Annotated in this window: 90 protein-coding genes and 3 riboswitches (1 of these 93 running past the window's edge); of the genes, 31 read left to right on the top strand and 59 right to left on the bottom strand. The window is 65.6% G+C overall.

Annotated elements, in window-relative coordinates:
* From GGD62_RS31580 to GGD62_RS31570, 3 genes are all read left to right on the top strand, one after another.
* A protein-coding gene (locus GGD62_RS31580; RefSeq protein ID WP_183712076.1) for a lipopolysaccharide biosynthesis protein crosses the window boundary here: on the top strand, nt 1-480 show its 3' end. 867 nt of this gene lie to the left of the window's left edge; 480 of the gene's 1,347 nt are visible here — the last part of the coding sequence; its start codon lies off the left edge, out of view; it ends in the stop codon at nt 478-480.
* A gap of 239 nt (nt 481-719) precedes the next feature.
* Nucleotides 720-1,895 carry a glycosyltransferase family 4 protein gene (locus GGD62_RS31575; RefSeq protein ID WP_183712075.1) on the top strand — a complete coding sequence of 392 codons (1,176 nt, stop codon included), beginning with the start codon at nt 720-722 and terminating at the stop codon, nt 1,893-1,895.
* A gap of 29 nt (nt 1,896-1,924) precedes the next feature.
* On the top strand, nt 1,925-3,460 hold the full coding sequence (locus tag GGD62_RS31570; RefSeq protein ID WP_183712074.1) for a hypothetical protein: 1,536 nt from the start codon (nt 1,925-1,927) through the stop codon (nt 3,458-3,460).
* Here GGD62_RS31570 and GGD62_RS31565 read toward each other — a convergent pair.
* The 7 genes from GGD62_RS31565 to GGD62_RS31535 form a co-directional block, all read right to left on the bottom strand.
* Complete coding sequence (locus GGD62_RS31565; protein WP_183712073.1) at nt 3,443-5,143, bottom strand: FAD-dependent oxidoreductase; 1,701 nt, start codon at nt 5,141-5,143, stop codon at nt 3,443-3,445. The genes GGD62_RS31570 and GGD62_RS31565 overlap by 18 nt on opposite strands.
* Before the next feature lie 67 nt (nt 5,144-5,210).
* A complete protein-coding gene (locus GGD62_RS31560; RefSeq protein ID WP_183712072.1) occupies nt 5,211-5,672 on the bottom strand; it encodes a MarR family transcriptional regulator in 462 nt (153 codons plus the stop codon).
* A 156-nt stretch (nt 5,673-5,828) separates the two neighbouring features.
* Nucleotides 5,829-6,776 (bottom strand): ABC transporter substrate-binding protein, encoded by a 948-nt coding sequence (locus GGD62_RS31555; protein ID WP_179731263.1) that lies wholly within the window; start codon nt 6,774-6,776, stop codon nt 5,829-5,831.
* 63 nt (nt 6,777-6,839) lie between these two features.
* On the bottom strand, nt 6,840-7,880 hold the full coding sequence (locus tag GGD62_RS31550) for an ABC transporter permease subunit (RefSeq protein ID WP_183712071.1): 1,041 nt from the start codon (nt 7,878-7,880) through the stop codon (nt 6,840-6,842).
* Nucleotides 7,873-9,396, bottom strand: a complete 1,524-nt coding sequence (locus tag GGD62_RS31545; protein ID WP_183712070.1) for a sugar ABC transporter ATP-binding protein — start codon at nt 9,394-9,396, stop codon at nt 7,873-7,875. The genes GGD62_RS31550 and GGD62_RS31545 overlap by 8 nt, the downstream gene beginning before the upstream one ends.
* A gap of 130 nt (nt 9,397-9,526) precedes the next feature.
* A complete protein-coding gene (gene xylB, locus GGD62_RS31540; protein WP_183712068.1) occupies nt 9,527-10,972 on the bottom strand; it encodes a xylulokinase in 1,446 nt (481 codons plus the stop codon).
* Nucleotides 10,973-10,984: 12 nt separating this feature from the next.
* A complete protein-coding gene (locus GGD62_RS31535; RefSeq protein ID WP_018316009.1) occupies nt 10,985-11,908 on the bottom strand; it encodes a LysR family transcriptional regulator in 924 nt (307 codons plus the stop codon).
* A gap of 107 nt (nt 11,909-12,015) precedes the next feature.
* Here GGD62_RS31535 and GGD62_RS31530 point away from each other — a divergent pair, with 107 nt between their 5' ends.
* The 11 genes from GGD62_RS31530 (at nt 12,016) to GGD62_RS31480 (ending at nt 22,878) form a co-directional block, all read left to right on the top strand.
* Entirely contained in the window at nt 12,016-12,339 is a 324-nt protein-coding gene (locus tag GGD62_RS31530) for a Dabb family protein (RefSeq protein WP_038947956.1), read from the top strand.
* Nucleotides 12,336-13,415 (top strand): maleylacetate reductase, encoded by a 1,080-nt coding sequence (locus GGD62_RS31525; protein ID WP_183230938.1) that lies wholly within the window; start codon nt 12,336-12,338, stop codon nt 13,413-13,415. Before GGD62_RS31530 ends, GGD62_RS31525 begins: the two co-directional genes overlap by 4 nt.
* A gap of 4 nt (nt 13,416-13,419) precedes the next feature.
* Nucleotides 13,420-14,784 carry an amidohydrolase family protein gene (locus tag GGD62_RS31520; RefSeq protein ID WP_183712066.1) on the top strand — a complete coding sequence of 455 codons (1,365 nt, stop codon included), beginning with the start codon at nt 13,420-13,422 and terminating at the stop codon, nt 14,782-14,784.
* A 20-nt stretch (nt 14,785-14,804) separates the two neighbouring features.
* Nucleotides 14,805-15,707, top strand: coding sequence for an NAD(P)-dependent oxidoreductase (locus GGD62_RS31515; RefSeq protein ID WP_183712065.1), 903 nt, complete (start codon nt 14,805-14,807; stop codon nt 15,705-15,707).
* Nucleotides 15,708-15,723: 16 nt separating this feature from the next.
* The gene (locus GGD62_RS31510) at nt 15,724-16,608 is read left to right on the top strand and encodes an intradiol ring-cleavage dioxygenase (protein ID WP_183712063.1); all 885 of its coding nucleotides are present in this window, start codon (nt 15,724-15,726) and stop codon (nt 16,606-16,608) included.
* A gap of 58 nt (nt 16,609-16,666) precedes the next feature.
* Nucleotides 16,667-18,061: an FAD-linked oxidase C-terminal domain-containing protein gene (locus tag GGD62_RS31505; protein WP_183712061.1), complete on the top strand. Its 1,395-nt coding sequence runs from the start codon at nt 16,667-16,669 to the stop codon at nt 18,059-18,061.
* On the top strand, nt 18,058-19,581 hold the full coding sequence (locus GGD62_RS31500) for a sugar ABC transporter ATP-binding protein (protein ID WP_183712058.1): 1,524 nt from the start codon (nt 18,058-18,060) through the stop codon (nt 19,579-19,581). Before GGD62_RS31505 ends, GGD62_RS31500 begins: the two co-directional genes overlap by 4 nt.
* Nucleotides 19,574-20,524 carry an ABC transporter permease gene (locus GGD62_RS31495; RefSeq protein WP_092256105.1) on the top strand — a complete coding sequence of 317 codons (951 nt, stop codon included), beginning with the start codon at nt 19,574-19,576 and terminating at the stop codon, nt 20,522-20,524. The genes GGD62_RS31500 and GGD62_RS31495 overlap by 8 nt, the downstream gene beginning before the upstream one ends.
* A complete protein-coding gene (locus GGD62_RS31490; RefSeq protein WP_179731282.1) occupies nt 20,521-21,498 on the top strand; it encodes an ABC transporter permease in 978 nt (325 codons plus the stop codon). The genes GGD62_RS31495 and GGD62_RS31490 overlap by 4 nt, the downstream gene beginning before the upstream one ends.
* A 44-nt stretch (nt 21,499-21,542) precedes the next feature.
* Nucleotides 21,543-22,517, top strand: coding sequence for a sugar ABC transporter substrate-binding protein (locus tag GGD62_RS31485; RefSeq protein ID WP_183712057.1), 975 nt, complete (start codon nt 21,543-21,545; stop codon nt 22,515-22,517).
* A gap of 73 nt (nt 22,518-22,590) precedes the next feature.
* Nucleotides 22,591-22,878 carry a YciI family protein gene (locus tag GGD62_RS31480; RefSeq protein ID WP_038970499.1) on the top strand — a complete coding sequence of 96 codons (288 nt, stop codon included), beginning with the start codon at nt 22,591-22,593 and terminating at the stop codon, nt 22,876-22,878.
* Nucleotides 22,879-22,968: 90 nt separating this feature from the next.
* Here GGD62_RS31480 and GGD62_RS31475 read toward each other — a convergent pair whose 3' ends face one another.
* The 13 genes from GGD62_RS31475 to hydA all read right to left on the bottom strand — a co-directional run bounded on the left by GGD62_RS31475 (nt 22,969) and on the right by hydA (nt 38,543).
* A complete protein-coding gene (locus GGD62_RS31475; RefSeq protein WP_028142478.1) occupies nt 22,969-23,961 on the bottom strand; it encodes an ABC transporter ATP-binding protein in 993 nt (330 codons plus the stop codon).
* Nucleotides 23,958-24,947: an ABC transporter ATP-binding protein gene (locus tag GGD62_RS31470; RefSeq protein ID WP_018315996.1), complete on the bottom strand. Its 990-nt coding sequence runs from the start codon at nt 24,945-24,947 to the stop codon at nt 23,958-23,960. Before GGD62_RS31470 ends, GGD62_RS31475 begins: the two co-directional genes overlap by 4 nt.
* A gap of 15 nt (nt 24,948-24,962) precedes the next feature.
* Nucleotides 24,963-25,886: an ABC transporter permease gene (locus GGD62_RS31465; RefSeq protein WP_183712056.1), complete on the bottom strand. Its 924-nt coding sequence runs from the start codon at nt 25,884-25,886 to the stop codon at nt 24,963-24,965.
* Nucleotides 25,883-26,824 carry an ABC transporter permease gene (locus GGD62_RS31460; protein ID WP_018315994.1) on the bottom strand — a complete coding sequence of 314 codons (942 nt, stop codon included), beginning with the start codon at nt 26,822-26,824 and terminating at the stop codon, nt 25,883-25,885. Before GGD62_RS31460 ends, GGD62_RS31465 begins: the two co-directional genes overlap by 4 nt.
* A 17-nt stretch (nt 26,825-26,841) precedes the next feature.
* Nucleotides 26,842-28,443: an ABC transporter substrate-binding protein gene (locus GGD62_RS31455; protein WP_183712055.1), complete on the bottom strand. Its 1,602-nt coding sequence runs from the start codon at nt 28,441-28,443 to the stop codon at nt 26,842-26,844.
* Nucleotides 28,444-28,584: 141 nt separating this feature from the next.
* Nucleotides 28,585-30,255 (bottom strand): ABC transporter ATP-binding protein, encoded by a 1,671-nt coding sequence (gene nikE / locus GGD62_RS31450; protein ID WP_183712054.1) that lies wholly within the window; start codon nt 30,253-30,255, stop codon nt 28,585-28,587.
* Nucleotides 30,252-31,100 (bottom strand): ABC transporter permease, encoded by an 849-nt coding sequence (locus GGD62_RS31445; protein WP_018315991.1) that lies wholly within the window; start codon nt 31,098-31,100, stop codon nt 30,252-30,254. Before GGD62_RS31445 ends, nikE begins: the two co-directional genes overlap by 4 nt.
* A complete protein-coding gene (locus GGD62_RS31440; RefSeq protein ID WP_183236067.1) occupies nt 31,097-32,131 on the bottom strand; it encodes an ABC transporter permease in 1,035 nt (344 codons plus the stop codon). The genes GGD62_RS31445 and GGD62_RS31440 overlap by 4 nt, the downstream gene beginning before the upstream one ends.
* A 28-nt stretch (nt 32,132-32,159) precedes the next feature.
* Nucleotides 32,160-33,779, bottom strand: coding sequence for an ABC transporter substrate-binding protein (locus GGD62_RS31435; RefSeq protein WP_183712053.1), 1,620 nt, complete (start codon nt 33,777-33,779; stop codon nt 32,160-32,162).
* A 119-nt stretch (nt 33,780-33,898) separates the two neighbouring features.
* The gene (locus tag GGD62_RS31430) at nt 33,899-35,335 is read right to left on the bottom strand and encodes an NAD(P)-binding domain-containing protein (RefSeq protein WP_183712052.1); all 1,437 of its coding nucleotides are present in this window, start codon (nt 35,333-35,335) and stop codon (nt 33,899-33,901) included.
* The gene (locus GGD62_RS31425; protein ID WP_183712104.1) at nt 35,332-36,081 is read right to left on the bottom strand and encodes an SDR family oxidoreductase; all 750 of its coding nucleotides are present in this window, start codon (nt 36,079-36,081) and stop codon (nt 35,332-35,334) included. The genes GGD62_RS31430 and GGD62_RS31425 overlap by 4 nt, the downstream gene beginning before the upstream one ends.
* A 1-nt stretch (nt 36,082) precedes the next feature.
* Nucleotides 36,083-37,057 (bottom strand): NAD(P)-dependent oxidoreductase, encoded by a 975-nt coding sequence (locus GGD62_RS31420; RefSeq protein ID WP_183712051.1) that lies wholly within the window; start codon nt 37,055-37,057, stop codon nt 36,083-36,085.
* A 16-nt stretch (nt 37,058-37,073) separates the two neighbouring features.
* The gene (gene hydA / locus GGD62_RS31415; protein ID WP_183712050.1) at nt 37,074-38,543 is read right to left on the bottom strand and encodes a dihydropyrimidinase; all 1,470 of its coding nucleotides are present in this window, start codon (nt 38,541-38,543) and stop codon (nt 37,074-37,076) included.
* A 56-nt stretch (nt 38,544-38,599) separates the two neighbouring features.
* Between hydA and GGD62_RS31410 the strand changes: the two genes are divergently transcribed.
* Nucleotides 38,600-39,262: an aspartate/glutamate racemase family protein gene (locus tag GGD62_RS31410; RefSeq protein WP_018315984.1), complete on the top strand. Its 663-nt coding sequence runs from the start codon at nt 38,600-38,602 to the stop codon at nt 39,260-39,262.
* Here the strand turns inward: GGD62_RS31410 and GGD62_RS31405 are convergent.
* The 8 genes from GGD62_RS31405 to GGD62_RS31370 form a co-directional block, all read right to left on the bottom strand.
* Nucleotides 39,259-39,927 (bottom strand): flavin reductase family protein, encoded by a 669-nt coding sequence (locus GGD62_RS31405; protein WP_183712049.1) that lies wholly within the window; start codon nt 39,925-39,927, stop codon nt 39,259-39,261. The genes GGD62_RS31410 and GGD62_RS31405 overlap by 4 nt on opposite strands.
* The gene (locus GGD62_RS31400; RefSeq protein ID WP_183712047.1) at nt 39,924-40,856 is read right to left on the bottom strand and encodes an N-carbamoyl-D-amino-acid hydrolase; all 933 of its coding nucleotides are present in this window, start codon (nt 40,854-40,856) and stop codon (nt 39,924-39,926) included. Before GGD62_RS31400 ends, GGD62_RS31405 begins: the two co-directional genes overlap by 4 nt.
* 130 nt (nt 40,857-40,986) lie before the next feature.
* Nucleotides 40,987-42,282: an aspartate aminotransferase family protein gene (locus GGD62_RS31395; protein ID WP_183712045.1), complete on the bottom strand. Its 1,296-nt coding sequence runs from the start codon at nt 42,280-42,282 to the stop codon at nt 40,987-40,989.
* Between the two features lie 10 nt (nt 42,283-42,292).
* Entirely contained in the window at nt 42,293-43,873 is a 1,581-nt protein-coding gene (locus tag GGD62_RS31390) for a hydantoinase B/oxoprolinase family protein (RefSeq protein ID WP_183712043.1), read from the bottom strand.
* Nucleotides 43,870-45,879, bottom strand: coding sequence for a hydantoinase/oxoprolinase family protein (locus GGD62_RS31385; RefSeq protein ID WP_183712040.1), 2,010 nt, complete (start codon nt 45,877-45,879; stop codon nt 43,870-43,872). Before GGD62_RS31385 ends, GGD62_RS31390 begins: the two co-directional genes overlap by 4 nt.
* Nucleotides 45,880-46,439: 560 nt before the next feature.
* Nucleotides 46,440-46,601, bottom strand: coding sequence for a hypothetical protein (locus tag GGD62_RS31380; RefSeq protein ID WP_183712038.1), 162 nt, complete (start codon nt 46,599-46,601; stop codon nt 46,440-46,442).
* 103 nt (nt 46,602-46,704) lie between these two features.
* Nucleotides 46,705-48,126 carry a PepSY domain-containing protein gene (locus GGD62_RS31375; RefSeq protein ID WP_183712036.1) on the bottom strand — a complete coding sequence of 474 codons (1,422 nt, stop codon included), beginning with the start codon at nt 48,124-48,126 and terminating at the stop codon, nt 46,705-46,707.
* A gap of 12 nt (nt 48,127-48,138) precedes the next feature.
* Nucleotides 48,139-50,487, bottom strand: coding sequence for a TonB-dependent siderophore receptor (locus tag GGD62_RS31370; RefSeq protein ID WP_183712034.1), 2,349 nt, complete (start codon nt 50,485-50,487; stop codon nt 48,139-48,141).
* A gap of 116 nt (nt 50,488-50,603) precedes the next feature.
* Nucleotides 50,604-50,806, bottom strand: a riboswitch (cobalamin riboswitch).
* A 72-nt stretch (nt 50,807-50,878) separates the two neighbouring features.
* Here GGD62_RS31370 and GGD62_RS31365 point away from each other — a divergent pair.
* Nucleotides 50,879-51,451: a histidine phosphatase family protein gene (locus GGD62_RS31365; protein ID WP_183712032.1), complete on the top strand. Its 573-nt coding sequence runs from the start codon at nt 50,879-50,881 to the stop codon at nt 51,449-51,451.
* Here the strand turns inward: GGD62_RS31365 and cobT are convergent.
* From cobT to GGD62_RS31325, 8 genes are all read right to left on the bottom strand, one after another.
* Nucleotides 51,444-52,496 carry a nicotinate-nucleotide--dimethylbenzimidazole phosphoribosyltransferase gene (cobT, locus tag GGD62_RS31360; protein WP_183712030.1) on the bottom strand — a complete coding sequence of 351 codons (1,053 nt, stop codon included), beginning with the start codon at nt 52,494-52,496 and terminating at the stop codon, nt 51,444-51,446. The two genes, GGD62_RS31365 and cobT, sit on opposite strands and share 8 nt — an antisense overlap.
* Before the next feature lie 10 nt (nt 52,497-52,506).
* Nucleotides 52,507-53,256 carry a precorrin-6A synthase (deacetylating) gene (gene cobF, locus GGD62_RS31355; protein WP_183712028.1) on the bottom strand — a complete coding sequence of 250 codons (750 nt, stop codon included), beginning with the start codon at nt 53,254-53,256 and terminating at the stop codon, nt 52,507-52,509.
* Between the two features lie 46 nt (nt 53,257-53,302).
* Entirely contained in the window at nt 53,303-53,980 is a 678-nt protein-coding gene (locus tag GGD62_RS31350) for an energy-coupling factor ABC transporter permease (protein WP_092256176.1), read from the bottom strand.
* A gap of 36 nt (nt 53,981-54,016) precedes the next feature.
* A riboswitch (cobalamin riboswitch) is annotated at nt 54,017-54,236 on the bottom strand.
* Nucleotides 54,237-54,281: 45 nt separating this feature from the next.
* Nucleotides 54,282-55,013: a uroporphyrinogen-III C-methyltransferase gene (gene cobA / locus GGD62_RS31345; RefSeq protein ID WP_092256179.1), complete on the bottom strand. Its 732-nt coding sequence runs from the start codon at nt 55,011-55,013 to the stop codon at nt 54,282-54,284.
* Entirely contained in the window at nt 55,010-56,320 is a 1,311-nt protein-coding gene (locus GGD62_RS31340) for a cobyrinate a,c-diamide synthase (RefSeq protein ID WP_183712027.1), read from the bottom strand. Before GGD62_RS31340 ends, cobA begins: the two co-directional genes overlap by 4 nt.
* Nucleotides 56,320-57,102, bottom strand: a complete 783-nt coding sequence (cobM, locus tag GGD62_RS31335) for a precorrin-4 C(11)-methyltransferase (protein WP_183712025.1) — start codon at nt 57,100-57,102, stop codon at nt 56,320-56,322. Before cobM ends, GGD62_RS31340 begins: the two co-directional genes overlap by 1 nt.
* Nucleotides 57,099-57,467 carry a cobalamin biosynthesis protein gene (locus GGD62_RS31330; protein WP_018315966.1) on the bottom strand — a complete coding sequence of 123 codons (369 nt, stop codon included), beginning with the start codon at nt 57,465-57,467 and terminating at the stop codon, nt 57,099-57,101. Before GGD62_RS31330 ends, cobM begins: the two co-directional genes overlap by 4 nt.
* On the bottom strand, nt 57,464-58,645 hold the full coding sequence (locus GGD62_RS31325) for a bifunctional cobalt-precorrin-7 (C(5))-methyltransferase/cobalt-precorrin-6B (C(15))-methyltransferase (RefSeq protein WP_020508598.1): 1,182 nt from the start codon (nt 58,643-58,645) through the stop codon (nt 57,464-57,466). Before GGD62_RS31325 ends, GGD62_RS31330 begins: the two co-directional genes overlap by 4 nt.
* 10 nt (nt 58,646-58,655) lie before the next feature.
* Here GGD62_RS31325 and GGD62_RS31320 point away from each other — a divergent pair, with 10 nt between their 5' ends.
* Nucleotides 58,656-59,402 carry a cobalt-precorrin-6A reductase gene (locus GGD62_RS31320; protein ID WP_018315964.1) on the top strand — a complete coding sequence of 249 codons (747 nt, stop codon included), beginning with the start codon at nt 58,656-58,658 and terminating at the stop codon, nt 59,400-59,402.
* Here the strand turns inward: GGD62_RS31320 and cobJ are convergent.
* Genes cobJ through GGD62_RS31285 form a run of 7 tightly spaced genes read right to left on the bottom strand, consistent with a single transcriptional unit; the run spans nt 59,378 to nt 67,285 of the window.
* Nucleotides 59,378-60,112: a precorrin-3B C(17)-methyltransferase gene (gene cobJ / locus GGD62_RS31315; protein WP_183712023.1), complete on the bottom strand. Its 735-nt coding sequence runs from the start codon at nt 60,110-60,112 to the stop codon at nt 59,378-59,380. The genes GGD62_RS31320 and cobJ overlap by 25 nt on opposite strands.
* A complete protein-coding gene (locus GGD62_RS31310) occupies nt 60,109-60,840 on the bottom strand; it encodes a precorrin-2 C(20)-methyltransferase (protein ID WP_018315962.1) in 732 nt (243 codons plus the stop codon). The genes cobJ and GGD62_RS31310 overlap by 4 nt, the downstream gene beginning before the upstream one ends.
* Before the next feature lie 2 nt (nt 60,841-60,842).
* Complete coding sequence (locus tag GGD62_RS31305; protein ID WP_092256199.1) at nt 60,843-61,472, bottom strand: precorrin-8X methylmutase; 630 nt, start codon at nt 61,470-61,472, stop codon at nt 60,843-60,845.
* Complete coding sequence (gene cobG, locus GGD62_RS31300) at nt 61,472-62,635, bottom strand: precorrin-3B synthase (protein WP_183712021.1); 1,164 nt, start codon at nt 62,633-62,635, stop codon at nt 61,472-61,474. The genes GGD62_RS31305 and cobG overlap by 1 nt, the downstream gene beginning before the upstream one ends.
* Nucleotides 62,632-65,880 carry a cobaltochelatase subunit CobN gene (gene cobN / locus GGD62_RS31295; RefSeq protein WP_183712020.1) on the bottom strand — a complete coding sequence of 1,083 codons (3,249 nt, stop codon included), beginning with the start codon at nt 65,878-65,880 and terminating at the stop codon, nt 62,632-62,634. Before cobN ends, cobG begins: the two co-directional genes overlap by 4 nt.
* Nucleotides 65,880-66,914, bottom strand: a complete 1,035-nt coding sequence (gene cobW, locus GGD62_RS31290; protein WP_183712018.1) for a cobalamin biosynthesis protein CobW — start codon at nt 66,912-66,914, stop codon at nt 65,880-65,882. Before cobW ends, cobN begins: the two co-directional genes overlap by 1 nt.
* Nucleotides 66,911-67,285 carry a DUF1636 domain-containing protein gene (locus GGD62_RS31285; protein WP_183712016.1) on the bottom strand — a complete coding sequence of 125 codons (375 nt, stop codon included), beginning with the start codon at nt 67,283-67,285 and terminating at the stop codon, nt 66,911-66,913. Before GGD62_RS31285 ends, cobW begins: the two co-directional genes overlap by 4 nt.
* 94 nt (nt 67,286-67,379) lie before the next feature.
* Nucleotides 67,380-67,601: riboswitch (cobalamin riboswitch) on the bottom strand.
* Between the two features lie 41 nt (nt 67,602-67,642).
* Between GGD62_RS31285 and cobO the strand changes: the two genes are divergently transcribed.
* Nucleotides 67,643-68,278, top strand: a complete 636-nt coding sequence (cobO, locus tag GGD62_RS31280; RefSeq protein WP_183236092.1) for a cob(I)yrinic acid a,c-diamide adenosyltransferase — start codon at nt 67,643-67,645, stop codon at nt 68,276-68,278.
* Between the two features lie 5 nt (nt 68,279-68,283).
* Nucleotides 68,284-69,732 (top strand): cobyric acid synthase, encoded by a 1,449-nt coding sequence (locus tag GGD62_RS31275; RefSeq protein WP_183712014.1) that lies wholly within the window; start codon nt 68,284-68,286, stop codon nt 69,730-69,732.
* Here the strand turns inward: GGD62_RS31275 and cobD are convergent.
* On the bottom strand, nt 69,721-70,686 hold the full coding sequence (cobD, locus tag GGD62_RS31270; RefSeq protein ID WP_183712012.1) for a threonine-phosphate decarboxylase CobD: 966 nt from the start codon (nt 70,684-70,686) through the stop codon (nt 69,721-69,723). The two genes, GGD62_RS31275 and cobD, sit on opposite strands and share 12 nt — an antisense overlap.
* A gap of 11 nt (nt 70,687-70,697) precedes the next feature.
* Nucleotides 70,698-71,639 carry an adenosylcobinamide-phosphate synthase CbiB gene (gene cbiB / locus GGD62_RS31265; protein WP_183712010.1) on the bottom strand — a complete coding sequence of 314 codons (942 nt, stop codon included), beginning with the start codon at nt 71,637-71,639 and terminating at the stop codon, nt 70,698-70,700.
* 121 nt (nt 71,640-71,760) lie between these two features.
* Between cbiB and cobU the strand changes: the two genes are divergently transcribed.
* Genes cobU through bluB form a run of 3 tightly spaced genes read left to right on the top strand, consistent with a single transcriptional unit; the run spans nt 71,761 to nt 73,680 of the window.
* Entirely contained in the window at nt 71,761-72,264 is a 504-nt protein-coding gene (gene cobU, locus GGD62_RS31260; RefSeq protein WP_183712007.1) for a bifunctional adenosylcobinamide kinase/adenosylcobinamide-phosphate guanylyltransferase, read from the top strand.
* A complete protein-coding gene (cobS, locus tag GGD62_RS31255) occupies nt 72,261-73,043 on the top strand; it encodes an adenosylcobinamide-GDP ribazoletransferase (RefSeq protein ID WP_183712005.1) in 783 nt (260 codons plus the stop codon). Before cobU ends, cobS begins: the two co-directional genes overlap by 4 nt.
* 4 nt (nt 73,044-73,047) lie before the next feature.
* Entirely contained in the window at nt 73,048-73,680 is a 633-nt protein-coding gene (gene bluB, locus GGD62_RS31250; RefSeq protein ID WP_092256221.1) for a 5,6-dimethylbenzimidazole synthase, read from the top strand.
* 99 nt (nt 73,681-73,779) lie between these two features.
* On the opposite strand, the gene GGD62_RS31245 is transcribed toward bluB, so the two are convergent.
* From GGD62_RS31245 to GGD62_RS31235, 3 genes are all read right to left on the bottom strand, one after another.
* A complete protein-coding gene (locus GGD62_RS31245) occupies nt 73,780-75,468 on the bottom strand; it encodes a ShlB/FhaC/HecB family hemolysin secretion/activation protein (RefSeq protein WP_183712003.1) in 1,689 nt (562 codons plus the stop codon).
* 11 nt (nt 75,469-75,479) lie between these two features.
* Entirely contained in the window at nt 75,480-92,474 is a 16,995-nt protein-coding gene (locus GGD62_RS31240) for a leukotoxin LktA family filamentous adhesin (protein WP_183712001.1), read from the bottom strand.
* Nucleotides 92,475-92,543: 69 nt separating this feature from the next.
* Nucleotides 92,544-93,293: a hypothetical protein gene (locus tag GGD62_RS31235; protein WP_183711999.1), complete on the bottom strand. Its 750-nt coding sequence runs from the start codon at nt 93,291-93,293 to the stop codon at nt 92,544-92,546.
* A gap of 295 nt (nt 93,294-93,588) precedes the next feature.
* On the opposite strand from GGD62_RS31235, the gene GGD62_RS31230 reads away from it, so the two are divergent.
* Both GGD62_RS31230 and GGD62_RS31225 read left to right on the top strand, forming a co-directional pair.
* Nucleotides 93,589-94,620, top strand: coding sequence for an ABC transporter substrate-binding protein (locus GGD62_RS31230; RefSeq protein ID WP_183711997.1), 1,032 nt, complete (start codon nt 93,589-93,591; stop codon nt 94,618-94,620).
* The gene (locus GGD62_RS31225; protein ID WP_183711996.1) at nt 94,617-97,310 is read left to right on the top strand and encodes a hybrid sensor histidine kinase/response regulator; all 2,694 of its coding nucleotides are present in this window, start codon (nt 94,617-94,619) and stop codon (nt 97,308-97,310) included. Before GGD62_RS31230 ends, GGD62_RS31225 begins: the two co-directional genes overlap by 4 nt.
* A gap of 186 nt (nt 97,311-97,496) precedes the next feature.
* Here the strand turns inward: GGD62_RS31225 and GGD62_RS31220 are convergent, their stop codons facing one another.
* Together GGD62_RS31220 and GGD62_RS31215 are read right to left on the bottom strand one after the other, a co-directional pair.
* On the bottom strand, nt 97,497-97,973 hold the full coding sequence (locus GGD62_RS31220) for a hypothetical protein (protein ID WP_018315943.1): 477 nt from the start codon (nt 97,971-97,973) through the stop codon (nt 97,497-97,499).
* A 459-nt stretch (nt 97,974-98,432) separates the two neighbouring features.
* On the bottom strand, nt 98,433-99,344 hold the full coding sequence (locus GGD62_RS31215) for a LysR family transcriptional regulator (RefSeq protein WP_018315942.1): 912 nt from the start codon (nt 99,342-99,344) through the stop codon (nt 98,433-98,435).
* A gap of 128 nt (nt 99,345-99,472) precedes the next feature.
* Between GGD62_RS31215 and GGD62_RS31210 the strand changes: the two genes are divergently transcribed.
* Nucleotides 99,473-100,411: a ring-cleaving dioxygenase gene (locus GGD62_RS31210; protein WP_183711995.1), complete on the top strand. Its 939-nt coding sequence runs from the start codon at nt 99,473-99,475 to the stop codon at nt 100,409-100,411.
* Nucleotides 100,408-101,034, top strand: coding sequence for an alpha/beta hydrolase (locus GGD62_RS31205; protein ID WP_183711994.1), 627 nt, complete (start codon nt 100,408-100,410; stop codon nt 101,032-101,034). Before GGD62_RS31210 ends, GGD62_RS31205 begins: the two co-directional genes overlap by 4 nt.
* 202 nt (nt 101,035-101,236) lie before the next feature.
* Here GGD62_RS31205 and GGD62_RS31200 read toward each other — a convergent pair whose 3' ends face one another.
* A complete protein-coding gene (locus tag GGD62_RS31200) occupies nt 101,237-102,172 on the bottom strand; it encodes a LysR family transcriptional regulator (protein ID WP_183711993.1) in 936 nt (311 codons plus the stop codon).
* Nucleotides 102,173-102,269: 97 nt separating this feature from the next.
* Here GGD62_RS31200 and GGD62_RS31195 point away from each other — a divergent pair, with 97 nt between their 5' ends.
* From GGD62_RS31195 to GGD62_RS31185, 3 genes are all read left to right on the top strand, one after another.
* Nucleotides 102,270-103,145 carry an aldo/keto reductase family oxidoreductase gene (locus GGD62_RS31195; RefSeq protein WP_183236105.1) on the top strand — a complete coding sequence of 292 codons (876 nt, stop codon included), beginning with the start codon at nt 102,270-102,272 and terminating at the stop codon, nt 103,143-103,145.
* A 348-nt stretch (nt 103,146-103,493) separates the two neighbouring features.
* Nucleotides 103,494-103,652 (top strand): hypothetical protein, encoded by a 159-nt coding sequence (locus tag GGD62_RS31190; RefSeq protein WP_183236106.1) that lies wholly within the window; start codon nt 103,494-103,496, stop codon nt 103,650-103,652.
* Between the two features lie 118 nt (nt 103,653-103,770).
* Nucleotides 103,771-103,923 carry a hypothetical protein gene (locus GGD62_RS31185; protein ID WP_018315939.1) on the top strand — a complete coding sequence of 51 codons (153 nt, stop codon included), beginning with the start codon at nt 103,771-103,773 and terminating at the stop codon, nt 103,921-103,923.
* A 148-nt stretch (nt 103,924-104,071) separates the two neighbouring features.
* Here the strand turns inward: GGD62_RS31185 and GGD62_RS31180 are convergent, their stop codons facing one another.
* On the bottom strand, nt 104,072-105,277 hold the full coding sequence (locus GGD62_RS31180) for a calcium-binding protein (protein WP_179737539.1): 1,206 nt from the start codon (nt 105,275-105,277) through the stop codon (nt 104,072-104,074).
* A 240-nt stretch (nt 105,278-105,517) separates the two neighbouring features.
* On the bottom strand, nt 105,518-106,720 hold the full coding sequence (locus GGD62_RS31175; RefSeq protein WP_183711992.1) for a calcium-binding protein: 1,203 nt from the start codon (nt 106,718-106,720) through the stop codon (nt 105,518-105,520).
* Nucleotides 106,721-106,865: 145 nt separating this feature from the next.
* Between GGD62_RS31175 and GGD62_RS31170 the strand changes: the two genes are divergently transcribed.
* Entirely contained in the window at nt 106,866-107,282 is a 417-nt protein-coding gene (locus GGD62_RS31170) for a hypothetical protein (RefSeq protein ID WP_183711991.1), read from the top strand.
* Nucleotides 107,283-107,291: 9 nt separating this feature from the next.
* Here the strand turns inward: GGD62_RS31170 and GGD62_RS31165 are convergent, their stop codons facing one another.
* From GGD62_RS31165 to GGD62_RS31140, 6 genes are all read right to left on the bottom strand, one after another.
* Nucleotides 107,292-108,788: an ABC transporter substrate-binding protein gene (locus GGD62_RS31165; protein ID WP_183711989.1), complete on the bottom strand. Its 1,497-nt coding sequence runs from the start codon at nt 108,786-108,788 to the stop codon at nt 107,292-107,294.
* A gap of 56 nt (nt 108,789-108,844) precedes the next feature.
* Nucleotides 108,845-109,849 (bottom strand): ABC transporter ATP-binding protein, encoded by a 1,005-nt coding sequence (locus GGD62_RS31160; RefSeq protein ID WP_183711988.1) that lies wholly within the window; start codon nt 109,847-109,849, stop codon nt 108,845-108,847.
* Complete coding sequence (locus GGD62_RS31155; protein WP_183711986.1) at nt 109,846-110,859, bottom strand: ABC transporter ATP-binding protein; 1,014 nt, start codon at nt 110,857-110,859, stop codon at nt 109,846-109,848. Before GGD62_RS31155 ends, GGD62_RS31160 begins: the two co-directional genes overlap by 4 nt.
* A gap of 2 nt (nt 110,860-110,861) precedes the next feature.
* Nucleotides 110,862-111,755: an ABC transporter permease gene (locus GGD62_RS31150; RefSeq protein WP_092256267.1), complete on the bottom strand. Its 894-nt coding sequence runs from the start codon at nt 111,753-111,755 to the stop codon at nt 110,862-110,864.
* Nucleotides 111,752-112,702, bottom strand: a complete 951-nt coding sequence (locus GGD62_RS31145; protein ID WP_018315931.1) for an ABC transporter permease — start codon at nt 112,700-112,702, stop codon at nt 111,752-111,754. Before GGD62_RS31145 ends, GGD62_RS31150 begins: the two co-directional genes overlap by 4 nt.
* 84 nt (nt 112,703-112,786) lie before the next feature.
* Nucleotides 112,787-114,208: an amidase gene (locus GGD62_RS31140; RefSeq protein ID WP_183236142.1), complete on the bottom strand. Its 1,422-nt coding sequence runs from the start codon at nt 114,206-114,208 to the stop codon at nt 112,787-112,789.
* 126 nt (nt 114,209-114,334) lie between these two features.
* On the opposite strand from GGD62_RS31140, the gene GGD62_RS31135 reads away from it, so the two are divergent.
* Nucleotides 114,335-115,222, top strand: a complete 888-nt coding sequence (locus GGD62_RS31135; RefSeq protein ID WP_183711984.1) for a LysR family transcriptional regulator — start codon at nt 114,335-114,337, stop codon at nt 115,220-115,222.
* The last annotated feature ends 121 nt before the right edge of the window (nt 115,223-115,343 follow it).

Genomic DNA, 115,343 nt, shown 5'->3' with positions numbered 1-115,343 from the left:
AGCAAGAACCACCGGGAGTTCGAGCGAACCTTGCAGCTGATGGCGGAGGTGACCGCGCTATGCGTGATCGCCGGGCTGGCAACGATCTGGCTCGGCGGCCCCTATCTCCTCAACCTGTTCGGACCTCATTTCACCGCGCAGCACTCGGTCTTGCTCGTGCTCGCAATCGGGACGGCCATCCAGGCCGCAGGCGGCCCGTCTGCTGCGATCCTGCAACTGACCGGCCATGAACGAATCTACGTTCCCGTCGTTGCCGCCAATGTCGCGCTGCGGCTCGTGGGATTTCTCATCCTCATTCCCTGGCTCGGTGTGCTTGGCGCCGCGATTTCCGCGACCGTATCGCTGGCGCTCGCGACCATCGCCCTGAACGTCCTCTGCCGCCGGCGAACAGGGGTGGATCCTTCGATCCTCGTGCTGCTGCGCTTCTCCGCCTTGAAGCGCGGCAATTATGCAGTGCGCGGCGCCGACTCCAGCGACTAGGCCTCAATCACGCCCTCCCCCGGCAGTCCGCGATCACGCGCTGGTGGCGCCTAGGAATCGATTGGTTAACGCGCTCGCTGCGCAGCATCCGGGAACCCGTAAAATGCCTGCGGGAGCGATGTCGGCGGCCAGGCCTGGCATTAACTCCGTTTGTTGCTAGTCGGTGTCCGCGCGATGCCCGCATGATAGGTACGGAGTTAAGAAGGTGAAGATTTCGTTTCTTTAGCGGGTCGGGATCGGTGCTCCACTATCAGCCGAACAAGGAATTGGGCGAGACGACCGCGACGGCACCCGCGCGGTCGAACGGCAGCGGACGAAAGCTGCACGTGCTTCTCGCGCAGACCCAGGCCGAGAACGCCGGTGCGCAGGAGATCTCCAGGCTTCTCGGCGCCGGGCTGACCGCGCGCGGCTACCGTGTCACCAATCTATTTTTCTTCCGCAAATCGGTTTCCTTCGACGAGCCGCCCGATACGCTCTATTGCGCGCCGAGCCGACCCGGCAATCCGGTGGCACTGCTGCGGATGCTGTGGGCGCTCGGCCGCCATATCAGCACCATCAGGCCCGACGCCGTCCTGACCTTCCAGCATTTCGGCAACGTCATCGGCGGCGGCGTGACGCGCCTCGTCAGCCGCGCACCTGTCATCGCCAATCAGGTGTCATCCGCATTGTCGATGAGCTGGCCGGTCCGCACCGCCGACATCGCCATGGGCAGCCTCGGCTTCTTCGATCGCATCACGCTCAATTCGCAAGACATGGAGCGCGAATATTCGCGCTACCCCGCGGCCTACCGGTCGCGCATGGTGCATGTCCCGCACGGCTTCGATGACAAGGCCCTGATCCTGTCGAAGGAAGCCGCACGACAAAAATTCAGCCTGCCGCCGGATCGTATATTGCTCGGCTGCGCAGCGAGGCTGCATCCGCACAAGCGTCTCGACCTGGCGATACGTCTGCTGCCGGATCAACCGTCCTGGCACCTCGCGCTCGCCGGCCAGGGAGCCGACGAGGCCCGGCTGAAGCTGCTCGCGAGTGAATTGAAGGTGTCAGACAGGCTGCATTTGCTGGGGGAAATCCCGCCCAGCCGGATGGCGGAGTTTCTCGCCTGCCTCGACGTGTTCGTATTCCCGACACAGGCCGAGACCTTCGGTCTGGCCGCGGTCGAAGCTGCGAACGCCGGTGTTCCCTCCGTCGTCACCGATCTTCCCGTCTTGCGCGAAGTGTTGTCCTACGAAGGAAAGCCGACTGCGCTCTTCGTCGACGCCTCCGATCACGCGAAGCTCTCTGCAGCCGTCTCCGGGCTGTTGACGGACCAACATTTGAGCGACCAACTGCGACAAAACGCCAAAGGCCTGCGGCTGCGCTATTCGGTAGATGCCATGGTGGAGGAATACGTTCGAATTCTCGGCCAGGTCACTTGACCTGATACGTTGGAATAATTGGGCTCGACATGATCATCGAGTTTCGCTGTGAACGCGACTACGCGCGGCGGTGGATGGATCGCCAGACGCTGTCGATCGACGGCCGGGACGTTCCGGTTCAAATCGCGTGGACGGCGACTGCAGAGCCGCGCCCCACAGGTCTCGACGCCCTGTTCGAGCTCGAACGCCTGGTGTTGTACAAGGGCAAACACAGCGGCGCCAACAGGCTGAACATTGTTGCGGAACGGACGCAGGCGCCCACCGGGACGGCCGACGTGATCGTCGATTTCACCGGCGGCGCGCGCGATCCGAACGGCTCGGCCCGGCTGTATCTCCGTCCGCTGTTCAATGGAGTTGCAGGCGAAAACGCCGCGCTCGCCGCCATCCTGGCCGGCGACCTGCCGGTGATCGACATCGTCAACGAGATCGACGGCTCGGTCGTCGATCGCGGCCATCCTTCCAGCGAAATTGCCGCAGGCCTCAGCGGCGCACTCGAAACCGTCATGGCGCGAACGCTGACCATGGTGTCGGCGACCCTGTCGGGACGGCCGCGGATTGTGCCGCAACTGGCGCGTCCCGCCAGAGAGGGCCCGCGCCGGGGTCCCGCCGGCTATGTCGCGCGCGGCCTTGCCATGTCGATTGCCAAGGAGATCTATCGCCTCTGCTGCTACGCCCCGCATTGGCATATCGGGTGGCGTTTCAACGACGGCGCAGGCGTCTGGCAGACGGGCGACCTGTCTGGACCAGGCTGGAACATTCTTCCCGATCCCGGCAATCACTTCTACGCCGATCCCATTCCCGTCACGTGGCAGGGCCGAACATTCGTCTTCTTCGAAGACCTCGATCACCGGGTTGGAAAGGGCATCATTTCGGCGATCGAGTTCGGTGACAATGGGCCGACCGGCGAGGTCGTGCCCGTGCTCGAGGAGCCCTGGCACCTCTCCTATCCCTTCCTGATCGAAGACGGCGGCGATTTGTGGATGATCCCGGAGAGCTCAATCCACGGCGACGTTGCCCTCTACAAATGCGTTCGCTTCCCGGACAAATGGGAGCGACACGCGACGCTGCTGTCAGGCCTTGAGCTCGCCGACGTCACGATCACGCGGCACAATGGCCTGCATTATCTGTTCGGCGCCTGGCGCGATGGCACCGGCGGTTATTCGGACTCGCTGGCGATCTATTACGCCGAGCACCTCCTGGGACCCTGGTTGCCGCACGCCAGCAATCCGGTCCTGATCGACCGTGCAAGCACGCGGCCGGCGGGGAATTTCGTGACCATCAATGACCAATTGTGGCGCCCGGTCCAGAACTGTGCCGACGGATACGGTGCGGCGCTCGCGCTGGCGGAAGTCATCGAGCTGTCGCCGACGGCCTTCAAGCAGATCGTCCGCCATTCCCTAAAGCCCGGACCGGTGTGGCCCGGCAGAAAGCTGCACACCCTGAACCGCTGCGGCCGGCTCGAGGTGATCGACGGATCGCGTGTCCAACCCAAGACCCGCGCCTTCGCGAGCAAACTTCCGTCCGCCGTTCAGTCTCCGCGCACCAGTTCATACACCGCCGGCTGAAGCCGCCGGCGCGCCGTCGCTTGCGCCGTGCCCAAGCGCGCGCGCGAGGACACGCCCGATCGTTCCGACCTGTGACGCGCTGCCACGCCAGGCCACGATCTGATCGGGACGTATCAAAGCAAGGTCGGCGTCATAGAGTTCGCGCAAGGGTCCCGGCAGCGTGACGAGCTTCACATCCGCCCCGAGCACGCGGACGGCGTCGGCGACCGCAGCGGGCGCCGGCGCGACCTCGCCGAACTGGAGCAACGTCCATTCGAATCCGAACAAATCGTACAAGGACACGCCGTCCTCCAGCCACGCATGCGGTGCGCGTCCGCCAGGACAGGCGCTGGGAATGTAGACGTTCGCAGCATCCGGTGGCGGCCGGCTGCCGTCGGAGACGATGATTGGAGAACCGTCGTAACGCCCACCGAAGGTAACACCGGGGATGTTGAATTCGGCACGAGCGTGCTGCTCGAGATAGACGCCTGCCGTACGCCGCGCTTCGTTGCCTTCGTCCGTGGCGTCCTCGATGTCAGGCGCGGGCGCGAACAGACCAAGGGAGTCCGCGAAGCGCCGGGCATAGTCGGTGTTGCGGAGCGCCACCGGACGCCGCTCGACCTCGTAGCTGTCGAGCAGCGATACCGGGCTTACGCCCTTGACGACACTTGCAAGCTTCCAGCCGAGGTTGACTGCATCCTCGATCGCGGTGTTGTAGCCGAGCCCGCCGGTCGGCGTGAATAGATGCGCCGCGTCGCCGCCGAGGAATACCCTGCCCCGCTGCATGCCGTTCGCGACCAGCGCGTGACCTGCGGTCCAGGTCACGAAGGACAGCACCTCGCATTCGATCGGAGCGCCGCAGGCGCGCTGGAACGCGGCCTTGGCATCATTGATCGTGATCGCACTCGCGTCTTCACCCGGCCGCAGCTGGGTGTGAAACGCGAATTCGTCGCGTCCGTTCACCGAGGCCATGAAGGCCCGGCGGTCACCATTGAAGCAGTTGTACATCCACGCCTTGGCGTGCGGGATGCTCGCGTAGAACTCCGGCGAGCGGAGATACACAGCCAGCATGCGGCCGCCCATGAAATCGCGCTGCGTCCCGGTCTCGCCGCCATAGACGATGCCGAGCGATTGGCGAACCGCCGAGCGGGGTCCGTCGGCGCCGACCAAGAAGTCGGCCCGGACCTGAAAGCGCCTGCCATCATCGAGACATTCGATCTCGCCGACGATGCCGTCATCGTTTTCGGTGTAACCGACGAGCCGGTGGCCATAGTTGAGCTGGATACCGGGAAGCCGCTCGGCATGGCGGCGCAGCACCGCCTCGACATATTTTTGCGAGACGCGATGCGGCAGCTCCGCTGCGCTCCAGGAGCCCGACATGCCCTTGATCAGCTCGCCCGCGCGTGACGATGACGGCAATGCAAAGCGCGCCAGCTCGTAACCGGTATAGCGGGTGAAATACGCAACGTCGGTCGGGTAGTCCGCGGGCAGGCCCTCGCGCCTGATCTCGTCGGCAAAACCCAGCCGCCGATAATGCTCCATCGAGCGCGCCTGCGTTGCGTTGGCTTGCGGATTGAATGCGGTGCCCGGCTTGTCGTCGACCAGGATCGCGGACACGCCGCGCCGGCCGAGCTCGTTGGCCAGCATCAGCCCGCAGGGTCCCCCGCCGACGATGAGCACCGAGGCCGTCAGACGTGTTTCCAATAGGTTTCTCCCCACCAGCACTATCTTGCATGGTAAGGCTGCCTGACGATCTCGTCAAGCTACCTGACTAATCGTCGAGCGTGTCGAACTTCGCCCCGTAGACCGTCAGCCCTTTCAGGATGGCGTCCATGGCGGTCTTGCCGAGTTCGACCCGCATCTCCTGCTCGGCGATGTCGACCGCATCGCGGAACGCGTCGAGCCATTTGCGGCCGGCCGGCGTGAACATGACGATGCGGGCGCGCCGGTCGGTCGGATCGGCGATGCGATCGACGAGGCCGAGCTCGGCGCATTGATCGACCAGCTCGCCCATCGCCTGCTTGCTCATGGACGCACGGCGGGCGAGCTCGGTGAGCCGCGTCCCCTCCACGTCGAGATTGCGGGTGAGGCTGACATGGGCAATGCGCGTCTCGTCGTGTCCCCGCTCGCCCATCAATTCGAGGACGCGGCCTTCAAAGCGGCGAACCGCGTTGTTGAGCAGGCGGCCGATATTGGCATGCCGCCACGCGGTGCCGGATGTCCTGGATTTCACGAGATCGCTTCCGAATCGGCCGATCGAGATTCCGTGAGGTTAACACAAGAGGCGGCCTCGCGCGCTCGGACAGCCGATCGGCGCTATGACGGTATGGGGCGGCGTAATTCAAAACGCCGCCCGCCATTCTCGCATCTGCGCACCGGCGATGCGCGTTTACTGCGAACGATCCGAGGTCCAGCCCTTATACTCGGCGACGTTGTCCCGGGTCACGAGCTTGGACGGCAGCAGCTCGACGGTCGAGGCCGGTTTCTGGCCGTTGAGGATGCCGACACCCACCTGCACGGCCCGCCGTGCCATGAAGAACGGATCCTGCGAAGCAGAGGCCTGGATCTGCGGCGACTGCGGATCCTTCAGCGCGGCCTCGATATCGGGCGCACCGTCGACCGCGGTGATGACGATGCCGCTGCGGTTTTGCTGGCGCGCCGCAAGGTCGGTGCCGATCGCCTGCGGATCGTTGATGGCGAAGATGGCGTCGATCTTGGGGAAGCGGGTCAGATAACCCTGCGCGACGGTGAGGCCGCCTTCGCGCGAGCCTTTGCCGTCCTGGTCGTTGGACAACACCTTGATGCCGGCGTTCTTCGAGAAGACGTTCTTGCAGCCGACGACGCGGTCGATCACCGCCGAGACCTGCGGCCCGTTCTCGATGATGACCTCGCCCTTGCCTCCCAATTTGTCGACGATGTACTGGCAGGAGATCTCGCCGGCCTGCACGTTGTTCGTGGTCACGGTGGCATCGGCGCCTTCGGCCGCGGTGTCGACCGCGACGACAACAATGCCCGCCGCCTGCGCCTTCTTGATCGCCGGCCCGATCGCCTTGGGATCGCCGGGGTTGAGCAGGATCAGGTCGACGCCGGCGGCAATGAAATTGTCGATCTGGGTGACCTGCTTGCCGAGGTCGTATTCGAAGCCGACGGTCGTGATCTTCACATTGGGATTGGTCTTCTTCGCCTCGAACTCGGCGCCCTTCGACAGCGCGACGAAGAACGGGTTGCCCATCGACCCCAGCGAGACGCCGATCGACTTGAGCTCCTTGGCGAAGGATGGCGCGGCGCTTAGGGCAAGCGCCGTCGCGGCGCCGGCGAGCGTGATCGTCTTCAACATTGGCTTCCTCCCTGGTCTGTCTTCATGTCAGGCACGGCAGACCAGTAGCCGCACCGGAACCTTTCACGTTCTGGCGGAGCCCTGCAGCCGGTAGCGGTCGAGCGCGACGGCGCCGATGATCACGAGGCCCTTGATCACGTATTGCCAGATGTCGGAGACGCCGACGAGGATCAGGCCGTTCGAGAGCACGGCGATGATCAGCGCGCCGACCAGCGTACCCCAGATCGAGCCGATGCCACCGACGAATGAGGTGCCGCCGAGGATCACGGCGGTGATGGCGTCGAGCTCGTAGGACTGGCCGAGCTGCAGGCCGTTGGCGGCATAGAGCCGCGCCGCCTGCATGGCGCCGCCGAGCCCGGCGAAGAGCCCGGAGACGCCGTAGACGAAGATCAGCACGGCCCAGACCTTGATGCCGGCAAGCCGCGCCGCGCTTTCATTGCCACCCACCGCATAGATGTGCACGCCGAGCACGGTCCGGCGCAGCACCAGCCACGAGACGAGAATGACGAGCAGGGCGATCACCGAGAGCCATGGGAGCGAGACGACGCCGGGAATGAGCGTCAGCGAGCCGTTGCCGATGAAAGCGTAGGGAATCGAGGGATTGAACACCGTGGTGTCGGCGCCGAGCAGTCGCGCCAGGCCCCGCACGGCGGTGAGAGAGCCGAGCGTGACGATGAAGGGCGGCAGCCGGAGCAGCGCGATCAACGCGCCGTTGACGACGCCGAAGCCAAGGCCGGTGAGCAGCGCGGCCGGCAGCCACAGCATCCCGAGCTCCGGCATCTTGGAGAGCGTCAACCCGGCCATCGCGGAAGCCGCCAGGATCGAGCCGACCGAAAGATCGATGCCGCCGGTGAGGATCACGAAGGTCATGCCCGCGGCGAGCACGGTGTTCACCGCTGCCTGCTGCAGCACGATGCCGAGATTTTGTCCGGTGAAGAAGCGGCCCTCGGACAGGAAATGGAAACCGCCGCACAGGATCAGCAGCACCGGCAGCATGCCGAGCGCGCTGATCAGCACCCTCACCCGCTGGCGCTTTGACTCTGCGGCAGCACCGTTGGTCGTCGTCGATGCCGGCTTGGCCTGCGAAGCACCATTGTCAGGCATCGAGATGCTCCATCCCCGTCGCAAGCGCCATGATGTCTTCCTGGTTCAGCGCGACCGCCGCTTCACGCCTGACCTCGCCGGCGATGTGCCCGGCTCGCATGACGACGACGCGGTCGCAGATGCCGATAATCTCCGGCAGATCGGACGAGATGACGAGGATGGCAGTGCCGACCTTGGCGAGATTGTCGATGATCGAATAGATCTCGGACTTGGCGCCGACGTCGACGCCGCGCGTCGGCTCGTCGAGGATCAGCACCTTTGGCGCAATGGCAAGAAGCCGCGACAGCAGCAGCTTCTGCTGGTTGCCGCCGGACAGGCCACCGGCGGGGACGCCGACATTGGCGGCGCGAATGCTGAGCCCTGCGAAGGCTCGATCGGCGCGCTCGCGTGCCTTGTCACGATCCAGGAACCAGCCGAGCTTCGCATCGCGGCCAAGCACCGCGAGGTTGATGTTGTCCAGACACGACATGTCCAGGAACAAGCCGAGCGCCTTCCTGTCCTCGGTCAGATAGGCGATCCCGGCCTCGAGCGCCTCACCCGGCGTGCGGATCTCGACCGGGCGCCCCTCCAGCTCGAGCCGGCCGGAGGTTTTTGGCAACGCGCCGATGATGAGATGCGCAAGCTCGGTGCGGCCGGCGCCGATCAGACCGGCGAGACCGACCACCTCACCCGCATGCACGGTCAGCGAGCAGCCCTTGACGCGCAGGCCATCGGCCATGTCGATCGCGGCGAGCACGGGATGGCCGCGTCCTGCCTCCGGATCATGGTCCTTCTTGTAGAACGATGAGACGTCGCGCCCGACCATCAGCCGCACGATGGTGTCGGCACGGATCTCGGCCTTGTCGAGCGAGCCGACCAGGCGGCCGTCGCGCAGCACGGTGACGCGGTCGCCGAGCGCGTAGACCTCGTCCATGCGATGCGAGATGTAGATGATGGCGAGCCCCTCCGCCCTGAGCTGGCGGATCAGCGCGAACAGCCGCTCGCTTTCGGCGGCCGACAAGGAGGTGGTCGGCTCGTCCATGATCAGGATCTTTGATCTCGCATGCAACGCCCGCGCGATCTCGACCAGTTGCCGCTGGCCCATGGAGAGATGCGCCACCAGCGTCGACGGCTGGAAGTCAGCGCCGAGCCGTTTCAGGATCGGACCGACGGCCTCGCGCATGGCGCCGCGCGCCAGCAAGCCTGTCCGCGATATCTCCCGTCCCAGATAGATATTCTCGGCAACACTGAGATTGGGTGCGAGCGACAGCTCCTGATAGATGATGGAGATGCCCGCCGCGCGGCCGCCGAGCGGGCCTTCGATCCGGACCGGATGTCCTTCGATGCGGATCTCGCCGCCGGGATCGGGTCTGTAGGCGCCGGACAGGATCTTCATCAGCGTCGACTTGCCGGCGCCGTTCTCACCCATCAACGCATGAATTTCGCCGGCATAGACGGTGAGATCGACGGCACGCAGCGCCTTGATGCCGAAGAAGGATTTTGAGACCCCACGCATCTCGAGGATCGGATCGTTCATCGTGCCTCCCGGCGCACAATGCGTTTCCCACCCGCGTCTCAATCATTCTGTCAGCGCGGCTTGCGCATTAAACAAAAGGCCGCGGCACAGGGCAATACCGAACAGGCCGGAATGTAGCATCGAGGCGATGCTAGTGGCGCGGCCGATACAGTTCGCGCCACGCGGGAAGCCGCTCGGCATAAGCATCCGTCAGCCCAGCGTCAGGTTCGAACGTGTCGATGCGTTGCGGCCGCGTGCACACGGTTTCGATTGCCTCACCCGTGACAGCAAGTCGCCCCAATCTCGCCGCACCGAACGCGGCGCCGGTCTCACCTCCGGCGAAGCGGTGGATCGGAACATTCAGCACGTTCGCCAGCACCGAGAGCCAGAAGCCGGACCGTGAACCACCGCCAATGGCATCGGCTTCCGTAATCACAATGCCAGCATCGGCGAGCGCGTCGCGGCAATCGGCGAGCGCAAATGCAACGCCCTCGAGCACCGCCTGCACGATCATCCCGCGATCGGTGCCATGGCTCAAACCATCGAGCATCCCGCGCACGACGGGATCGTCGTGCGGCGTCCGCTCACCCGCGAGATACGGCAGGAAGCTCGCGGGCGACGGTGCCCGCGGGCGCGATCCGAGCGGTGCCAGCAATTCAGCCTCGGTAACGCCGAACAGGCGCGCGGTCCATGCAAGGCAGGAGGCGGCCGACAGGATCGCGCCGGCTTGAATCCACATGCCGGGAATGGCGTGGCAGAACGTGTGCACGACGCGGTCGGGGTTGGCGGCTACCCTGTTGGTCGGGGCCAGCAAGGCACCCGAGGTTCCCAGCGAGATGAATGCGGTTCCCGGCTCGATCGCGCCGATGCCGACGGCGCCGGCCGGATTGTCGCCGGCGCCGCCCGCGATCACCGGCTGCCGGGTCATACCCCAGCGTTCCGCGAGCTCGCTGCGCAGCGTCGTTGCAGGCGCGCATCCCTCGACCAAACGCGGCATGTGATCGCGCGACAGTCCAGTCGCGGCGAGCGCTGCGTCCGACCAGTCGCGGCGCGCGGCGTCGAGCCACAGCGATCCCGACGCATCCGAGACGTCCTCGATGGCTTCGCCTGATAGCATCAGGCGCAGGTAGGCCTTTGGCAGCAGCACCAACTTCGTCGCTGCAAAGACTTCAGGTTCGTGCCTCGCGATCCAGAGCAGTTTTGGCGCGGTGAATCCCGGCATCGCCTTGTTGCCCGTCACTGCACGCAAGGCGGGCCAGCGCTGCTCCAGGACGCGACACTCGGCGGCGGCGCGTCCGTCGTTCCAGAGGATACAAGGCCGCAGCGGTCTCAAGCTCGCATCGAGCAGCGTGGCGCCATGCATTTGTCCGGACAGCCCGATGCCCTCGACCGCCGCGAGTTCTCTTCCATGCGATACCTTCAGGGCATCGAGCGTGGCGAAGGTCGCCTCGATCCATTGCGCGGGATCCTGCTCGGAATAGCCTGATTGCGGCGAGGTGATCGTCAGCGGCCGGCTCTCGCTTGCAATCACGCGCTGGGCACCGTCGACGAGAACGGTTTTGACTGCGGAGGTGCCGAGATCGATGCCGAGATACATGACTGCTTCCGCTCACTTCGCCGCGTCGATCCAGATCCCCGGTTCCGAATGCTCGCGGATGTGGCTGACCAGGAAGTCGGAAAACACCCTGATCTTGGCGGGCAGCCGGACGCGGTTTTGATAGGCGATGTTCATGGTGAGCAGCGGCAACTCCCAGCCCATCAGGACAGGCACGAGCCGGCCGGCCGCGATATCGCTCTGCACGATGTAAAGTGGCTGGATCAGGATGCCGAGCCCCGCGCGTGCCGCACCGCAGATGATCTGGCCATCATTGCTGTCGAGCGTCGGCGCGATCCGCACCGTCTGCGTCGTGCTGCCCTGGCTGAGCCGCAGCGAATAGGGATCGTTGGCGAGATTGTAGATCAGCATGTTGTGGCGGGCGAGATCGGCAGGGTGCTCCGGCCGGCCGTGCTTCTCCAGATATGACGGCGCCGCCGCGAGCACGCGGTGCATCTGGCCGATACGGCGGACGATGATGTTGGAGTCCGGCTCGTGCTCGCGCGTGCGGATCGCGACGTCAATGCCGGCCTCGATGAAGTCCAGGTAGCGGTTTGCGCTGATGATCTGCACGCTGAGATCAGGATAGAGCGCGCGGAAGGCGGGCAGCATCGGCGCGAGATAGATCATCGCAAAGGACAGCGAGCTCGTCACGCGCAGCATGCCCTTCGGCGACAGCGCGCGGTCGGAGACGGCATCCTCGGCTTCGGCGAGCTCGTTCAACAATGTGCCGCACCGCTGCAGGAGCTCCTGCCCTGCCTCCGTCAGCCATAGCCGGCGCGTGTTGCGCTCGATCAGCCGGACTGCGAGTCGTTCCTCCAGCGCGCTGAGGTGGCGGCTGGCGGCCGCGTTCGACATCCGCAGGATTTCGGCGGCCTTGGACAGGCTGCCGAGCTCGGCGGTTTTGGAGAAGACTTCGAGTTGGAGCAGCCGGTCCATTTTTGCGAAAACAGGAAAAGAGACTTACAAATTTTGGTCTTTATTTCCGATTTCTGCAAGGCAAAATAGCGCCAACAAAGCACAATGGCAGGCGAGGAAATCAGGAAATGTCGGGCCCGATCAGGCACATCGTGATGTGGCGGCTGCGCGGGGAAAGCCCCGAGGAGCGCTCCGCCGCCCGGGTCAAGGTCAAGACCCTGTTCGAGGGCCTCAAGGGCCGGATCGACGGCCTCACCCATATCGAAGTCGGCATGGACGTCAGCGCGGTGGATTACGCCTGCGACGTGGTGCTGTTCTCCGAATTCACCGACCAGGCCGCGCTCTCGGCCTATGCCAACCATCCGGAACATCTGCGCGTGCGCGAGGCGCTTGGCGACTTGCGGATCGGGCGCTTCCAGGTCGATTATCCCATCAAAGAGACCGGCGCATGATCGGTTCGTTCACCTTTGAAAACCTGCCCTGCCGCGTCGTGTTCGGCAGCGGAACGCTTGGCTCCGCGAAGGCCGAGGTCGAGCGGCTCGGCGGCAAGCGCGCCCTGGTGCTGACGACGCCGCAGCAGGAGGCGCAAGGCAAGAGCCTGGGGGCGGCGCTCGGCTCGCTCTATGCCGGACTGTTTTCCGGCGCCACCATGCACACGCCTGTTGAGGTTACGGAGCGTGCGCTCGCGGCGATGAAGGCGTGCGAGGCCGACTGCGTCGTCTCACTCGGCGGCGGCTCGACAACCGGCCTCGGCAAGGCGCTGGCCTTGCGCACCGGAATCAACCAGCTCTGCATCCCCACCACCTATGCCGGCTCCGAGATGACGCCGATCGTCGGCCAGACTGAGAACGGCCTGAAGACCACGGTGCGCGATGCGGCAATCCTGCCGGAGACCGTGATCTACGATGTCGATCTCACCTTGACGCTGCCGGCGAGCCTGGCCGCGACATCGGGCATCAACGCGATCGCCCATGCCGTTGAGGCCCTCTATGCGCGGGATGCCAATCCCGTGACCTCGCTGATGGCGGAAGAAGGCATCCGCGCACTGGCCCGCGCCCTGCCTGCCATCGCGGCCAAGGGCGATGACCGCGAGGCCCGCACCGAAGCACTTTATGGTGCATGGCTGTGCGGCGTCTGTCTTGGCACCGTCGGCATGGCGCTGCATCACAAGCTCTGCCACACGCTCGGTGGAACCTTCGACCTGCCGCATGCCGAGACACACACCATCGTGCTGCCGCATGCGCTCGCCTACAACGCGCCAGCCGTGCCCGACGCGATGGCACGCGTCTCGCGCGCAATCGGCGCTGCCGATGCATCGCAGGGACTTTTCGAGCTTGCGAAGCGGTTGGGTGCGAAGACGGCACTGCGCGATATCGGGATGCCCGAGGGCGGCATCGACAAGGCGGCGGATCTTGCCGTCACCAACGCCTACTGGAATCCGCGCCCGCTCGAGCGCGGCGCCATTCGCGACCTGATCGCGCGCGCCTGGGCTGGCGAGCCGCCGGCCCCAATCAAAGCGGCGGCTTGAGGCGATGCAGCGCACCCTGATCAGATCCGCGACCGTCATCAGCATGGATGACGCGATCGGCGACCTCGCGACCTGCGACGTGCTGATCGAGGGCAGCCGCATCGTCGAGGTGCGGCCATCGATCGACGTCGCGGCCGACACGGAGATCGTCGACGGCGCAGGGCGCATCGTCATCCCCGGCCTGATCAACGCGCATATGCACACTTGGCAGACCGGCCTGCGCGGCTATGCCGCGAACTGGACGTTGCTGGAATATTTCCGCCGCATGCATGCGGGCCTTGCGACCGTGTTCCGACCCGACGACATTTACATCGCAACCCTCGTGGGCGCGTTGAACCAGATCAATTGCGGCACCACCACGCTGGTCGACTGGTGCCACAACAATCCGACGCCTGATCATACCGACGCCGCCGTGCGCGGCCTGATCGAGAGCGGCATTCGCGCCGCCTTCTTCCATGGCTCGCCGAAGCCGGAGCCAAAGCCGGGCGAGCCGCATTTCTCGGAAGTGCCGCATCCGCGCCGCGAGGTCGAGCGGCTGCTGGCCGGTCCCCTCGCCGACCGCGATGGTCTCGTCACGCTGGGCCTTGCGATCCTCGGCCCGCATTATTCGACGCTCGAGGTCGCCATGCATGACTTCCGCATGGCGCGCGAGCTCAAGCTGATTGCATCGATGCATCAGGGCGGCGGTCCGGCCAAGACACCCGGCGGCTGGGAGAAGCTGATCGAAGCCGGCCTCGTCGGCACCGGCATCAACATCGTCCATGGCAATGATCTGCCCGACGATCTGCTCGATCGTCTCGTCGATCGCGGCGTCTCCTTCTCGGTGACGCCCGAGAACGAGATGATCCAGGGCCATGGCTTTCCGATCACCGGACGGTTGCTCAGGCGTGGCGTGCGACCGACCATCGGCATTGACCTCGAATCAATCCTGGCCGGCGACCTGTTCTCCGCCGCGCGCATTGCGCTCTCGATGCAGCGATCGCTCGACAATGCGGAGTCCCGCAAGACTAGCGGCACCATCCCCACAACGACCACGATTCCCGTGCGCGAGGCGCTGCGCTGGATCACGACGGAAGGCGCCCGCATGCTCGGCCGCGAAAACCAGATCGGCTCGCTGACACCCGGGAAACTTGCCGACCTCGTCATCATCAACGCCTCCGATCTCAACCTCGTCCCGGTGCACGATCCCATTGCGACCGTGATGATGCAGACCAGCCTCACCAATATCGAGGCGGTCATGATCGGCGGCGCCTGGAAGAAGCGGAACGGCCGACTGCTGGCTGAGGGATTGGAGACGAAGAAAGAGCTACTGGCGCAATCCGGCCGGCGGCTGGTGCAGGACATCGAACGACAGGGACGCGCCGCCTGAGGCGCCAACGGACAACAACAATGACAGACACCTCGAAAAACATCGCTTTCATCGGGATCGGCAAGATGGGCCTGCCGATGTCGGCGCTCGTCGCCAAGGCCGGTTATGCCGTCACCGCGTTCGACCAGAGCGCGGCGCGGATCAACGAGGCACGCACACAAGGCATTGCGATTGCCGCATCGCCGGCCGAGGCCGTGAGCGGCAAGGCGGCTGTCGTCACCTCCCTGCCCGACGACGTCGCGTTGCGCGGCGCCATGCTCGGCCCCACCGGCGTCATCGCCGCCATGGCGCCGGGCGCCAGTTTGATCGAAACCAGCACAGTGAGCGTCGAGGCTTCTACGGAAGTTGCGGCCGCGGCGCAGGCCCGCGGCATTGCCTATCTGCGCGCACCGGTCTCCGGCAATGCCAGCATCGTTCATACGGGCGCGCTGACCTGCTTCGTCTCGGGGCCGAAAGACGCCTTCGAAAACGCAAAGCCGCTGTTCGCCGCCTTCACCCGCGCGCAGACCTATCTCGGGCCGGCCGAGGAAGCCCGTTACGCGAAACTCTCGGTCAATCTGATGATCGCAGTATCGGCGGCGATGATGGCGGAGAGCCTGGCGCTCGCGCGCAAGGGCGGCATCGCCTGGCAGGACATCTTGAAGGTGCTCGACGACAGCGCGGTGGCCTCGCCGATGGTGAAGTACAAGACCGCGCCGCTGCGCACCCGCGATTTCGAATCCACTTTCTCCTGCAAGCAGATGGCCAAGGATCTCGACCTGATCCTGGGAGCCGGCCACGCCGTCGGCGTGCCGTTGCAGCTCGCGGCGCAAGTGCGCGAGACCTACGGCTCGCTGGTCGCGCAAGGCGACGGCGACACCGACTTCATCGCGACCGTCAAGCACCTGGAACGGCTGTCCGGGCTCGGCGAGCCCAAACTCTGATCGGCGGAAGGCACATATGCGCAATTTCAACGAGAACACGATCACCGACGCGGTGCTGGAGCGGATCAAGGACGCGACCGATCCACGCATCAAGCAGGTCAGCGAAGCGCTGGTGCGCCACCTTCATGCCTTCGTCCGCGAGGTGCGGCCGACCCAGAAGGAATGGGAGTTCGGCATCGACTTCCTGACCCGTACCGGCCACATGTGCGACGACAAGCGCCAGGAGTTCATCCTGCTGTCGGACACGCTCGGCGTCTCCATGCTGGTCGATGCGATCAACCACCCAGTGCCGGAGGGCGCGACCGAGACAACGGTGCTCGGCCCGTTCTTCGTCCAGGCCGCACCGGAAAAGGACAGCGGCGCGGATATCTCCGGTCCGATGGAGGGCGATCCGATGCTGGTCACCGGCTCGGTGTCGACCGTCGACGGAAAGCCGCTCGCAGGGGCCGTCGTCGACGTCTGGCACTCCGACGATGACGGCTATTACGACGTGCAGCAGCTCGACGCCATCGGCGATCTCGCGATGCGCGCGCGCTTCCACACCGACGCCAACGGCAGATTTCATTTCTGGTCGATCAAGCCGGCCGCCTACCCCATTCCGCATGACGGGCCGGTCGGCGAGATGCTGGAGGCGCAGGGCCGTCATCCCTGGCGGCCAGCGCATGTGCATTTCATGATTTCCGCGCCCGGCTTTGAGCAGCTCGTGACACACGTGTTCGTCGCCGGCGACCAGTATCTCGATTCGGACGTGGTGTTCGGCGTCAAGGACAGCCTGATCCGTGAATTCGCGAGGCATCCGGCCGGCCGTGCGCCTGATGGTCGCATGGTGGACAGCGAGTATTTCCATCTCAACTATGATTTCGGCCTCAAGCAGGCCGCGAGCAACGCAAGAGCCGCTTAAGCTAGAGCGGCGACGGACCAGCAAGAGTCCGGCAACAGGGAGCAGACGGGAGCTGAGGATGGGACCGCGGGTCAGCACGAGCATCTTGGCCGAGCGCCTCACGGGCATGATCGGCCCGCGCGCGAGCGTTGCGCGCGGCGTGCTCGATCAGCACGGGCAAAGCGAGTCGCATTATCGCAATTTGCCGCCCGACATCGTCGTCTTCCCTGAGACCACGCAGGAGGTCGCGGAGATCGTGAAGCTGTGCGCGAGCGCGGGCATGCCGATCGTTCCGTTCGGCGCCGGCACCTCGCTTGAAGGCAATGCGGCCTCCGTCGCCGGCGGCGTCTGCTTCGACTTCGCGCGCATGAACAAGGTGCTCAGCGTGCACGACAGCGACATGGATGTCGTGGTGCAGCCTGGCATTACCCGCAAGCAGCTCAATGCGGAGCTGCGCAACACCGGCCTGTTCTTCCCGATCGACCCCGGCGCCGACGCCTCGATTGGCGGCATGGCCTCCACGCGCGCCTCCGGCACCATGGCGGTTCGCTACGGCACCATGAAGGACAATGTCATGGCACTGGAAGTGGTGCTGGCCGACGGCCGCGTGATCCGGACCGCGAAGCGTGCGCGCAAGTCGGCCGCCGGTTATGACCTCACCCGCATGTTCGTTGGCGCGGAAGGCACGCTCGGCGTGATCACCGAGATCACGCTGAAGGTGCATCCCGTCCCGCAGGCGATCTCGGCCGCGGTCTGCAGCTTCGACACACTCCATAATGCCGTCGACACCGCGATCTCCGTGATCCAGTCCGCGATCCCCGTCGCGCGCATCGAGCTGCTCGACGACGTCATGATGCGCGGCATCAATGCCTATGCCAAGCTCGGCTATCGCGAAGCGCCCACCCTGTTCTTCGAATTCCACGGCTCCGAGACCTCCGTCGCCGAACAGGCCGAGGCCGCGCAGGCGATCGCCGCCGACAATGGCGGCCACGGCTTTGCCTGGGCCAAGGCGCCGGAAGACCGCAGCCGGCTCTGGCACGCCCGCGACAACACGCTCTATGCCGGCCTCGGCCTCCGGCCCGGCGCGCGAGCCGTGATCACCGATGTCTGCGTGCCGATCTCGCGGCTGGCGGAATGCCTGACCGAGACGCGGCGCGACGCCGACGAGCACGGCTTTACCGCGCCGATCGTCGGCCATGTCGGCGACGGCAATTTCCACATGCTGATCCTGATCGATCCGACAAAGCCCGAGGAGGCCGAAGGCGCCAAGGCGCTGCAGGCCCGCATGGTTGCCCGCGCCATCGCCATGGACGGAACCTGCACCGGCGAGCACGGGATCGGGCTTGGCAAGATCGATTATCTCACCGACGAGCTCGGCGAAGCCGTCGACGTGATGCGATCCATCAAGACCGCGCTCGATCCGAATGGTCTGATGAATCCCGGAAAGATCTTTTCAGGCGGGGCCAAAGTATGAGCGACGCGCTCCCGATCGAGGTCACCTCGCCGACGCCGCTGCTGGAGCTGCGCGGCATCAGCAAGGAGTTCCCCGGCGTCAAGGCGCTGGATGACGTGTCCTTTGCCGTCTACCCCGGCGAAGTGCACATGCTGCTCGGCGAAAACGGCGCCGGCAAGTCGAGCCTGATGAAGGTGCTTTGCGGTGCCTACCGCGCTGACGCCGGTGAGTTTTACTACAAAGGCGAGAAGGTCGCGATCTCCTCGACGGCAGATGCGCAGAAGCTCGGCATTGCCGTGATCTTCCAGGAATTCTCGCTCGTCCCCTATCTCGATATCGCACAGAACATCTTCCTCGGCCGCGAGCCGAAAGGCCACATCCCCGGCGCCATCGACCGCCGCAAGATCCTGGCTGACGCAAAGCGCGTGCTCGACACCATCGGCTTCGACATCGATCCCTCCACCATTGTCGATAGGCTCGGCGTCGCGCAGCAGCAGATGGTCGAGATCGCCAAGGCGATCAGCCAGAACGCCCGCATCCTCGTCATGGACGAGCCGACCGCGGCGCTGTCCGACCGCGAGACCGAGCTGCTGTTCGCCTTGATCGCGCGGCTGAAGGCCGACGGCGTGTCGATCGTCTACATCTCGCACCGGATGGCCGAGGTGTTCGCGCTTGGCGATCGCATCACCGTGCTGCGCGACGGCCGGCGCATCGACGGCGTCCGGCCCGCCGACGTTACGCCGGACCAACTGGTCCGCATGATGGTCGGCCGCAACGTCGACATGACCTATCCGCGCAACTTTGCCGACAAGCCCGGCGATCTGCTGCTCGAGGTCAAGGGTCTGACCGCCTCGACCGGCATCTCCGACATCAACATCGAGGTGCGCCGGGGCGAGATCGTCGGCCTGTGCGGCCTGGTCGGCTCGGGCCGCAGCGAAGTCGCGCGCGCCATCTTCGGCGCTGATCCCGTCAGCGCCGGCGAGATCATCTTCGACGGCAAGACCATCTCCGGCGAGCCTGACCTCGCCGCCCGCCGGGGTATCGCGCTGATCCCGGAGAGCCGCAAGAGCGAGGGCCTCGCGCTATTGCGCTCGGTGAGCGACAATCTTGTAGTGTCGGCGCTGCGAAAGCTGTTCCCGAGCGGACTTTTCGATTCCCGTGGCGCGCAACGGACGTCCGACGGCCTGATCCGGCAATTGAGGATCGCGACACCGAGTGCGCGTCAGACCGTCGGCCTGCTCTCGGGCGGCAACCAGCAGAAAGTCGTGATCGGCAAATGGCTGGCGGCCGGCTCAAAGCTCTTCATCTTCGACGAGCCGACGCGCGGCATCGACATCGGCGCCAAGTCCGAGATTTTTGCGCTGATCGACCGCCTGGTCGCGGAAGGCGCGGCGGCACTGATGATCTCGTCCGAGCAGGTCGAGATCTGCCATGTCTGCGACCGCGCCTATGTGATGCGCGAGGGGCGCATCGCCGGCCACCTGAACCGCAACGAACTGACCGAGGAAAACATCGTGCGATTGGGGATGCATCATGCGTGAGGCCGCGGTCGTTTCACAACCCAATCCGTTGCAACGCATTCCCGGCGTTGCCATCGTCCTGGTGCTCCTGATCACGCTGTTCAGCGTGATCGCGCCCGGCTTCCTGTCGGTCGCCAACCTCTCCAACGTGCTGGTGCAGTCGACCATCCTGACCATGCTCGCGCTGCCGATGACGCTGATCATCATGACCGAGGGGCTGGACTTGTCGATGGGCGCGGTGCTGACGCTGACCTCGCTCTGCGTCGCGATCGTGTCGCTGGCCACCAAATCGATGTTGCTGGGTTTCGGCGCCGGCCTGCTGGTCGGTGCGGCCTTCGGCGTCGCAAATGGCTGGCTAGTCGCCATCCTCGGCATTCCGCCCTTCGTCGCGACGCTCGGCACGCTCGGCATGGCCCAGGGCCTGTCGCTGATCGTCAGCGACGGCCAGAGCGTGGTCGGCATCCCCCACAGCGTCCGCGACATCTATTCGGCGACGCTGCTCGGCATTCCCGTGCCGATCGTGATGGCGCTCGTCACCTACGCTGCGTTCCACGGCCTGCTCTATCACACCCGCTTCGGTACCTACATCTTCGCGCTCGGCGGCAACCGCGAGGCGCTGCGCTATGCCGGCCTCTCGCCGAACAAGCTGCTGATCGCGGTCTACGCGCTCGGCGGCGCCATGGCCGGCATCGCGGGCCTGTTGATGACCGCGCGGATGAATTCCGGCCACCCGACCGCCGGCCTTGGCCTCGAATTCGATGCCATCGCCGCGGTCGCCGTCGGCGGCACCTCGTTCGAGCGCGGCAATGGCTGGCTGCTCGGTACCCTGCTCGGCGTCCTCTCCGTCGGCGTGTTGCGCAACGGGCTCAACCTGATCTCGCTGCCCTCCTCCGTGCAGGTCGCAAGCGTCGGCGTCCTCGTCATCGTCGCGCTGTTCCTCGATGGTCTCAGGAGCCGGGCATGACCGACATCACGAAAGACGCCATGATGCCGCCCCGCTCCTTCCTGTCGCAGGACGCGATCCAGGTGTTCTATCGCCTGCTCGCAGCTCTCCTGATCTGCGCGGTGCTCGCCGTGCTCAGCGATTCCTTCCTCAGCCTCGGCAACATCCTCAATGTGCTGAGACAAGCGAGCCTGACCTTCTTCATCGCCTCCGGACTGACGCTGGTGGTGCTAACCGCCGGCCTCGATCTCTCCGTCGGCGCCAATGTTGCGCTGTCGGCCTGCATCGCCGGCACCGTGATCCACAAGACCGGTTCGCCCGCGCTCGGCATCCTCACCGGGCTTGCCTGCGGCGGCATCGTTGGCCTGCTCAACGGCATCATGGTCACCGCGCTGCGCATCCCCTCCTTCATCGCCACCTATGGCATGCTGTGGGTGCTGAACGGCCTCACTTACTGGTACATGGCGGGCGAGACCCTTCACGGCTTCCCCGCGGGCTTCCGCCAGATCGGCAGCGGCTATCTGTTCGGCCTGCCCATCCCGGTCTATCTGCTGCTGGTGTTCCTCGGGATCGGAACGCTGTTTGCGCAGCGGACGATCTGGGGCCAGGAGATCTATGCGATCGGCGCCAATCCGGTCGCGGCCCGCCTCTCCGGTATCCCGGTCGCGCGCCGCCTGCTGCTGGTCTATGCGGTCTCGGGCACCATGGCGGGCCTTGCATCGATCATCTTCCTGTCGCGGCTCAATTCGGCCGAGGCCGATATCGGCGAGAGCCTGACGCTGCCCGCGATCGCGGCCGTGCTGATCGGCGGCACCTCGCTGTTCGGCGGCGTCGGCACCGTGTTCGGCACCTTCATCGGCGCGCTGATCCTGACGCTGGTGCTGAACGGCATGAACCTGCTCTCGGTCAGCGCCAACTGGCAGCCGCTCGTCACCGGCATCATCGTCATTCTCGCGGTCTGGCTCGACATGAAGACCCGCCGCCGCGCGCAGTAAGTGTTTTTCGATATCCAACAAGCAAAACGAGGGATGGAGGCAATATGAGACAGAAACTGGGCTATCTGGCGCTGCCGCTGCTGATGGCGGCCGCGTTCACCACCGAGGCGCGCGCCGACGGCGAGACCATCGCCGTCTTCACCAAGAACCAGACCAACCCGTTCTTCCAGACGGTGCGCGTCGGCGCCGACAACATGGCGAAGGCGCTGAACGCCAAGACGCTTCAGTACATCCCGACCAAGCCGGATTCGATCCCGGAGCAGCTGAGCCAGATCGAGGATGTCGTGGTGAAGAAGCCGAGCGCGATCGTGTTCACGCCGGTCGACTACAAGGCGATGGTACCCGGGGTCGAGAAGATCAACGAAGCCAAGATCCCCGTCGTCAACATCACCGACCGTTCCGCGGGCGGCAAGTTCCTCTCCTTCGTCGGCGCCGACGATTACAGCCTCGGGCTCGAGACTGCGCGCTTCCTGCTCAAGACGCTCGGCGGCAAGGGCAACATCGTCATCATCGAGGGCGTCAAGGGTTCGCTGACCAATGTCGACCGCGTCCGCGGCTTCAACGACGCGCTGAAGGAGACCCCTGGTGCGAAGCTCCTGGCCTCGCAGCCGGGCAACTACCAGCGGCTCCAGGCGCTCCAGGTGATGGAGAATTTGATGCAGTCGAATTCGCAGATCGACGGCGTGCTGGCGGCCAACGACGCCATGGCGGTCGGCGCGATCGAGGCGCTCGACGGCGCCAACCGCAAGGCCCAGGTGATCGGCATCAACGGTACCAAGGAGGCCATCGACGCGATCAAGTCCGGCAAGCTGCTCGCGAGCGGCGACTACAACGGATTTGCCCAAGGCTGCCTCGGCACCATGATGGCGATCCGCTCCCTGCGCAATCAGCCGGTCATCGCCGAGATCGTGCTGAAGCCGACCGTCATCACCAAGGACAATTTTGGGCCCTTCGACGTGCCGCTGGAGCAGCGGACCTGCCCGACCTTCGAGGATGCCGGCAAGCTCAGCGCGAAGTAAGTCCACCGATCACGTCCGGACGGCCGCCTCTCGCGGCCGTCCCAAGAACCAAAGTCAAGAAACGGAGACGACCATGCTGTTCGCCATTCACGCCGTCGACCGCGCCGGCGCGCTGCCGACCCGGCTTGCCAATTACGACGCCCACAAGGCTTTCCTCAGCGACACCTCGCGCTTCGGCGTCAAGATCGTGATGTCGGGGCCGCTCGTCTCCGACGATGGTCAAACCATGATCGGCAGCCTGTTCCTGATCGAGGCGCCCGGCCGTGGCGACGTCGAGGCCTTCAATCGCGCCGACCCCTTTGCCGCGGCCGGCATCTGGGAAAAGGTCACGATCACGGGCTTCCTGCGCCGGCAGGGTTGAGGCCGGCCCCATCAAAAATGCGAAAACAACCCCATGCACAGTAGAATGGAGTTGTTTTTGCTGACGAATTTCCGGCGCGAATCTCACCCTTCAGCCGCTCGTCGCCACAGCTCCGTCTTCGAGATGACAGGCCACCCACTGCTCGGTCCCAACTGCGCGAAGCACCGGCTCTTCGACCCGGCAGCGATCGAAGACGAGCGGGCAGCGGGTGTGGAAGCGGCATCCCTTCGGCGGATTGATCGGGCTCGGCACGTCGCCCTTGAGGATGATGGGATTGCGCTGGGCGCCGGGCTCGGGGAGCGGCACCGCGGACAGCAGCGCTCTGGTGTAGGGATGCCTTGGCGCGGCAAAGATCTCTCGGCGCGGCGCTATCTCGACGATCTTGCCGAGATACATGACGGCCACGCGGTGGGTCATGTGCTCGACGATCGCGAGGTCGTGGCTGATGAACAGCAACGCGAGGCCGAACTCGCTCTGGAGATCCTGCAGCAAATTGACGATCTGCGCCTTGACCGAGACGTCGAGCGCCGAGACCGCCTCGTCGCACACGATCAGCTCGGGTTCGGCCGCGAGCGCGCGGGCGATGCCGATGCGCTGGCGCTGGCCGCCGGAGAACTCGTGCGGCCTGCGGTTCAGCGCCTCGCGCGGCAGGCGCACGGTGTCCATCAGAGAGGTGACGCGGACCTCGAGATCCTCGGCGGATTTGGCGAGGCCGAAATTCCGGATCGGTTCGGCCAGGATGTCGCGCACCCGCATGCGCGGATTGAGGCTGGAGAACGGGTCCTGGAACACCACCTGCACGCGCCGGCGCATCTGGCGCATCGTGCCCGGATGTGCGTCGTCGATACGCTGGCCGTCGAGGATGACCTGGCCTGCGGTGATGTCGAACAGCCGCAAAATGGCGCGCCCGACCGTCGACTTGCCGCAGCCGGACTCACCGACCAGCGACAGCGTCTCGCCGCGCGCGATCTCGAAGGAGACGCCATCGACCGCATAGACGAATTCGGACTTGCGGCCGAACAGGCCGGACTTGACCGGAAAGTGCTTCTTGAGGTCGTTGACCTGGAGCAGCGGAGGGCTCATGCCGCGACAGCTCCCTTGGCCGCATAGTGGCAGGCGGCGACGTGACGAGGGCCTTTCTCTTCGAGCCCCGGCGCATATTGACGACAGAGATCGGTCGCAAGCGCGCAGCGGCCGGCAAAGACGCAGCCGGTGATCGGCTTTCTGAGATCGGGCACCTGCCCGGGAATTTCGGCGAGCCGTCTTGCCGTGCCCGTGAGCGACGAGCCGAGCCGCGGCACCGCGCCAAGCAGGCCCTGCGTGTAGGGATGCCGCGGCGCGCGGAACAGTTCGGCCACCGGCGCCTCCTCGACCTTGCGGCCCGCATACATCACCATGACGCGCTCGGCGATCTCGGCGACGACGCCGAGATCGTGGGTGATCAGGATGATGGCCGCGCCGACCCGGCGCTTGAGGTCCAGCATCAGCTTCAGGATCTGCGCCTGGATCGTCACGTCGAGCGCGGTGGTCGGCTCGTCGGCAATGAGAAGCTTGGGATTGCAGGCCAGCGCAATCGCGATCATGACGCGCTGGCGCATGCCGCCGGAGAGCTGGTGCGGATATTCGCGCACGCGGCGTTTCGGCTCGGGGATGCCAACCAGCGTCAGCATCTCGATCGCGTGCGCCTCGGCGGCCTGCTTGTCCAGGCCCTGATGGATCATCAGTGTCTCGCGGATCTGCCGGCCGACGGTCAGCACCGGATTGAGGCTCGTCATCGGCTCCTGAAAGATCATCGAGATGTCGTTGCCGCGGATCGCGCGCATCTCGCGATCGGAGAGTTGCAGCAGGTCTCTCCCTGCAAAGCGGATCGCGCCTGCGATCCTGCCCGGCGGCTCCGGGATCAGCCGCATCAAGGACATCGATGTCACCGACTTGCCGCAGCCGGATTCACCGACGATGGCGAGCGTCTCGCCCTCGTTGACATGGAAGGACACCCCGTCCACCGCGCGGTTGATGCCGCCGGGGGTACGAAAGTGGGTCTGGAGGTTTTCGACTTCGAGCAGCGCCATCGCGATCAACCCCGGTCAGAGACGCTTGGCCATGCGCGGATCGAGCGCATCGCGGAGACCGTCGCCGAGTAGATTCACCGCAAGCACGGTGACCGAGAGGAAGGCCGCCGGAAAGAACACGATGTAGGGCTTGACCTGCCACAGCGCGCGGCCCTCGGCCATGATGTTGCCCCAGGACGGAATGGTCGGCGGCGTGCCGGCGCCGATGAAGGACAGGATCGCCTCGGTGATCATGGCGCTGGCGCAGATATAGGTCGCCTGCACCAGCATGGGCGCAAGCGTATTGGGCAGGATGTGGCGCAGGATGATCATCGGCGTTCGCGTGCCGCAGGCGACCGCAGCATCCACATAGGGCTGCTCGCGCAGCGACAGCACCACGCTGCGAACGAGGCGCGAGACGCGCGGGATCTCGGCGACGGTGATGGCGAGGATGACGTTGCCGACGCTCCCCCGCGTCAGCGCCATCAGCGCGATCGCCAGCAGGATCGGCGGGATCGACATCAAGCCGTCCATGAATCGCATCAGGATGCCGTCGGCCCAGCGGATGAAGCCGGAGACCATTCCGATGGCCAGGCCGGCCACGGATGCGAAGATCGCGACCGACAGGCCGACCGTGAGCGAGACCCGCGCACCGAACAGTACGCGTGAATAGATGTCGCGGCCGAGTACGTCGGTGCCGAACCAGAAATCGGCCGACGGCGCCCGGGTGCGCTTGGCGGGGGCGAGCGCTGTCGGATCGACCGTCCAGAGATAGGGCGCAAAGATCGCGATCAGGACGAGCGCCAGCAGCAGCGCGCCGCCGATCGCGACCGTCGGATGGCCGCGCAATAACCCGACGAAGCCGCGCCGGATCGTGACCGGCCGCAGGATTTCAGGCAGTTGTGGCGCAAGAACGAGCCCGGCCGGAAGCGATTGCGGATTGACGGTCGTATCGGTCAATAGCGGATCCTCGGGTCAACGAGCGTGTAAATGACGTCGATCATCAGATTGACGAGGACGTAGACGAAGCTGAACAGCAGGACGATGCCTTGGATAACGGGATAGTCACGGCGCAGGATGGCATCGATCGTGAGCCGGCCGAGGCCGGGAATCGCGAACACGCTCTCGGTCACCACCGCGCCGCCGATCAGCAGCGCGATGCCGATCCCGATCACGGTCACGATCGGCACCGCCGCGTTCTTCAGCGCGTGAATGAACAGGATGCCGCCCTGCCCGAGGCCCTTGGCCTTGGCGGTGCGGATATAGTCCTGCTGCAACACTTCGAGCATGGCGGCGCGGGTGATGCGCGCGACCAGCGCGATATAGACGCAGCCGAGCGCGATCGCCGGCAGGATCAGGTTCTCGAGCCAGGGCCAGAAGCCTTGGTTGAGCGGCGTATAGCCCTGCACCGGCAGCCATTCGAGCTCGAGCGCGAAGATGTAGGCGAGCATGTAGCCGACCACGAACACGGGCAGCGAGAAGCCGAACACGGCGAAGCCCATGATGACGCGGTCGATCAGGCTGCCGGCCTTCCAGGCCGCCACCACGCCGAGCGGCACCGCCACCACGATCGTGAGCAGCAGCGTGACGATCATCAGCGACAGCGTCGGTCCGAGGCGCTGCCCGATCATCGCCGAGACCGGCAGGTTGGTGAAGATCGAGGTGCCGAGATCGCCGTGCAGGATACGCCAGACCCAGCTTCCGAACTGGACCAGGAAGGGGCGATCGAGACCGAGGCTCTGGCGGATGCGCTCCACATCCTCCGGACTCGCCTGGTCGCCCGCGATCACCACGGCGGGATCGCCCGGCGCGATGTAGAGCAGGCTGAACACGAACAGCGCGACGATGGCCATGACCGGCAGGGTCGCGACGATGCGACGGAGGATGTAGGAGAGCATCTGGCCTCAACGCACGATCATGCAGACTTCGACACGCCCCAGAAGAACGGCAGCGGCCCCTTGGTGATGCCGGAGACGTTCTTGCGCCAGGCCGTGTAGGTCAGGAAGAAGCCGGTCGGCGCATAGACGACATCCTCGAGCGCGGCCTTGTTGACCCGCCCGATCGCCGCCTTCTCCTCCTCGAGATTCTTGGCGTCGAACCAGGTCGTGATCTCCTTCTCGGTATTCGGGCTATTGGGCCAGCCGAACCAGGCCTTCTCGCCATTGGCGCGGATGGCGGTGTAGGCGGCGGGCGTGATGCAGTCGGCGCCGGCATGCCAGCTGTGGAACATGTTCCAGCCACCCTGCCCGGGCGGCGTCTTCGCCGCGCGGCGCGAGCCGACCGTGCCCCAGTCCGTCGCGACGAAGTCGACATTCATGCCGAGCCGCTTCAGGAGATCCGCGGTGACGTCGCCTTGCGCCTTGGTGATCGGCTGATCCTGCGCCACCAAACAAGTCACCGGCTGGCCGGAATAGCCGCTCTCGGCCAGCAGCTTCTTGGCCGCATCGAGATCGCGCTTGCCCTTCAGGATCTCGCCACCCAACTCGCTGTAGAGCGGGGTGTCCGGCGTGAAGAAGCCAGGCAGCGCCTTCCACAATGCGTTGTCGTCGCCGACGATCGCGCGCATGTAATCTTCCTGGCTCATGGCCATCAGCACCGCGCGCCGCGCCCGCACGTCGTTGAACGGCGCGAACAGATGGTTCATGCGGAACGAGCCGATATTGCCGAGGGGATCGCCGATATCGACGCTGATGTTCTTGTTCTTCTTCAGCACGGGCACGAGATCGGCGATCGGGTTCTCCCACCAGTCGACCTCGCCGTTCTGCAGGGCGGCGGCCGCGGTGGCCGGATCAGGCATCACGATCCATTCGATGCGATCGAGCTGCATCTGCTTGCCGCCTGCGAGCCACGACGGCTTCTCCTGGCGCGCCACGTAGTCGGCGAACTTCTCGAACACGGCCTTGGCGCCTGGCACCCATTCGCCCTTGGCGAACTTCATCGGCCCGGAGCCGACATACTCGGTGATCTGCTTGAACGGATCCGTCTTGGCAATGCGCTCGGGCATGACGAAGGAGCACGGCGCGTTGTTCTTGGCGAGCGCGTAGAGCATTTTCGGAAAGGGCTGCTTCAAGACCCATTTGAAGGTGCGGTCGTCGACGACGGTCAATTCCTGCTGGTTGGCGAGGATCATCAGCCCCATCGGATCGCGCGCAGCCCAGCGCGACAGGCTCGCGACGACATCCTTGCTCAGCACCGGCTCGCCGTCGTGGAACTTGAGACCGGGGCGCAGCTTGAACGTCCAGATCTTGCCGTCGTCCGAAGTCTCCTCGGACTCGACCATCTGCCGCTGCGGCTGCAGCTGCGCGTCGATGCCGTAAAGCGTGTCCCAGACCAGCGCGGCGGCATTGCGCACGACATATTGCGTGCCCCAGATCGGATCGAAATTGGCGAGATTGGCTTGCGGCACGAAGCGGAGGGTGCGGGCTGATGCGCCCTGCGCGATCGCCGGGGCCGAGAGGCCCGTCAATGCCAGACCGCCCGCGCCAGCCAGTCCCTTCAATACGGTCCTGCGATCCATGAAGTCCTCCCGTTAATGCCGTGATGCCGGCCATCGTTGGCCAAGAGCAGGTGAAACCAGAACCCGTTGGCGTGCAAATGGTATGCCACTAACCGGACCTTCGCCAGCGGGATCTCAATGTCTTTTGGGCCGGCCCAGGCCTCACAGAGCTGCCGCCAGCATCTCGCCGGTCTCGATATGCGGGATGGCCTCGACCAGCTTGCGCGTGTAGTCCGTCTTCGGATTGTCGAACAGCGCCCGGCTCTCGCCCTGCTCGACGATTCCGCCATTGCGCAGCACGATGGTGCGGTCGCAGAGCATGCGCACCACGTTGAGATCGTGGCTGACGAACAGCAGCGCGATGTCGTTCTCGCGCCTTAGGCGATCGAGCAGTTGCAGCACAACCGCCTGCACCGAGACGTCGAGCGCGGCAGTCGGCTCGTCCAGCACCAGAAGCCGCGGCCGGCAGGCGATGGCGCGGGCGATGCCGACGCGGGCCTTCTGGCCGCCGGAGAGCTGGTGCGGAAAGCGCGGCAACAGATCCAGCGGCAGCCCGACCCTTTCAGCACATTCTTCCACCCGTTCGCTTAGCGCCTCACCCGCCCGCATGCCGCCAAGCCGCATCAGGGGGTGGGCGATACAATCGAAGGCCGTAAAGCGCGGATTGAGGCTCTCGTTCGGATCCTGGAACACCATCTGGATGTCTTTGCGCAAGGGCGAACGGTGAAAGTCGCGCGAGGCCACGTGACCGATCGAATGCCCGTCGAACACGATGTCGCCTTCGCTCGGGTCGATCAGGCGGCAGATCATCCGCGACGTCGTGCTCTTGCCGGATCCGGACTCGCCGACGAGCCCGACGCTCTCGCCGCCGGCCATCGTCATCGAGAAGTCGGCCACCGCAGCAGAGCCCTGGTCGAAACGCTTTGCCAGTTTTCGCACTTCCAGAAGTGGCGGCGTGCCGTGCGCGAGCTCCGCTCGGGGCTTGCCGACGACAGTCGCGTAGCGCTCCCGCTCCTCTTCCGTCACGAGATCTTCGATACGGGACGTCGCGGTCGGCGATGCCGCGACCAGGCGCCTCGTATAGGCGTGCTGCGGCGCGCTGAAGAGTGTCCTGGGACTCGCCTCCTCGACGATGCGGCCACGTTCCATCACGGCAATGCGGCGGCAATAGCGCGCCGCAAGCCCGAGATCGTGCGTGATCACGATCGTGGCCATGCCGCGCGCGGCGGCAATGTCCGCCAGGAGATCCATCACCACCTTCTGCGTGGTGACGTCGAGGCCGGTGGTCGGCTCGTCCGCGATCAGCAGCGCGGGATTGCAGGAGATCGCGATCGCGATCATGACGCGCTGGCACATGCCGCCGGAGAGCTCATGCGGATAGGCGTTCATCCGCGCCTCGGGCTCACGGATCTGAACGGCGCGCAGCAGGTCCAGCGCCTCGCCCCGCGCTGCCTCTTTCGAGATGCGCTTATGGGTGAGGATCGCGTCCGCGATCTGCAGGCCGATCGCCCGGATCGGATTGAGCGCCGCCCGCGGGTTCTGGAAGATCATCGACATCGCGGCGCCCTGGAGCTGACGAAGGTCATCGCCCCTGAGCTTGGTCACGTCCTGCCCGCGAAACAGGATCTTGCCGCCGGTGACGCGGCCGGCCGTGTCGAGCAGCCGCGTCGTGGCAAAGCCGGTCACCGACTTGCCCGAGCCGCTCTCGCCGACGAGGCCGAGCATCTCGCCCTTCTCGACCGTGAGCGTCACGCCGCGCACGGCCTCGACCATGCCGCGTCGCGTCGAGAACGCGACGTGGAGGTCGTCAATGCTGAGCAGCGCCTCGCTCATGTGCGCATGCGGGGGTCGAGAATGTCCCGCATCCCGTCCCCGAGGAGGTTGAAGCACAGCACGGCCATCATCAGCGCCAGCCCCGGAAATGCGACCAGCCACCAGCGCCCGGTCGAGATGAAGCGCGCGCCTTCCGCGACCATGATGCCCCATTCCGGCGTCGGCGGCTTGACGCCCAGACCGATGAAGGACAGGCCCGCGGCGTTGAGAATGGCCCAGCCGAGGTTAAGCGAGATCTGCACCGCCATCGCAGGCAGGATGTTCGGCAACAGGAAGCGCAGCACCACCGAGAAATGGCTCTCGCCGCAGGCCCGCGCCGCCTCGACCCAACCGACATTCCGGCGGACATTGACCTCGGCCCGCGCGAAGCGGATGTAGAAGGGAAGATTGATGATCGCGGTTGCGATCACGATGTTCTCGATCCGGTTGCCGAGGGCTGCGACCATGGCCATCGCCAGCACGAACAGCGGAAAGGCCATCATCACGTCGACGAAGCGGCCGACGCCGCGATCGAGCCGGCCGCCGGCATAGCCACAGAACGAACCGACCACAGCACCGATCGCGAAGGAGATGCCGACGGCGGAGACCGCAATGGCGAGATCAAGTCGCGCAGCAATGATTAGACGGCTGAACACGTCGCGTCCGAGCTGGTCGGTCCCGGCAATGTGCGCCGCGCTCGGCGGCAGCAATGCCTCCGAGACATTGGAGGCCACGGGATCGTAAGGCACGATCCACGGTCCGAAGATCGCAACCAGCACGAACAGGAGTACACCGGTGGCGGCAACGGCGGTGAGCGGGTTGCCGCGCAGGATCCAGACCGAATGACGGAGAGTTGCGCTGGTCATCCGATCGACACCCTGGGATCGGCGATGCCGTAGCAGATGTCCACGACCAGATTGACCAGCACGAACAGGCTGGCCATCAGCAGCACAAAACCCTGCACCGGCGCATAGTCGGAGGACAGCAGCGCATCGAGCGCATAGGAGGCGACGCCCGGCCAGGAGAACACCTTCTCGACCAGCACATTGGCGCCCAGCATGGTCGAGAACACGATGCCGGCAATGGTGATCACGGGCAGGATCGCATTGCGCAGCGCGTAGGTCACGACCACCTTGCGCCAGGACAACCCGACCGAGCGCGCGGTGCGCACGAAGTCGCTGCCGAGCGAGACCAGCATCGAGGCACGCGTGATCCGCGCCAGCGGCGCGATCACGAACAGCGCCATGCTCACCGCCGGCAGGATCAGCTGCTTGCAGGCCGCCCACCATCCCTCGAAATCACCGGCGAGCAGGAAGTCGATCGAGAGAAACCCGGTATGCTGCGGCGGCAGCGAAGTAAAAACGTCGATCCGCCCTGTCGGATCGGGTGCAAGGCCGAGCAGATAGTAGAAGACGTAGATCAGCAGCAGGCCCGACACGAAGGTCGGCACGCAGACGCCGAGCGCGCAGAACAGCCGGACGCCGTGATCGACGACCGAGCCCGGCTTCAAGGCCGCGACCACGCCGAGCGGCACCGCGGCGATCAGCGCGATCAGGAGCGCGGTGAAGGTGAGCTCGAGCGAGGCCGGCAGCCGCTCGCGCAGATCCTTCAGCACCGGCTGCCCGGTCATCATGGAGCGGCCGAGATTGCCGCGGCCGATGTCGGAGAGATAGAACACGAGCTGCTCCGGTACCGATTTGTCGAGCCCCATCTGCTTGCGGATCTGCTCGATCTCCTCCCTGCCGGCATTGGGTCCGGAGGCGAAGAACACCGCGGGGTCGCCGGGCAGGACGCGCATCAGGAGGAAAGTGAAGACCAGCACACCGAACAGCGCCGGCAGCGACGACAACAGCCGCCTGCCCGCCCGCACCATCGTTGCACCAAGTCCGGTCCTCACCTTCTAGAGCTCCTTTGGTCTGACGCTATCACTTGCGGCTGACATCGCGATAGTCGACCTGGCGGTGGAACTCGTAGGTGTAGCCCTCGATCGAGGACGCCATCACCGCATCCTGGTTCGGCTGCCACAGCATGATTTGCGGCATCAAATCGAAATGCATCGCGTTGAGCTTGCGGCCCGCTTCCTCGTACTTCGCCTTATCCGGCTCGAAGCGGGCTTCCTGCGCGATCGCGGCAAGGTCCGGGTTGTTGATCGAGCTGTAGTTCCAGCGCTGATTGCCGGTGTAGAAGTTGCGGTAGAAGTAGTCCGTGGACGGCAGCCATGCGACGATGCCTTCGGTGTAAAAGGGCAGCTTCTTCTCGTTGATCTGCGTCGACATCTGCGCATCGGGCAGCTTCTGGATGTCGACCTTGATCCCGATCTTGGCAAGCGACTCCTTGACCAGTGCCGCCATCGGCTCGGCGGTCGAGGCCTGGCCGACGTTGAAGCTGAAGGTGGTCGAGAAGCCTTCCGGCAGGCCGGCGGCCTTGAGATATTCCCTGGCCTTGTCGAGATCGATCTTGACGGGTTGCTGGAACGGATAGATGCCGTTCAGCGGCTTGCCGTCCGGCCAGCTCGCACCGAACAGCGGCGCGCCGCGGCCGAACAGAGCGGCCTTGAACATGTCGTCATAGGGCAGCGCAAAGGCGACGGCGCGGCGGACATTGACGTTATCGAAGGGCGGGATCTGGTTATTCATCGAGACGAAGGTGATCGAATTGTATTGCGGGGTCGAGATCACCTTCAGCTTGCCCTTGGCCTCCAGCGACTGCACGTCGCTGGCCTGGAGATCGACCACGAGATCGGCATCGCCGCGCTCGACCAGATTGGCGCGCGTCGCCGGCTCCGGCACCGACTGGATGATCACGCGCTTGAAGAACGCCGGCTTGTCGGGCGAGCCACGATTCCAGGCCTCGTTGCGCTTGACGATCACCTGCTCGCCCGGCTTGAACGTCTCGATCACATAGGCGCCGCTGCCGGCGGTGTGCTCCTTCAGCCAGGCGGTGGCCCAGGGATCATCCGCGGTCGCGTGCTCCTTCGCCACCTTCGAATTGATGATCATGGGATAGACGGTGGCGAGGTTCGGCAGCGCGAGCTTGTCGGGCTTCGGCAACGTCACCTCGATGGTGAGAGGATCGATCACCTTGAACTGATCGGCCGACGTCAACGAGCCCGTAAGCAGCTGCGCCTTGCCGAGAATCGGCGCGGTGACGCAGCGATCGAGCGACCATTTGACGTCCTCCGCCGTGACCGGCGAGCCGTCCTGGAATTTTGCGTCCTTGCGCAGGCGGAAGGTGAGCTTCAACCCGTCGGGACTGACGTCGTAGGATTCGGCGAGCTCGCCGGTGATCTTGTCGAGATCGAACACCCATTTGCCATTGAGCTGCTTGCGGCCGAACGCCACCAGCCGGTCATAGGTGCTCATGCTCAGCGCGAAGGATTCGCGCGTCGAGCCGGGGATGTTGGGATCGAGCGTGTTGACGGATGCGCCGGTGACATAGCGCAGCGTCTCCGCCCGGGTTTGCGCCTGCGAAGGCGCGATGGCGACGAGCAACAGCGCAGTGGCGGCGAGCACGGAGGACGCCGGCCTGAAAGACACAAAACGCATTGGTTTTTCCCCGAATTTCGAACAAGAATGCCAGCAAGGCAGGTTAAGAAAGAAGCAAGTTGCGCGCCAGTCTCATGATGCGCTTCTGCGGATGCTTCGTCGCGGCGGCGCATGGATGATCATCGCGCTTCTCCTATTTTTCCCGCCCGCCGCGTGACCACCGCCTGCGGCACGTCGTAGGCGCTGAGCGAGGCCCAGTGCCGCGCAACATCGGCGCGGAACAGGCCACGCGTCAGGCCGTGGACCAGCTTCGGCACGGCCGTCGTCATCGCGTTGATTGATGACCCCGACGGGCCGAAACTCATGGTCGAGGCGATGGCGAACAGATGGATGTCGGAGATCCACGGCGTCTCGCCCGGCACGCGCTCGGTGAAGGCGTAATCGTCGGCGAGATAGGGGAAGCGGCCGAGCCGCGCGTTGCGCTCGTTGTCCGGCGGCTGATAACGGTCGGCCCAGGTCGCGATATTGCCAGAAAATCGACTGAGCTCGCCGCGCGCGGCAAAGTTCATATCGATGCCGGTGCCGCAGATGACGAAGTCCGCCGCTATGGCGCCAAGCGGCGTGTGCAATTCAATACCTTTTCCGGTCGCGCACGCGGCTTCGATCGGCGCGCCCTCGTGCAATGTGAAATTGGCGTGGCGCGCGCAGCGGTCGTAGGTCGCTTGCGGGAATCCTTCCCGCATTTCGAGAATCTTGCGCATGAAACGCCAGCGCCAGGCATCATCGAGATCGCTGAGATGACGCAGGAAGCCGCGGAAGGTCAGCCAGCGATAGGGCTGAATCACCTGGATCTGCGCGCGGCGACACAGCAGGTGCACCTCGCCCGCCCCCGCCTCTAGCGCAGTGGCCGCATTGTCGAACGCGGATGCGCCGGCCCCGATCACGGCGACGCGCTTGCCGCGAAGCTTTTCGAAATCGATCTCGTCGGCGACGGTTGCGACCGAGCGTGCCGGCAAATCGCGCAGCGGCTCGGGGATCATCCAGCCGCCCATGCCCTCCTGTCCCGTCGCCAGCACGATCTTGCGCGCATGGAGCGTCTCGACTTCTCCGGATCGTTTCACGATGGCGGCCAGCAGGCCATCGGCCGCCGGCGCAATCTCCAGAAGCTCGCAGCCGTTGCGCACAGGCAGGTCTATCGTGCGTCGCAGCCAGAGCAGATAGTCCGCCCAATGGCCACGCTCGATCAGGCCAAGCCCCTGCCAGCTCTCCTTGCCGAAGCGGGCTTCATGCCAGGACTGATAGGTCAGGCTCGGGATATCGAGGTCGGGCCCCGTATAGTCCTTCGGGCTGCGCAAGGTCGGCATGCGGGCATAGGTCAGCCACGGCCCCTCCATCCCCTCCGCGGCCTTGTCAAGCAGCAGGATGTTGCTGACGCGGGAGCGCATCAGACCGAAGCCGATGGCCACGCCGGATTGGCCGGCGCCGACGATGAGCACGTCCAGCGCGGGCTTGCCGTCCGGCCCCATCTTCGGTTCGAGCCAGGCGGCGCCGGGATGCGCGATCCTGGCGAGATCGGCGCGAATGCCCGCTTCGAGCTGTGTCAGCGCATCACTCATGCCGCGAGCCATCCCCCGTCGACCACCATCACCGTGCCGGTCGTGAACGAGGATGCGTCGCTCGCCAGATGCAGCGCGGTCTGCGCGATCTCCTCGGCCACGCCGAACCGCTTCATGGCATGGCGGTTGCGGGAGGCTTCGCGCACCTCGTCGGCGTTGCCATGCCGGGCAAAGCTGCGGCGAAGCATCGGCGTGTCGATCGCACCCGGCGCGATGGCGTTGACGCGGATGCCGTCGGTTGCGAAATCCACCGCCATCGTGCGCGTCAGGCTGACGATGGCGCCCTTGGCGGCAATGTACGCGCTGTTGCCCTTGCCGCCGGCGATGGCGAGTTGCGAGGCCAGCGTGATGATTGAGCCGCTGTTCTGCCGCTGCATCTGCGGCACCGCAGCCCGCGCCCACAGCCAAGTGCCACCGACATTGGTGCGGAACACGGCATCCCAATCGTCCGGATCCGTGGTCAGCACCGTGCCGCCGACGGAAAATCCGGCCGCCGTCATCAGGATGTCGAGCCGGCCGTGCCGAGAGACGACGTCGCTTACGACGGTCTCGGCGAATGCGGCATCGCCGACGTCGCCGACATGCGTCGTGGCCTCGCCCACCAAGCGCAACGTCTCTTCGAGCCCTGCGGCATCGCGATCGACCAGAGCGAGATGCGCGCCCTCCTCCGCGAACAGATTTGCGCTGGCCCGGCCGATGCCCGAGCCCGCTCCGGTGATAATGGCCGTGCGCCCCTGCAGCCGCATGTCAGATCCCATCCTTGTGCTGCATCCACCAGGCGCTCATCGCAGCGGCCGACTCCGCGCAGCCGAACCGGGCGCGCCAGCCGAACTCATCGGCCATCCGCTCGACCGACAGCGGCGCCCGATCCCCGCCGTGGAGCTTGATGACGGTTCTTTCTCCCGGCGCGGCCAGCCGGCATTGCAGCCCGGGATGCAACGCCGCAAAGGCCTCGCCCCATTGCAGCGCCGACCAAGCCGCACCGCTGGAGATGTTGTAGAGCCGGTGGCGCGGCCGCTCGGCCTCGATCAGCACCGCCACCGCTTCGGCGGCGTCGGGCGCGTAGGTCCAATCCTTGGTGCCCGGCGCGGGAAGGAGCGCCGGCTCACCGCGGGCGAACTCGGCGAGAATCTGGAACTGGAGGCTTGGCGTATCGCGCACTGAGCCGGGTCGCTCCCACGGACCGAACACGGCACTCAAGCGGACACTGAGGAAGTCGCCGCCAAAGAGCTCGGCATGGCGTGCCACGGAGCGCTCCGAGGTGAACTTGCTGATGGCGTAGAACGAGACGGGATCGCAGGGCGTTTCCTCGTCGAGCACCTGACAGCGCTGGCCCGCAGCGCCGTAAGCCGATGCCGACGAGAGATTGACGACGCGGCGAACACCATGGCGGATCGCGGCTTGCAGGATCGGAATCTGCGCCATCACGTTGATCTCGAGAACGCGCGCCGGCGATGCGCGTTCGAGGTCATCGCCCGCGGTGACCGCAGCGCCGAGCACGATCGCATCGCAGCCCCCGGCGATGAGGGCCTCGATGGCCTCGGCGTCGGTGATGTCGCCCTGAACGACCTTGAGCCGCTCGCGACGATCGGCCAGCGATCGCTGCGCAGTCTTCGGCAGCGGCGCGCGATCATACACTGTCACCTCGTGCCCGCGCGCGAGCAGCACCTCGGCGAGGTTTAGGCCGACAAAGCCGGTGCCGCCGAAGATGACGATCTTCATCGCGCGCGATCCACGATCACAGCAGTTTGGCCCCGAAATTCCGTTCCGGATCCATGTCGGCGACCAGCCGGCCCGTCGGCTTCGCCGCCTCGCCGCCGCTGCGCGCCAGGAATTTTCCGCTGCCGGCGCTCGCGAGGCACTTGTCGCCGTCGACGATCACGCGGCCGCGCGACAGCACCGACACCGGCCAGCCCTTCAGCTTGCGGCCCGCGAACGGCGTGTAGCCGGCGAGGTCGTGCATCATCTCGTCGGCGATCACGGTCTCTCGGTTGGGATCCCAGATCGCGATATCGGCATCGGCGCCGACCGCGATCGAGCCCTTGCGCGGGTGCAGATTGTAGATCTTGGCGGGCGCGGTCGAGGTCAGCTCGACGAACTTTTCCAGGCCCAGCCGCCCCTTCGAAACCATCGCGTCGAACAGCAGCGGCAGCCGCAGCTCCAGCCCCGGCAGGCCGTTTGCGACCTGCTTGAAATTCGGATTGGGGCCGGCGCGCAGCTTGCCGGTTTCGTCGAAGCGATACGGCGCGTGATCCGACGAGATGGTCTGGAGATCGCCGAGCGACAGCGCCTGCCACAGCGCCTCCTGGTCCGCATGGGTGCGCGGCGGCGGGCTGCACATCCATTTGGCGCCCTCCGCGCCAGGCTTGTCGAGATCGGCGCCGGTGAGGAACAGATATTGCGGACAAGTCTCCGCGAACACCTTCAGCCCCTGCCCGCGGGAGTCGCGGATCACCTTGGCGCCTTCGGCGGTCGAGACATGGAAGATCATGATCGGCTGGTCGATCAGCGCCGCCATGCCGATCAGCCGGGTGAAGGCTTCCGCTTCCGACACACGGGCATGACTGACGGCGTGGTATTTCGGCATGGTGTAGCCGCGCGCGAGCAGCCGCTTCACCATCCAGGCGATGATGCCGTGGTTCTCGGCATGGGCGCACAGCATCGCGCCGGACTGGCGCGCCGCGAGCAGGATGTCGAGCAAGGGCTCGTCGTCGACCTTGAGCCGGTCATAGGTCATGAAGATCTTGATCGAGGCGTGGCCCTGCTTCACCAGCGCCGGAATGTGCTCTTCGACTGTCTCTTTGGTCGCGTCCGCAATGATCATGTGAAAGGCGTAGTCGATCACGGCGCCCTTCTTCGCCAGCGCGTGATAATCCTCCACCACCTGCGGCAATTTCATGCCGACATGCTGGGCGGCGAACGGGATCACCGTGGTGGTGCCACCGAAAGCGGCAGAGACGGTCGCGCTCTCGAACGTGTCGGCATTCATGATACCGGCGGCCGACAGCTGCTCGATATGGGCGTGACTGTCGACACCGCCGGGCAGCACCAACTTGCCGCGCGCATCGATCTCGCGCCTGGCCGCCGGAAGCCCGCGGCCGATCGCCGCGATGGTCTCGCCGGAGATGGCAACGTCGGCCTCGAAGACATCGGTGGTGGTGGCGACGCGTCCGCCGCGGATGATCAGGTCGTAGGTGGGTTCAGTCATGAGGCACTCCGTGATAGGCTTTGGGCAAATGATCTCCGTTTCGTAGGAAGACCATCATGTCCCGGCCACGCATTCTCGTCATCAATCCGAACTCCAACCCTGCAGTCACGCAAGGGCTGGAGGAGGCCTTGAGGCCGCTCGGTTTCGAGGGTGGGCCGGAACTGGTCTGCCAGTCGCTGGCAGAGGGTCCGTTCGGCATTGAGAGCCAGGCCGACGTTGACGGCGTCGCGATGCCGCTGCGACGGCTGGTGGAAAGCGACAACAGCTCTTCGGCCTTCGTCATCGCCTGCTATAGCGATCCCGGCCTTCAGGTCTGCCGCGAAGGCACGGAACGGCCGGTATTCGGCATTGCCGAGTGCGGCGTGCTGACCGCGCTGGCCCGCGCCGAAACGTTCGGCGTCATCGCCATCGCGCAGCGCTCGATCCCGCGCCACATGCGCTATCTCAGGCAGATGGGATTGACCGATCGCCTCGCCGGCGAGCGGCCGCTCAACATGAGCGTCGCGGAGACCGCCTCGGGCGACGGAACACTGGCGAAGATGATCGAAATCGGCCGTGCGCTGCGCGACCAGGACGGCGCCCGCGCCATCGTGATGGGCTGCGCCGGCATGGCGCGCCATCGCCGCCCGCTCGAAGACGCGCTGGGCATTCCCGTGATCGACCCGACACAGGCGGCGGTCACGATGGCGCTGGGCACGGTGCAGTTCTCGGCTCACTAGGCGTCCTTCAGCTCATTGGCGTCCTGCCGCGCACGCCATTGCGCGTGGCTCTCGCGCGTCAGCGAAAAAACATCCCGTTGGGTCGTGTAGAGATTGCCGAACATGCGGCCGATCGGCCGGTAAGCGTTGAGATCGACATACATGTTGGCCTCGTCGACTAGGCCCTCACGGGCGTGAATCCTGAGCACCTCGCCAACCAGCAGTTCCCGGTCGGGCGAAAAGGTCAGCACGACGTGGCGCCGGCATTCGAGCGCGAAGGGTGCAGCGGCGAGGCGCGGCACTTTCACATCGATGGAGGGAAGCGTCGCAAGCCCGGTCGCCGCGACCTCGCTGTCGCCCGAAGGGAAATCGACCGCGCAATCGTTCATCGCGACCGACAGCGCCTCGTCCACCATGTGCACGACGAACTCGCCGCCGCGATGGATGTTGCGGGTGGTATCCTTCGGCGAGTGATCCGGCTTGTGCTGAAGACCGAGCACGACCAGCGCGGGGCTCTCGGAAAACACATTGAAGAAGCTGAACGGGGCCGCATTGACCGCCCCGTTCTCGTCCAATGTCGTCACCAGCGCGATCGGCCGCGGCACGATTACGCCGCAGAGCAGCTTGTAGCGATCGCGCGGATCAAGCTCGCGCACGGAAATGCCATTATCCGACATCGGCGTCATTTCTCCGGCGGCGGCACCGCGCCGGTTTGGCTGGTGATCAGGCCGTAATGCTCGATCCGGCGATGCTGCGCGAAATTGAAGATCGTGGTCTTGCCGAAATTTGTGGCATCGAGATCGCAGGGATGGAGCAGGAGCTCATCGTCCTCCGTCCTGGCTTCAGTGACGATCTCGCCGTTGGGATCGACGATCAGGCTGCCGCCGAACAGCGGGTGGCCATCCTCATTGCCGGCCTTGGCCACCGCGACCACCCAGGTCGAATTCTGATAGGCGCCGGCCTGCACGGAAAGGCGGTTGTGAAACAGGCGCTTCTCGACGCCCTCCTCGCTTCGCTCCGCGTTGACGGAGGGCGTGTTGTAGCCGATCAGCACCATCTCGACTCCCTGCAGGCCCATCACGCGATAAGTCTCCGGCCAGCGCCGATCGTTGCATATGGCCATGCCGATGATGCCACCCAGCTCACGCCAGACGTTGAAGCCGAGATCGCCCGGCTCGAAATAGCGTTTCTCCAGATGCTGGTGCGAGCGCTTGGTGTCGTACTCCACATGGCCCGGCAGATGAACCTTGCGATATTTGCCGACGATCTTGCCGGACTTGTCGGTCAGGATCGCCGTGTTGAAGTGATGGCCGTCCGGTGTCAGCTCCGCATAGCCAAAGTTCATCGCCATCTGGTGCTGCGCTGCGCGCTCGAACAGCGTCTTCGTCGCCGCGTTCGGCATCTCACGCTCGAACCAGATGTCGAACTCGGCGCGGTCCTCCGCGTACCAGCGCGGAAAGAATGTCGTCAGCGCCAGTTCCGGATAGACGATCAAATCGGCGCCCTTGCTCTTGGCTTCGTCCATCAGCGCGATCATGCGCTTGACCACGGCCTCGCGACTATCGGCCTTCTGGATCGGGCCCATCTGGGCGGCGGCAACATTGACGATACGCATCAGCGATTTCCTGGTGATCTCTTGGACGACGTGAAAGCTTCAACGAATTGCCGGCGCGTGCAGCATAACGCGGCACCGCCGAAGGTTTCCAGCCGGATGGGTTGGACAGTTTTTGTGGCGCGATCGGCGCTCATCGGTGCTCCTCGTCGGCGACATCGAGGCCATGATCGAGCGCGTCCAGAAGCTGGTCGGCCTCGTGCTCCGAAATGACGAGCGGCGGTGCCAGGAACAGCGAAACCTGCTCGCCGCTGGTTCCGATCACCGCGCCGGCTTCCAGCGCCCGCGTCGCGACGCGCGAGGCGATCGGCACTTCCGTGGTGTCGGCGTGCCAGGAGCGCCAGTCCGGTCCGTGCAGCTCCACCGTCCAGTGCAACCCTTGCCCCGCCACGCGCTGGACGCTGGGATGTTTCTGCGCGATCGCGAGCAGGCGGCGGCTGAACAGCTTTTCGAGGTTCTTCACATGCTCGAGAATCTTCTCTTCGCTGATGACCTTCAGGTAGGCACTGACGGCGGCCATGCTGATCGGGTGGCCCCGCAAGGTGCCGTAATTCTGCCAGCTCGTGCCTTTCAATCGCTCGACGATCTCTTTCGACACCACGACCGCCGCCACCGCGGCCGCGCCTCCGCCGAGCGACTTTCCGAGCGTCACGATATCGGGGCGACTTTCGGCGCCCTGAAACGCGAACCAGCGCCCGGCGCGGCCCGCGCCGGTGACGACCTCGTCGGCGATCCAGTATGAGCCCGCTTGTCGCGCGCAGCGCGCCACCTCGTCCTGATAGGCGCCGTCGTAATAGATGCCGCCCTGGGTGTAGTCGATGATCGTCGCGGCGGTATCCGACAACAAACGCGTGGCGTCGGCCAGATACTCGCGCGGCGGCTTGTTGCTGGCCGGCCCGCCGTAGATCGCGCCATCCGGCGCCGGCAGGATTCGCACCGGCGCCATCGGCGCCGGCAGCCTGGAGCCGCCGGAGTGCACCGCAAGGCCGCCATGCCATTGCGGCTGCACGGTCATGCTGCGCGACAGGCCCGTGATGCCGTGATAGGCACGCTCACGCGTCGCCAATGGAGAGCGTTGCGTCAGCGCCTGGCAGAGCGATAGCGCCATGTCGTTGGCCTCGCTGCCGCTGATGCAGAAGCGCACTGCGCCGACCCAATCCTCCTCGCCGGCAAAGGCGATGGCCATCAGATCGTCGGCGGCCTGCTCGCGGCCGACCCAGGTCCAGCCCTCGTTGACCACGGGCGTATCCGCCGCGCGGCGGATCGCCTCCACCATCGCGGGATGACGGTGACCGAGACCGCCGCCGGTGTTGCTGCCGTCGATGAGCTTGCGGCCGTCCGCAAGATGAAAATAGACGCCCTCGCCGCCGACCACGGCCATAGGCGCGCTCTCGCCCGCGTTCAGTCCGGTTCGCAATAATTTGCTCATCGCAATCCTCTCACTCCGCAGCTTCAGCGCCGTAGCCACCGCCGCCACAAGTCTCGACGGTGACGAGATCGCCGTGCTGCAGCACGAGGTTGGATTTGCCGTCGATCGCGACGTTTGCGCCCTGCCTGACAAGCGAGATGCGACAGGCCTTGCCGGGTTCACCGCCCTGCATGCCGAACGGGGGAATCACCATGCGCTCGATGCAGGTGGTCAGATGCATCGACGGAGCCAGAATGCGGTAAGCGCGTACGACTCCATCGCCGCCGCGGTGGACGCCGGCGCCGCCGGATTGCCGGCGGATGGCCTGCTGCTCGAGGCGGATCGCGTAGTTCGCCTCGATCACCTCGACCGGCGTGTTCGAGGTGTTGGACAGATGCACCCGGGTGGCCGAGATGCCGGCCCGGTCATGGCGCGCGCCTTCGCCGCCGCCGTGGACCTCGTAGAGCATCTTCCAGGAACCGTCCTGCCGCGGCTGCGCAAAGAACAGGACGCCCGCAGTGGTCGCGCCGCCCGCGGACAATCGTTCGGGGATGGTGTCCTGCATGGCGCGGAAGATCGCATCGACGATGCGCATCGACGTCTCGTGGTTGCCCGCGGCGACGGAGGCCGACCAGCCGGGCTCCAGGATCGAGCCCGGGCGGGTGATAATGGTCAGGGGGCGCAGCGCGCCGGCATTCTGCTGCATGTCGCGCCCGCTCATGATGCGGGCGGCATAGGCGACGGCCGAACGCGCCATGAACGGCGTCGTGTTGCAGAAATTCGAGACGCGGTCACAGCTCCCCGAAAGGTCGAAGGTCGCCTCGTCGCCGGCAATGGTAATCTTGACGTGGATACGCGCGGGCGCGTCGTTCGCGCTGCCGTCGTCCAGATGGTCCTCGCCTTCGTAGATCCCGTCAGGCAAGGCGCGCAACGCCTCGCGCATCTCGATTTCGGAGAGATCGTGCAGGCGCGACTGCGTCGCGGTGAACACCGCCTTGCCGTGCTCGCGGCAGAGATCGACGATGCGCCGTTCGCCGGCTTTGGTTGCCGCGATCTGCGCGAGAAGATCACCCTCGCAGGATTCGGCGTCGCGGACGTTGGCCTTGAGCAGCTGCACGATCGGCGCGTTGACGCCGGCTGCGGTCGCGATAAGCACCGGCGGGATACGCATCGCCTCCTGGAACGTGTCGATGGCTTTTGCAAAATAGCTGCCGGGCCAGGTGCCGCCGATATCCGGCCAGTGCGCGAGGCTGACCGTGAACGCCACGATCTCGCCATCGACAAAGACGGGGCGGACGACCTTGACGTCGTTGAGATGATTGCCGCCGAGCGCGCCGACATTGTAGATCACGACGTCGCCGTCGTTCAGGCTGTCGCGCGGCACCACCTTCAGCAATTCGGGGACCGTGTAAGCCATCGCGCCAAGGTGGATGGGGATGTCGCGGCCCTGCCCGACTAGGCCGCCATGGCCGTCCGTGATCGCCGACGACAAATCGCCGGCCTCGCGCAGCAGCGGCGAGCGCGCCGACCGCGTCATCACCAGGCTCATTTCCTCGGCCGCAGCGGAGAGCCCGTGCCGGATGACCTCGACGACGAACGGATCGAGCTTCATGTTGCCCTCCGCGTCAGGAACAGATTGCCTGCGGCATCAGGCTTCGCCTGCCAGCCCGGCGGCACCACCACGGTGGACCAGGCGTCTTCAATGATGGCCGGGCCGCGGACGGGGTCGGCCAGCGAGGCACGGTCGATGATCCCTGTCGCGATGTCGTGGAAGCCATCGAACGAACAGAGGCGCGTGCCTGACGACATCGCCCTGGCCGCCGTCGCCGGCCGGCTCACCACCGTTGTCGACGGCCGGCGCGCCTGTACCCGCACGGATTCGATGACGCAGGGCTCGCTCGTCGCATAGCCGAACAGCTCGTGATGCCGCGCCAGAAAATTGCTCTTGAGCCTGATCACGTCGAGCGGGAGTGCGAGCGGGACCGGAATGGCGTCGTTTTGCGCCGCGTAACGCATCAGCGCCACCAGCTCGATTTCGATCTCCGCCTGCGCGACACCGTTGGCGATCAGCGGCGCCGACGCATCGTCGATGAGCGCCCCAATGCGCTCCGATACACGTACGAGATCGATGCCGTCGAGACCGGCGCGCAAGGTTTGCTGCTGCAGGAAGCTGAAATCGGCGGTGAGACAGCCCAGCGCCGAGAACGCGCTCGATGCGCTGGGCACGACGACCTGCGCAATCCCGTAGAGATCGGCAAGCCCCGCGGCATGCATGGGGCCACCACCGCCGAAGGCGAGCAGCGTACAGTCGCGCCCGTCGATGCCGCGCTCGACCGTGACGCGGCGCAGCGCGCGGGCCATCGTCGCGTTGGCGACCTTGATGATGCCGAGCGCCGTTTCGGTCAGGCTCAGCCCCAACGCCCGCGCGATCGGCTCGATGACGCGCCTGGCCGCCTGGACGTCGATGTCGATCCGGTCGCCGAGTTTGGTTTCGGGATTGAGATAGCCAAGCACGGCGTTGGCGTCGGTGATGGTTGGCTCGGTGCCGCCGCGGCCGTAGCAGGCCGGACCCGGCTCGGAGCCGGCACTCTCCGGCCCGACGGTCAGGCCACCCGGGCCGCTGCGCACGATCGATCCGCCGCCCGCCCCGATGGAGTGAACCGCGAGCATAGGCTGGCGCAGCGGCTTGTCGCCGAGCATGCGGCCGTCGGTCATCTCGGCCTGGCCGTCGACGATCAGGCACACGTCGGTCGTGGTGCCGCCCATGTCGAAGGTGAGCATGCGCGGCGTGCCGAGCTGGCGCGCGATGCTGACCGACGCCGAGACGCCGGCGGCCGGGCCCGACATCGCCATCACAAGCGGGCGACGCTTCACCGCGGAGATCGGGATCATCGCGCCGGCGGAATGAAACACCTGCAACCCCGGCCCGATCGGCAGCCGCTGCTCCAGCTCGCTCAGATATTCCACCGCAATCGGCATCGCGGCCGCGTTGAACACGGTCGCCGAAGTCCGCTCATATTCGCGTGCCTCGGGGTTGACCTCGTGCGACAGCGAGACATGGGCGACGACGTCCTTGAGGCGCTCGCCGAGCATTTTTTCGTGCACCGGATTGGCATAGGCGTGAAGCAGAGCCACCGCGACGCTCTGAACGCCGGCTTCCTTCAGCCAGGCCACCAGGCGCTCGATCTCCGCTTGCTCCAGCGGCTTCAGCACGTGTCCCTCGTGATCGAGGCGCTCGGCGAGCCCGAAGCAGCGCTCAGGCGGCACGAGCGGCGGCGATTTCGGCGGAATGTCGAGACGGTAGAGATCGCGGCGGCGATAACGCGCAATCTCGAGCACGTCGGCAAAGCCCTCGGTCGCAACCAGCGCCACCTTTGGCAGCCGGCCCTCGACGATGGCGTTGGTCACGCGCGTGGTGCCGTGGACGAAGCGCTTGACCTCGCTCTTGCGCAGGCCCACCGCCTCGATCGCTTCCAGCATCGCCTGAACCGGAGCGTCGGGGCGCGACGGCACCTTTGCGATCCGCGCCTCTGAGGAATCGCGCCGGATCGCGATGATATCGGTGAAGGTGCCGCCGATATCGGTGCCGACCTCCCAGTGATTTTCGGAGGAGCTCATGTGCGGGAGCAGCGACGGATGAGGTCCGAACCGGACGCCGGGCTGTTACCGTCCATCGCGACATCCAATGCCCAACCGAGAGCGCTCATCATGCATCCCTTGTCTTGCCATTGTCCGCGAGTGTGCGACAGAGCGGTCAGGTCGGGATAGAGCCAGAGTTGTCGCAAACCGCCGGGCCGGCGCCGCGAGCCGCAAATTCGGTTGCACGTTTTGGTGCAGCTCTGCCCGCGCGGAGAGCATGCAGATGTCGACTGCTGGACACCAGCAGAGTGCATCGCACCACGGATTTTTCGGCGCAAACCGTCACGTCCGTTGCAGTGCAATCGCAACGTCTAAAATCATCTGTCTAATTTGCAGGCGATCGGACGCGAGGTTTGTATCCTATGAGCTATGCACGCCAGGCGGCACAGCCTTTCTTTATTGTACGGTCAGTAAGCGAGGATATCGTCTCGCAAGCAGCGCCGCGATCCGGTGGGACTAGCTCGTTAGAAACCATCGAGATTCGAACGTCCTGCGTTGAAAGTCGCGATCGCGGGCCAGATATTGCCTGAACCCGCCAGTCATGTTCGGATCGACCATCGCCTGCCATGCCCTTCTTCCGGCTCAACGACGACCATATGAACCCCGATGATCTCGGGGATTTCGATCCAGAAAACGTGCCGCGCGCCGTCGCCGCTTTCGGGGGCCAGATGGTCACCAAGGGCATGGAGCTGGCCGTCCATCGCGGATCAGGGCAAAAGCCTATTGGGCACCGGGGAAGACCGGCCTGGACTAAAGAAGAGCCGATGTAACCGCCGGCCGTTGGTCAGGATGCGCGAGTCTCGGTCAGGACCGTAGACGCCGCCAGCCAATCGCGATCCCGGTGACGGAGAACATCAATCCCAACGCACACAGTCCGACGATCAGGACATCGCGCAGACGCGGATGCGCCAGCAGGACCGGAAAATCGAGCGTGTGGAGCGCGCTGTAGAGCCAACGATAGGCCCGCCGCGATGAATCCAGCCTTTGCAGCACACTGCCGTCGGCACCGTCGATATCGAACCAGAGGTCGCCGCAGCGCGAACGGTAGACGGGCGCACCTGCAATAGCCGATTGCGCGGGGTAATCGTCGTTGCCAGCAAGAACGGACGCCGCGCCGCAGCCGGCAGCAAGGTGCGCCACGAGACTCTGGATCTCATGCCTATCCAGAAATTCCCTTGGTCCGTCGCGGGACGCGTCCCCTGCCTTGATCAAGACCTGACGGTCGAGGCTCACCCGATCGCGGCGATAGACGCTGCCGTTGAAGGCAAACCATTCGATCTCACGGGCCGAGGGCGATATTGGCTGCCGATCGAGCCATGAGGTAGCCGCCCAATCAGGCGGCGCGTTCATCACGCCGGATTCGGCCGAGGTCAATTGTCCGCGCGAGAACAGCCGGCCGTGATCCATCGAGAGCCAGCCGCTGAGGCTCCATGTCAGCACGAACGTTGTTGCCGCGAGGCCAATGACGTGGTGCAACGCGTGCCAGCCACGATAGGGCGAGGACATCCGGCGCCCTCGCAGCTTCACCCGAGCGATCCCGAGCACCGCACCAAGCATTGCCGCGATCAGGGCCAGCAATGTCAGCGTCCAGACGGAGCGATCCCACAGGAGCCAGTTGCTTCTCAGGACCGTCGGATAAATCCAGTGCAGCACACTGCCGGCCCAATTCCAGCCCCGCTCGCGCCGCCTCGTATCCAGGACGACCTCGCCGGTGGACGAGGAGACATAGACTTCCGTCCCGGCAGCATCGCCGAGCGCCACACGAAACAGCGGCCGGTGGCGATCGAAGCCGTTCGGCACGCTCCACTGATCATAGTCCGAACGGGCAACGACCGCGGTCCGCACGGCATCGAGCCCGCGATTGCGCGCGTGCTCCCGCGCAATCGCAAGGACGATATCGGCAATTGCGACCGACGCATCCGCTCCGTCGGAGGCGCGGACCGCGCGCACGCGCGATGATCCCGACACAATGTAGACCGCTGCATCGCTCCGCTGGATCAGCCGGACGCGCACGGCGTCCACGACCCCGCTCACAGCGACCGCCGCCGCAACCGGGATCCTCGCCGCTTCGCGATCCACCGGCGCCAGGCCGGCAAACCGTTCCGCTTCCGTCAGCGACGGAAACGGCACGAAGTGCATCACGATCCCCGTCGCGAACCACATCGCGAACAGCAGGCAGAACGCGATCCCGAGCCAGCGATGCGTAAGGACGATCGCGCCCATCATGCGTTCATGATCCTACCATTTGAACGCGGCCGAAAGCTCGTAGGTCCTGGGCGCGCCGAGCAGGATCTGGTCGGGATAGAATGGATCGCCCCAGATCGCATAGCGCTTATCGGTGATGTTGCGGACGCGGAAGGTCAGGCGGGCCTGATCGACCGCGTTGAACACCGTCTTGGGAATGTCGACGAAGGCATAGACGTCGGCGACGGTATACGCCTTCATCGTCACGACATTGGCATCGGTGTTGTAGCGGTCGCCGACATGGCGGCCAGTGATGCCGAGCTCTACCGGCCAGGGCGTGAAGAAGCGCCAGGACGCGCCAACATTCGCCACAATGCGCGGCACGTTTGGCGGCGTATTGCCGGAGAACGAGCCGCCGGCGAAATTGTAGTCGGCATAGCGGGCATCGACATAGGCGATGTTGCCCCACAGACGCAGCGGATCGATCGGACGAACCGAAGCGGCAAGCTCGACGCCCTTCGATTCCTGGCGCCCGGCGATGTTGAGCGCCATGCCGCCGGCCGCGGCATAGACGTTCTTGCGCACGATGTCGTAGGCCGAGAACGACCACTCCGCCCTGTTGTCCCAGAACAGGTGCTTGACGCCGGTCTCGTAGGTACGCGAGGTCGTCAGATCGAGCGGCTGGGTCGGCAACAGCAGGAAGCTGGTGTTCGCGGCGACGTCGGCGCCGGTTGCGTATTGGCTGAAGAAGGTCAGGCCGGGCACGGCTTCCCAGGTGTAACCGATGCGGCCCGTCACCGGCGCCCAGTCTTTCGTGAACGGAAAGCCGGCTCTCACAAGCCCGGCGGAATCGGTCGAATTGCGGTCGAGCCCGATATGCTCGACGCGCAGGCCGCCGATCAGCGCGAAGGTCCGCGTCAGCTTCAGCCGGTCCTCGAACGACAGCGCCTCGTTGTTGATGCGCGCGGTCTGCTGCTGCGTCGTGAGCGAGCCGTAAAAGCCGCGGTTGGGATCGACCAGCGAGACATAATCGTTCGGGAAGTTTGCCGCGCCCGGCCTGACGAAGTCGAGATAGCTCGATGACAACGTCGTGACCAGCCGATTGTCGAAACCCGCGATATCAGCGTCCCAGATCAAATCGGTGATGTTGCCGACGAGGCGCTGGCTGTGCGCGACATAGAAGCGCTCGCGATACACCTGGTTGTTGGTGGAATCGAACGCCTCGATCTCGTTGTTGAACCAAGTGCGCTCGGCGCCGTAGCCATAGGCTTGACTCTTCAGCGTCAGGTCCGGCGCCAGCTTCAGCTCGAAGCCGCCGCGCAGCCACACCTCCTGCGCGACATTGCGATTGTCGAGGACGTTGTAGTTGGTATTGAAGGTGCGGTCGTCGATCGTGACCGCGCCAAGATCAGTCCTGTTGAAGTAATTACCGGAGACGATCCTCGTCGTCGCGTGCGAGCCGCTGAAGGCGATCGGCACCAGCGGCGCGCCCCAATAGGCTTTCGAACGGTCCTCGCGATACTCGATCGCGCCCCAGATCTTGAGACTGTCGGAGATGCGGTAATTGAGCTGGCCGGACACATCGAGCATCTTGGTATTGGTGTCGTCGGCAAAGCCGTTGAGCGCGGAACGGCTGATGTCGAAGCGATAGTCGAGGCCTTGGACGTTGGTGCTGCCGCCCGAGCCGTAATGCGCGCGGAACGAATTCAGCGAATCCCAGGAGAAATCAGCTTCGTTCCGGATCGGTCCCGTGTGCGGCTGCTTGGTCACAAAATTGATCGCGCCGCCGGCGGCGCCTTCACCCGAGATCAGCGAGGCCGGGCCCTTCAGGAATTCCACGGCTTCCAGATTGGCGGTGTCCATGATCCGCGAGGTCATGTTCTGCGGGCCGATCTTGATGCCGTTGTAGAGCGTGTTGATCTGGCTGTTGGTGAAGCCGCGCATGGAGAAGGCGGAAGGTTCGGCCGGATTATCGCCGGCGGTGACGCCGACCGCGCCCTGGGCCACGTCGGACACAGTGCGATAGCCCTGCTCGCGCATGGTCTCGGCGGAGATCACCTCGACGGTCGCGGGCGTCTGTCGCACCGTCAGGCCGAGCCGCGAGGCACTTTCGGCGACGGCATTGCTGTTGAGCGGCGTCGGGAGTGCCGCAGCCGGCACGACGGGCTTCGGCATCGCTGCTGCGGCCGCCGGCCTGCGCGCTGCTTCCCGGCGCGTGCTCTGCGCCTCCCGGCCGGCAGGCTTGGCCTGCTTGCGGGATTGGGCCGGCGATACTTCGACCGGCGGCAGGGGTTCCCGGGCCTGCTGCGCCAGCGCAGCGGGCAGATCGAGCGCGGCAAAGGATGTGAGCGCAGCGGATGCGAGCATGAATTGTCGCGGTCGTACGATACGGATGGAAGACACGGTTTTCGGACCTCGGTATGACGTCAGTGGCACGTCACAGCGAACGAGGTCTCACCTTTTGGCTCTTCAGCCGTCCGATGAAGCCGAATGTCTGTACTCCCCGACCGACATCTTCGCGTGTGACCACGGCTGACGGCAGGTCTCCTGGCTCGCGGGTCATCACCACTTCGTCGCCTTCCCGGGACCGAGGACCCAGTGGCTTCTGACGAAGGATTATCCGCTCACAGTTGCGGGGGCAGCCACGGCGTTGGGGACAATGTCCCCGCACCGTATTCCCTTTTCATCCCCTCTCGGGGAAACCGTCGCGAGCATCTAGGATTACCATCACAACAGAGTCAATGTGCCAGTTGCGGCGTTATGGCCACAACGACCAACTTCCTTGGAGATGAGCATGGAAGGCGAGACCTTCCTCTGGTTGATACGGCACGCGCCCGTCGCGGGCGTCACAGGCACCATCCATGCCGCCGACGCGCCGGCCGATCTCAGCGATCGCGTGCAACTGGACGCTGTGCGACGGCGCCTGCCACCGGATGCCGCCGGCTATGCCAGCCCGTCGCGGCGCACGATCGAGACGGCACGCGCGCTGGGGCTCGAGCCGAAGCTGGTCAATGAATTCCGCGAGCAGGATTTTGGTGACTGGACCGGCCATCGCCATGACCAACTCGAGGCGACCCGCGGCGAGGCCTATGCGCAGTTCTGGAGCGATCCGGCTGGCGGACGGCCGCCGGGCGGCGAAAGCTTTGCGGATCAGGTCGCGCGTGTCCGGCTGGGCCTGTCGCGGATCGCAGCCGGATCGGCCACGCTCGTCGTGCATTCCGGCACCATCCGCGCCGCGCTCTGCATCGCGCTGGATCTGACGCCGCAGGGCGCCTTGCGCTTCGTGGTCGATCCGCTGTCGCTGACCCGGATCGATCGCCTCGCGGCCGGCTGGCGTGTCGTTTCCGTCAATCAGCGGATCAGTTAGGTCTGTCAGGCACATTGGCCTGCGCGAACGTCGCCATGCCGTTGTGAAGGCTACAGGCGAGCCGCACCAGCGGCAGCGCGATGGCGGCGCCCGATCCCTCTCCGAGCCGGAGATCGAGGCTGATCAAGGGCTGCACGTTCAGTGCGCGCAGCACCAGCCGATGCCCCTGCTCCGCAGATTGATGCGACGGCAGCAGGAACGGCCGGCACGACGGATTGAGCCGCACTGCTGCGAGCGCTGCCACCGATACGATGAAGCCATCGATCAATACGGGAATACGGCGCTGCGCCGCCGCGATGATCGCACCTGAGATCGCCGCGATCTCGAGGCCGCCAACGGCGCATAGGATTTTTTCCGGCGAAGCGCCGCCAACGCCGTGACGCGCGATCGCCGCGTCGATCACGCGGGCCTTATGTGCGCGGCCGGCCGCATCGACGCCGGTGCCGCTGCCCGCGATCTCTTCGGCGCTGATGCCGAGCAGGCCCGCCGCGATCGCCGCCGACGTGGTGGTGTTGCCGATCCCCATCTCGCCGAAGATCAAGAGATCGGGCTGATTGGCTTGCGCGCGCGCAACCGCGCGCTGGCCGGCCTCGAACGCAAACGCCAGCTCGGCGGGTGCGAGCGCGGCTTCGACGCTGAAATCGCGCGTGCCATGGCGCGGCTTGTCGGTGATGACACCCGCCATCGCCGCCGTTGCCAGCGTGCCGGCGTCGACGACGTCCAGGCTCGAGCCAAGCTCGCGCGCCAGCACCGAGATCGCGGCGCCGCCGGAGGCAAAATTCGCCATCATCGCGATGGTCACGGCTTGCGGATAGGCTGAGACGCCCTGCGCGACGATGCCGTGGTCGCCGGCGAAGACAATGATCGGCGCCCGTGCGGCACGCGGCTGTTCGGTCGCCTGCAGGCCCGCAAGCTCGATTGCGAGCTGCTCCAGCCGGCCGAGTGCACCGGTCGGCTTTGTCAATTGCGCCTGCCGCGCGATTGCCGCCTCGCGATGGGCCGCGGAGATCTCGGGGCAAGTTTGGGTGACCCATTCGGGGAGCATGCTGCCTCGCTTACGGCCTGCGCTTGAGAATGTAGCTGTCCATGATCCAGCCGTGCCGCTCGCGCGCTTCCTGCCGCGCCGCGACGATGCGCGGGCCAACCTCGGCGAGCACGCCGGACATGACGATCTGATCGGGCATGCCGAGATAGGCGCCCCAATAGATTTGAATCCCGGCTGGATCAAGCGACTGGAATGCCGTGCCGCCGTCGAGCATTACAACAACGGTATCCACCCCTGCCGGCCAGCCGCCTTCACGCAAGCGCCGCCCCGTCGTGACCAGAAAAGGCTCGCCGATATCGTTGAGCGGCAGCGCATGCGCTGCGCACAGCGTCTGGATCGAGGTGATGCCGGGCACGACCTCGATGTCAGGCAGGGGATTGAGCCGCCGCGCAATGCGCAGCGAGGAGTCATAGAGCGAAGGATCGCCCCAGATCAGCAGCGCAACCTTGCCCTCGCCTTCGAGATGGTTCGCAATCGCGTTCGACCAAGTCGCGGCAACCGCATCGTGCCAATCGTCCACGCCCTTGCGGTATTCCGCCTCACCTGCGTCGCGCACGGGAAGGTCGAATTCAGCGATGGCTGTGTTATCGCCGGTGAGCACATCCGCGCAGATCGTCCGCCTGAGATCGGCGAGATCGGACTTCGCCGTTCCCTTGCGCGGGATCAGGACGAGATCGGCGGCGTTGATCGCTTGAACAGCGGCGCGCGTCAGCTGGTCGGGATCGCCGCAACCGATGCCTATCAGGGAAAGCGTGACCATCGCGAACGCGACGGGCGGCCCTGCTGGCCGCCCGTTCGCTTGTCTCTCAGGCCGCGTTATGCAGGCGCGGGGTGACGAGACCGGGCGCGGTGACGCCGCGCAGCGACTTCGCCAGTGCCAGCACCGCGAGATCGGCGAGCGGCTCGATCACGATGACCAGCGCATAGGACGCCGCGAACGTCGCGATGTTGGCGAGGTTGCTCATCGCAAAGCCCGAGCCATAGAGCGCCCAGAACGCCACCCAGGCGATCACGCCGGCCTGGTAGGTCGTCGAGAGCGCCAACGCCTGCCGATACTTCAAATCGACATAGGCGGTGTTGCGCGAGATGATCCGTGTGGCGATCGCCTGGATCGCGAACAGCGGCACCAGCAGCGTCGTGACGTTCATGCCGTATTGCGGGATGTCGACCGGCTCGAAGAATACGCCCTGGAGCAGCAGGCCAAATGCGAGGCCGAAGGCCGCGGGCGCTGCGCCGAACAGCAGGAACAGTGTCGAGCCGAGAATGAAGTGCACCTCGGAGACGCCGACCGGGAAGTGCGGCAGGATCTCGAAGAAGATGAACACAAGGACTGTGGTGGCGAGTGTCCGCGCTGCGAACGACGTGATGCCCTGCTCACGCACGGTTTCCACCGCAAGCTTCAGCGCAACGCCGCCTGCGGCGATGCCGGTTGCGTAACTCAACACGAGCTTGGCGCCCGTCACGACCCCGGGTTCGATATGCATGGCTCAATTCCTTCCTGCCGTCACACCCGACGGCCTTGGCCTCAAAACGTGCAGGGCCGGTCTCCTGGCTCGCGGTTCCCCGGGATTTCCGGCCTTCCCGGACCTTGCGGCCCAGTGGCTGATCGGAGTCCCTCACCGCTTACAGTCGCGGGGGCGGCTGGGGTTTTGGGCGCCGCAACTGGGTCCGCCCACCCCCATTCCCGATTATGCTCCGGCGCTTTGCGCCGCGTCGAGCACCATGCCTCTCTTGTGTGCCCCTTTCGCTGAGCCTGCGTCAAGGGGCGAACGGCGGCCAAGGCCGTCATGACGGATAATCCCCCGCCAGCGCCCCAAACAGGATCACGGCGGCCGTCGACGCGGCGCCGCCGCGCGCAAGCTGCTCGGCAAGCTCGGCGATGGTGGTGCGGACCAGCCGTTCGTCGGGGCGGCCGAGGGATTCGGCGAACAGCGCGGGGGTATCTGCAGCGAGGCCGTGCGCGATCAACTTTGCGACAAGCGCGGGGAAGGTGCGCCGGCCCATATAGACCACGGTCGTCGCCTCAGGATCGGCCAGGGCCGCCCAATTCAGATTCGGCGGCAACTCGCCGGTGACATCAGCGCCGGTGACGAATTGCACCCGGCGCGAGGTGTGGCGCCGGGTCAGGGGGATGCCGGCTTGCGCCGCGGCAACGCAGGCCGAGGTGACGCCGGGAACGATCTCGTAGCCGATGCCGGCCTCACGCAGCGTCTCCAGCTCCTCCTCGAGCCGGCCGAAAATGCCGGCATCGCCCGACTTGAGCCGAACCACGCGCGCACCTGTTGCGGCATAGTCGACCAGCAGGCGGTTGACGTGGTGCTGCTTGGTCGAGGGACGCCCTGCCCGTTTCCCCACCGCGACGAGATTGGCGCCGGGCCGGGCGAGATCAAGGATCGCGCCGGAGGCGAGATCGTCATAGAGCACGACGTCGGCCTCGCGCAGCCGCGCGGCGCCCTTGAGCGTGAGAAGCTCGGGGTCGCCGGGTCCGGCGGAGATGAAGGAGACGAATCCGCTCACCGGTCCTCCGCGATCAGATGAAAGAACGTGCCGGTGGCGTGGCCGCGCTGCGAGCCGGTCTCGGCAATGACCGCGCCGGTTGCATCGTGCACGACTGCCAACGGCGTATCAGGCTGGGCAAGAATGGTCGAATAGTGGAACTCATGGCCGCGCAGACGTGCACTGGGGCGATGTCCCGGCATCGGCGCGGCCAGCGTCGCGAGACGATAACCGAGATGCATGCGACGTTTGGCAAAGCTGGTCTCGAGGCCAAGCAGGCCTGTCATCTCATGGCGAACACCGTCCGCATCGGTCAAAGCGGTTCCCAGCACCATATAGCCTCCGCATTCGCCGTGCACCGGTCGCGTTTCGGCGAAGGCGCGCAGGCCGCTGCGAAAACGCGCATTGGCCGCGATCTTGCCGGCATGCAGCTCGGGATAACCGCCGGGCAGCCAGCACACATCGGCGCTCGCGTCGGGCGCTTCATCGGAGAGCGGCGAGAATGTCGAGATCTCCGCGCCCGCCCCGCGCCAGGCTTCCAGCATGTGCGGATAGACGAAAGAGAACGCCGCATCGCGCGCGAGCGCGATGCGCTGGCCCGGCGGCGTCACGTTTAGCCCATTCGCGGCAGGTTGCGGCGACCAGCTGGCGGCCGATCGCAGCACGGCATCGAGATCGACATGCTCGGCAACGAAGCGCGCGGCCTCGTCGATCAGCTTGCCGATCTCGGCCTGCTCTTCGGCCTGCACCAGGCCGAGATGCCGCTTCGGCAGGCTGATCTCGGCATGGCGCGGCAGCGCGCCGAACACGGCAATGCCGGCGTCGTTGAGCGCACGCCGCACGAGGTCTTCGTGGCGCGGGCTGGCAACGCGGTTGAGCACGACACCGGCGAGCCGTACGCCGGGGCGATAATCACGAAGACCCGCGGCGATCGCCGCCGCGGTCTGCGCTTGTCCGGAAGGATCGATCACCAGCACCACCGGCCAGCCCAGCATCTCCGCAATGTCGGCGGTGGCACCGGTGCCGGAAACACCGGGCGCGGCGACGCCGTCGAACAGGCCCATCGATCCTTCAGCGAGCACGACATCGGCGTCCGCGCCGCGGCTGACGAGATGCGAGATCGCCCCGCGATCCATCGCCCAGCTATCGACGTTGACGGAAGCGCGCCCCGTGGCGGCGGCGTGGAAGGCGGGATCGATGTAATCGGGACCGCTCTTGAAGCACTGCACGTTCAAGCCGCGATGGCGCCAGGCGCGCGCGAGCGCCAGCGTCAGCGTGGTCTTGCCGACGCCGGAGGCCGGTGCGGAGATGACGAGGCCTGCCGCCATCACGAGCCCTCCGGAAAACGCGGCTCGGCGCCGACCGGCCGATAGCGGCGATCGTAATCGGCGGCGTAAAGGCGGCTCTCGTCGAAATCCGCAGCGCCGAGCGTCTTGCCGACCAGAATGATCGCGGTGCGCTCCATCTCGGCACCGACGGCAGCATCGAGCGTAGCCAGCGTGGCGCGGATGATGCGCTGATCCGGCCAGCTCGCGCGCCAGACGATCGCGACCGGACAGTCTGCGCCGTAATGCGGCGCGAGCTCGGCGACGACCTTGTCGAGCAGATGGATCGACAGATGGATCGCAAGCACTGCACCGGTCGCGGCGAAGGCTGCCAACTTCTCGCGCTCGGGCATCGCGCTGGCGCGGCCCGGCGTGCGCGTCAGCACGACTGTCTGGGCAAGGCCCGGCAGCGTCAGCTCGACCTCGAGCGCTGCCGCTGCGGCGGAGAAGGACGGCACCCCAGGCGTCACAGTGAACGGAATGCCAAGTGCGCGCAGGCGGCGGAGCTGCTCGCCCATCGCCGACCAGATCGAGAGATCGCCCGAATGCAGGCGAGCAACGTCCTTGCCCGCCGCATGCGCGGCGGCGATCTCGGCAATGATCTCGTCGAGCGACAGCGGCGCGGTATTGACGATGCGCGCGCCGGGCGGGCAATGCGCCAGCACGCCCTCGGGGACCAGCGAGCCGGCATAGAGGCAGACCGGACAGACCGCGATCAGGTCGCGCCCCCGCAACGTCAGCAGATCAGGCGCGCCCGGCCCTGCGCCAATGAAATGCACCGTCATGCGCCGTCTCCTTCCGCGATCGCGGCCGTCGCCGTGCGATCCTGCGAGACAACGCGTGTCGAAATCAGCCGTGCACGAGGCCCGGCCGCAGCGAGCGCCGCGGCTTCGGCGACCGATCCAGTGCCGAACTTCTCCATCACGAGATTGGACTGGGTCGGCGTGGCGATGCCGGCCAACATATCGGCTGGAACAGCCTTGATCGGCACACCGCACTCACGCGCGAGCTCCTGCAGCGGCTCAGCATCAGCCTTGTCGCTAACGGTTGCAATCGCCATAAGACCTTCGGGATCACCCGCCGCCAGCAGTGCTTCGCGCAGCGAAGCGAGACTGACATCTCTCCTGAACCCAAACCCGGCCACCTTCATCGGACCGTACTCCACTGCACCACCGGCCGTGCCGTCTCCCAGGAGCGGTAACGGCCGAGCGGGCCAGCATAAGCGATGTCGACCCGCATCAGCTCGCCGCCGTGGCGCTGGTGCAGATCGCCGAGCAACGCTTCCGTCTCCAATGTGACTGAATGTGCAACCAGCCGCGTGCCCGGCGCAAGCCGCGACCAGATCGCATCGAACATCGCGCTATCGAGGCCGCCGCCGATGAAGACCGCATCCGGTGCTTCCAGGGCAGCAACAGCCTCGGGCGCCCTCCCTTTGACGACGGTGATCCGGTGCGAAAGTCCAAACGCCGCTGCATTGCTGCGGATGTTTGCGGCGCGTTCCTCGCGCGCCTCGATCGCAGTCGCCGTCCCGCCGCACAGCGCCCACTCGACCGAGATCGACCCCGAGCCGGCGCCGATATCCCACAGTCGCTCGCCCGGACGCGGCGCCAGCGCCGAGAGCGCGAGCGCGCGCACTGGCCGCTTGGTGATCTGGCCGTCATGGACGAACAGATCGTCCGAAAGTCCCGAGCTGCGGGGAATGCCTTGCGTGCCCCTCGCCTCAACGGCGACTGCGACCAAGTTTCCAGCGGGATCACCGGCGAAACCGTCGGCGCGATGTTCTTGGATGCTTTCGCGCGGACCACCGAGTGCGGCGAGCGTCCAGAAGGCCGAGGCGCCCCATCCGCGCTCGCTCAACCATTTTGCGAGATCGCTTGCCGCTTTCCCATCGCGCACGAGGCAGATGATGCGCGCTCCTCGCACCAGATGCGGAACGAGACGTTCGAACGGTGCGGCGTGAAGCCCCAGGCAGACGGTGGATTCGAGCCGCCAGCCCAGCCGCGCGGCCGCAAGCGAGAAGGTCGACGGTGCCGAATGCGCGATCCACTCGCCGGCCTGCAGCTTCTCGGCGAGAGCTGCACCGGCGCCATGCCAGAACGGATCACCGGAGGCGAGCACCGCCGTCGGCCTGCCGCGGCTGCTCAGAACGATATCGGCGTCGAACGGCACCGGCCACGGACGGCCGCGGCTGCCGACGCCGGCAAGCGCGAGATGCCGTTCACCACCGAAGACGGTTTCGGCCTCATTGAGCGCCTTTCGGCTTGCCTCCGACAGCCCGGCAAGGCCATCTTCGCCGATACCGATGATGGTCAGCCAGGGATCAGCCAAGGAATCAGCCATGAGGCGCGCCCTCATTCTGGGCGGAACTGCCGATGCGAGCTTGCTCGCCGCGGCGATCGCGCGCGCAGGCATCGAGGCCGTCTACTCCTATGGCGGTCGCACCCGCGCGCCTGCCGATCAGCCGCTGCCGACCCGCATCGGCGGCTTCGGCGGCGTTAGCGGACTGGCCGATTACATCCGCCGCGAAGGCATCACGCACGTGATCGACGCGACGCATCCGTTCGCTGCCGAGATGAGCCGCAATGCGGTCGAAGCGTGCGCGGAAACCGCCACACCGCTGATTGCGCTGGAGCGCCCGCGTTGGACGAAAGCGCCCGGCGACAACTGGATCGAAGTCACGGACGTCAGCGCCGCGGTCGCCGCGCTGCCCGAGGCGCCCGCAAAAGTGTTCCTCGCCATCGGACGCCAGCATATCGCGCCGTTTGCGAACAAGCCGCAGCATACCTATACGCTGCGGTTCGTCGATCCGCCGGAGGCTCCCCCGCCCTTCGTCGCCGACGTGATCGTGTCGCGCGGGCCGTTCACATTCGACAGTGAGCTTGATCTGTTGCGTAGGCGCGGCATCGGCTGGATCGTCGCCCGCAATTCCGGCGGCGACGGCGCGCGCGCCAAGATCGACGCGGCCCGCATGCTCGGCCTGCCCGTGATGATGATATCGCGGCCGGAGCTGCCCGAGCGGTTGCGGGTCGAGAGCGTGGCCGAGATCATGCAGTGGCTCGGTCATTCTACCCGCCTCGGCGCATAGACCCAGCGGCCGACCCGGCGCGTCTGCGAATTTCCCACGATCACCAGCGTCCGCATGTCGGCCATCTCGGGCCGAGCTTCGTTCAGCGTGACAGTTTCGATGCTCTCGTCAGAAGCGCTGATCGCGCGTGCAAAAATCACGAGGCGCTCGCCGCAGCCTGCGTGCTTCAGCACCGCAAGCGCGCGGCCGAATCCTTCCGGCCGGCTTGCCGAGCGCGGATTATACATCGCAATCGAAAAATCGGCTTCGGCGGCGAGCCGCAGGCGCTTCTCGATGACTGCCCACGGCTTGAGATTGTCGGAGAGATTGATCGCGCAGAAATCATGGCCGAGCGGCGCGCCGGCGCGTGCGGCCGCCGCCAGCATTGCCGTGATGCCAGGCAGCACGCGAATCGAAAGATCTTGCCATTGCGGCGCCTGTTCGAGAGCCTCGAACACGGCCGAGGCCATCGCGAAGACGCCGGGATCGCCGGAGGAGACGACGACGACCTGCCCGCCTTTGGCGGCAAGCCGCAGCGCTTCGCTCGCACGCTGCAGCTCCTCGCGGTTATCCGAGGGATGCAGCTTAAGCCCAGCACGCGGCGGCACGCGCGCGACATAGGGCGCGTAACCCAGAATGTCGGTTGCGGCCGCCAGCGCGGCCGTGACCTCGGGCGTCACCAGCGCATCGCTGCCCGGCCCGAGGCCCGCGATGGTCAACGTGCCCGTCATTCGGCGGCGTCCAGGTGCCGGCCCTTGCCGTGCACAAGCACGATCGCGAAATAGGGACAGTCGGCGCCATCGACCTCGGCGAGCCGCACCACGCGCTCGCCCGGCATGGTGCCGCGCTCGACCAGCCAGGCATCGTCCAGCCGGCCGGCAGAGCTGAGCGCACGGCGCACCTTTGCGAGATTGCGGCCGGTCTTCATGACGACGAGCGCATCGGAATCGCGCATACGCCTCTCGAGCTCGTCTTCAGCCAGCGTCCCCATCAGCACCGTCGTCACGTCATCGCCGAGCGCGATCGGCTGTCCGACACCATTCCAGCAGCCGACCATGCCGGGAATGCCGGCGATCACCTCGATCTCGACGCGGCCCTGCAGGCGCGTGTGCAGATGCATGAAGGAGCCGTAGAAGTAAGGGTCACCCTCGCAGAGCACGACGACGTCGACCGCGCGCGCAAGCCGCGCCAGACGCTCGGCCCACTCGTCGTAGAAGCCGGCGAGCAGCTGCACGTACTCGGCGCTGTCGAAGGCGATCTCCGTCGTAACGGGATATTCCATGGGATATTCGGTGACATCGGTCGCCAACATGCCTTCGACGATGCGCCGCGCCTGGCCCGGCCGGCCCTTCTTGCGGAAATAGGCGACGTGCTGCGCGGCGCGCACGGTGCGATCGGCGCGCACGCTCATCAGATCAGGATCGCCGGGGCCGAGACCGCAGCAGATGATGCGTCCCATCGCTATTCGCTCCGGCTCGCCAGCGCATTCACCGCGGCAACCGTGATCGCAGAGCCGCCGAGGCGGCCCTGGACCGTCAGCGCCGGCACGGGCGGATCGGCCATCAGCGCGGCCTTGGACTCGGCCGCGCCGACAAAGCCGACGGGACAGCCGATGATCGCCGCAGGCCGTGGGCAGTCACGGTCCTCCAGCATGTTGAGCAGATGAAACAGCGCGGTCGGCGCATTGCCGATCGCAACTACCGCGCCATCGAGATGCGGCCGCCACAGCTCCAGCGCCGCGGCCGAGCGGGTGTTGTGCATGGATTGTGCGAGTGCAGGCACGGTCTCGTCGCCAAGCGTGCAGATCACAGCATTGGCTGCGGGCAACCTTGCGCGCGTAATCCCTTCCGAGACCATGCGCGCGTCGCAGAGGATCGGCGCGCCCTTCTGCAAGGCGGCGCGCGCAGCGATCGCCATGCCCGGGGTGAAGCGGATATGCGCCTCAAGACCCACCATGCCGGCGGCATGGATCATCCGCACCACGACTTGCTCCTCGTCGGGCGAGAAGCGGGCAAGATCGGCCTCGGCGCGGATGGTCGCAAAGGACTGCCGGTAGATCGCAGCGCCATCGGTCTCGTAAGTGTGCGGCATCAGTTCCCTCCCACCAGGATGGAGGGATCGCTGACGATGTCGGCGCCGTTCAGGCCGCGCAACACCGGCTCGTCGCGGATCGAGCCGTCACGGACGAGATCGAATCCGGCAAGGGTCGCCACCAGCGTGACCGCGGCCGTGCCGGAATGGGCACAGCCCTTGCCGCAGCCGGAGACGTGGAGCCGCGTATCGGCGGCGATGCGCGGGGCGAGCGCTGCTGCGAGCGCACGCGTATCGGCATGGGCTTCGCGGCAGCGCGGTGCGCCACTGCAGGCAATGACGCGCAGCGCGGGATCAAACGGCTCGGTGATCAGGCCCGGCGCGCTCGGCATCTCGCGCTTGCCTTCGCTCAGCACCATCCGCCAGGGCGTCATGCGCAGCGCATGTCCGCAACCGGCGAATTGATGCAGCGTCGTATGCAGCATCTGCCCGAACGCGACGCCCACCATCGCGCCTTGCGGATAGTGCCCGGGGCGCGAGGCGGCCATCACGGGCGCGGGCTCGGTCTCGCCGCGCAGCGATTGAGGCAATGCCGCGCCGGAGGCGATGTGGGCCGCCATGCGCCCTCGCCCGCCCGTCGCACCGCCGGAGACCAGGAACCAGCCTGCGAGCGCGAGCGCCGTGCTCACGGCCTCTCCGCGTGCGACGGAGCGGCCGAGCTTTGCGCCGTTGGCCCGCACCAGGAGACCGCCTGTGCGATCGCGCTCGATGCGTATGTCGGCGGAATCGCCGGCGAGCACGCGCGAGGTCCCGTCATCGATCGCGAAGCCGAATTTCGTTGGAAGCGCGAGCGCGTTATCCTCGAGCGCTTCTTCGAGCTCGGCTGCTAGCGATTGAGTCGCGTCGCCAGCGCGCCAGAACGGCGTGACGAGGATGTTGCGACGGGCTTCCGTGGCCGGATCGGGATCGAGCAGCGCCAGTCGCGCAAGGCCGTCAATCAACGGCCGATGGCCTTCTTCGCTAACGCCCCTGATCTGCAGATTGGCACGGCTCGTCACGTCGATCAGACCATTGCCGTGTTGCCCGGCGAGCTCGGCAAGTCCTGTGATTTGTGGTGCTTCGAGCCGCCCACCGAACGGACGCACGCGCACCACGAGCCCGTCGCCCGAGAGCATCGGGCGCAGCGCGCCGGGACACCAGCCCTTGACCGTGGCCGCGCTCATGAGGCCTCCCGCAGCGCCGCCGCGATCGAATTGCGGCGCGTTTGCCAAAGCGCCGCATCGTGCAGGCGCGCGAAACAGGTTTCCATCGCGGCGAGTGCGGATGGATTTTCACGCGCCATGAAGGCGCGGACGTCGTCATTGCCGAGCGTCGCATCGTAGTAGAGATCGAACAGATGCGGCGGCACGGCGCCGGCGAGATGAGCGAAAGCGGCCATATGCTCCAGCGTCGCGGTGATCTCGGCAGCGCCGCGAAAACCATGACGCATCATGCCGGCGATCCACGCCGGGTTGGCGGCGCGCGCTCGGACGACGCGCGATATCTCCTCGGTCAGCGTGCGCGCGTGGGGCTGCTCGGGACGAGTCGTGTCGAGGTGATAGAGCGAGGGTCCTGCCGCGCCGAGATGCGCTGCAGCCGCCGCAACGCCGGCTTCATGCGCGGCATAATCGGCCGCGAGCAGCAGATCAGTTTCCGGCAAGTCCTGGACATGGACAAAGCCATCAGCCGAAGCAAGGCGCTGCTCGATGCCGGCACGATTCGGCTGCAGCTCGCCGTCGGCCGAGAACGCCCAGGACGATGCCGACAACCAGGCTTCGCCCGCGGCTTCGCGTGTCTCGGGCGTGAAGGCATCGGGGATCGCCGATAGACCGACGCCGTATTGTCCGGGACGCGGCGCGAACACGCGGGAGGCGCGGTGGCGGTACGGGTTCTCGTCGCCCTCGTCCTCGCGTGTCGCAAGCGCTTCGGAGGCGGCCTCGAACAATTGCGCAAGGCCTGAGAAGACGTCGCGGAACAGGCCCGACACCCGCAGCGTGACGTCGATGCGGGGACGGCCGAGTTCGGCCGGCGCGACGATGTCGTATCCGATGACGCGGCCGGAGGCGTGATCCCAGCGCGGCGCAAGGCCAGCCAGATGCAGCGCCATCGCAAATTCCTCGCCCGCGGTGCGCATCGTTGCCGAGCCCCAGAGATCGACCACGAAGCCCTTCGGCCAGTCGCCATGATCCTGCAGATGGCGGCGCAGCAGCTCTTCGGCAAGCTTGATGCCCTGCGCATGCGCCGACGGCGTCGGCACCGCGCGCGGATCGACGGCAAAGAGATTGCGTCCAGTCGGCAACACGTCCTGACGGCCGCGATAGGGCGAGCCCGACGGTCCCGGCGCAACGCGCTTGCCGGCAAGTGCCGAACGCAACGCATCGCGCTCCGCATCGCCGCAGGCGCCGCGGCCGAACACATGCAGGCCGTCGCCGAACTGGCTTTCCTTGAGATCGCAGACGAAGCGATCAATGCGCGGAATGGCTTCGGCCGGCGCGGCCGAGGCATCCAAACCGAGATCGTCCTCGAGGCCCGCCACGCGCGCCTCATCACGGATCACAGCGATCAATCGCTGGCGGCGCGCGGGATCGAGACCATCGGCGGTCGAATATTCGTCAAGGAGCTGTTCGAGCCGGCGCAAGCCTTCCGGCACGGCGGATGCGGTGAGCGGCGGCGGCAGATGGCCGATGGTGACGGCCCCCAAGCGCCGTTTCGCCTGCGCGGCCTCGCCGGGATCGTTGACGATGAAGGGATAGATCACGGGAAGATCGCCGATCAGGGCTTCCGGCCAGCACGCGGACGACAGAGCCACGGATTTCCCGGGCAGCCATTCCAGCGTGCCATGTGCGCCCATGTGCACGACGGCGTCACAGGCCTGCTGCCGAAGCCAGAGATAGAACGCGACATAGGCGTGGCGCGGCGTGCGGGCGAGATCGTGATAATCGGTATCGCGCGTGGTCGCATCGCCGCGTTCCGGCTGGACCGCGATGACCGACTTGCCGCATTGGATCGCGGCGAAATGAAACGCGCCGTCGCGGCAGCTCGGATCACTCTCCGGCGCGCCCCAGGCTTGCGCAAGATCATCCTGCAAAACTTGCGGCAGGCGCGAAAGCGCCGCGCGATAATCGGCGATGCCCCAGGTGAGCTGCTGCCTCAGCAGCGCCTCGCCGAGCGCATGGACCGGCACAACATCGAAGCCGGCCTCAGCGAGATCGGACACCAACGCCTCGACCGAGGCCAGCGCATCGAGCCCGACCGCATGCGCGATCTGGTGCGGCCGGCCCGGATAGTTCGAGAGCACGAGCGCCAGGTGCTTCTCACCGGCCGGCGTCTCCGCCAGTCGCCGCCACGCCGCGACGCGCGCTGCGACGGCCGTCACGCGCTCCTCATCGGCGCGATGCGCCAGGTGCGCGAATTGCAGATCGGGATCGCGCATCCCTGCCGACTTGAAGCTCACCACGCCCGCGAACAGACGGCCATCGACCTCGGGCAGCACCACATGCATCGCGAGATCGCCGGGCGACAGGCCGCGCAGCGAGTCCGCCCAATCCTCGCGCCGCGCAGTGGAGAGCGCGACCTGGAACACCGGGCACGCTGCGGCATCGAACGGCGTCGTGCCGTCGTCGCCAGCCGCGGAGAACGCCGTCGCGTTGACGATCGCCGCCGGAGGATTTTGTGCAAGATGCGCCCGCAACCAATCCGCGACGCCCGCGGCCTTCAGCGAGGTCACGAACACGCCGCAGGCTTCAAAGCCGCGCCCGCGCAGCTCTGCGATCAGGGCATCGACCGGGCCCGTATCCGCGGCGGTGAGATATGAGCGATAGAACGTTACCAGCACACGCGGCTTGCCCTCGCCGTGCGCCGGTGCCGCAATGACGCCGCGGGCGGGATCGTAGAACCCCATCTCGGGCACGGCGGTGTCGCCGATAACAGGCCCGGCATAGAGTCCCGAAGCCAGTGCGAGCTGTGCGATCGCGGCTTGCGCGGCGACCGGTCCGCCGGTGTCGCAGAGCACCTTGAGCCGGCGCAGCGTCGAGACAGGCACGGTCGAGTATCCATCCAGCCGCGGATCGTCGCGGCCGTCGGCCGGCAGCACGGCCAGCACAATGCCACGGTCCTTGGCGAGCTGCCGGAGCACAGCCAGACCATACGGCCAGTAGGACTCACCACCAATCAGACGAACCAGAATGCCACGCGCCTGAGACAGCGTGCGCTCGATATAGGTGTCCACTGACAGCGGATGGCGCAGCTCCGCGAGATTGGCGAGCCGCAGCGACGGCAGGCTACTCCGACCACGCCGCCAGCCGGCTGCGAACGCCGCAAGATCGGAATCCGAATACGAGAGCACCACGAGATCGGCCGGGTCCTGGCCGATGTCTCTAGGCGTCGCGGTCTCCTCCAGACCACGGCTCTCGCGGAAGACGACGTGCATCAGATACCAAGTCCTGCCTTGATGGCGGCCTCGTCGATATCGCCGTGCTCGCCGATCACGACGAGCTTCGACCGCCTGTGACCTGCGCCCCAGGGCTTGTCGAACTGGTGGCGCACGCGCTCGCCGACCGCCTGCAGCAGCAGCCGCATCGGCTTGCCCGCGACCGCGATGTAGCCCTTAGCGCGCAGCACGTTCTGCTCGCGCGCCAGCTTCTGGACGGATGCGACCAGCGCATCGACGTCGGCGACTTCAGGAAGGTCGACCACGACCGAGGCGAAATCATCGTGCTCGTGCTCTGCCTCGCCGTCATGATGCGAGGGACGCGCGGCGAGATCGTTCTCGGCGGCAGCGCCAAGACCGAGGATGACGCGCGCATCGATCGCACCGTCGGTCACGGGGAGCATCGGCACGCGGCGCGGCATCTCGGCGGTGATGGCAGCCTTGGCCGCTTCAAGTCCCGCCGCCCCAGCGAGGTCGGCCTTGGTCAGCAGCACGATGTCGGCGCAGGCGATCTGGTCCTCGAACACTTCCGACAGCGGCGTCTCATGGTCCAAATTCTCGTCCGCCGCGCGCTGCGCTTCGACGGCGTCAGGATCCGGCGCAAAGCGGCCAGCGGCGACAGCCTCGGCATCCGCGAGAGCGATCACGCCGTCGACGGTGATGCGCGAACGGATCTCCGGCCAGTCGAATGCCTTCAGCAGCGGCTTGGGCAGCGCCAGGCCCGAGGTCTCGATCAGGATATGATCGGGTCGCACGGGCCGCGCCAGTAGTTTTTCCATGGTCGGAATGAAATCGTCGGCAACCGTGCAGCAGATGCAGCCATTGGCGAGCTCGACGATGTTCTCCTCCGGGCAATTGGCGTCGGCGCAGGATTTCAAGATCTCGCCGTCGACGCCCTCACTACCGAACTCGTTGACGAGCACCGCGAGCTTCTTGCCGCCGGCATTGCTGAGCAGATGCTGGATCAGCGTCGTCTTGCCCGAGCCGAGAAAACCGGTGACCACCGTCACAGGGACTTTTGCGAGCGAGTTCATTCGGCGGCCTCCGGCACGACGGCAATGGGGGGAATGCGGGCAAGCGACTGCTTGCGGAATATTTCCGGCCGGCTGCGCCAGGGCACGAGGCCGTCAGGCGCGGCCGCATAGGCCGCGGCGCCCGCGACCACATCCTTCGCATTTGCATCCGAGAGGCGACCATAGACGTAAGACCACCGGCCGGGCGCGCTCAGTGCGACCGAGCAACCCTGGTTGCAGGCCGACAGGCATTCGACGGGAACCACATTGACACCCTCGGGCACGCCCGCGTCGAGGATCGCCCCATGCAGGCGCTTGCCGGGCGTCGCCTCGCCCTCGCCTGGCGTCTCGCCGGCACGGCAGGTGATGCAGACGTGAAGTGTGACGGTCATTGCCTCTTCCAGATAACAGCGGGAGGCGATGAGGCACACGGACCATTCTTCAGAAGGCCCGTTTTCCCCGTCGCGGAACACCCCGTCCGCCGGTCCAAAACTCGTCCGCGCTGGCAGGTCTCCCGGCTTGCGGAGCAGGGTTTTCCCCTTCGATCCCCGCCTTCCCGATTCCCTGAGGGAATCAGTGGCTTCGGACATCTCTCCGGTCACGGTCGCGGGGGCGGCTGCATTTTGGACCCAAATCTTGCCGATTCGGACCCTATCGCATTCCCTCTTCGCCTGTCATAGGACAGGAACCAACGCCGGGCCACCATTTGCCGGTGGCCGCCACTTGTCAAGCCGAAGGACCGGGACCCGATGACGCCTGAACCGGATACAAAAACGGCCGAGGAAACCGACGCCCGCCACGCCACGAAAATGGCGAAGAAGAAGGCCGCCCGCGACAAGATCATGGCGACCAAGAGCGGCGAAAAGGGCCTCATCATCGTCCACACCGGGGCCGGCAAGGGCAAGTCCTCGTCGGCCTTCGGCATGATCGTCCGCTGCGTCGCGCACGGCTTTCCCTGCGCAGTCGTGCAATTCATCAAGGGCGCCTGGGATACCGGCGAGCGGCGCCTGCTCACCGGCCATTTCGGCGACCTCTGCCAGTTCCACGCCATGGGCGAAGGCTTTACGTGGGAGACGCAGGACCGCGCCCGCGACATCGCCGCCGCGCGCGCCGGCTGGGAGAAGGCCAAGGAGCTGATCCTCGATGAGAGCCTGCGCATGGTCGTGCTCGACGAGATCAACATCGCGCTGCGCTACGACTATCTCGACATCGCCGAGATCGTCGAGTTTCTGACCACCTCGAAGCCACCGATGACGCATGTCGTGCTCACCGGCCGCAACGCCAAGGACGAGCTGATCGAGATCGCCGATCTCGTCACCGAGATGACGCTGGTGAAACATCCGTTCCGCTCCGGCATCAAGGCACAGGCCGGCGTCGAGTTCTGAGTTCGATGGCACGCGCGCTGATGATCCAGGGGGCCGGCTCGGACGTGGGCAAGTCGCTCATCGTCGCCGGTCTCGCGCGCGCCCTCACGCGGCGCGGCCTGCGCGTGCTCCCGTTCAAGCCGCAGAACATGTCGAACAACGCCGCCGTCACCGTTGATGGCGGCGAGATCGGCCGCGCCCAGGCGCTGCAGGCGCTGGCCGCTCGCGTCGAACCGCACACCGACATGAACCCCGTGCTGCTCAAGCCCGAGACCGACATCGGCGCGCAGGTGATCGTCCACGGAAAGCGCATCGCGACCGCGCGTGCGCGCGACTATGCCGCGATGAAGCCATCGCTGATGGGCGCGGTGCTGGAGAGCTTTGAGCGGCTGAAGGGGCGCGCCGATCTGGTGCTGGTGGAAGGTGCCGGTAGCCCGGCCGAAGTGAACCTGCGCAAGGCCGACATCGCCAATATGGGCTTTGCGCGCAAGGCGGACGTGCCGGTCGTGCTGGTCGGCGACATCGACCGCGGCGGCGTCATCGCCCAGCTGGTCGGCATCAAGACCGTGATCGACCCCGACGATGCCGCGATGATCCAGGGTTTTGTCATCAACAAGTTCCGCGGCGATCCCTCGCTGTTCGACGACGGCTACAGGCTGATCGAACAAAGAACGGCCTGGCTCGGCTTCGGCGTGCTGCCCTGGTTCGCCCGCGCCGGCGAGCTGCCGGCCGAGGATGCGCTCGGCCTCAGCGACGCGCGCAAGCCGGGCCAGTGCAAGATCGCCTGCCTGGCGCTGTCGCGTATCGCCAATTTCGACGATCTCGATCCGCTCAAGCTCGAGCCGGGCGTCGACCTCGTGATGGTGCGCCCGGGCGAGCCGATCCCGGGCGATGTCCGCCTCGTCATCATTCCCGGCTCAAAGTCGACCCGCGGCGATCTCGCCTTCCTGCGCGCGCAGGGCTGGGACATCGATTTGCTCGCGCATCACCGCAGGGGCGGCCATGTGCTCGGTCTCTGCGGCGGCTATCAGATGCTCGGACGCAGCGTCGCCGATCCTGACGGCATCGAAGGCACCGCAGGCGACACGCCGGGCCTCGGACTTCTGGACGTGGACACCGTGATGAGTCCGCAGAAGACGCTGACGCGTGTCGCGGCCGTGCATACCGACACGGACCAGCCAATCGAGGCGTACGAAATCCACATCGGCCGCACTGACGGGCCGGATCGCGCGCGCCCGTTTGCGAAGCTGAACGGCGAGCCCGAAGGCGCGATCTCGCGCGATGGCCGCGTGCAGGGCAGCTATCTGCACGGCCTGTTCACGTCGGATGATTTCCGCAAGGCCTATCTGGCCAGGCTCGACATTCCCGCAGGTGGCGAGCCCTATCAAGCCAGGGTCGAAAGCGCGCTCGATGCGCTGGCCGATCATATCGAAGAGCATCTCGACGTGGAAGGACTGCTCGCGCTAGCGCGCTAGCACCTCGGCAAGCCGCGTCCATTCGGCTTCGCTGCCGGGAAGCCCGAGCCGCAGCCATGTCGGCTTTTGCGCGAAGACGCGCGACCAGATCTGGCTTCGTGCCAATCTCTCTTGCGCGGCGAGCGCGCCGGGCGTCTCGTAGAGACGGAACAGCGGCGTCCCCCCAAGCAGCATCCAGCCTTGCGCGTGCGCTATGGCATCGAGGCGAACACAGCCCCGGGCAAGTCGCACTGACGTGGCCTCGGCCCAGGCGTCGTCACGCAACGCGCGACAGCCGATCGCGATCGCCGCTCCCGAAACCGGCCATGGACCCGACATCGACGCAAGCTTGCCTATGTCGGCGGCATTGCCGATCGCGAAGCCGAGCCGCAGGCCGGCAAGACCATAGAACTTTCCGAAGGAGCGCAGGATCAGCAGTCCCGGCCGACCGGCTTCCGATGCAAGCGACAGCTGCGGAACGGCGTCGACAAAGCTCTCGTCGATGACGAGGCGGCCGACGCGCGGCAGCAGTGCGAGCAGATCCTTCGGTGCATGATGCTGACCGCCGGGGTTGTTGGGATTGACGACGATGGCGAGATCCGCGCCTGCCAGCGCGTCGGGCTCGCTGGCCTCCTGGACATCCCAGCCTGCAGCCGACAGAACCCCTGCGTACTCGTTATAGGTCGGCGCGAGAATGCGCGCGCGGCCGGTCGGCACCAGTTGCGGCAGCAATTGAATGGCAGCCTGCGCGCCGCCCATCGCAACGATCGGTGCGCTGGTGCGATAGGCCTGCTGCGCCGCCTGATGCAGGGCGTTGAGGTCGGATCGCGAAGGCAGTGCGTTCCAATAGCGCGGATCGATCTCGGCCACGGGGTAAGGCAGCCGGTTGATCCCTGTCGAGAGGTCAATCCAGTCCTCCGCGCGTCCGCCAAAACGCTGCTGTGCCAGATCCAGATTTCCACCGTGCTCGCGCATGCCCCGTTCTTTCACGCGAAGGCCAGGATCGCAAGCAGCCCGGCGAGCAACACCATGGCGCGGCGGTAGACCGTCAGTGCCTCGGCGATATCAGCGGCGCGCGGATCGCGTGCGCCTTCGTTGAGCCAAGGCTCGTCGGTCGCGCTGCCGTGATAGATGCGCGGGCCGCTGAGCCGGACGCCGAGCGCGCCGGCCATGGCCGCTTCCGGCCAGCCGGCATTGGGCGAGCGGTGACGGCGTGCATCGCGCGTCATGCATGACAGCGCCTCCGATCGCCGCGGTGCCAGCAGCACGAACAGACATCCGGTCAGCCGCGCCGGAATGAAATTGGCGACATCGTCGATGCGCGCCGCCGCCCAGCCGAAGGCTTCATGCCGTTCACTGCGATGGCCGATCATGGAGTCCAGTGTGTTGATCGCCTTGTAGCCGATGATGCCCGGCAGCCCGAGCAGCGCGCCCCAAAACACCGGCGCCACGATGCCGTCGGAGGCATTCTCCGCAAGGCTCTCGATCGCCGCGCGCGCGATCCCGGCTTCATCGAGCGCTGCGGGATCACGGCCGACGATGCGCGAGACTGCCTCGCGCGCGGCGGTGATGTCACCGGCCATCAGAGGATTCGCGACGGCGGCGACGTGGTCATGCAGCGAGCGCGAAGCGACCAAGGGCCAGGCCAGGATGCCGATCAGCACGATCTGGATCCAACCCGAGGAAAGCAAGGCCTGAAGCGTCCAGCCGAGTGCGACGGAGAGCGCAATCACCAGAAGCGCGCCAGTAAGGCCCGCGACGCGGCGGAGCGCCGGCGGATCGGACGAGCAGTTCCAGGTGATATCGATGGCACCGATCAGCCGACCCAGCCAGGTCACGGGATGACCGATCCGCGCGAACAGCCACGACGGCCAGCCCAGGAGGGCATCCACCGCCATCGCCACCACCATCGCGCCCGCAAAGCCCACACACGCCTCCTGTCCCGCCCCTGTTGCGCAAAGCAAGTCCCAAGCGCAAGCCCCTACCCGCCTGATTTCGGCTTTGTCTTTGGCCGCGTTTGGTGATTAGTCAGGCCCACAGGAGACCTTCATGGCCGTCATCTTGATCACCGGCGGAGCGCGATCGGGCAAGAGCAAGCGTGCGGAAGCGCGCACGCGCGCTTTTCCCGGGCAGCCCGTCTATGTCGCGACGGCGGAGGCACTCGATACCGAAATGGAGGCGCGCATCGCCAAGCATCGCGCGCACCGCGGAACCGACTGGATCGAGCGCGAAGTGCCGCTTAATCTCGGTCCCGCGCTAGTCGCAAGCGATGGCGGCGGCGCACGGCTGGTGGACTGCCTGACGCTGTGGCTTTCCAACCTGATGCATGCGGAACGCGACTGGGAGCGTGAAGTGACCGAACTCGCGGCCGCCCTGCCCCGCCTGAAAAGCCCGGTCGTCCTCGTCACCAACGAGGTCGGTCTCGGCATCGTCCCCGACAACGCGCTGGCGCGCAGCTATCGCGACGCCGCCGGCATCATGAACCAGATCATCGCCGAAGCCGCCGACGAGGTCGAGTTCGTCGTCGCCGGTTTGCCCATGAAATTGAAATGATGCCGCGCGCCGAGCTCTTCAAGGACGTCGTCGCCGATCTCAGGATGGCAGCGTCGTTCGTCACGATCCTTCCCGTCGCATCGTCGAAGCCTGCAGGCGACGGCGCCGTCGCGCGCGCGACCTGGGCGCTACCCGTCGCGGGACTGGCGGTCGGCCTTGCCGGCGCTTTCGTCTACAAGGTCGCCATCCGCTTCGGACTGACACCGAACATTGCTGCCCTGCTTGCACTCGCGACGACCGCCCTCATCACCGGCGCGCTGCACGAAGACGGTCTCGCCGACACCGCCGATGGGCTCGGCGGCGGCCGCACGCGCGAGCGCAAGCTCGAGATCATGCGTGACAGCCGGATCGGGACCTACGGCGTCTGCGCGCTGATTGTGTCGTTCGGCCTGCGCTGGAGCGCACTCGCCGCGATCGCCGATCCCTTGCTGGTGGCATGTGCACTGTTGTCAGCGCATGCCGCCGCCCGCGCCGGCGTTCCGGCCTTCATGTCACTGGTGCCGCCAGCGCGGCCTGACGGGCTGTCGGCGAGCGCGGGATCGCCGCCGGGCCGCAGCATTGCCATCGCCTTCGCTCTTGGAACGCTCGCGCTCGCTCTCGCGTTGGGGCCGGGCAAGGCGCTGGTCGGCCTGATCCTGCTGTCGCTCGCCGGCCTGTTGCTGGCGCGGCTTGCGGTGCGCCAGATCGGCGGGCAGACCGGCGACATCCTCGGTGCCTTCGAGCAGATCGGCGAGATCCTCATTCTGCTGGTCGCGGCATCCTTCCGGATGGGAGGCTGATCTCATGGTCGAGTTCGACGACACCTTCCGTCAGCACTTGCGCGAGCTGTTCGTATGGCGCCGCGACGTCCGCCGCTTTCGAGCTGACCCGCTGCCGGCCGGCGCCATCGATCGCCTGATCGAGACCGCTTGTCTCTCGCCCTCGGTCGGCCTGAGTCAACCCTGGCGCTTCGTCACCGTCGATGATGCTGCACGACGTCGCGCCATCATCGACGATTTCACGGCGTGCAACGCCGACGCGCTGAACTGCTATTCCGGCGAACGTGCGGCCCGCTACGCCACGCTGAAATTGTCGGGCCTCGAACAGGCCCCCGGCCACCTTGCCGTGTTCGCCGACAAGGCCAGCGACATCGGCCACGGCCTCGGCCGCGCGACCATGCCGGAAACCACCGAGTATTCCGTGGTCGCCGCCATCACCGCGATGTGGCTCGCCGCACGCGCAGAGAGCATCGGCATCGGCTGGATCTCGATCCTCAATCCGGATCGTATCCACGCCGTTCTCGACGTGCCCGATACCTGGAAGTTCATCGCCTATCTCTGCATCGGCTATCCGGAAGTCGAATGCGACCAGCCCGAGCTGGAGCAGGCGAAATGGGAGCACCGGCGCGGCGCGGACGAGTTTACGTTGCGGCGTTGACCCCAAGCTCGTCATGCCCGGGCTTGTCCCGGCATCCAGTCTTCGTTTCCACGTCAAAAGAACGTGGATGGCCGGACACGCCCGGCCATGACGGAGACGCTACGACCTGCTCCTGCCGGCCACCGCCGCCACAGGCGCGGGTGGCTCCGGCTTCTGGAACATCAGCAGCGGCCGGAAGATGACGCGGCCATAGGCCTCGTAATGGTTCTGGGTCGAGACCGCCATCTTCAGCGGCGTCGCGTAATTCGCCTCGAACGTCATGAACGACGCATAAGTCCAGGAGAAGCCTACGCCGACAGAGGCCATTTCGGTGACGCCGGGGAAGGTCGAATACACCGCACCCCAGTCGGTGAAGACGTAGGTGTCGAAACCCCTCAGCCATTGCGACCAGTTGTAATGCAGTTCGGCGTTGAGATAATAGCCGCTGTCGCCGGAAGCCGCATTGGAGGGATAACCGCGTACGGTGGTGGGGCCGCCGATCGAGAAGATCTGATCGCCCGGCAGCAGCTTCTCCTGCGTGTACTGCCAGCTCGCCAGCACATTGGCGCTGAAGTTCTGGGGCCCTGCAGCGCTCGTCGCGATCAGCGAGCCGGTATAGGTGTTGAACGCGCGGTTGTTGCCGAGCACATAGTCATGCCACGCGATGTAGTTCACTGCCGGCGAGACCGTGATCGAATAGGTGTTGCCGGACTTGGTCACCGAGATTCCGGCCGTGGTCTTGTCGTAATGGTCGTCGGTGACGGCGACCGTGGCAAAGCGGCTGACGGTCTTGCCCTCGGTCAAGGCGGCGTTGAGCAACACCAGCCAGTCCTGCGTCACCCAGACCGGCTGGCTGAAATTGACCGCGGCCTGGCTCGAGCGACCGGTGACGTCGAGCGCGACGAACGGCCCCTGGACGATCTTGATCTTGCCTTCGGTATAGCTGACGCCGGCGCGGCCGCCCCAGGGATTGACCGGGATGCTGTAGGCGACGTTGCCGTTGAGATTGCCGTCGGAACGGACGCCGTAGAAGGTCAGGCGGTCGTCGACGCCGAACAGGCCGTGGCGCTTGTAGAAGGCACCGCCTTCCCAACGCCCCGTGTTCTCGGAACCCTGATTGTCGGTGAAGAGCTGCAAGGTGTCGACCGGCGGCTCGATCACCGCGAATTGGAGGTCGGTGAGGCCGAAGCTCGTGCCGGGCTGCAGCAGCGCCTTGATCTGGACGTCGTTGGTCCGGTTGAACCAGATCACGTCGCGGTTGAGCTTTGGAACGTCGAGGACCTCGCCTTCGGGCTCCTTCACGCGATCGAGGATGTAGTCGGTGCGGGTCTGCTTGTTGCCCTCGACCGTCGTCTTCTGCAGCCGGCCTTCGGTCAGCTTGACGCGGACGACGCCGCCCTTGGCGTCCTGCTCGGGCAGGGTCGCGATGCCCGTGACGATGCCGCGCGCGGCATAGATCGCGTTGATGTCGGCAACGAGCTGCAACAGCGAGGCGATGTCGACGTCCTTGCCGACATATTTCTTCGCGATCTCATCCAGCTCCGCCGGCGTGATGAACTTGGACTCGTCGAACGTGACCTTGCGCAGGCGAAATTTCGGCCCGCCCGGCTTCAGGAGCTGGGACTTTTCCCGCTCGCCGCCGATCACCGCCGGCCCGGTGAGCTTGGGCGGCGCGCTCTGCTGCTCGAGCTGCCGCCGCTGCCGGTCGACGTCATTCTGGATCACGCCGGGATTGATCGACTGGGCGCGCGCAGACGCGATGCAGCAAGCTGCAAGCCCGATCCCCAACGATGCCCCCAGAATCCGCATCTCGAATCCAATTACCATGCCTGTGCGAGACGGCCAACGGCCGGCTTCGCCGATTCAACCGCCGCATCCTTCCAGCCCGGACGTCCCGCACGCTGCCCCTTCTGGCGCAGCTTGCGCATGTCGCTGAGCCCTTCGATGTTGACGGCGGGGCCGGACCCGACGGCCTCGACCGGCCGTGGCGTCAGCAGCGCATCGAGCCGCGCCTGACCGGAGAGACCGAGCAGGTAGAACGTGCCCCCGTCCTTCTTCGCGAGCCAGGTCTCGATGCTCTCTTTGCCCTCGCCGTCGACCGAGATGTTCCGCGCCATGCTGGCGCCGGTGAAGACATTGCAGCAGGTGTGGGTCGGCCCGTAATTGGTGACGGTCGCCGAGACGTCCCCGGTGTAGAACACCACATAGGCGTTGCTGACATTGGCGTTGCCGGTCTGGCTCATCGTGAACACGCCGCCCGGCTGGTAGAGCTGGAGCGTCGGCCAATGGGACGGCGCCGGCGTACGGTTGTTCAGGAGTATCTGCTGGGTCGCCGTGGTGAGCATGAGCTGGCCCGGCACGTAGCCGTTCAGGATCGAGACAGCCGGCGCATCGGTCCAGAAGGTCGCGTCCACTACCCTGAACTGGTTGACGATGATGTGGTCGGGGTCGATCGAGATGTTGGCGGACTTCGCGACGCCGCCGTTATAGCCGGTGACGTTCAGGATCAGCGGGACCGCCGGGTTCGAACGAATCTGCTCGCCCTTGACGTTGATGGTATCAGCCGCGAGGTCGAGCTCCCGCACGACGCTGACCCAGTTGATCGTCAAATCACCCGACGAGGTCATCTTGACGATGTCGCCGCTGATCCGGTCGAGCGAGACCGGTCCGACCACATCGAAATGCGTGTCGCCGTGCGCGGAGATCGATCCGCCGCGGAGCGAGCCCGTGTCGGACTTGATGTTGAGATCGCCGGCATCACCGGGGATCCCCGTCGTGGTGAGTTGGCTGAAGACGACGTCGTTCACGGCATGCAGGGTCTGCGTGCCGCCGCTGATGGCGGTGCCGACGGTGATCCCCCCGGTCGTCGCGGTGACGTCGAGCGTGCCGCCAACGTTGAGATTATCCCAATGAACGACCGTGCCGCTGAGGACTGCGTTCCCGGTCGCGGCCGTGAGGTTATGGCCGGTGTTGGTACCCGCCGCGATCAGCCTCGCCGAGCCGTGGGCCGAGACCAAGCCGAGTGTCGGCACGCCGCCAGAAATCACGGTCTGCGCGAGGATGAAACCGTTGTCCGCGGTGACGTTGATGCTGCCGGCATCACCGTTGATGCCCGTCGCCGTCAACGCGTTGAAGGTGACGTTGTCGTGGGCGCGAATGGTCTGCGTGCCGCCACTCTGCGCGGTCTGGAAGGTGATGCTGCCCTGGCTCGCGGTCGCGCCCAGCGTCGTCCCGACGTTGAGCGTGTTCCAGTTGATCGGGCCTGTGGCCATCAGCAGCCCCGAGCCGGTCGTGGCGGCGAGCGTGTTGCCGGTGATGGTCGTTGCGGCGAGCAAGCTCGCCGAGCCGTGGGCCGAGACCGAGCCGAGCGTGGTCATGCCGCCCGAGGTCACGGTCTGCGCCAGGATGAAGCCGGTGTCGGCGGTGACGTTGATGTTGCCGGCATCGCCATTGATCCCCGTCGCCGTCAGCGCGTTGAACGTCACGTTGTCGCGTGCGCGGAGGGTCTGCGTGCCCCCGCTCTGCGCGGTCTGGAAGGTGATGCTGCCCTGGCTCACCGTCGCGCCCAGCGTCGTGCCGGTGTTGAGCGTGTTCCAATTGATCGGCCCGGTCGCGGTCAGCAGGCCGGAGCCGGTCGTTGCGGCGAGCGTGTTGCCGGTGATGGTCGTGGCGGCGAGCAAGCTCGCCGAACCGTGGGCCGAGACCGAGCCGAGCGTGGTCATGCCGCCCGAGGTCACGGTCTGCGCCAGGATGAACCCGGTGTCGGCGGTGACGATGATATTGCCGGCATCGCCGCTATTGCCGGTGGCCGTGAGCGACTTGAACGTCACGTTCTGGGTCGCGTGGATCGTCTGCGAACCGCTGCTGTCGGCGGTGCCGATGAGAATGCTGCCATTGTTCGCGACCGCGCGGAAAGATCCGCTCGCGCCCGTCGCCGTGCCCGCCAGCACCTGGTCGAGCGTCAATCCGCCGGTGCCGATGATGTCCACACTGCCCTTCACCGCGGACAGCAGGCTCACCTCAGTGTCGGTGAGAACCTTGACGTAGACGTCGCCGGCACTCGCGCTCGCCGACAGCCGCGCGGCACTGAGGGTGAACCGGCCGGTCGCGCTGCCGATGCCGTTCGATGCGCCCAGCGCGAGTTCGGCGCCCGCACCGGAGGCGATGAACTTGGTCTGGCCGTCGCCATTGTCGATGATCGCGCCGAGCGAGGCGACGCCGCCGGCGGTGACGATGATCGACGGGGTGTTCGAGGCGGCCGCATAGGACAGCGACGAATTCAGCTGGCCGATCGTCGCATCGCCCGTGGTCGTCACCGAGATCAGCCCGGCCGCGTTGATGGCGGAGTAAGCGCCCATCGACAGGGTGGAAGCCACCAGCGTCACGCCGTCCGCGCTGCTGGTCGCAACCACCGGCGCCGCGCTGGTGCCGGCCGCGAAGGTCATGCCGCGGTTGGCGAGCAGCTGCATCAGGCCGTCGCTGGTGATGCCAGTATTGATGGTGAGCGCGCCGCGCGCCGCGTTCAGCGTCAACGCGCCGCCTGCTGTCAGCGCCCCATAGGGACCGCTGGTGCCGACCGCGAGATCGCCGGTCACCGCGAGGATGCTGAGATCGCCGACCGCCGAGCCGGTTACCGCGCCGGAGATGTTCACCTGCAGCGGCTGGAAGGTCGAGCCGTTGAAGCCGATGCTGCCGCCGGCGCGCAGATCGAGGTCGGTGCCGAGGATGTGGATCGCGGAGCGGTCCGTGAAGCCGGCTTCGGCGTAGATGCTGCCGGTCGCGGCGAGCTGGATCGCATTGCCGGCGGCGATGTTGCCGAGGATGAGATCGCCGGTGGTCTGCTTCACATAGATGCCCTGCGCCGACGAGACCTGGTCGAGCTGGTCGTTGCCCGGGTCGGCAAACGCGATCTGAAGCGCGTTCGCGTTGGTCGCGGGATTGCTTCCGGCCGCGCCGGGCGCGCCGACATTGCCGCGCTCGGCGATCAGGGTCAGGTTGGCAATATCGCCTGAAATCACGGCGCCGGCCACATTGGCGGAGATGTTGCTGACGGCGTCGAGCTTGACGTCGCCGCGGCCGGTCACCTGGATGCCGTTGGCCTGGGCGGCCGTGATCGGGCCGTAATTGGCGGTGACGCCGCCGAGCGCGAGGCTGTTCTTGCTGCCGAGATAGACATTGGTCAGCGCCTTGGCCGAGATCGCGATCGGGTTGTCGACGACGACGAGGTTCTGCTGCGACAGGCTGACCGTATAGGTCGTGACATGGGTCGTCGGGTCCGTCACCGCGCCGACGGTGAGCTGGCCGGGACCGGCCGAGGACAGCAATGCCCGCTGCTCCGTCGTCAGCGAGGAGGCATCGACGCTGGTGAAGGTGAAGGTCTGAGGCGCCGCCGAATTGCCGACCGAGCCGCGCGGCGCGTAGAGCATGATCTGGTTGGCGCTGACATTGGCGACGACGTTCTCGTCGATCGGCGGCGGCGCCGCGCCGATCGAGGACGACGAGACGGTGTAGGCCAGCTGGCTCTGGGTCCACTGCGCACCCGCGGTGATGATGCCATAGACCCGCTCGGTCGATGCCAGCGTGTAGCTGTAGCTCGCATTGTACGTGTTCAGCGCGGTCTGCAGCGCGGTGTTGGTCGGCATGCGCTGGTTGGCGGTCGAGACGCCGTCAAACAGCTTCGTGAACAACGTCGTCGACAGCGAGCTGCCGAACAGCGTGCCCAGCGGATCCGAAGGTGCGGTGCCGAGCAGGCTCGTCAGCGAGGACTTGAGCTCGTCGGTGGTGATCTTGCCGAGCAGGAACTGATCCCGCAGGAACCGCGTCGTGGCCTCGGTCTTCATCTGCGTCGTCGTAACATTCGCGGGGTCGATACCGAGCTTGGCCGCCACCTGCGCCCGCAGCACCGTCTGCCCCACCGAGGTCGGGGCGTAGGTGCTGCCGTTCGGGAAGGCGATGTTCTTGAGCTGGAAATAGTCGTTGTAGGCTGACGTCACCATCGACTGATAGCTGTTGACGGCGTTGGTGGCGGCGTTGCCGCTGAGCAGGTCGAGGCTGGTCCAGACGTCCTGCAGATGCTGGCTCTGCGCCTGGGTGAGACCGACCGCCGCCCGGCCGTTCAGGATGCTGGCCTGGTTGCCGTCGGAGCCGGCGGCCTCCAGGAAGACCGGGCCGCCGGTCGACTGGATCGTGCCGAGCCGCAGATCACCCTTGGACTGGATGATGTAGGTACCGGTGGCCGAGGCACTGTCGAGCACGCCGCCATCGACGGCGCCGCCCGCCTGCACCGTCCCCGTCGCCTGGATCACCAGCGGATTGATGTTGGTCAGGGTGGAGGCGTTGTTGACGACGGCGCTCGTCGCGCCGATCGCACCGGAGGTGGAGTTGATCTCGATGTTCTTGCCGATCACGACGGGTGTCGCGACGTTGTAGGCGGAGGCCGAGTTGATGTCGCCCGTCGCCGAGAGGAAGACGCTGCCCTGCGGCGTGGCGCCCGCCGAATTCACCTTCACCTGGTTGATCGACAGCGCGCCGACGGCCGAGATCGCGATGTCGCGGTCGATCGAGCTGGCGGTCAGGCTGCCGCCATAGAGCTGCACCTGGACGGGAGCCTTGGTGGTGCCGAGCGTGCCGATGCCGCCGTCACCCCGGAGCGAGACGCTCGTGCCCGAGATCACCGGGCTATTGGCATTGGCGCCGACCGTGATCGACGAGTTGACGCCGGTGGCGGCCAGCGTCGTCGTTCCCTGCTGGTTGTTGATCGACCCGTTGATGACGATGCCGGAGGTCGAATTGACCACGACGTCGCTGCTGCTGCCACCGGTGAACTTGATGTTGATCGGGTTCGACGCCTTGACCGTGTTGGTCAGCGAGAGCGTCAGGTGATCATAGATCGCCTGGTACCAGTTGTACTGGGCATCCGCGCCGCAGCACGCGTTGGAGTGGGTGTTGAGTCCAACGGGGCTCCCGTCCGGGTTCACGCCCCCCGCCCAGTGATAGCTGCCGGTGGCGGTCGTGACCTTCTGGTAGTTGGTGCTCTGCACGCCCGAAACCAGGCTGGTCGTGGTGGTCCAGTTTGCCCCGGTGGCCTGATTGGGTGTGAACTGCCAGCTGTAGTCGAACTGCGTGCTCGTGGTCGGACGATCGAGGGTCGCAGTGTCGACCCATTGATAGAGCATGTTCTCCTGCGTCGCGTACTGGATGCCTGCCGTACCGGTCCTGGCTGTAAGCATCGACGGGTCGATCGCGGCCGCGTTGACGCTATTGACCTCGTACTTTGAGACCTGCTGGTTGCTCGCCGCCTTGGGATCGTAGACCCACCACGTCGTTTTCCCTTTCAGCTGATCGACGATCTCGACCACGCTTTGGGCGGTGGCGCTGGTATTGATGGTATTGGTGACCAGTTGGAGCCCGCTGGTGTTGTTGACCGTGACCGTGCCGGCGCCGCCCTTGATCTCGATGTTTCCCTGGGTCTGGGTGCTGTCGGTCGAGGTCGAGATGATCTTGCCGTTCAGATAGACGTAGCCGCCGGCGCCCTGCGCCACGCCGTTCAGGATGAGCTGGTCGGTGAGAGCGTTGTACCTGACCCCGATCTTGGCGTCGCCGCTGGCCGACGCCGTCACGGAGCCGGAGACGTCGTAGTAGACGCCGTTCCGCGCATTGGCCTGGGCCGCGGCAAAGTCCGCGCCGCCGTTGCGGTTCTTGAGGCCGTTGCTGCCATAGATGGCATCGTACGCCGCGGCGCCGATGTTAACCGAGTAATTGCTGCTCGAGCCGGCCTGGATGGTGCCGTTGATGTTGATCACCGACGCCGAGATGATGACCGCCTGGCCGGTGATGGTCCGGGAGGCTGTCGCGGTGGCCGGCGAATTCGCGGTCTTCGGCGTGATCGCATCCGGCTGGATGTTGATCACCTGGAAGAAGCCCGAGCTGTCGCAGGCTGACGCACAGTTGAATGGCGTCTTGTACGGACCGCTATCGGTGTAAACGTTTCGGCCGTCATAAGTCGTTTTCTTCCACTGCGCGAGCACGACATTGGTCGAGTCCTGCGACTGCCCCTCGATGATCTTGAGGGTCGCGACGTCAGGCACGCTGCCGGCATCGGGAGTGCTGGTGTTCCCAGGCGTACCCCTGCCCACCGGCAGGAAGATCGACGAATAGAGCGAGGTGCCGTCGTAATACGTCATCAGCATGCGCGCGGTGAAGATCGTGCTGGCATCGGCGTTGCCGACGGGTTGATAAATGCCGTGGCTGCCGTCGGCGCAGCAGTAGTAGAAGTATGGATGATCGGCTCCGGAGCCGATATGTGGAGCGGTATAGTAGTCACCGTAGGCGCCGAGATAGGTCGCCGCCGTCATCACCGCCGTCAGCGCGTCTTCCGGCCTGTTCTCGGTGCTGGCCCATTGCGAGGTGACCGCGCTGCCGCTGTCGTAGAAGCTGCCGATGCCGCCGAGGAAGGTGAAGGTGCCCTTGGGCACGACGATCTGCACGGTCGCGGCGCTGAGCGACTGCGATGCGACGACGCTGCCGAGATTGTTGATGATCTTGAGCAGACCGTTCGCGTTGCTGACCGCGCCATTGAAATAGATGTCCGGCGTGCGGGTCAGCACGTTGCCGTTCTGGTCGATGCCCTGGCCGCTGTCAGGATCGAGGCGGTTGTAGGTGGCCGAGATGTCGATGGTCGGCGAGGCGCTCGGCATCGCGGTGAAGGTCACGTTGGAGTGCGAATCCGGGTCGACATGGTCGGTCTGGCGATAGGTGATGTTGCCTCCGGTCACGTCGGTGACCGTGAGGTTGCCGAGGCTCATGAAGTCGAGCCCCTTGTTCTCGATCTTGATCAACGGCGAGCTGCGCGCGATGACCGCGGGCGCGGCCGGGTTCGTGCCGCTGTTGCCGGTGAGCTTCTGCGCCAGGATCGAGACGTTGCCGGCCGACACCAGCATGTCGCCGAACGCGAAGGCGTTGCCGGGCGCGTCGGAGGTGAACGGCGCCTGCTTGATCAGCGTGTCGATCTGGCGCTGGATGTCGCCGGTCGGATCGGTGCCGGACGGCGACATGCTGGCGGGCGACGTCGGCGTCGCCGCTGCAAGCTGGGAGCGGACCTGCGCCTCGGTCAGGCCGGTCAGCGACGCCAGCTGGTTGACCACCAGCTGGTAGGGATTGAAGTTGCCGACGATGGCGTACTGGACCGTCTGGTGGTTCCAGCTCATCGCCGGGCTGAAGTGGTTGACGTCGGCGACCGACTCGAGGGTCAGCGCGGAGTAAGGGCTCGTCGTGCTCAGCGTCGGCGTGCTCGCGCCGAGCTGGATCGTGATCGTCACGTCGTTGTTGATGCCCGCCACCACCAGGCCGTTGAGCGCGACATCGCCGGTTCCGCTGGTATGGCTGTGGTTGTCGCTGTTCTTGGCGCTGAAGATGTCCAGGTACGGGTTGTAGTTGCTGCCGTTGCCGACGGCCGTGACCTGCCCCTGCGTGGCGCCGAGATAGATGTCGCGCGCCCCGAGGATGCTCGAGGTGGACGCGAGCGTCAGGCTCGTGGTGTCGTCGGCATTGGCCGTGCCGCGGTACAGGGTCGAGATCGGAATGGCAGTGTTGTTGTAGACGACCGTCGTCGCCGTCGCCTGCACGCTGCTGAAGACGCTGCCGTCGCCGGCAAGGCCGGCATAGATGTTGATGTCGCGCCAGGCCACGATCTTCGCGTCGGCGCCGACGTTGACGGACTGGTTGGCGTGAACCCAGCTGTTGGTGCTGGCGCCGACGCCCGCGATCGCGCCATAGAGGCTGGCATTGGCGTTGTTCGCCGCCGCCATCTTGGCCGCCGTGCCGACATAGATCTTGCCGGCGCTGAACAGCTCACGGGCGTTGATGTTGACCGCGAGTGTGGCATTCGCCGTCATGTTGGATTCAGCACCACCGCCGGCGAAGAAGCTGGCTGTGGCGAGACTCGCGGTGTCGTTGGTGTTCAGTGTGTTGTAGGCCTCGATGTTGATCACGGCCGTCGAGGTCCTGGGATCGTCGTTGAGGCTCAGCACCGTGCCGGCGCCGATATTAGTGGTGACGTTCTGCGTCACATAGGACTCGCTGAGCGCGGCCGCTCCCGAGAACGAGCCGCCCGAGCCTGAACGCGCACCGCCGCCAGCCTGATTGACGACGTCGTTGGCGATAACGACCATGTCGCCGGCCGCCGAGTTGATGATCAGATGCGTCCCGACTTCCGCCGTGGTGGTGGAATCGACGTCATTCCTCGTCTTTCCGGCAGACACGCCGGCCGTGGAGGCCTGATAGGCGTCGCCGCTCGCGAGGTAATTCGTGGTGTGCTTGGCATCGATGCGGAAGCCGCCGAAATAGAGCGTGTCGTCGGTCGAGCCGCCATCGAACCGCGCATTGGTTACCGCGGTCGAGCCGGTGGTGGCGACCGCCGCCGCGCCGGCATAGGTGCCGCCCGCGCCGACCTTCGCGTTGGAGACATTGGTGTCCGTGCCGGTGGCCTTGATCCAGAGGACGCCCGTGTAATTGCCGTGGCTGAGGACGTCCATGTCCGCGGGCGCACCCAGATAGGCATAAGTGTGCGCGCTGGACGAGGTCTGCGCGACGGTAGCGCCGAGCGCGAGGAAGCCGCTCGAAAGGCCGGTTGCCTCGGCGTATTGGGCACTGTCGTTTTCAGCTTCGATGGTCACGTTGGCGTTGGGCAGCCTGATCCCCGTTCCGCCATAGGCGTTGACGGTCGCGTTCTGCGAGGCCTTGGCGTAGCTGCCCTGCGCGCCGATCAGCGAGCCGCCGCCGCCGGCGAGCGCCTTGGCCCAGGTCGTCGTCCCGCTGGTCGGAACCAGCGCCTTGGCGCTCACGTCGAGCGCGCCGCCCGAGAAGCTGACGGCGTCGCCGACATCGGCGGTCACCGTGGCCCCGACCGTCGACTGGGCGATGGCGACGCCGACGGCACCGCCGCCGACCGAAACGCCGATCGCCTCGCTCGACAGGTTGGGCGCGATCGCCGCTGCCACCAGCGTGCCGATCCCGGTCGCGGACGTCGTGATCGAGGCGCTGGCGCCGATCTCGGCCAGCACCGAGGAGTTCTCGGTGGCCTCCGCGTCCGCACCTGTACCGGCGATAATGCCGCCACCGAGGGCGGTTGCCGTTGTGCTCAAGGTGCCTGCGCCGGCTGCGCCAATCAGCAATTGCGAGGTGTTGATGGTGGCGCCGTCAAGAACCCGCGCCGCGACCGAGCTGTGCCGGCTTGCCGTCGCCACCGAAGCGCCGACGGCCGCGGCACCGGCGGAGACGCCGCCCGTGAAGACCACCTGGGTCGTGGAATCCTGCGCCATGACGGCAGCACCGGTCCCGCCGGTGCCGTTAACATTGCCGCCGAGCAGCGCCGTGACGGTGTTGGTGACATTGCCGACCGCCACGGCGGCCTGGGCGCCGAAGTAGAGAGCTGCCCCGCCGGCGATCGCCTCGGTGTCGATGGTCTTGCCGCTATAGGGACCGGTGTTGGCGTCCTGGACGACCGCGGCGACGGAGATTGACGGCGCCACGACAGCCAAAGGCGTATCCGCGGCGACCAGCACGCCGGAGCCGTTGCGTCCGTAGTCACTGAGATTGGCGAGCACGGTGCTGTTGACGCTGGTGTAGCCGATGCCGGCACCAATGCCGACATTCTTGGCAAAGCCCGCGCCCAGCAGATACATCTTGGCCGCATTGGCGCTGGTCGCCCCGACATTGACCTGCGAGCCCCTGATGTTGCCGCCCGCAATCTGCGCGACCACGACGTCGCTGCCGCCGCTCAGCACATTGCTGACGTCGTAGGTCGAGCTGACATTGGCGCTGTTCGGATTGCCGGCGGTGCCGCTCGCGACGGCGCCACTGCCATGCGTGGTGCTGGTGCCGCTGTTCACGGACGCGATGGTGCCGCTGCCGCCCTGATTAAGTTGGCCGGTCTGCTGGCCCTGGGTGTCGGCGTCGGCGGTGTTGGTGCCGATGATGATGACGCCGACGGTCGCGCCGATGCCGACGCTGCCGCCGATGCCGGCGGTGACCGCGTAGGACAGCACCTCCTTGGTGCTGAGCGCATTGACGTTGATCGCGCCTGACGAGTTCAGATTGCTGTTCCAGCTCTCGGCGACGGTCCGGCTCTTGAACACGATGACGTTTGCGGCTGCGCCGACGCCGACGCCTCCCCCGCTGGCGCCGACCGCGAGCGCACCCGCGATCTCCTTGATCGCCACGTCCTCGTTCGCATTGATCGTCACCGCGCCGGCTGTGCCGCCCGTCACCCCTTGCAGCGTGGTGTCATAGACGCCAGCGATGGTGGTGTTGTTGGCGACCTCGATGTTGGCCATGCCGGCGATCGCAGCCGTGCCGGTCGAGAGCGCGCCGCCGATCGCATAGGCCTCGAAGCGGTTCTTGGTCTTGGCCTCGACGTCGAGCGCGCCGCTCAAATTGAGCGCGGTGGTGTGTGCGGCGCTGTTGCCTTGATAGTGGAACTCGTCGCCGACATAGGCCAGAGTCCGGTTCGAGGAGACCTGGACCAGGAACGCCGCGCCGATCGCGGCCTGGCTGCCATAGGCGCCCGAGCCGTTCGCGGAGAAAATACCGGTGTTGTTGGTGGCATTCACCGTCAGTGACGCGGCCGTCAGCGCGCCGCCGTCGACATAGGCCTCCGTGGTCGCCTGGAAGACGTTCAGCCCGACCGAGCCGGTGTTGAAGCCGACGGCGATCGACGAGGCATCCTGCTCGGCATTGGCCTTCACGGTCACGGCGCCGACGGTCGCGCTCGACGACTGCACGCCGCCGACCGTGGCATTGGTGATATAGGCCAAGGTCTCGCGTGACATCGTCGTCGAGATGATCGTCGCGCCACCGCCGCCGCTGCTGCCGTAGGCGATGCCGGCACCGAACGCGCCGGAATAGGAGAAACTGGACGCGGCGACCTCGATCTGCGGCGCCAGCGTCGACGAGGCCAGGCGCGTGTCAATGGCCGCGCTATCGATATAGGCCCTCGTTGCTCCGCTCATCACGTTGGTGATGGGATTGATCATGATGGCGATGCTGGAGCTCGCAGCAAGCGAGGCGACGTTAGTCACGACCGCCTGGTGCGAGCTCGCGACCACGGCAAGGCCGCGCACGGTGTCCTGGTTCTCGGAGAGGTCGGGCGTGGTGTCGGTCGGCGCGTGGGCGGTGCCGAGATCGAACGCGTGGACGAGCGTGCCGTTGTTGACCGACAGCGTATCGGACGAACTGGTTCCGAGCGCATCGACCTTGGTGTTCGCCCCGCTGATATAGGCCGCGGTGGTTCCCGTGATCTGGTTGGTCACCAGCGAACCTGCGCCGCCGGCCGCGCCCTTGCTGATCGACAAGGCGCCGGCGAACACGGCCGCCTTGTCGTTGTTGCCGGCGATCACGCCGACATTGTTGGCGGCGGTGACGTCGGCACCGTTGATGCCGTTGCTACCGGCAGCGGTGATGCTGGCCGTGACGTTGGTCCCCATCAGATTGGTGGCGACCGAGCCGGCCAGCCCAACCTGCGAGGATATCGCAATACCGACGGCGACGGTCGAGATGCTGGCATTCGAGTTCGCATTGACCCCGACATTGCCCGAGGCGGTCAGCTTCGAGCCGGTGACGCCGGCACTGACATTATTGGCAATGCTGCTGTAGACCAGCGCGAGGCCCGCGGCGCTGCCTTGCGTCGAGGCGCCGGCGATCGCGGCGGTTCCGGTGATGCTGGAATTGTCGGTCGCGTTGACGGAAATGTTCTTGGCCGTGACGCTCGACTGCGTCGTGCTGGACAAATTGTTTCCGATCGCCGCCGAGACGGTGTTGGCGATCGAGCTGATCGTCGTGCCGCCGACACCCGCAAACTGTCCGGTCGCAAGACCGAAGCCAATCGTGACCGCCTGGATCTTGGAGGAATCGACCGCGCTCACGCTGACAGTGCCGTTACTGCCGGCCGTCATCAGCACGTTGGCGATAGAGGCCGAATGCGTCGTCGCGATCGTGTTGTAGACGATCGAGGCGCCGACATTGTTCTTGCCGGCCTGGATCAGGCCCGCAACGGAAACGATGCTCGCGCCCGGACCGTTGCCCGTGCCGTCGTTGAGCGCAGCCGCGCTGAAGTCGATGCAATTCTGCCCGCCCGTGCCGCCGGCGACCGTGCAGGTGTCGGTGGCGAGATGATTGTTGTTCGACTTCTTGACGAGATTGCCGAGCGCAGTGTCCAGCGCCGACACCGCGCCGCTGTCCGCCAGCACCGTCACGCGGCCGACATTGGTGCTCACCGTCGAGCCGCTGTTGATATAGGCCGTCGTGGTGGGCGTGATCTCGCTGACGACGACCGCGCCGGCAAGACCGTTGGACCCCGCCCCGCCCGAAGCCGCGCCGGCCGCAATCACGCTGGCGCTGTCGGCCAGCACCAGCAGCGTGTCGTAGTTCGAGATCGAGGTGCTGCGGATATGCGCGTCGGTCGCGTTGCCGCCCGTGGGATCGGCGATCGACGCATAGGTCAGCCCGATGCCGACGCCGGCCTGGCCGCCCGAGATATAGAGCGAGCCGCCGCCGATCGCGATGTTCGTGGTCTGATAGGCGTCCACCTCGAGCGCGCGGTTGACGCCGCTCGCCTGCCCCGTGATCGTCGAGCTCTCGATATAGGCGTTGGCGCTGTCCGTGATGATGGCGACGGACGCCGACAGCGACGCCGCATTGGATTTCGATCCCGCCACGCCGATGGCGACGACGGTCTCCGAGCCGCCGTTGAGCGCCTGCACCGTCACCGAACTCTGGTTGTTCAGGGTGGTGCCGTAGATGTAGGCGAGCGTCGCGTTGTTCGACATCGCCGCCGCGATCGCGCCGCCGATTGCGGCGCCCTGGGCGGATGCCCCGGCCAGATTGAGCGCCGCCGAACCGGAACCACTATTGAGCATGGTGTCGTTCAGTGCCTGAACGATCGTGTTGGTCGTGACGGTGCCCGCCGTCGTGTACTTGTTGACCGTCGTGTTCCTGATATAGGCGCTGGTGCCGAGCGCGACGTCGCCGATCGCCGAACTCCCGGCGAGATCGATACTGAAGCCGTCAGTGCTCGATCCCGAGGTCGAGCCGATCTTGCTCGCGGCCGTCGCCACGCCGGCGGCCCCGCCGGTCGCACCTGCACCGGCGGCTCCCGCCTTGTCCGAGAAACTGGAGGCCTGCGGCTCGGAGATCGAAGCCGCGACCGCGGCGGTCGTGATGCGTCCGGAGGTGGTCGCGCTGAGCGTGAGATTGTCGACGTTGACGGCCCCGCTGCCGCCGCCATTGCCGGCGAATGGATCATCGGCGCTGAAGGGACCGGGCCGGATATCGGAATGATTGTCGCCGATATAGGCCGACGTGTCGGTGTTCGCACCGAGATAGGCGACCGCCAACCCGACTGCCGAACCGCCGCTGGTGTTCCGGCTCATTGCGCCGGCCAGCGTGATGACCGATAGGTCCTGCTGCGCCAGGATTCCGACCGTCGGAGCGTACACGGTTGCCTGGCTCGATATCGACGCATGGGTCGTGTTGTTGAGGAAACCGAGCGCGGTGATGCCGTTGAGCGCCAGTGCGCCCGCAGCCTTGCCGGACGTCGGGGCGACGGCAATGAACTGATCAGCGGTGATGGCGTTGACGGCGATATCGTCCGCCGCTCGCACCGTTGCGCCGTCCGAAATGCCGGCGATGGTCTTGGTGTTGAACTGAACGAGATTGAGCGCGCCGCCGACCGCGGAGCCGCCCGACGTGTTGCCGGACAGGAAGCCGAGCGTACCGACATTGCCTGCCGCGTCGATCGACGCCATGGTCGTCGTCGCTGCGACCTGCAGGCTGGCGTTGTAGGTGTGGACGTCGCCATTATCCATGCCCACCGACCAGCCGGTGCCGCTGCCGCAAGCCGCGGCCGCGCAGGTCGTGGTCAGGTTCGCACCGCCCGCGACCCAGGCCGTCGTGTTGTTGTTCACGACGAAATGGTTCAACGAGCCGGCGATGCCGATGGTATCGCCGGCATCCGCAGTGGCGTTGGCGTAACTGGTTAGAATGTTGCCGCCGACACCGAGATTGCCGTTCAGGTGGCTCAGCACGGCGCCCAGGCCGTCCCATTTCAGCCAGGAGTTGGTGATCGGCATCTCGGTGGTGGCATCGACAGCGATATTCGCCGCGTTGATCAGCGTTCCGCCGCCGATATAGGCGTTCGAATTATGCGTGAAATTGCCCCAGGCGACGGCCGCGCTGATCGCCGTGCTCTCACCCGACACCGGGTCCTTCGTGATCGCGCTGGACGTTGCATTGCTGCGAACGCCGCGATCGATGACGTTGCTGGCGACAGCGACGTTGCCGCTGGCATAGATGCTCGGCGCGCCGCCACTCGGATTCTGCGCGATCGCAGCGGTCGCGCTCTGGGCACTGTTGGCCAGCGACAGCGCGCCTGCGACCTTGAAATCGAAGCTTAGCGGCACCAGCGATCCCATGTGGTCCCTGATGATCGACGTCGGCGAGGTGACGGAGCGCAGTCCTCGTTCGATCGCCGCAATCAGCGCGGGCAGACCGGCGATGGACGAAGCCATCGTGGAATTGCTTGTGGTGTCGGACGTCGCTTCGACCAGAACGGAGCCGTTCATCCGGTTGTTGACGTCGGTTCCGAGCGATGCGCCGAGCGTCGCGGTCGCAGACGTCGTGATGTCGCTAATGGCGAACGCCCCGCCGACGGCGCCGCTCGCGCCCGTCCCGGGCGCCGCTACCGACGTTGCGCTGGTCGAGAACGAGTTGTTGTTGATCGCGCGCACCTTCAGGGTGCTGCCGCTCGTATTCACCAGACCCGCCGCAAGATGCGCGCCCGTCTCGACGTTGGCGGTCGTCGTCACCGAGCCCTTCGAATAGGCCACCGTCGGGACGATCTGCGCGCTCGTCGATGCCGCGAGGGCGGAGACGGCAATGGTCGCATCGTTGAGCGCCTTGATCTCGAGGTTGCCGCCGGCGTTGATCGTCGCGCCCGAGGCCACATTGGTCGTGACGTTGCCGTCGATCTTGCCGACGACCACACCGGCCGCGACCGGCGTGAGGCTGCCGAGCAAGGTGCTGGCGACCGCCGGATCCGACGCGGTCTCGGTGGCATGCGCGGAAATGGTGACATCGCCGCGACCGTTGATGTCGGCATGGCTGTTGATGTTGATGGTCGCCGTGGCGCTTGCCGCGACATAGCCGCCGTTGAGCCCGAGCAGCGAGGCGGCAAGTGTCGAGCCGACAAGGGCGAAATCACCGGCCACCGAACCGTTCAGGAAACTCGATACCGCCGTCGAGGTCGCGGAGATCGAGATGATGCCGCCGGTGATCTTGCCGTCGACCGTGATCGACGTCGCGGCGGTGGCTTGGCCGGACAGCTTGATGTCGCTCGCCGTTGCCGTCAGCGTGACGTTGCCGTCGGTGTAGCTGGTCCCACCGAAATTGACCGACTGCGCCAGGATCTGCGCACCATTCTTGATGTCGATGTTCGGCGCGTCGATGATGACGTTGTTGGCGTTGCCGGTGGAATGGCCGGAGCCATCGAGGCGGCGGGCATCGATCAGCGCATGTACGGCGAGTGTGATCGAATGATCGGCTTGGATGAGGTAGTTGGCACCGGCGCTGAGCCCGGCGAGCGCGGCCGCGACGGAGCTGTTCGAAAGCGTCACGCCGGTGTCGCCCTGGGCGGCATCGCCGACGACCAGGTCGGTCGGATCGATCAGCAGCGTGCCGGCCTTGCCGTTCTCCGCGCTGAGCTTGACCTTGATGCCCTGACCGACGTCGATGATTCCGTTCGCGCTGAAATCGATCAGGCCCGCATTGCCGGTCTTGGCGCTGGCGTTGAACCTGGCCCCGCCCGCCACGGTCAGGTTCTGCGCCGCCTTCAGGCGGATCTCGCCGGCATCGCCGGTCTTGCTGGCGATGTTCAGCCTGGCGTTCTTGCCGATATCGATGTTGTTGCCCGCCTGCACCGTGATGTTGCTCGGCGTCGAGGTCTTGCTGTGCGCGGTCAGGCGGCCGTTGACGCGAGCGTTGTTGACGGCGCCGATATGGATCGAACCGTTGCTGACGGTGATCGAGCTGGCGCTGCGCAGGCCCTTGGAATTGACCGATGCCGCGAACTTTGCGGCGTGGTCGAGATTGGCGATGTCGCGCTGGGTCGCGCCGCCGACGAAGACGTTCTGCCCGGTCAGGCGCACGCCGTCCTGGGCATTGACGCGGCCGTAGATGCGGATGTTGCCGTCCGGCGAGACCGGGAACGAGCCCGCCATGAGATTGCCGACCGCCGTGCCGTTGATCGCGCCGCCGGGACCGATCAGGCTGTCGGTGAACTCGCGCGTCGGGGTCGAGACGTTGAGGCTGCCGACATTGACCACGCCGCTGCGGCCGACCACGAACCCCTTGGGGTCGGCGAAATAGACGTTACCGCCGATCGAGCCGTTCATGTAGGAGTTCAGCGTGCCGTTGACGTAGACCGGCGCGTCGCGAACGATGTTGACGAGGTTTCGCGTCCCGGTCGGCAGTTGCAGGTTGACCGTATTGCCCTGCCCGACGCTGAACTGCGAGAACGAGTTGAAGGCGTTGTTGCCCGAGACCGTCGACGTCGTGACGTTGGTGACGCTGCCGGAGGTCTGAAGGCTGGTCCCGGTCCGTCCATCGGGGACGATGACGTTCGCCGTCTGCGCCTGAACGCGGACGCTGAACACCGGCAGGAAGACCATCTGCATCGCGCAGAGCAGCGACATCGAACGAAACCGCGCCAGCCGGCGCAGCGTCGTCAGTTCGTCATTGTCTCGCGCCGCAGATGGTCCGCGCATTTCAGATCCTCGTCATCGGCATTGGCGCCGATCCACAACCGGGTGGGAGAATGTCGTGCGATCCCGGCATCAGAACTGGCCGGGCGGCAGCTTGAAGATGTCGGGGCTCTTGGCGTCGGCCACGTAGAACAGCAGCAGGCTGGTCGGCGTCAGCACACGCTGGTTGTTCTCCTTGTTCTCGAACGTGCCCTGGAGCAGCAGGATGACCGAGCGATCCTTGGCGTCGCTGCCGCGGAACATCACGATGCCGCCGGCGACGGGCATGTTGACGGCGATGGAGTCCGGCTTGAAGCCCTCGCCCATGAAATGGGCGCGCAGGATGTTGGCGTTGGAGAACAGCTTCTCCGGCGTGATCGCGGCATCAGTCCCCTTCGACCAGACCGCGCCGACCTGGATCAGCGACTTCGACTTGTAGCCGAACACGTAGGAGAGCTCGGCGGTGCCGCCGTTCGGCAGCAACTCCGGAACGGACAGCAGAATGCTGTGCGTCAGCTCGGACGCGTTGTCCTGCGCCTTGATGGCGTCGGGCTTGGCGTTGAAATCCTTCGTCATCGCCGCGCGCACATCGGCCTCGTTCATGCCGAACTTGGCGGAGCGGAAACCGTCGATCGCCTTGATCTTGTCGTCCGCGGCCGGTGTCTCGGCTGAATTCGCCCCGGCGGCGACGGACGTGCCGGCTGCAGCGGGAGCGCCGGCCGCGGCGGCCCTGGGTGCCGGCGCAGCCTTCTGCTTCGGTATGGCGCCCTGGGCCGCGAGCGGTCCGGCTGCAAGGGAGGTGAGCAGGCCGACGACGGCCGGAATGAGATAGATTTTGCGCATCGAGAACCTTCGAAACAACTTGAAACAACGCTTCAAAAATCGGCAGCTGCGAAATCGCCTTCCGCGGACCGTCGTCGCAACCGAGACGGAAAATGTTGCAACGCGACAAGGCGTTACAAGGCGTCACGAAGGAGACAACGCTCGAAACAGCGACTCTTTGGCAGCGTAGGAATACGGTATCGGGCTGCCAAACGCTGCGAATGAGCATTCATAAGCGCTTTTTTTCATCAATTGTGGATGCCGGCCGTTCGCGCTAAGCATCCGCTCCGGGGCAAGCCATCATGCAAAGAGTTTCATGACCGAACGGCCTTCCGCTCTCGCGGTCGATCGCCGCGGGTTCATTCGCCTTGCGGGCGCAACTGCCGCGGCATGGGTCGCGCTCGGCGCAACGTCGGATCGCGTGCGGATCGTCGCATCGTTGACCGCATTGCCGCTCGACGACGAACTGACCCGGCGGAGCCTGATCGACAGCACGACCTCCCGCCTCGGTGGCCTCGTCGCCGGCTTGAGGCAGCGCGGCTGGGTCGAAGGCGTCAACTTCCGCCTTGAGCTCCGTTCGACCTTCGGCGGACCGGACCGGCTGAAGGCCGCGATTCAGGAATTGCTGGAGCTGAAGCCGGACGTGATCCTGACGGGGTCGACGGTCGAAACCGCTGCGGTCCTTGCCGCCACCAGGACCATCCCGATCGTCTTCGCGACCGCCAACGATCCCGTCGGCAATGGCTTCGTCGAAAGCCTTGCACATCCCGGCGGCAACGTCACCGGCTTCACCAACAGCACCGCCGAGATGGGCGGCAAATGGCTGCAGCTGATCCGTGAGGCCGTGCCCGACCTCGCGCGCGTCGGTATCCTGTTCAACCCGGCGACCACCCCTCGCGGCGGGCGTTTCTTCCTCGACTCGATCGAGCAAGAGGCGGCCGGGTCCGGAGTGTCCGCAATCCCCGCCCCCGTCAACACGCCGACGGACATCGACGAAGCCGTCAAGCGCTTCTCCGAGCCGCCCAAGGCGGCGTTGATTGCGCTGGTCGACAGCTTCCTGGTCGTCAACCGGAAGGCGGTCGTCGAGGCGGCCGCCAAGTATCGCGTGCCCACGGTCTATCCATTCCATTACTTCATGGACGCCGGCGGATTGATGAGCTACGGGCCGACGCTGGAAGTGCGTTCGGCCGACTATGTCGATCTCATCCTGCGCGGCACCAAGGCCGGCGACCTGCCGGTGCAATCGCCGCGGAAATACGAGCTGCTGATCAACCGCACGGTCGCCCGCACGCTGGGATTGACCATACCATTCACACTGCTCGCGCGCGCCGACGAGATCCGCGAGTGAACGAAACGGTCGACCAGGGACATTTGCGAACGCCTCCCGGCCGGCTGTTCCGCAAATATCTCTACTCGATCGTCGCCCTCGCCTTTGCCGCGCTCGCCATCAACACCGGCTTCGACGTCTGGTTCTCCTATCGCGAGCAGAAGCAGCTTCTGGCAGCGACCCAGCGCGAGCAGGCGGCGTCCGCGGCGATTCAGATCGGCCAATTCATCGGCCAGATCGAAAACCAGATCAGATGGCTCTCGCGCCTGCCGCCGGAGCTGTCGACCAATGAAGACGAGCGCCTGAACGCCATCCGTCTCCTGCGCCTCTCTCCGGCGATCGCGGAAATCGCCGAACTCGACTCGCACGGTCTTGAACAGATGCGCGTGTCCCGCCGTGTGGCGGACAGGATCGGCAGTAAAGCCGACCTCTCCGCCTCGCCCGCCTTTCGCGGTGCCAATGAAAGCCGTGCCTATTACGGGCCGGTCTACTTCTTCGGCGACACCGAACCCTTCATGACGCTCGCCACCCGCGGAACTGGCCGCAATCCCAATGTGATCGTCGCCGAGGTCAATCTGCGTTTCATCTGGGACCTCGTCGCCGGGATCAGGGTCGGCAACACCGGCAAGGCCTACGTGGTGGACCGCACGGGAGTCCTGATCGCGCATCCCGATTTGTGGCGGGCCCTGCAGCGCAGCGATCTCTCCGGCTATGCCGACGTCCGCGCCGCACTCGACGGCGTGGGGCCGCCCTCCGGCGGCCTGGTCAAGGAGGACCTGTCCGGTCAGCGCGTGCTGTCGACCTATGCAACGGTCCCCTCGCTCGGCCTGCTGGTGTTCGTCGAGCTGCCGCTCAGCGAAGCCTATGCGCCGATCTACGCGTCGATTGGCCGTTCCACCTTTCTCCTCGTCGTCCTGCTGGCCGGTGCGGTGCTGGTCTCTCTCTTTCTCAGCCGCCGCATGACGGGGCCGATCCAGCTCCTGACGCAGGGCGCACGGCGGATCGGGAGCGGCGATCTCGGCCTGCGGCTCGCGATCAAGACCGGTGACGAACTGGAAGCGCTCGGCGACCAGTTCAACCGGATGGCCGCGCATCTGCGCGATTCCTACGCGACGCTGGAGCGCAAGGTGATCGAGCGCACCTCCGAGCTGGAGAAAGCGCGCGATCAGGCCCTTGCCGAGCACGATGCCGCCGAGCGCGCGCGCAGCGCGGCGGTGGCGGCCAACGAGACCAAATCGCGCTTCCTCGCCGTCGTCAGCCACGAACTGCGCACGCCGCTGAACGGCGTCATGGGCGTGCTGCAGCTGCTCGACGACGGCAAACTCGGCGAGGCGCAGCGGCGCCACCTCACGACCGCGGCCGCATCGGGTGAGACGCTGATCGCGCTGGTCGATGCCATCCTGGAATATGCGCGCCTGGAGGCCAGCGCCGAAACCCTGGAGCCGCGTAATTTCCACCTCGACCAGCTGATCGAAACGGCCGCCGACCTGATGCGGCCCCAGGCCTTCGGCAAGGGACTGACCTTCGACCTTGCCTGCGATGCCTCGGTCAGGACCTCGGTGCACGGCGATCCCGTCAGGCTCAATCGCATCCTGCTCAATTTGATCGGCAACGCCATCAAGTTCACGCCGTCAGGCGCGGTCGCCGTCAACGCAGCGGCCGAGCGCCGTGACGGTCATGTCCTGCTGCGCGTGACCGTTCGCGACACCGGCATCGGCATCGCCCCCGGCATGCATGAGCGGATTTTTGAGGATTTCGTCCAGGCGGACGACAGCATTGCGCGGCGGTTCGGCGGCACCGGCCTCGGACTTGCAATCGCGCGGCGCCTCAGCCGTTTGATGCGCGGCGAGCTGACGGTGGAGAGCACGCCGGGCGCAGGCAGCACGTTCACACTTGAAGTACCGCTCGATCCGGCCGCCAGCGGCATCGCCCAAGGTGCAGTACAGCCGCCATCGCGACGGCTTCGCGTGCTGCTGGTCGACGACGACCCCGTCAATTGCGAGGTCGGCGAAGCCATGCTGAACCGGCTCGGCCATCATGCCACGATCGCCAGAAACGGCGCCTCGGCCATAGAGCTCGCCCGCGATCAGGCGTTCGACGTCATCCTGATGGACCTGCACATGCCCGACATGGACGGCGTGGAGGCGGCGTCGCGGATCGGCAAGCTCGGCCTGCCGAGAATGCCGCGCATCATCGCCGTCACCGCCGACGTGTCCTCCAGCGCGCGCGAACGGCTCGCCGAGGCAGGCATTGTCCAACTCGTCAGCAAGCCGATCCTGATCAACTCGCTGCGCGAGGCGATCGAGGACGACCCGGAGGTGGAGCCGGCCGCGGCGCAACTCGCTGCAGGTGCGTTGATCGACCGGCATTTCCTCGATGACCAGAAAGAACTCCTGGGCGCGACCCAAATCGCGAAACTCAACCAGCTTCTCCAGCAGACGAGCGAGCAACTGATCGGCGATATCGTCAAGGCCGCGGACATTGGCGATCACGAGAAGCTCGCGCGGTCCACCCATCAGCTCGGCAGCGCCGCGAGCGCGCTCGGCCTCGTTAGCATGTTCGAGCGCTGTCGCGAGATCGAGCTGGCGGCAGCCACGATGTCTCCACCCGAGTGCCAGAGTGCAGCGCGTGAGCTCGCCGAACTTCAACGGGCATCCATGCAGGCGCTGGATGATCTACTTCAACCTACCGAGCAGCGATCGGTCAGCTAGATTTGCTCAGAACGGAGCTCCCAAGCGTTCTCTCCTACGGGACCCAGTCAGCTGGCCAAGCGGAAACATCAATCTCACGACTCGAGCCGGCTCTACAGCAGGTCGCCCCGCCAGCGATGTGTTTCCGACCGGGCCAACTTGCCACCCAGGGGATCAACTACCTTTGTGCGGGACCTGTTAGCATCGTCACGAACCGGACGTTTTAACGACGAGCTTTATGTTCAGCAGGTTGACGCCTTTGAACGGGTTCGGCGCGCTTTCGATCGTTCCCGTACCCGTGGCGTTCGCATAGGCACCTGTGCCCGACAAGATTGTGTATTCGCCCGTTGATTTGCCGTCCTTGGCCGAACCGGTGTAGCGCGCGGTAATCGAGCCTTCCTCGAACGTGTACGTGCTGTAGCCGAAGAAGGGGCCCGATCCTTTGAGCAAGTCCGAAGTATTGACGAACTCTTTCACTCCGATACGGCCATCGGTGAAGACAGCGACCCCAAAGAATTTCCCAGACACAACCGTCTGTCCTTCGACGTTTGCGGCCTCTATGACCTTGAGGTCGATCGGCTTCGTGATCAGCTTGAACTCGAGCACCCGCTCACCGGCTACGGCTGTTGACGCCGCGACGGCCAATGCCACGCCAGAAAGGAAAAAGGTGAGAGACTTCCGCATAGCTTCCTCCTGCGCTTGTTGAAATCAAGTCGAGAAGTGTGAGCTACTCATCGTGCCCGGCTCTCCGCGGTGGCACGGAAGAGAGCCCTCGGAACGCCCTGACAGCGGCTGAACTCTCTCTGTCCTGAGACGCGAAGTCGGGACGCAAATATGAGTCCAAGGCACGGGAAGAAAGTTCAACTTTCCGGTCTGGTATAATCGTATCCAGCCACTGCGCGACTCTCAGCAAAGGCACAATCATCATGGCTTTTGCTGGTCGCCGGACTTCATCCAATCGTTCGCGGGAGAGTAATTCCGAGGAATCACTGTCAGCAACATTGACAATAGGAGCACCCTTGCCGCTCACCCTTTCAAAGGCAAATCCCCTGAGTGTCCGCCGTGTAGCTCGCCTTCTTGACTCATCGCGATAGTTCGCTGCGAGCCGTTGCCCGGGCAGAGTCATGGCCTCCCGACCCAGCCTCAGCCCGCCTGCGCGCCGGCTTCTTCATCGCGCCCAAACCGCTCGACGAGAAAGTCGATGAACAGCCGCACCTTCACCGACAAATGCCGCGTCGGCGGATAGACCGCATAGAGCGCGAGCGGCGGCGCAAAATAGTCTTGCAGGACGGCGCGCAGCTTGCCTGTCCGCAACGCGTCAGCGGCGATGAACTCCGGCAGCAGCGCGAGCCCCCTGCCCTTGATCGCGACGTCGCGCAGCACCTCGGCATTGTTGACGCAGAGCGACCAGGCCGGCTGGATCCAGTGATCGCCATCGGCGCCTGTTAGCTTCCACTGATTGCCGGTGAGCAGGAAGCCATAGGTCAGCGAGGCGTGCTCGCGCAGATCCTGCGGGTGCTTTGGCGTGCCGTGACGTGCGAGATAATCCGGCGAAGCGCAGATCATGCGCGCCACCGGCGTGATTTTCCGCGCGATCAAGCTCGAAGATTCCAGTTCCGCGATCCGCAAGGTCACATCAAAGCCGTCCTGGACGGGATCGAGCAGGTCGTCGCTGAGCACGATCTGGAGCTGAAGCTCGCCATAGCGCGCCATGAAATCGGCCAGCACCGGCCCGAGCCGCATCGTGCCGAACGACATCGGCGCGTTGACGCGAAGCAGGCCGCGCGGCGCCGACTGGGCCTGCGTCACCGCCTGGTCGGCGGCCTCGATCTCCGAGAGGATGACGAGTGCGCGCTCGAAATAGCGCTGGCCGTTCTCGGTCGGGCTGGCATGCCGCGTGGTCCGGTTCAGGAGCTGCACGCCGAGGCTCTCCTCTAAGTCGGCGACATATTTGCTGATCGCCGAGCGCGACAGCCGCAACTGCCGCCCCGCTTCGGCAAAACTGCCGCTTTCGACCACTTTCACGAATGCGCGGAGGCTGGCGACCTTATCCAAGGGCCGGCCTCGGCGATTGTTTCCAAATCGTAGACATAGCCGTCATATTTGCATGGATTGTCTCCAATACAAAGCGGAACGATATTTCCGGCCAGTGCAAGACGCTCCCCGAACTCTGGAGGACGAAAATGTCTGGACTGCACCATGTGACCGCGATTGCCGGCGACCCCATCAGGAATTTCCGCTTCTACACGCGGGATCTCGGCCTGCGCTTCGTCAAGAAGACGGTCAATTTCGACGATCCCGGCACCTATCACTTCTACTACGGCGACGAGACCGGCCGCCCCGGCACCATCCTGACCTTCTTTCCGTGGGCGGGCGTTTCGGCTGGGCGGCGCGGCGTCGGCGAGACCCATCAGACCGCCTTCCGCGTGCCGCAGCGCTCGCTCGGCTACTGGACCCAGCGTTTCACCGAGAAGGGCATTGCCTACGAGGCGCTGGAGAAGCGCTTCGGCGAATCCGTGCTGCCGTTCACCGATCCCGATGGCATGGCGCTCGCGCTGGTCGGCGTGCCGGGTGCGGAGAACGAGCCCGGCTGGAGCAATGGCGACGTGCCGGCCGAGCACGCGATCCGCGGTTTCCATGGCGTGACCTTGCTGCTCGACAGCGCGGCGAAGACGGCAGCCGTCCTCACCGACGTGTTCGGCTTCAAGGAGACCGGCCGTGAAGGCTCGGTGATCCGCTTCAAGGCGCCCGGCAATGTCGAGGGCAGCGTCGTCGACATCTACGAGGCCAAGGGCTTCCTGCGCGGGCATCAGGGCGGCGGCTCGGTGCATCACATCGCGTTCCGCGCGGCTGACGATGCCGAGCAGGGCAAGATGGCGCAAAGGCTCGTGAGCAATCACGGCCTGCATCCGACCGAGCAAAGGGATCGCAATTACTTCCGCTCGATCTACTTCCGCGAGCCCGGCGGCGTGCTGTTCGAGATTGCGACCGACATCCCCGGCTTCGCCGTCGACGAACCTGTCGCGACGCTGGGGAAAGACCTCAAGCTGCCTGCTTTCCTCGAAGCACAGCGCAAGCAGATCGAAGGCGTTCTGCCGAATCTGGAAGAGACCGTGTCATGACCGAGACTGAATTCATCCATCGCTTCGAGCCCGCGGCCAGCGCGGGCTCCCCTCCGCTGCTGCTGCTGCACGGCACCGGCGGCGACGAGAACGACCTGCTCGGGCTCGGCAAGATGATCTCGCCGGGGTCAGCCCTGCTCTCGCCGCGTGGCCGCGTGCTCGAGCACGGCATGCCGCGCTTCTTCCGCCGCCTCGCCGAAGGTGTGTTCGACGAGGACGACGTCCGCCGCCGCGCGAACGAGCTCGGCGACTTCGTCAACGAGGCTCGGCAGCGCTACGGCATCGCCGCGCCGGTCGCGGTCGGCTTCTCCAACGGCGCCAACATCGCAGCCGCGCTGTTGCTGCTGAAGCCGGAGGTGCTGGCCGGCGCGATCCTGCTGCGCGCGATGGTGCCGCTGTCGGATCCGCCCACGGCCGATCTTGCCGGCAAGCCGGTCCTGCTGCTGTCCGGGCAGGCCGATCCGATCGTGCCGGCCGGCAATTCGGCCAAGCTTGCGGCCCTGCTTTCGCAAGCAGGCGCAAGCGTGACCCATAGGGTCGTGCCGGCGGGCCATCAATTGTCGCAAGCCGATTTGACACTCGCCCGCGACTGGATCGGCAACGTCCACGCCAGGGCAGCATGACCTAACTAGCGGCGCATCGTTTCCAAACGGTGCGCCGCCGCCTTCACTCGAACCGCCCGTCGTGGGTCGCACCCATACGGCCTTGATCGCGCCGAAGGGATGCTCGACTGTCTCACGTCGCGTCCGCATAGCGTCTGGAGCGGAATCGAGCAGTCTCTCAACTCTCAAGAAGCGAGCGTCTCGCTACTAGCAAACGTATTGCCTACGCGGTGGGCGTCGCGCCGAGCGCTGAGTGCGATGGTACACCCCTTACGAAGTCTATGAATGCGCGCAACGGCGCCGGCACGAGACGTCTGCCAGGATAGTATAGAAAGGGACCCGAAAAGCTTTGCCACCAGGGTTCGAGGACCGGCTCGAGCTGACCACTGGCGAGATGGGGACGAAGCCAGTCCTCGAAGAGGGTGACAATGCCGGTACCGGCGATGGCGGCGGCAACGGCGAGATCTGTCGCCGCCCCGACGCTGACCAGCAGCGGCCCTTTGGGTTCGACGCGAACCATTTCGCCCTCCCGTTCAAACTCCCACGGAGCCACCATCGCGCCGGACGAAAGACGACTGCCAAGGCAAGCGTGGTTGACAAGCTCGCGAGGATGATTGGGCCGGCCGTAGCGATCCAGGTAGTTTGGAGAGGCAGCGGTTGCAAAGCGCTGAACGCGAGGACCGATTGGAATCGCCATCATGTCCTGCTCCAGGCGCTCGTCGTACCGGATGCCAGCATCACAACCAGCGGCCAGAACGTCGATAAAGTTATTCTCCGCAATCACTTCAAGCCGGATGTCAGGATAAGCGGCGAGAAAGGGCGGCGCGATGGTGGGCAGCACGAGGCGTGCCGCACTGACCGGTACGTTCAGACGCAGCGTACCTGCTGGCCTGTTGCGGGAGCTGTTGACAACATCGACGGCAGCTTCCACCTCGGCGAATGCTGGCCCGAGCCGCTCGAGGAGACGTTGACCTACCTCAGTGGGCACCACGGTTCGCGTCGTCCGGTTCAACAATCTGACGCCGAGTTGCGCTTCCAGCCTGGTTACCGCCTCGCTGAGTCCTGACGCACTCGCCCCGCTCGACCGAGCTCCGTCCCGAAAGCCTCCAGCCCGCGCGACGGTCACAAAAGCGTTCAGTTCTCCCAGATCGACTTTCACTGTTCGTTTCTCCGAACAACCCGTTCGGATTGTACCCGGTTATCGAGCGCGCGGGCAACGTCTACCTACCGGCCATTGGTTCTTATGGAGATGACCTATGCCCAACACCGCCCTAACTGCCAGCTTTGACCTCGGAGACCGCCGCGTGAAGCGGCTTGGCTACGGTGCCATGCAGCTTGCTGGCCCGCACGTGTTCGGTCCGCCCAGGGATCGCACCGCCGCATTGGCTGTGCTGCGAGCGGCCATCGCGTCCGGCGTGAACCATATCGACACAGCCGACTTCTACGGCCCACATGTCACAAACCAGTTGATCCGTGAGGCGCTGCACCCCTACCCCAGGGATCTCGTTATCGATACCAAAATCGGGGCTCGGCGTGGCGCGGACGCCTCATGGAATCCGGCCTTCTCGCGCGAAGAGCTCACCCAGGCGGTCCACGACAATCTGAAAAATCTCGGGGTCGACGCACTCGATGTCGTCAACTTTCGCGTCATGATCGACCGCCATGGCCCCGCCGAAGGCTCGATCGAAGCCCCGCTGAACGTCTTGGCCGATCTCCAACGTCAGGGCCTGATAAGGCATATTGGGCTGAGCAACGTGACCGCGACGCAGGTCGCGGAAGGACGCAAGATTTGCAAGATCGTCTGCGTTCAGAACCAATACAATCTGGCCCACAGGTCTGACGACTCCTTGATCGACGACCTTGCCCGGGACGGCACTGCCTACGTGCCGTTCTTCCCGCTCGGCGGGTTCACCCCCCTGCAATCGTCTACTCTAACCGATGTCGCCGCTCGCCTCGGCGCAACGCCCATGCAGGTCGCGCTTGCTTGGCTCCTTCGTCGCTCACCTAACATCCTGCTTATCCCCGGCACTTCGTCCGTCGCGCATCTGCGCGAGAATCTCGCCGCGGCCGAACTCGATTTGCCGGATGATGCGATCGATAAGCTGAATGGCCTTGCCGGGAGCCCCGGTTGAGGCGGTTTCCGGGCGCAGCATGGTGACAGTGCTGCCTCGTGCCAAATTGGGCCGACAGTATGAAAATGGAAACGCTCAAGGACATCGGACGTCGCCATGCCCTCAAGACCCTGGCCGGCGCCGAGGTTGGGGGTATGGCGCTGCGGCGGTTGGCGCAGCCGCTGCAGCCGGTGCTTACGGCTACTACAACTCCGGCTGCGACTATGACAGCTACGGACAGTATATTTGTCCGGGGCAGTATACTTACCGGTATTTGATCAGCCAAAGTTTAGGTCGGCGGTTCGAAGCCGCCGTACTCATGCCTCGGCCAGGGCGCCGCTTCGTCAGCGGCCATCGTGAGTTTGTAAGATGGCCAAGATGCCCACCCGTGGCGGCGTCTACAATCTGAGACTGGGACCTGAGTTGCAGCTTTTGCAGCAGCCGCTTCCGCTGTTTGCCAACTTGATCAGCTCTTCCGCCGATCTGAACCGCAATGGTGCGCTGAACCCGGGGAGCAACAGCCGATAATGCTCCTTCCGTCACCGTGAGACTGTTCACTTTTGGCCACAGCCGCCATTGCTGATGCAATTCGCTTATGCGCAGCAAGCGCGGGACGAACCGATCATAATTCGATAGAAACGGTCATATGACCGACCAAACTGCTGACGTCCAGGCTGCTATGCAGTATTTGACCTGGGCACTGGAAAAGATCGAAACGGTGGGCAACCAGAAAGCAGCCCACCACGCCCGTATAGCCTTAGAGGCGCTGCGCAAGGGTTCAGCTGATAAGACTGAATAATCAGCTTCGGCCTGGCACAGCAAGCCCGCTTCGGGTCAGAAGCGGTCGTCCAAGCGCCGAAGTGGTAGCGCTGCTGGGCGGCCAAGATGCAACCCGAGTCTCGCCCCGCCGCAGGCGGGGCGAGATCGTTGCTTCCAGAGCAACTCGCTCAGATGAGGAAGTCGGTCTGGTGCAGGCTCGCCGCGTGGACGCCGTCGAGCGTGATGCTGTCGCTCGCCGACAGATGAATCACGGCGTCGCCGGCGGCATTGTCGCTGATCAGGCTCGACAGCGCCGTCCAGTCCGCAAACCCGTAATCGTGCACATTGATCAGGTCGTGCTCGGTCACCGTGCTGCCGACCGCCTTGTTGCCCTGATCGAAATCGGTGATCAGGTCATTGCCGGAGCCGGTGTTGAAGACGAAGGTATCGCTGTTTCCGCCGCCGGAAAGCTGGTCATCGCCGGTGCCGCCGTTGAGAATATCCCTGCCGCCGGTGATCGAGCCCGGCGTCGCGGGGGCATAGTTCGCGGCATCACCATAGAGGTGATCGTTGGTTGCTCCGCCGGTGAGAATATCGTTACCGCCTTGGGCATTGCCGGACATGGTCCGCGCATCGCCGAAGAGCTCCGGGTTCGTATAATGGAGGCTGTCGATGCCATCGAACTCGATTGTGAGAATATCATCTCCCCCTTGGGCATTGTCGGTCAGCGAGGTCGCCGAATCTCCGTAGCCGAATCCAGCGGTCCAGACGACGTCGGTGCCGAAGGTGAAGGTGATGTTGTCGTTGCCACCATGCGCATCGCCGCCGATGGAGCCGATGGAATCGCCGCTAGCTGTCGCAAAGCCCTGCATGGTGTTCACAGTGATGTCGAGCGTGTCATTGCCGCCCTGCGCCGTGCCGCTCATGGAACCGCCGGCATCGCCGGCGTACACATGGTCGTAGCTTCGCCAGCCCACCGCGCTCGTGATGGTGTCACTGCCGCCGTGCGAATTGCCCGACATGTCGCCGGCGACATCACCGAAAACATGCACGTCGGTGTAAAGCGAATCGGCCCCGACACTGATCGTGTCGTTGCCGCCCCTGGCGTCGTCGGTCATTGCCCGGGCGTCGCCGACCACGAGGAAGGCATTCCAGCCGTAGCTCCCAGTAACGGTCAGGGTGTCGTTGCCGCCGCGGGAGTGGCCATGCAACGTCGTGTCGTCCTCGCCGAAGATCGTGACGTCAACTTCCGGCTGGGTGACGGTGACCGTCACGGTGTCGTTGCCGCCCCAGGCATCCGTGGTGGTCGGAAAATTCGGATCACCGTAGAGGGTTTCGATCTGACCAAACTGGTCGAGCAGGACGTCGATGGTGTCGTTCGGCAGATATTGCATGGCGTAACTCCCATTTCATTGTCGGAAGCGGGGCTCATGTCGCTGGAATTTTTGCGCGACGTGCTGTGACCACGCTTCACGGAGACGAATTTAGTTCTGGTCGATGGCGGAGGTTTGCTGGAATTCGGGACAGAGTTTGATGGCGACGGGTTCGTTGCGCCGTGCGGCGAAACTCGTCATTGCGCAGCCGCGATGGCGCTCCGCGTCGCGGGGCGACACCGCCGCTCTTGCTCTGCGCCTTCAGATGATGAAGTCGGTTGGATGCAGGTTCGCCGTGTGAACCCCGTCCAGCGTGATTGAATCATTGGCGGAAAGATGGATCACGGCATCCCCGGCGGAGTTGTCGCTGATCAGTTTCGACAGCGCCGTCCAGTCTGCAAAGCCGTAGTCCTGCACGTCGACCAGATCCTGTTCCACCGCGGTGCTGCCGACGGCCTTGTTGCCCTGACCGAAGTCGACGATCGTGTCGTTGCCCGAGCCGGTGTTGAAGACGAACAAGTCGCTGTTTCCCCCGCCCCACATCCGGTCGTCGCCAGCCCCGCCGTTCAGCGTGTCGACGCCGCCGGTGATCGAGCCTGGTGTCGCCGGTTCGTAGATTCGCGCGTCGCCATACATGAAATCTCGGCCCGCGCCGCCGTTGAGGACGTCGTTGCCGCCATGGGAATTGCCCACCATGGTCGGCGCATCGCCGTACATCTGCGCGCCGGCTTCCGCATACTGGCCGTCGAGCTTGACGGTGAGCACATCGTCGCCGCCTTGGGCGAAGTCCATCAGGGTTTCAGCCGAATCCCCGAACAAGGCTCCGCTCGAGATGGGGCTGCCACCGTTCAAGGTGACGGTCAGGTTGTCGTTGCCGCCCTGCGCGAGCCCCCTCAGGGAACCGATGGCGTCTCCGCTGACGGTCGCCCCGCCATCCGTCGTGAGCACGCTGACATCGAGTGTGTCGTTGCCGCCGTGCGAAGTGTCCATCATGGAACCGCCGGCATCGCCGGCGAACAGATTGGCGCCGCCGCGCCACGCGATTGAGCCGGTGATGTCGTCATGGCCGCCCTGCGCATTGCCCGACATGTCGCCGGCGACATCCCCGAACGCTGAGATCGTCGTGTAGATGGTGCGGCCGGCATCCGCGACGATGGTGTCGTTGCCGCCCTTGGCATCATCGATCATCGACTGGGTATCGCCAATCACGACGGCGGTGTCCCAGCCGCCGTCGATGTCGGCGATCAGTGTGTCGTTTCCGCCTTGGGAATGACCAAGCAACATCGTGTGGTCGTCACCGAAGATCGTGAGTTTTGCATTGAGCGCGGCGACACTGGCGGTCACGGTGTCGTTGCCGCCCACGACGTCGGTGGATGCCGGAAAGCCGGGGTCTCCATACACGGTCGCGATTTGGCCAAATTGGTCAAGCGTGACGTCGTAGGTGTCGTTCGGCAGATGCTGCATGGCGTAACTCCCATTTTCATTGTCGGAAGCGGACCTGACGCCTGCAGAGCTTTCTTTTTTGCAAGACGCGTTGTTGACCACGCTTCACCGGGAGCGAATCTACCTTTGGTAGATGGCAGAGATTTGCAGGAATTCGGGAGAGAGTTTGATCGCGCGCATGGAACCGCGGCGGCGTCGTGCGGATCGTCACCTCAGATTGCGCATCCGTGAAGGTTTGATGACCTGCCGGCAAAAGCAGCCGAGCGAACGCCGGCGCATCTGCTTGCGACTCCACCAGGCGGCATCGGCATCTTCACGGCGTGCCTTGCCCGACAGCGGCCCGAACCACGAGACCGCGATGATGGAATATTGCCGGTGTTTTGCCCGACGGGTCAATATTCCGGCGTATCGACCATTGAACGACGCAACGCACAAGCCATTGCGACGCAACGTGCAAGCCATTGAAATGACTATGCCCGGCTACTGTGCATGGGGTTGTTTTTCAGTTTTTGTTTGGACGCGCCAAACGAATGGCCTCTCCCCGATGGGAGAGGCCAAGATTGACGCGATACGCTCGACTTGATGGAGCGCCCTACTCCCAGGACCATGTCGAGAAATCATTCTCGTATTGCGGGACGTCCTTCCAGACGCCCTTCAGCTTCTTGGCTGTAATGGTGATCAGCTGCGGCTGATAGAGGTAGACGGAGACGGCGTCGGTGGCCAGCATGCGCTGGGCGTCGCCGAGCAGCTTGGCGCGAGCGGCCTCCTCGGGCGTCGACACGATCTGCTTGTAGAGTGCGTTGAACTTCTCGTTGTTGTAGCCGAGGTAGTAATCCGGCTCGGTGATCTTCACGAGATCGAACGGTTCGACATGGCTGACGATGGTGAGGTCGAAATTGTGCGGCCCGTTGCCGGCGAACACCTGCGACAGCCATTGCGCCCATTCGACGTTCTCGATCTTGGCGACGATGCCGACCTTGGCGAGCTGGGCTGCGGCGATCTCGCCGCCCTGCCGCGCATAGGACGGCGGCGGCAGCTTGAGCGACAATTCGAGCGGCGTGGTGACGCCGGCTTCAGTGAGCAGCTTCTTGGCCTTCTCGGGGTCGTAGGGATTGATGCCGGTGGTGTCGACATAGCCGAGCGCCCCCGGCACATAGAAGCTACCGATCGGCGTGCCGAAGCCGTCGACGGCGCCGTCGATCATGGCCTTGCGGTCGATCGCGGCGAGGATGGCGCGGCGGACGCGGACGTCGTCCAGCGGCTTCTTGCGATGGTTGATCGCGACGATGGTCTTGGCCCTGGAGCCGCCGACCAGCACCGTGAAACGCGGATCGGCTTTGAACTGGGCCAGGGCGCGCGCCGCGGCGACGCGCGGGAACGCATCGACGTCGCCCGACAGCAGCGCCGCCACCTGCGCGGCCGGATCGGAGATGAAGCGGATCGTCACCTTCGAAAGCTTGATCGCCGAGGCGTTGCGATAATCGGCCCACTTATTCAGCGTGATCGAGGAGCCTTTGGCCCAGGCGCCGAGCTGATAGGGCCCGGTGCCGACCGGCTGCGTCACGTTGGTCGGCGCGCTCTTCGGCTCGACGATCGAGCCGCCCGCCTGGCCGAGCAAGAACGGCAGGTTCGGTTCGGAATATTTCACCGTGATCACGACCGTGTCGGCATCGGGCGCCTCGACCTTCTCGAAGGCCTGGTACAGGCTCTTATCCTTGTTGGTGCTGGTCGGCGCGGCGTTGCGCTCGAACGAGAACTTCACCGCGGCGGAATCGAATGCCTCGCCGTTGTGGAATTTGACGCCCTTGCGCAGCTTGAACGTATAGGTCTTCAGGTCCGGCGAAGCGGTCCAGCTCTCCGCCAGCAAGGGCGAAACGGAGCCGTCCTCGTTGATCTTGGTCAGGGTCTCGTAGATGTTGTAGAGCGTGACCTCGGCGATCGCGGCGGCGGCGGCGTTGGTCGGATCGAGCCCCGGCGGCTCCAGCGCCATGGCCATGACGACGCTGTCCTTCTTGCTCTGCGCCAGCACCGGCAGAGGCGCCGCGACCAGCGCGGCGGCAAATGCGACGATGGATAGTTTCCTGAACATCTCGTAACTCCCCGGCCTGCTGTCTTCGTGAGCCTACGCCAATCCTGCTCCGGACACTAACCTTCCATGGCCGCCTGCGGCAACGCCATCACGGCCTCGGCCTTGTGGCAGGCGGCAAGGTGCCCTTCGCCCACCTTGCGTAACGCAGGCAGGGCCTCGCGGCAATGCTGGTCGGCGAGCGGACAGCGCGCGACATAGGGGCATCCGGTCGCCGCCGCCGATTGCGAGGCGATCGCCTGGCCACCGCGCCGCCGCCGGCCGCCGCCGGCGCGGGCCCGCGGCACCGCCTCCAGCAGCGCCCGCGTATAGGGATGGGCGCAGCGCTCGAACAGATCTTCGGGCCGTCCCTGCTCGACGATCCGGCCGAGATACATCACCGCGACCTCGTCGCAGAGATAGTCGACGACAGCGAGGTCATGGCTGATCAGGATGTAGCTCAGCCCGAACTGCTCCTGCAGATCCTGCATCAGGTTCAGCACCTGCGCCTGCACGGAGACGTCGAGCGCGGAGACCGGCTCGTCGGCGACAATCAGCTTCGGCTGGGTGATCAGCGCGCGCGCAATGGCGATGCGCTGGCGCTGGCCGCCGGAGAATTCGTGCGGATATTTCTCCATGTCGGCATCGCGCAAGCCGACCTGGCGCAGCACTGCGGCGACGCGCGCACGAAAAGTGGTGCGGTCGGCGTCTTCCAGCACGGTGAGCGGCTCGGCGACGATGCGGGCTATGGTCTGGCGCGGATCGAGCGAGCCGTAAGGATCCTGGAACACCATCTGGAAATCGCGCCGCGCGCGGCGCAGTTCGTCGGCCGAGATGCGGTTGAGATCGCGGCCGAGCAGCGCGACCTGGCCCGACGTCGGCCGCTCCAACGCCATCACCAGCCGCGCAAACGTGGATTTGCCGGAGCCGGACTCGCCGACGACGCCGAGGCTCTTGCCGGCGGCGACCTGCACGCTGACGCCATTGAGCGCGCGCACCTGGCCCGGCGGACGGAACAGGCTTTCCCGCGGCAGGGCGTAGCGCTGTTCGAGATCCTTCACGTCGAGAAGAGGCGCAGCGGTCATGCGGACAGCGCTCCGACGTTCTCAGCCATAGAGACATCCGTCCTGATGCAACGCACGACGTGCCGGGGTCCGACGTCGACCATCTGCGGAAGCGCGGCGCGGCATTGATCGATCACGAGCGGACATCGGTCGGAGAACGTGCACCCCGCCGCCAGATCCGCAAGCTCCGGTACGGTGCCCGATATCGTCTTCAGCCGCGTCCCCTTGCGCGCGCCGAGCTTCGGCCGGGCGCGGAACAGGCCCTGCGTATAGGGATGCCCCATGCGGCGGAACACCTCGTCGGTCGGCCCGCTCTCGACGACGGTGCCGCCATACATCACCATCATGCGCTGCACGTTCTCGGCGATGACGCCGAGATCGTGCGAGATCAGGATCATCGACATGCCGCGCTCCTCGACGAGATCAGCGATGAGGTCGAGGATCTGGCCCTGGATGGTGACGTCGAGCGCGGTGGTCGGCTCGTCCGCGATCAACAGGTCGGGCTCGCAGGCGAGCGCCATGGCGATGGTGATGCGTTGGCGCTGGCCGCCGGAGAACTGGTGCGGATAGGCGTCGACCCGCCGCGCCGGATCGGGCAGTCCGACGCGATCGAGCAAGGCGATGGCTTCTTTGCGCGCCTGCGCCGCCGAGTGCTTCTTGTGACGTCGCAGCGGCTCGGCCACCTGATGCCCGATCGTGTGCATCGGATTGAGCGCGGTCATCGGCTCCTGGAAGATCATGCTGATGCGGTTGCCGCGCAGGCGGCAATAATCGGCATCCGATAAGCCCGCGAGCTCGTTGCCGTCGAGCTTGATGCTGCCGGTGACGCGTGCGCTATCAGGCAGCAGGCCCATCAGCGACATCGCGGTGACCGACTTGCCGCAGCCGGACTCGCCGACCAGCCCGAGCGTCTCGCCGCGCTTGAGGGAGAAGCTGACGCCGCGCACGGCCTGTGCCGGCCCGCGGCTGGTGTTGAGGCGGACACCGAGATTGTCGACCTCGATCAGCGGCATGGTGGAGCGCTCGCCCATCGTCATCGCTCCCGTGCCAGTCGGGGATCGAGCAGGTCGCGCAATCCGTCACCGAGAAGATTGAGGCCCAGCACCGCGATCGCGATCGCAGCGCCCGGATAGACCGCGAGCATCGGCGACTGGAACAGCAGCGTCTGCGCATCGTTCAGCATCCGTCCCCAGGACGGCTGTGGCGGCTGCGTGCCGAGACCGAGATAGGACAAAGCGGCTTCAGCCAGGATAGCGAGCGCGAACTGGATGGTGACCTGCACGATCAGGATCGACAGAATATTCGGCAGTACATGCTCGATGGTGATGCGGAAGGCGCCCTTGCCTGCGGCGCGCGCGGCCAGCACGAATTCGCGCGCCCAGATCGCGTTGGCGGAGCCGCGCGTCAGCCGGGTCAGCGTCGGGATCTGGAAGATGCCGATCGCGACGATCGAGGTGACCATCCCCGGCCCCACCACCGCGGCGAGCATGATCGCGGACAGCACCGCCGGAAAGGCGAAGGTGAAGTCGGAGAAGCGCATGATGATCTCTTCGGTCCAGCCGCGCCGGGCCGAGGCGATCAGGCCGAGCGTGACCCCGAAGCTGAGACCGATGCTGACGGCGATGACGCCGACCATGATGGTGGCGCGGGCGCCGGCGAGCAGCAGCGAGACGATGTCGCGGCCGAAGGAATCGGTGCCGAGCCAGTGCGCCGCCGATGGCGGCCGCAGCTTCGAGGCGATGTCGATCTCGTAAGGAGACCATGGCGTCCACACCAGCGAGAGCAGCGCCGAGGCGAGCACCAGAAGGCTCAGCGAACCGCCGAGCACGAAGCTGCGATGGCGCAGCGCGCGGCCCCAGAAGGTCTTGGCCGGTACGCGGCGCGCCGCGACCGGCGCGTCAACCGGAGTGGTCAGGGGCGCGCTCACAGGTCGTGGACCTTGATGCGGGGATCGATGAAGGCATAGAGCACGTCGACCACGAAATTGACGATGACGACCATGGTCGCCAGCAGCATCACGCAATTGCGCACCACGATCAGGTCGCGGTTGGCGATCGACTGGAAGATCAGGCGGCCGAGGCCCGGCAGATAGAACACGTTCTCGATCACGATGGTGCCGGCGAGCAGGTTGGCGAATTGCAGCCCCATCACCGTCATGACGGGGATCATGGCATTGCGCAGCACGTGGCTCCACAGCACCTCGCGCTTGCCGAGCCCCTTCGCGCGCGCCGTTCGAACAAAATCCTCGCGCAGCACTTCCAGCACGGCCGAGCGCGTGACGCGCGCAAGGATCGCAGCCTGCACCACCGCGAGCGAGATGGCCGGCAGCAGCAGCGACTTGACGCCGAGCCAGATGCCATCCTCCCAGCCGGAAAATCCCCCTGCCGAGAGCCATTGCAGCCGCACCGCGAACAGGAGCACCAAGAGGATCGCAAACCAGAAATTCGGCAGCGCGATGCCAACCTGCGTCAGCGACATCACGCCGACGTCGCCGAGCTTGTTGTGATTGGCGGCGGTATAGATGCCGGCCGAGAGTGCCAGCGTCACCGTGATCGTCATGGCCATGATCGCGAGCGGAATGGTCAGCACCAGCCGCTCAGCGATCAGGCTGGCGACCGGCGTGCCGTAGACATAGGAGTTGCCGAGATCGCCGACGAGGAGGCCCTTGATCCATTGCAAATAGCGAACCGCCAGCGGCTGGTCGAGCCCGAGCTTGACGGTGAGCGCGCGGACCGCGTCCGGCGAGGCATCCGCGCCCATCAGCATCTGCGCGGCGTTGCCGGGAAGCGCGTCCAGCACCAGGAAAATGATCAGGGATGCGCCGACCAGGGTCGCCAGCAAGGTCAACAGACGTCGGAGGACAAATACGCTCATGCGCGCTCGGCTTCAGGGCTCAGCTGCGGCACGATCAACATGTCCGGACGCCGGAGGCAAGCCCTTTGCAGCATGCCCATCTCCTCAAGCCGGCCAGCGGGACAGAAGGTCGTGCGAGGCTTCGAACAGCGCGCTGACGCGCAGCAACTCCGCATCGGCGCGGAAGCGGCCGACGAGCTGAAGCCCGATCGGCAGGCCGTCGCGGCCGAAGCCAGAGGGCAGGCTGAGGGCGGGATGGCCCGTCATGTTGAACGGCATGGTCCAGGGGAACCAGTGCGGCCGGACGCTGTCGAAATGCGCTCCGTCGATCTCGATGGAGCCGAACAAATCCTGCTTGATCGGCAGCGCGGTGCGCGTGAGCGTCGGCATCGCCAGGAAGTGTCCGCGCGCAAGCAGCGATTGCACGCGGCGGAACAGCGCGGTACGCGCGAACATCGCCTCCTGATAGTCGACGCCGCTGACCTCGGTCGCAAGCGCGAGCTGCTTGAGGAAGGCCTCGCTCAGCTCGTCCTTGTGGTCGGCTGCGAGTTTTGCAAAGCGCGTGCGCCAGACCGTGTGGTTGATGGCGCGCCAGATCGGCTCGATGTCGAAACCATCGCCGGAAAATTCCTCGAGCTCGGCGCCGAGCCCCGCCAGCCGGTCGAGGCTCGCCTTGAAGCTGGCTGCGACCTCGGCGGACACCGGACGGCCCGGCGGCGTCAGGCAATACAGGATCCGCTGCCCGCGCAGATCGCCGCGCGGCGCGGCCGTGCCGATGAAATCGGGCACGGGGACGCCGATCGACCAGGGGTCGCAAGCATCCTCGCCTGCCATCGCCTGCATCATCAACGCGGTGTCGGCGACGGTCCGCGTGGTCGGCGTGACATAGGTCTGGTTGCCGAACGCATCGAGCGCCTGACTATGGGGGATGACTCCGTTGCTCTGCTTCAAGCCGACCACGCCATTGCAGGCGGCGGGAATTCGCGTCGAGCCGCCGCCGTCGGTCGCGATCGCGAGCGGCGCGATGCCGCTGGCGACGGCGACGGCCGCGCCGCCGCTGGAGCCGCCGGAGGACCGGCACCGATCCCACGCATTGCGGGTGCGGCCGAACAAAGGTGAATCGGTCAGGCACTTGCTGCCGAATTCCGGCGTCGTGGTCTTGCCGATCAGGATCGCGCCTTCGGCGCGCAGCCGCGCCACCGCGACGGCATCCTCGTTCGGCACATTGTCCTTGTAGGGAACGGCGCCGAAGGTGGTCTTGACGCCCTTGGTGTTGACGATGTCCTTGACGGTGACGGGGATGCCGTGGAGCAGGCCGAGCGGCTCGCCGGCCATCATTTTGCGCTCGGCGACGCGCGCCTGCGCCATCGCCTCGTCGCCGCAGAGCGTGATGAAGCAGTTCAACTCGGGCTGGAGCGCCTCGGCGCGCGCGAGCACGGCACTGACGATCTCGACGGGCGAAATCCGCTTTTCGGCGATGAGGCCGCGCAGCTCGGTTGCGGACAGGAGACAGGGATCGCCGTTCATCGTCGTCACATCACGCTCCGAAGCGGGCCGCCGTTGGCCCAAAGCATTGACAGCGAGAATGACAGTTTTGTTAACTCGCCGTCCAATACGATTTTGATGGCCAACCCATACGTTTTCGGTATGCCAATGGATCTTCGCCGCCTCCGCTATTTCGTCGCCGTCGCCGAGACACGCAGCGTCGGCAAGGCCGCCGAGCGGCTGCGGATGGCTCAGCCTCCGCTGTCCGTCCAGATCCGCAAGCTCGAGGCCGAGATCGGCGCGCCGCTGTTCCGCCGAGGCACCCGCGGCATGGACCTGACCGAGGCAGGCATGGCGCTGCTGGCGCGTGCGAGCGAAGCTCTGGCGCTGGCCGTCGACGGCGCCGAAGCTGCGCGCGCGGTCGCCGCCGGCAAGCGCGGGCGGCTCTCGGTCGGCTACATGTTCGTGCTGGCGAATGCGATGCTGCCGCGACTCATCCCTGAGCTGCGCCGCTCGGTTCCGGGCGTCGACCTCGACTTCGCCGAGCTCAGCGCATCGACCCGCGAGGCCAGGCTGCTTGACCGCAGCGTCACGGTTGCGCTGTGCATGCCGGCCATCAACCATCCTGAGATCCAGGTAGCTCGGATCGGTGCGCAGCCATTCATGCTGGCTGTACCGATCCGCTCGCCGCTCGCACGTCTCGGCGCCGTGCCGATGGCGCGGTTGCAGGGCCGTCCGCTGATCGCGTTGCCGCCTCCGGAGCAAGATCCCGCCTCCTCCGCGGTCGCAGCCCTGCTGCGACGACATCAGATCGTGATGCCGATCGCGAGTCGTGTGGAGACGGTGCATTCGGCGATGAGCCTGGTTCTCGCCGGCGAAGGTCTTGCGATCGTGCCGGCCTGCGCCCAGCTCGGCGCCCCACGCGGCATCGTGTTCAGGCCGCTGCGCGATGCCGCCGATTCCATCGACATCGCGGTGTGCTGGCGGAGGGATTCCCAGAGCCCGCTGATCTCAAGGTTCATAAAATGCGCCGAGAAGGCCGTTGCGCGGATGTGACTCGGTGCCTTCCCCTCTCCCCTTGTGGGCCTGTTGCGTAATTCGCCAGTTGTGATTCCCTAGGGCAAAGCCTTGGGGGAATGACGATGGCGGTGAAGCGGACAGGACAGCCGAGCTTTGT

The organism is Bradyrhizobium sp. ERR14 (assembly GCF_014198235.1).
In the GTDB taxonomy this organism is placed as follows: Bacteria; Pseudomonadota; Alphaproteobacteria; order Rhizobiales; family Xanthobacteraceae; genus Bradyrhizobium.
Note: the sequence above shows the minus strand (reverse complement) of the source record. Positions and strands in the feature narration are given on the sequence as shown.

What these genes read in the sequence shown, in the direction of transcription:
- GGD62_RS31165 (WP_183711989.1), bottom strand. Translation starts at nt 108,788, where the DNA reads ATGTTCAGGAAACTATCCATCGTCGCATTTGCCGCCGCGCTGGTCGCG.
- GGD62_RS31175 (WP_183711992.1), bottom strand. Translation starts at nt 106,720, where the DNA reads ATGCAGCATCTGCCGAACGACACCTACGACGTCACGCTTGACCAATTT.
- GGD62_RS31545 (WP_183712070.1), bottom strand. Translation starts at nt 9,396, where the DNA reads ATGAACGATCCGATCCTCGAGATGCGTGGGGTCTCAAAATCCTTCTTC.
- cobU (WP_183712007.1), top strand. Translation starts at nt 71,761, where the DNA reads ATGGCCGTCATCTTGATCACCGGCGGAGCGCGATCGGGCAAGAGCAAG.
- GGD62_RS31205 (WP_183711994.1), top strand. Translation starts at nt 100,408, where the DNA reads ATGACCGAGACTGAATTCATCCATCGCTTCGAGCCCGCGGCCAGCGCG.
- GGD62_RS31530 (WP_038947956.1), top strand. Translation starts at nt 12,016, where the DNA reads ATGTCGGGCCCGATCAGGCACATCGTGATGTGGCGGCTGCGCGGGGAA.
- GGD62_RS31405 (WP_183712049.1), bottom strand. Translation starts at nt 39,927, where the DNA reads ATGACGCCGATGTCGGATAATGGCATTTCCGTGCGCGAGCTTGATCCG.
- GGD62_RS31275 (WP_183712014.1), top strand. Translation starts at nt 68,284, where the DNA reads ATGGCACGCGCGCTGATGATCCAGGGGGCCGGCTCGGACGTGGGCAAG.
- GGD62_RS31385 (WP_183712040.1), bottom strand. Translation starts at nt 45,879, where the DNA reads ATGAGCTCCTCCGAAAATCACTGGGAGGTCGGCACCGATATCGGCGGC.
- hydA (WP_183712050.1), bottom strand. Translation starts at nt 38,543, where the DNA reads ATGACTGAACCCACCTACGACCTGATCATCCGCGGCGGACGCGTCGCC.
- cobS (WP_183712005.1), top strand. Translation starts at nt 72,261, where the DNA reads ATGATGCCGCGCGCCGAGCTCTTCAAGGACGTCGTCGCCGATCTCAGG.
- GGD62_RS31135 (WP_183711984.1), top strand. Translation starts at nt 114,335, where the DNA reads ATGGATCTTCGCCGCCTCCGCTATTTCGTCGCCGTCGCCGAGACACGC.
- cobW (WP_183712018.1), bottom strand. Translation starts at nt 66,914, where the DNA reads ATGAACTCGCTCGCAAAAGTCCCTGTGACGGTGGTCACCGGTTTTCTC.
- GGD62_RS31185 (WP_018315939.1), top strand. Translation starts at nt 103,771, where the DNA reads ATGACCGACCAAACTGCTGACGTCCAGGCTGCTATGCAGTATTTGACC.
- GGD62_RS31445 (WP_018315991.1), bottom strand. Translation starts at nt 31,100, where the DNA reads ATGACCAGCGCAACTCTCCGTCATTCGGTCTGGATCCTGCGCGGCAAC.
- GGD62_RS31395 (WP_183712045.1), bottom strand. Translation starts at nt 42,282, where the DNA reads ATGAGCAAATTATTGCGAACCGGACTGAACGCGGGCGAGAGCGCGCCT.
- GGD62_RS31425 (WP_183712104.1), bottom strand. Translation starts at nt 36,081, where the DNA reads ATGCGGCTGCAGGGGCGCACGGCCATTATCACCGGAGCGGGCTCGGGC.
- GGD62_RS31220 (WP_018315943.1), bottom strand. Translation starts at nt 97,973, where the DNA reads ATGCGGAAGTCTCTCACCTTTTTCCTTTCTGGCGTGGCATTGGCCGTC.
- GGD62_RS31520 (WP_183712066.1), top strand. Translation starts at nt 13,420, where the DNA reads ATGCAGCGCACCCTGATCAGATCCGCGACCGTCATCAGCATGGATGAC.
- GGD62_RS31460 (WP_018315994.1), bottom strand. Translation starts at nt 26,824, where the DNA reads ATGCTCTCCTACATCCTCCGTCGCATCGTCGCGACCCTGCCGGTCATG.
- GGD62_RS31525 (WP_183230938.1), top strand. Translation starts at nt 12,336, where the DNA reads ATGATCGGTTCGTTCACCTTTGAAAACCTGCCCTGCCGCGTCGTGTTC.
- GGD62_RS31310 (WP_018315962.1), bottom strand. Translation starts at nt 60,840, where the DNA reads ATGGGACGCATCATCTGCTGCGGTCTCGGCCCCGGCGATCCTGATCTG.
- bluB (WP_092256221.1), top strand. Translation starts at nt 73,048, where the DNA reads ATGGTCGAGTTCGACGACACCTTCCGTCAGCACTTGCGCGAGCTGTTC.
- GGD62_RS31475 (WP_028142478.1), bottom strand. Translation starts at nt 23,961, where the DNA reads ATGAGCCCTCCGCTGCTCCAGGTCAACGACCTCAAGAAGCACTTTCCG.
- GGD62_RS31495 (WP_092256105.1), top strand. Translation starts at nt 19,574, where the DNA reads ATGCGTGAGGCCGCGGTCGTTTCACAACCCAATCCGTTGCAACGCATT.
- cobM (WP_183712025.1), bottom strand. Translation starts at nt 57,102, where the DNA reads ATGACGGTGCATTTCATTGGCGCAGGGCCGGGCGCGCCTGATCTGCTG.
- nikE (WP_183712054.1), bottom strand. Translation starts at nt 30,255, where the DNA reads ATGAGCGAGGCGCTGCTCAGCATTGACGACCTCCACGTCGCGTTCTCG.
- GGD62_RS31380 (WP_183712038.1), bottom strand. Translation starts at nt 46,601, where the DNA reads ATGGACGGCCAGCTCCATGCCCTTGGTGACCATCTGGCCCCCGAAAGC.
- GGD62_RS31480 (WP_038970499.1), top strand. Translation starts at nt 22,591, where the DNA reads ATGCTGTTCGCCATTCACGCCGTCGACCGCGCCGGCGCGCTGCCGACC.
- GGD62_RS31470 (WP_018315996.1), bottom strand. Translation starts at nt 24,947, where the DNA reads ATGGCGCTGCTCGAAGTCGAAAACCTCCAGACCCACTTTCGTACCCCC.
- GGD62_RS31180 (WP_179737539.1), bottom strand. Translation starts at nt 105,277, where the DNA reads ATGCAATATCTGCCGAACGACACCATCGACGTCCTGCTCGACCAGTTT.
- GGD62_RS31145 (WP_018315931.1), bottom strand. Translation starts at nt 112,702, where the DNA reads ATGAGCGTATTTGTCCTCCGACGTCTGTTGACCTTGCTGGCGACCCTG.
- GGD62_RS31350 (WP_092256176.1), bottom strand. Translation starts at nt 53,980, where the DNA reads ATGCATATCGAACCCGGGGTCGTGACGGGCGCCAAGCTCGTGTTGAGT.
- GGD62_RS31570 (WP_183712074.1), top strand. Translation starts at nt 1,925, where the DNA reads ATGATCATCGAGTTTCGCTGTGAACGCGACTACGCGCGGCGGTGGATG.
- GGD62_RS31320 (WP_018315964.1), top strand. Translation starts at nt 58,656, where the DNA reads ATGAGGCGCGCCCTCATTCTGGGCGGAACTGCCGATGCGAGCTTGCTC.
- GGD62_RS31515 (WP_183712065.1), top strand. Translation starts at nt 14,805, where the DNA reads ATGACAGACACCTCGAAAAACATCGCTTTCATCGGGATCGGCAAGATG.
- GGD62_RS31160 (WP_183711988.1), bottom strand. Translation starts at nt 109,849, where the DNA reads ATGACCGCTGCGCCTCTTCTCGACGTGAAGGATCTCGAACAGCGCTAC.
- GGD62_RS31550 (WP_183712071.1), bottom strand. Translation starts at nt 7,880, where the DNA reads ATGCCTGACAATGGTGCTTCGCAGGCCAAGCCGGCATCGACGACGACC.
- xylB (WP_183712068.1), bottom strand. Translation starts at nt 10,972, where the DNA reads ATGTATCTCGGCATCGATCTCGGCACCTCCGCAGTCAAAACCGTTCTC.
- cobJ (WP_183712023.1), bottom strand. Translation starts at nt 60,112, where the DNA reads ATGACGGGCACGTTGACCATCGCGGGCCTCGGGCCGGGCAGCGATGCG.
- GGD62_RS31340 (WP_183712027.1), bottom strand. Translation starts at nt 56,320, where the DNA reads ATGGCGGCAGGCCTCGTCATCTCCGCACCGGCCTCCGGCGTCGGCAAG.
- GGD62_RS31365 (WP_183712032.1), top strand. Translation starts at nt 50,879, where the DNA reads ATGGAAGGCGAGACCTTCCTCTGGTTGATACGGCACGCGCCCGTCGCG.
- cobO (WP_183236092.1), top strand. Translation starts at nt 67,643, where the DNA reads ATGACGCCTGAACCGGATACAAAAACGGCCGAGGAAACCGACGCCCGC.
- GGD62_RS31375 (WP_183712036.1), bottom strand. Translation starts at nt 48,126, where the DNA reads ATGATGGGCGCGATCGTCCTTACGCATCGCTGGCTCGGGATCGCGTTC.
- GGD62_RS31500 (WP_183712058.1), top strand. Translation starts at nt 18,058, where the DNA reads ATGAGCGACGCGCTCCCGATCGAGGTCACCTCGCCGACGCCGCTGCTG.
- GGD62_RS31140 (WP_183236142.1), bottom strand. Translation starts at nt 114,208, where the DNA reads ATGAACGGCGATCCCTGTCTCCTGTCCGCAACCGAGCTGCGCGGCCTC.
- cobF (WP_183712028.1), bottom strand. Translation starts at nt 53,256, where the DNA reads ATGGTCACGCTTTCCCTGATAGGCATCGGTTGCGGCGATCCCGACCAG.
- GGD62_RS31210 (WP_183711995.1), top strand. Translation starts at nt 99,473, where the DNA reads ATGTCTGGACTGCACCATGTGACCGCGATTGCCGGCGACCCCATCAGG.
- GGD62_RS31505 (WP_183712061.1), top strand. Translation starts at nt 16,667, where the DNA reads ATGGGACCGCGGGTCAGCACGAGCATCTTGGCCGAGCGCCTCACGGGC.
- cobT (WP_183712030.1), bottom strand. Translation starts at nt 52,496, where the DNA reads ATGCTCCCCGAATGGGTCACCCAAACTTGCCCCGAGATCTCCGCGGCC.
- GGD62_RS31190 (WP_183236106.1), top strand. Translation starts at nt 103,494, where the DNA reads ATGGCCAAGATGCCCACCCGTGGCGGCGTCTACAATCTGAGACTGGGA.
- GGD62_RS31330 (WP_018315966.1), bottom strand. Translation starts at nt 57,467, where the DNA reads ATGAAGGTGGCCGGGTTTGGGTTCAGGAGAGATGTCAGTCTCGCTTCG.
- cobG (WP_183712021.1), bottom strand. Translation starts at nt 62,635, where the DNA reads ATGAGCGCGGCCACGGTCAAGGGCTGGTGTCCCGGCGCGCTGCGCCCG.
- GGD62_RS31420 (WP_183712051.1), bottom strand. Translation starts at nt 37,057, where the DNA reads ATGAAGATCGTCATCTTCGGCGGCACCGGCTTTGTCGGCCTAAACCTC.
- GGD62_RS31305 (WP_092256199.1), bottom strand. Translation starts at nt 61,472, where the DNA reads ATGCCGCACACTTACGAGACCGATGGCGCTGCGATCTACCGGCAGTCC.
- GGD62_RS31490 (WP_179731282.1), top strand. Translation starts at nt 20,521, where the DNA reads ATGACCGACATCACGAAAGACGCCATGATGCCGCCCCGCTCCTTCCTG.
- GGD62_RS31285 (WP_183712016.1), bottom strand. Translation starts at nt 67,285, where the DNA reads ATGACCGTCACACTTCACGTCTGCATCACCTGCCGTGCCGGCGAGACG.
- GGD62_RS31235 (WP_183711999.1), bottom strand. Translation starts at nt 93,293, where the DNA reads ATGCGCAAAATCTATCTCATTCCGGCCGTCGTCGGCCTGCTCACCTCC.
- GGD62_RS31155 (WP_183711986.1), bottom strand. Translation starts at nt 110,859, where the DNA reads ATGGGCGAGCGCTCCACCATGCCGCTGATCGAGGTCGACAATCTCGGT.
- GGD62_RS31535 (WP_018316009.1), bottom strand. Translation starts at nt 11,908, where the DNA reads ATGGACCGGCTGCTCCAACTCGAAGTCTTCTCCAAAACCGCCGAGCTC.
- GGD62_RS31195 (WP_183236105.1), top strand. Translation starts at nt 102,270, where the DNA reads ATGCCCAACACCGCCCTAACTGCCAGCTTTGACCTCGGAGACCGCCGC.
- GGD62_RS31430 (WP_183712052.1), bottom strand. Translation starts at nt 35,335, where the DNA reads ATGAGTGATGCGCTGACACAGCTCGAAGCGGGCATTCGCGCCGATCTC.
- GGD62_RS31400 (WP_183712047.1), bottom strand. Translation starts at nt 40,856, where the DNA reads ATGCGTATCGTCAATGTTGCCGCCGCCCAGATGGGCCCGATCCAGAAG.
- GGD62_RS31390 (WP_183712043.1), bottom strand. Translation starts at nt 43,873, where the DNA reads ATGAAGCTCGATCCGTTCGTCGTCGAGGTCATCCGGCACGGGCTCTCC.
- GGD62_RS31410 (WP_018315984.1), top strand. Translation starts at nt 38,600, where the DNA reads ATGTCCCGGCCACGCATTCTCGTCATCAATCCGAACTCCAACCCTGCA.
- GGD62_RS31455 (WP_183712055.1), bottom strand. Translation starts at nt 28,443, where the DNA reads ATGGATCGCAGGACCGTATTGAAGGGACTGGCTGGCGCGGGCGGTCTG.
- GGD62_RS31485 (WP_183712057.1), top strand. Translation starts at nt 21,543, where the DNA reads ATGAGACAGAAACTGGGCTATCTGGCGCTGCCGCTGCTGATGGCGGCC.
- GGD62_RS31435 (WP_183712053.1), bottom strand. Translation starts at nt 33,779, where the DNA reads ATGCGTTTTGTGTCTTTCAGGCCGGCGTCCTCCGTGCTCGCCGCCACT.
- GGD62_RS31245 (WP_183712003.1), bottom strand. Translation starts at nt 75,468, where the DNA reads ATGCGGATTCTGGGGGCATCGTTGGGGATCGGGCTTGCAGCTTGCTGC.
- GGD62_RS31240 (WP_183712001.1), bottom strand. Translation starts at nt 92,474, where the DNA reads ATGCGCGGACCATCTGCGGCGCGAGACAATGACGAACTGACGACGCTG.
- GGD62_RS31230 (WP_183711997.1), top strand. Translation starts at nt 93,589, where the DNA reads ATGACCGAACGGCCTTCCGCTCTCGCGGTCGATCGCCGCGGGTTCATT.
- GGD62_RS31510 (WP_183712063.1), top strand. Translation starts at nt 15,724, where the DNA reads ATGCGCAATTTCAACGAGAACACGATCACCGACGCGGTGCTGGAGCGG.
- cobD (WP_183712012.1), bottom strand. Translation starts at nt 70,686, where the DNA reads ATGCGCGAGCACGGTGGAAATCTGGATCTGGCACAGCAGCGTTTTGGC.
- cobN (WP_183712020.1), bottom strand. Translation starts at nt 65,880, where the DNA reads ATGCACGTCGTCTTCCGCGAGAGCCGTGGTCTGGAGGAGACCGCGACG.
- GGD62_RS31555 (WP_179731263.1), bottom strand. Translation starts at nt 6,776, where the DNA reads ATGTTGAAGACGATCACGCTCGCCGGCGCCGCGACGGCGCTTGCCCTA.